The sequence below is a fragment of the Oleidesulfovibrio sp. genome (genome assembly GCF_047973035.1).
GTDB lineage: Bacteria > Desulfobacterota > Desulfovibrionia > Desulfovibrionales > Desulfovibrionaceae > Oleidesulfovibrio.
In genome coordinates this window covers 1-115,343 of the sequence record NZ_JBKEBF010000021.1, presented here as the reverse complement: position 1 = coordinate 115,343, position 115,343 = coordinate 1, and the positions used below count along the sequence as shown (strand labels likewise).

Below are 115,343 nucleotides of genomic sequence, written 5' to 3'. Positions count from 1 at the left end.
CTAAAATTGCATCGGATGTGAATAAGCCCGATGGCTTGTTTGTTTTGCCGCCGGAAGCTGTTGCGGATTTTCTGGCACAGCTGCCTGTAGGAAGTATTCCCGGCGTGGGAAAGCGCTTTGTAGATGACCTGAAAGCGCTTGGTATCCGTACTGCAGGTGATGTGGGCCGCTACCCCGAGTCGTTCTGGCAACGTCGTTTCGGTAAAGGAGGCATCAGCCTGTTTGCCCGTGCACAGGGTATCGATTCGCGTCCGGTAGAGCCTTATACGCAGGCAAAGTCGGAAAGCGCAGAAAACACTTTTGAAGAAGATACCGACGATAAAGAGCTGCTTAAAACCTGGCTGCTGCGTCAGGCGGAGCGGGTGGGGCGTAATCAGCGCAGAATGGGACTGAACGGACGCACAGTCACCCTGAAAGTGAAGTTTGCGGATTTTAAAAATGTCACCCGCAGCCGCACGTTGCCGGAACCGACCAGCAGCACCCGTGTAATTTATGAAACCGCAGCCGCCTTGCTTGATGAGCTTGATCTGCCGCAAAAGGTCCGGCTGATCGGCGTAGGACTTTCTCAGTACGCACAGGGGCCGCAACAGATGAGCCTGCCGTTGGCCACGCCTGATGTTGAGCGTGATGAAAAAAACGAAAAACTGGAAAAGGCGATGGATGCGCTACGGGATAAATTCGGGTCAGAGGCGATAGTAAGAGGGCGGTTGTTCGGTTTTAAGAAAAAGTGATTACTGGAACCTGCTACTGCAGAGGTTGTGAATCTGCTTTTTGTCCTGTGGGAAATGGGCCGTGAGTTCTGTCGTTGTGTTCGCACTGCTGAGGGTAGTTGCCGGTAATTCTGGCATATTCACCTGATTTTTTTATCGCTTTCAGTCCCATGTTGAATATTTCGCGCAGTTCAGGGTCGCGGAACGCGACATGATAGTGCGTGAGAGGAAACGGTTTATGCACCGTATAGGCTGTCAGCTTGTCCGGTGGCAGCTGCTGCATGTAGTGCTGGAATATTCTTTCTTCAAGAACAATGACAGAGTCCTGCTGAACAAAAAAAGAATGCACTTGTTTTTGCTGGTCAGGCGTTTCCAGGTAACGGGGGGATGACCCCACAGCATTTCGGTATTCGTCACCCAGCAAAGCCTTTGCATTTTGAAATGCCAGTATGACATGCTGGTTAAGATCACTGATAGTATGAATTGTGTGGTTGTGTGATGTCAGCGATACGGCAATATTCCTGTACGTTATATGCGAATCTGAAATGTATGTATCTTCTGGCATAGAGCTCGTCGTTACAGGCGTAACGGCATCTAGCTTGCCTGATTTCAGCAGGCTTGCCATTCTGTACTGCGAGGCAAATACCAAAGTCACATCATATCCCTGACTGTTCATTGCAGCTTTGATGATTTCTATTTCAAGACCTTTTTGGGTCTCTGCAATGACATAAGGCGGAGTAGAATGGTTGGCTCCCAGTACTATTGTACGGGGTATTGCAATACTTGTGAAAGGGAAGAGCAAGCTGGTGGCGATAAAGGCCAGAACCGAGCAGCAAAAAAAGGCTGCTTTTTGGGTGAGTGAACTGCAAGGTGCGATGGCAGACGCAATGGTAGATGAGGCGTCACCTGATGCGGTGACTACAAGGCGTTTTGTATATGGCGCGTAACCTCGTTGCATGTGTCAAAATCCGGTGTAAACGTGTGGTCCCCGATTCTGCCCACTGGCCTCATGCCCATCAGTGAGTTCAATACATACGCATGTTTCTTTTTGCTGAGATACTCCGGCGTTGACGGTGCTGAAGTAATATCCAGAAGATTTGCTGCCAGAGCTTCTGCTGTACTTGCAAGTCTATATGTAGTGTGTGAATTTGTAAACCGTAGTCCGTCAAAGAAGAGTAACGCTGCCGTTGTTGTTTCCAATATTGTGCCGTCATGCGCCACCAGTATGGCATCATCAAAGGATTGCTGCTGCGCATGCTGTCTTTCGATGTAGTGTAACATATGATTAGTGGTTTTGTGAGCATGCAGAGCTGAGGATATAACTGCTCTCGCGTATGTCAGGCTGAATGTTTTGTCTGCAGGCGGGGGCGTATAGGGGGCAGCTGTGACTGTGGGCACCATCAGGAGGTCCGTAGCGCTGCTCTTGGTTTGTGCTTTCTGACGGGGTGGTTGTTCCAAGGTGTAGAATACATTTATGCGCGCCATCTGGTTACGCAGGCTCAGGTGGTCCAGCAGCATCTCGGTGGCAGCATACAGGTCGACAGGCTCAAATGGCAGGGTAAATGTCTGCATGGAAGCGGAAATGCGCGAAAGGTGTGCGGCAGCATTTACCAGATGGCGGCCGTTATAGAGCAGTGTTTCATAAAAACCTACGCCGAAGCGGAAGGCGGGGTCTGTCACATGCTGGGTAAGCGGCCCGTCGAGAACCTTGTTGCCACGTACATATGTCATGGTTGCAGAGCCTCCTGAAATTTGCGCGCTTTGGCGATGGTTTCGGCGTATTCGCTTTCCGGCACAGAATCTATAACCAGCCCGCTGCCTGCAAACCATGAAAAACATCGGGTTTGCGCATCATGCCAGCCTGTCCGTATGGCAATGGAAGAGTCAAGATATTCAGGCCCGTCCATATAAAAAATGCTGCCGCAGTACAGGTCGCGGCTATGCGGTTCCAATGCATCGATAATCTGCATGGTGCGCAGTTTGGGGCATCCGGTAATGGACCCGCCGGGAAAAGCATCCAGCAGAAGGTCCAACGGAGTGCAGCCCTTGCGCAACGTGCCGCGCACATTCGTGTACATCTGTATAAGCCTGTCTACCGTAAAGGTGCTGCAATGATCCTCTACCCGTACAGAGTCATATTCGCACCGCGAAGAAATATCGTTACGCAGCAGGTCGACAATCATTGAAAGCTCTGCCCGCTCCTTCGGCGAAGATGTCAGCGTTTCCACAAGAGACTCGTTCCAGACATCAAAGGCAAGCGTGCCTTTGATGGGCTGTGTGAGTACAGCCCGATCACGCACCTGTAAAAAACGCTCCGGCGAGGTTGAAACAATTGTCCGTGGTCCGTCATGCAGCAGGGCATAAAAAGGCGCAGGCCGCTTTTGCCATAGGTGCATAAAAAGAGCGGTTGTATCCGGCGTGTCCTGCAATGGCAGATCGAACCTGATGGAAAGGTTCAGCTGGTAAGTATCACCAGCCTGAATGCGGGCACGGGTGGCGCGCACTCCGTCCAGATATTCTTTTTTTGATTGTGAGTGACGAAGAGGGCCATCGGAAACAAAAGGAACATGGCGGCGGACAGGCGGCAGGTCGGCCCGTTGCAACAAGGTAATAAGCTCAGTTGCGGACGGCCCTTCCAGTCGGTCAGATGCTTCAGTTACAACGCATGCAGTTCCGTGAAGATCAGTAGTCGCGCATGTTTTCGACGCACTGTCTGCAGCCAGCAGGCGAAGTTCACCCGCGCGGGAGTCGCCTTTAATGATATATCGGTAGCGGCGCAGAATCCCCGGCGGAAAATCCGTAGCGTTGCGGCTGTGAACTCCGTGCAGAAGCAGCCCGTATGTATATGACATGTACCCGATGACAGGTCCGTTTTTGCCGTAACAGAATGCATGCAAAGCCTCCCGCGTTGTCTCAGGGGCAAGGCATAGCGAAGCATGAGGCTGTATCCCTATGATAAACTTTGATTCTGTCATGGGGTGCGGGATTGAGCTGTGTATGAGCTGGGCTGCGTCCGGTGCTGCCGTATTGCCCTCATCGGCTTTAGAGCCGGCGCAAAGGGACGTATCGGAGCCTGTAGTTTGGTTGCTGTTACTGTCGGAATCTGTGCAGCGGGCAACGCTTGTGGCACGCGGTGCGTCATCATCACACGGCGGCATGGAAAGCAGCATGTCCGCCGAATACGCATCTGCAAGGTGTTGCAGCAACGCTGGCAGCTGCTGAGGATTATATGAGACGCATAGAACGCAGCGCATGGCGGATGCACCATACTCCCTGATCTGTCAGAAATGATTCCGGATGAAACTGGTAGCCGTACATGGGGACTGACGTGTGGCGTAGCGCCATAACAATGCCTTGAGGGTTTGTTCCCGTTACTTCCAGCCCGTTGCCGACGGATGTGCAGTGCAGCGAATGATAGCGTCCCACCGTGATGGTACGCTGGACATCCTGCATGGTTACGGTGTCAGGCTTGCCGTGAACACAACCTGCCAGCGGCTGTACATTGCCACCGAAATGCCTGTTGATGATCTGCATACCCAGACAGATGCCCAGCACCGGAATACCGCACTGCAGCAGCGGGGCATAATGAGGGTATTCATCCGGTGAGCCCGGTCCGGGGGAGATGACCACCAGATCAAAATGTTCCATTCTCAGCCGGGAGGCATGAGAGCTATCAGCTGTGAATCGTGCAGGCTTGCAGGCAGCTGCAACTGTGGAATGCGTTTGTGGCATGCCTGTAAGCTCAGAGTCTGAACGCTGAAAATCACCGTTCAGTCTTGCGGTTTGAGTTGCGAGGAACTCGGAAGGTTCAACCGCGTGCGGCTCAGTCGTTGCGGCTTTGGCATTTGCCGTGCCTGTGTTGTGTATACCGGCAGGAATGTCTGCGCGGCCAGGAGGTTGGCGCTTGCAGCCTTTCACAGCTGCCCCGAAAGAGTTTTCATAAAGCAAAGACAGGCTGCGGTGATTAATCACATGTGGCGTACAGCCAGTGGCGGCATGCAGCAGGTGCGCCAGATTCAGTGTGAAACTGTCGTCGTTGTCAGAAAGCAGCAGCCGGAGCATATGGCGGTTCTCAGCGTTCTATCCAGATAAATGCGGCCTGCCTGCCGGAGGCCTTGACCCGACGATACGAAAAGAATGTTTCGTTAAGAGACCACGTGCACAGGTCAATGCCGAAAATACGGTGCGGTTGCAGACCGGCTTCCTGCAACTGGTGGCGCGTAAGCGACCACAGGTCCATGGTCATGGTTTTATCATCAAACCATGTCTGCCATGCCGGACCCCATTCCGTGTCAAAGTTGACAAACTGCGATGCTGCAGGGCCAAGGCTGGGGCCACGGACTGCCATCAGCTCCTGCGGCTTTACATTATAATGAGCGCAGAAGCGCGCAACGGCATTCTGGATAAAGCCTATGCGGTTGCCACGCCAACCGGCATGCAAGCCGGCAATGTATTTACCGGATTCATGGGCAATAAGAATCGGCTGGCAGTCTGCGGTTTTGATGATAAGCGCATCACCGGCTTTGGCCGTAGAGTGACCGTCTGCTTCTGTTACAGGGCGCTGGTCGATGGACGAGGAAGGCTGTGAATCCAGCACGAGTACATCGCCGTGTACCTGCTTAAGCTCAACCCAGCGGTCAAAGCCCAGCTGTTTTTGCAACATGTGCCTGTTTGCGGTTACGTGTGCCGCATCGTCACCCACGTCATACGAAATATTGGAACCGTCGTATTCTTGCCCCGCAGGGGAGTTGGCGGCGCTGCCAAGTCGTGTCTGAAAAGCGCAGCGGACGTTTTCTATGCCGGGAAAGCGAAAAGGAATTATGGTTACAGCCATGTGAGTGCCTCCTCGGTGCAGAGTGCTGTTACGGGTCTGTCCCACGGGTCGGAAGGCAGAGTAGGCAGCACCTGAAAAGAATACGCAAGCCCGATCAGAAGTGTGCTTTGCATCGCCGGAAGACTGAGAAACCGGTCGTAATATCCCGCACCAAATCCCAGCCGTGTGCCGCTACGGTCAAAGCCTACTCCGGGGATAATGGCAATGTCCGGAGAAAAGCTGCCGCTTTCCAGATCGACAGCAGGGCAGTTTGCCGGATCAGGCTCTGCTATGCCGTAGCGACCGGCTACCAAGTCCCCTTCGCACGTGCACGGCGCAAGGCACATTTCGCCGTCACACTGCGGAATGCAGCGGGGGAGCAAAACTTCGATGCCCCTTGCCCATGCGTCTTTTAATAACGCGCCTGTGGGCACTTCGTTGCGCACCGGCATATAAAGAAGTACCTGACGGGCGTCCTGCCACGACCGGTGTTCCAGCAGGTGCAGCTGGGCGCGGGCTCCATAGGAGGCGATCTGCGAGGGGCTGAGTTCCGTACGCTTTGTGATAAGCATTCGCCGCAGTGCTGCTTTGTCACACACTGCACAGGCTTCGTGATTTTGGTCTGGGTGCTGCTTGCTCATTGCGTTGATCGTATTCTTGTATAAAAGTATGAAGCATGGCGGACGGTAGGACTGTGCTGCAGTAAAGACAGCCGGAGTTTACGCGTCCGGACGATGCGAACCTTAGCAGGGAACAGGATGCCATGCAAAGCAATGACGTATACTGGATAGGCATTGGCGACGTGCACGAAAGCACACACCGCCTGAAGGATGTTCGCGGCATCCGTGAGGCGCAGGGCGTCATCATCAGCGGCGATATGACGCTTGCCGACGGGGCGACCGTGGCAAAGCGTGTTGTGGATGCTGTGAAAGAATACAACCCCGCTGTGCTTGCCCAGATAGGTAACATGGATAAGGCCGAAGTTGACGACTGGCTGAATAATGAAGGGATCAACCTGCACGCTCAGGGCCGTGAACTTGCAGAAGGCGTCGGCATTATGGGGGTGGGCGGCTCTATTACAACGCCGTTCGGTACTCCCAGTGAATTTTCGGATGAACAGATAGGCCTGTGGCTTGAGCAGGGGTGGCAGCAGGTAAAACAATATAAAAAGCTGTTGCTGGTGGTGCACAATCCGCCTGTCGGCAATGTCTGCGACCGCCTTCCCAACGGGGTGCATGTAGGAAGTCCTTCTGTGCGGGCGTTTATTGAACGCGTGCAGCCGGACGTTTGCCTGACTGGACACATCCATGAAGCCATGGGGACGGAGCAGATAGGCCATACAACAGTTATAAACACCGGAGCGTTTTCATCCGGAGGATACGCTGTTATCCGTAATGAATCTGAAAGATTGGTTGCAGAGTTGGTGCTTTTTTAAATAGAAAAAAACATTTTTTAAAATTATATGTTGACAGGTAAGGGGGTCAGGAGTATTTCTTACCTCCCTTGATTGAGGCATCCCCAACGATGCACCAGCAAGGCTAATACCTGAGAGTGACGCGGGGTGGAGCAGCTCGGTAGCTCGTCGGGCTCATAACCCGAAGGTCGTAGGTTCAAATCCTGCCCCCGCTACCAATTATCGGCCCCCTGCATATGCAGGGGGCCTCGTTTTTTTATCGGCAGCCGAACAGCTGTCGCATGAACGGAGGACACATGGCTAAAGAAGAAGCCATTACCGTAACCGGCGTAGTGCAGGAAGCACTGCCTAACGCCATGTTCCGTGTTGAGCTGGAAAACGGCCACGAAGTGCTGGCCCATATTTCCGGCAAAATGCGTAAGTTCCATATCCGCGTTCTGCCCGGTGACAAAGTAAGTGTAGAGCTTTCGCCCTACGATCTTACCCGCGGTCGTATTACCTTCCGTCCCCGGTAGGTCTGCTACGGCAGCAGCGTGTCAGACATTTTTGTCTGGCGCATCGGCAAGGCCCGCTTTGTTCGCAAAGCGGGCCTTGCCGCGTGTGGGGCGGGCTGACGTAGCTTTCATCAGCCGCCATACAGATGAGGCCAGCCATTTGAGCCGGAAGATTTTTGCGGAATGCTTGTCGGGTAGCCTTGTTGTAAGCTCATCAGTTGATACAATCAGATAACTGAGGCGGGAGAGTGGTGTATGGATAATGTTACGGCACACAGCAGATGGAGGTTGCTGCTTGTTGTCAGTATTCTTTAAACAAGATTACGCTGCTGTGTCTGCCGAAAACTGAAAAGGTCAATTTTAATGTTAGGCAGTATGCTGCTGCGGCGTGTGTAGCTGTAGCCCCGCGTAGTTTTTTATCTGCAGCCCCGCTCTCGTATCAGTTAGAAAATTTCTTTTGCAGGGAAAGGTGGCATTCCTCTCAGGCTTTTTTTGAGAAGGGCAACTGAGGCTTGGAGTTTTCCTTTGCCGCTGGAGGCGATAACGCGTTTAAAAAATAAACGAGCTTGTCCCAGACAATAAAAAAGCCTCCGGCATCGGGCCGGAGGCTTCTGTTTTTTTGATGTAAAAAGTCAGCGATTAGTACTGAACGCCGTTGTAGCAAGTCCGGTCGTCGTATTCCATCTGCTTACCTTTGTTCCACTGCGAAACAGGACGGTAGTAGCCCACGATGCGGGTGTACACTTCGGCCTCGGCTCCGCAGTTGGGACAGTTGTGGTGCTCGCCCTGCAGGTAGCCGTGATCTTTGCACACCGAGAAAGTAGGTGTGATGGAAATGTATGGCAGCTTGGTATTGCTGAACGCCTTCAGGATGAAGTTTTTCAGTGCCTTGTGGTCTGCCACTGCTTCGCCAAGGTACGTATGGAACACAGTGCCGCCGGTATAAAGCGGTTGCAGCTTGTTCTGATGTTCCAGCGCGGCAAACACATCCGCAGTGTTGCCTACCGGCAGCGCAGTGGAGTTGGTGTAATAAGGCGTGCCGTTGCCGGACGCTTTAATTTCCGAGTAAAGGCGCTTGTCAATGCGCGCAAGGCGGTAGCTGGTACCTTCCGCAGGGGTTGCTTCCAGGTTGTACAGGTTGCCTGTTTCTTCCTGATAGCGCGAAGTCAGCTTGCGCAGGTGGTCGAGCATGCGCTGCATAAGCCGGATGCCTGCGTCGGTCTCGATCCCCTTGCCCAGCAGGTTAAGGCAGGCTTCGTGACCGCCCACCAGGCCGATGGTTGAAAAATGGCCGTTAAGGCCGTTCTTCAGGTAGCGGCGGCTCCACGGGAACATGCCCCGCTCAAGGTTGTCGTTGACCATCTTGCGTTTGAACTCAAGCGACTCTTTGGCAAGGTCGGCATATTCCGTAATCAGGTCGAGGAAGTCCTCTTCGCCCTGAGCAAGGTAGGCAAGCTTGGGCAGGTTCAGCGTAACAACGCCGATGGAGCCGGTAAGGTCGCCCGCGCCGAAAAGCCCGCCGGTCTTTTTCCGCAGTTCGCGCAAATCCATCTGCAGACGGCAGCACATCGAGCGCACATCTTCGGGGTTGAGGTCGGAGCTGATGAAGTTCTGGAAATAGGGTACGCCGTATTTTGCGGTAAGCCTCAGCAGCAGATCGCCTATTTCGCTTTCCCACGGAAAATCGGTAGTGATGTTGTATGTGGGAATAGGGAACGAGAAAATTCTTCCGTCATGGTCGCCGTTGAGCATGACCTCAAGGAAGGCCTTGTTGATCATGTCCATTTCCGGCTGGAAGTCGCCATAAGAATCGTCGGACAGAAGTCCGCCGATGATGGCTGCCTCTTTGCCGATGTGTTTGGGGCATACAAGGTCAAAGCTCAGGTTGGTGAACGGGCTTTGTCCGCCCCAGCGGGACGTTGTGTTCAGGTTGAAAACAAACTTCTGAATGGCCTGACGCACTTGTTGGTAGTTAAGCCCGTCTTTGCGGATAAACGGCGCAAGATAGGTGTCCACGTTGTTAAACGCCTGAGCACCTGCCCATTCGTTCTGCAACGTGCCGAGGAAGTTATTCATCTGGCCGAGAGCGGTATCCAGATGTTTTGCAGGACCGGCACTGGAACGGCCTTCAAGGTTGAAACCTTCAAGCAACAGGTCGCGAAGGCTCCATCCGGCGCAGTAACCGGCAAGGCCGAACGACAGATCATGGATATGAAAGTACCCGTGATCATGCGCCTGACGTACCTCTTCGGGGTATTTTTCTAGAGAATATTTGGCCTGCAATGTGCCGGAAAGGTGCAGCATGAGCCCCTGAAACGAGTGGGTCATGTTGGCGTTTTCATTTACACGCCAGTCTGCCTTGTCCAGATAGTTGTCGATGGTTTCTGAAATATCCAGATACGCGGCAGTCTGCTCACGCAGCTGCCGTCTGGTTTCGCGGTACACGATAAACCGACGGGCAACGTGATACAGGCGCGACTCCATGAGCACCATTTCAACGGTGTCCTGCACCTGTTCCTGCAAGGGAATGTCGATCCCTTCGAGGCGCTGTTCTACTTTGCGGGCAAGACGCTTGGATAGCAGGGGGTCTTTAATGCCGCTGGCTTTGAGCGCTTTCAGAATAGCCAGTGCTATGCGGTCCAGCGACCATGTCTCCAGACATCCGTCGCGTTTCTGAATCTGTTTCGGCATGAGACCTCCTCGGGGGGACATAATCCTGAAGTTTCAAGGTGAAACCCTGTGGCAGATACTGACGTGCGGTTTCGATATGTTGGGGGGTAAGAATCGGAACCTGTGTCAGCCGGAACATAAAGGACTCAGGCGAGGCTTGAGCCAGCCTGAAAATTTCGGTCAGATTTTTGCGTGCTTCTTCGGGCTGGTGGGTACCGCCGCTCAGGTTGGGATACAGCTCCCACGGGCCTTTTACGTCTACGGCAAACAGGTCAACCAGACCGGCATTAAGAAGAGATTCCACGACGAGGGGGCGCATGCCGTTTGTATCAAGCTTGATACGCATGTTCAGGTTGCGCAGGTCTCGCAGTACGGTTTCCAGCTCGGGCACCAGCGTTGCTTCACCGCCGGTAACAACCACACCGTCAATCCATTTCACACGGTTTTCAAGAAAACGCATGATGCTGTCTTTGCTGACTGGAGCTATCTGGTCGGGGCTCCATGCCATGGTGAAGTTGTGGCAGGTGGGGCAATGCATATTGCAGCCGCCCATAAATATGACGCTGGTATTGTAGCCGGGCCAGTCGCACAGGCTGACCCGTTCAAATCCACGCACATAAGACCATGCAGAATTCATAATAAACTAGCTTCTTTTTGTAATCCGGCGCAGAGGTGCACGGGCTGTTCATCTATCGAAAAGCCGTTTTTTGTAAGCAAAGCCGGTGCGCTGCGCTGTGATGGTTTAAATTTAGACAAAGTGTAGCAAAAGTTTAAAGACTCTTGTCTCACACAGTCTCGAAAGATACATGACAGGGGGTGTTTTGTACAGTAGGGGGTAGCCGAAAACAGGAAAAGGAAAACGGTTACTTGTTGAAAACATTTGCTTTTTATGTGAGGCGGGCAAAAATTAAATAACATGCAAAGACGGAGGTTTAATTATCCACATGGTAAAAACTTGTGGAAAACACCGGATGCCAACGGGGGAAATCTGATATGTTCAGAGAGTGTTTTTGTAAAGTACGCAAGTTGATATAAAACAGATGGTTAACATGTGGAAGATGTGTTCAGGGCACTATCGAACACTTTGGCGCAGGGCGTGTGCAAAAATGCACAAACGTATTATTTAGCAATCTATATTGCGTGGGTGCCAAACAAAAAAAGCGGCTCGCATGGCGAGCCGCTTATTAGTGTCGGATAAAAGACTATTCAAGACAGAATTCAACGGTAAATTCACCGTGGTTTGTCTTGAAGGGGATGGCTATGATGGGGCTTTTTGTTACATGGCTGATGGTATGCCCGTCACCCATGATGACAGAGGGGGTCGCACCCTGAAAAACCATTCCCATTTCTGCCAGAGCCGCTCGGGCCTGTCCGGAAATCATGTTAGTTACCTCGCCTACGGCATCTTTGGTATCCTGAATGATGTCCTGAATATCGTCACCCAGCATGGCCTTTACAACCGCGATGGCACACTGTTTGGTAAAGGTGACGGAAATGCTGCCGTTTTTATGGCCGGTTATGCCTACGACCGCAGATACGTCACCTTTGGCAACGTTGTTCTTTTTTACATACGGCTGTCCCGGTGTGGGCGTAATGCCTGCCATGGTAGACAGCACGTTGGTAGTAGCCGTAACAAACGGCTTTGCAATCTCAATCCCGCTGGTGCTCATTTCGAGCGTCTCCTTGCTTGCCGGAACAATGTATACGTAATTGTCACTATACCGTTCGCCGAAAGGCGATATGGATTTCACGAATAGAAGAAAACAATATTACGTGACCAACGTTAACTCGTCCAGCCCATAATGGTTACGGTTTTATGTTGCGGGATTATAATTTTATGCTTGCAGCGGTTATGCACTTGCCGAAGCAAGGTTGGACTGCACCGCACGGTACAGGCGGCTGTCGTAACCGATTTTGTTGCCGATAAACTCCAGAGCGTGTCCGAAATGTTCTTTTGCCTCGGTGCTGCGTCCTGCTTTTATGCACACCAGACCAAGGTTGTTACGAATCTTGGCTTCAAATGCTGCCGAATTGAGCTGGCGGGCCTGCCGCAGGGCCTGATGTAGCAGAAATTCTGCGTTGGCAAGGTTGCCGTCGGAAAAAGCCTTCATTCCGCTTCGGTTGAGATGTGTTATACGGCTGGCGGCGCACATGGTGTGTCTCCTGTTTCTTTAGTTGGTTTCTGTTTCTTTGGAATGGCTGCTAAGGCACTGGCGCAACGTGGAAATACCGCACGAGTGCAACATGGTAACCGGAATACTGCGGGAGCGGGCGTACTGCATCACTTCTTTGCGGGCGGAATGAGAGACTTTGTTGGTAAATACGATGACAAGGTCGGTGGCACCCATTTGCCCTGAAATTTTGTTTTCCTTGCCGGTGAATACCTTCAAGTTGACCCCGTTCTTTTTTGCGGTGTCAATGTAGTCCCTCTTCAGTCTGTCCATGCCTCCGATAAGGGTGGCGCACATAAGCTTTCTCCTGAGTGATTGTGGTTAAGATGAATTGATCAGCATGAAATCAGTTCCTAGTGAAAATGAAAATCAATGTCAACTAAAAAAGGAGTACAAATTTCATTTCCCAGTATGATAGGCAAAGAATGCACAAGTTCTGCTGTAAGTCCTGTACGGGCAGGGACTGTAGTGTGAGAAAATTTCTATTTTTATATCAGTGTATTAATGCGTATGAAAAATAAATCTATGTCAGGCAGAATACTGCTTCAGCTTTTTCTGTTTTTTTGTGTGCTGTCTGTTGCTGTGCCTCAAAATGCGTTGGCTCATCCGCATGTTTTTGTGGAGTCCCTTATCGACATTGAGGCAAAAGACGGTCGCATAGTGGCGCTGCGCGAAACATGGAGTTTCGACGAAATGTCCAGCGTGCTGTTTTTGGGCGACCTTGACCTGAATCAGGACGGGAAGCTTTCGGAAGATGAATGGAATTCATTAAAAGGCGATATTTCATCATACCTGCATGAAGAAGGCTTTTACACGCATATTCATGTGGCAGGTCAGACATATGGGGCTGCCAAGGTAAACGATTTTGTGGCCACATTTAAGGACGGTATGTTGCGCTATACGTTTACGATTCCCCTGAATCTGCCGGTTCCGGAAGGTGAGACGGTAAAAATAGCCATTTATGATCCTACATACTATACGGCGTTCTTTTTTGAAAAAGAGCATGTCAGCGTGAACGGCGAAAAATCTGATGCCGTTTCTATGAATGAAGCGCCTGAACTTGCCTATTACTATGGGCAGATTGTGCCCTACGCGATTCATCTGGGGATGTAGTGGTGTTGTTACGAATAGTTGTCGCCACAGCTGTGGTGTGTCTTTTTTCTGTGGTGGCGTGGGGCGGACCTTTTACGGGCGGGCCGAAAAGTGCGGAGGCTGTGTCTTCGGAGAAGGCGCAGAATCCTGCACCTGAAAGTGAATTTTTTGCATTGGAGCCGCCCGCTCAAGCTGCTGCGCAGGGCTCTGCAGCTGTTGCCGCACAAGGGGACTCAGGTACCGGTCTTGTCCCTGCAAAGGATGCGCTGCGGGCTCGCGCAGGGGGCGGATTCACAGGCGGAGCCGGACATTCCCGTAACGGTGCTGCAGTAGCTGCAGATACCGGCAATCCGACAGGTTCGGGATTTTCAGGACCGGGATTTTTTACTCCTCCTCCCGTCTATAACCGCATCATTGCATATGCCACAAAGGCGCAACATTCGTTGCGCGGGCAGATGGTTTCTTTCGCCTCCGACATTCAAAGTGTTCCTTATGGTTCTGCCTTCTGGCTGTTTCTCGGGCTGTCGTTTATTTACGGCGTTGTCCATGCCGTGGGGCCGGGACATGGCAAGGCCGTTGTGTTCTGCTACTTTCTCGGACGTTCCGGCAGTGCGGCAAAAGGGCTGCTGATGGGCAACCTGCTTACCGCGGTGCATGTTCTTTCCGCTGCTGTGCTGGTGTTTGCGGCGCACCTGTTGTTTGAGCAGGGCGCAGCACGGGGAATCCACGGAATAAGCGGCTCCGTCCAACGCTTCAGTTATGGTGTGATCATGGTTGCGGGTGCGGTCATGGCGTTGCATGCGCTGTATGAACTTTTCAGTGGCAGGCTGGGCAGGCGGGTACGTGATGCGAAAAGCGGATGCTGTTCTGCCGGTTATGGCAGCATTGCCACTGTTTCACTGCTGGCAGGTCTTGTACCGTGCCCTGCGGCCGTACTGATCCTGACTTTTGCCCGCGGACTTGATATAACGCAGGCGGGAGTACTGGCTCTGGTCACTCTTGCCTTAGGTATGGGGCTGACGACATCGGCATTTGGAGTGCTGAGCATGATGTCGCGCAGGGTGCTTATGCATACTGCAGGATGCGCCACCAGCAGCACACGGGTAATAACATTGCTATACGGGGTGCTTTCCGTAGCAGGTGCTCTGGCTATTACCCTGCTTGGTTTTATCATGTTTGCAGGTACAGCTTGATGTAATAAATAAGGCATCCTTTACGGATGCCTTTTTAGTGACGTTACCTACGGAGTTGATTATAATCGGCTGATTATTCCTCACTCCATGAAATACATTCGACAGGGCAGGTGGAGATGGCTTCTTCCACACAGTCTTCCTTGCATGACGGGTCTGCAACCTCTGCAGTGCTGCCGTCGCTGGACATTCTGAACGCCTCAGGGCACAGTTCGACACATGATTCACAGGCAACACATTCCTCTGCATTGATAACAAGTACTTTTGCCATGAATAACCTCCATTCCGGAATTTTTATTGCAATCTGAAGCTAGCATGACAGGAACCTTCTGTATATGCCTGCGTTGTTATATCCGTCAGGGGCAAAACGCAGCGAGCTTTCATATCGGGGACTAAATGAGCAACAACGCAAAAGTGATCAAAGAGAACCTTGCTCGGGCAAAGTCGTATTTTAACAGGCACGATGTTCAGCGCGCTGTCGCTGCAACTGCAACGGCTGTTCAGGCCTGGGTAAAGGGCGGCGAACCCTCTCTTGGCAAAGTGGAACTGCAAGGCGCACTACGTGAAGTTGTCAGCCTGTTGAGCAGGGCGGATGAAGTATCTGCAGAACTTGGCGGCCCTCTGGTGTGGCAGCCGGGGCAGGAAAAAGTACTGTTGGTCCAGCTGGCAAACGTTCTGCGGGCGTTGCAGCATCAGGACCTTGGCGAAGATCACCGTAAAATTCTGGAAAGAAAGCTGAAGCTGGATAAGCTGTTCAACTATGGCTGCCGCCTGCTGGAAAACCATAAGGTGAAGGAAGCCGATGAAGCCTTTCAGGAAGCCATGACCCATCATAAAGACGAAGATGTGATCTTCCGGATGATGGGAGAGCGCATGATGGCGGCTTCGCAGCCCGCAATGGCTTTGCGGTATCTCAAACGCTCTTTGAAAGCCGCGCCGGAACGCAGCGTGGTGGAAATGACCATTGATGCCTACAAACGTTCGGGCAATCATGGCTCGGCTGTAAAGTTGCAGCAGAAGTATGCAGATTTGTTGAAATGAAATAGTGTATAGGTGAGGCACTCTGGCACTATCCTGCTGCCAAGCCAATGCGGCCGGGGCAGGGCTGGAAAAGTACGCTTTACTGTGTGAGCAACTCTTTTTTATGGAACTACCGCAGGCCGGTGTTGTATTTTGTCTGCGTTTATATGGTCGTGTTATTCCGAGGTCTGTCTAGATGGCGGAATCTTTTGATAAGAGGGGCAGCCTTTAGTGCCCCAAGGCATATCATTGCCAAGTAATGCTATGTTCTTGTCAGCTGCCGCGCCGAGGCATTTTGTAGTATGTGTCTGCTATGTGCGCGGCAATACGTAATCCCAATATTTGCTGTTAACCCTGACGTTGCAATACTTCAGGGGACGAACATGCACTGAAATGGCCTGATAGCGGGATCTAAGGTATCGCCTGTTACCAGGTTCCATCTTTTTCTCACTGCTCGGGCGTTGCAAGAAACACTTTGATTAGACTCAGCACTTTCGTTGCTGTCTGTTTACCCCCGCTCTAATTGGCTCAGAACATAATACAACATTGCGTTGTCGCGACCTGTCCGGTGCGACTTTTGTTACTACTGCAATGCCTTGATACAGGTGTTTTTAAGTGCGGTAACGTCTGAAGGGTCATTGTTTAGAGCTGCCATCACACTCCACAAGCGGCTGCCGATGTTATCAAGCCCCAGCAGGTATGCGCTACGGATGAAATAGTTGGTGATATCTCCCCCGAAAACCATATTGCACTGCGCACAGTTTCGGGAAAGGGAACCGCATCCCAACAGTCCGCGACGGACAGCCACTGCTTTTTCACTATGCCATAACTTTAGCGGGTGGTGCTCCAGAAAAGACCCGAGCTCAAGATCGCCATCGTAGTCGCGGCAACACAGAGACATCTTGCCGTCAAAAGTTATGGCGATGGTGTTGAACGGCATTGAGCAGGAGTACGCGTGTGGATAAATCAGGTTGTGAAAGGGGATGATTTCCTTAAGGAACGAAGGATCAGGGCTTAAGGAGTTAGGAAGCGCAAAGCTCATTTGTTCCAGAGGAATGAACCGCCCGAATATTTTCAGGAAAAGATCAATCTCATCCGCATTTGTTTCGGAAACAATGTAGTTTGTTCCGATGGTGAAGTTTGTGCCTTGCTCCTTATTGTGTTGCATAATGGCATGCATGGATTCGAACACTTTTTCAATCTTGCCGCCTTTGCGGATGGCTGCATAGGTCTCTGGCGTAGCTCCGTCAATGGACACTCTGAATTGATTGAATGTTTTTGAAAAGAGCGGAAGAGTGCCCTTCAGCTTGCCTGTTAGCTGAGCGTTAGTGCTGAAGAAGACAGTAAAGTCGCGTGCATGAGCGATGTTGATCAAATCGTTGATCTGGGGGTGTACCAGCGTTTCTCCGACGGTATGGAGTGCTGCATGATGTATTCCCATGCTTTTTAATCTGCATATTACCTGATCAAAAACAGCTGGTGGCATAATTCCTTTAGGTCGTTTTGACATCTGGGTATTGCACATGGAGCAGTTCAGATTACAGCGGTTGGTGATTTCTATAAAAGCAGACGTAGGTACATTGGCAGTATTTCTGTTTCGATAAGGAAGTTCTGTGGCTGCTGCTTTGAATGATGCAGTCGCTATGCCGGTGTGTCCGGCATTCTGGGCCATGCTGCCGATGGTATTAAGAATGTTGTTTTTGCCAGCATGGGCGGTTGTAATATATCTGCCTTTGGCAATTCTTTTTGCACCGGAAGTGGGCATGCTTGCCAGATATTCTCGCAAGGTGAAGGCTAGCCGCATGTTTCCCTCTGGACCAAGGTGATACATGTCTTCGATAAACAGATTATTATTGTCGGCAAAGTCAGAAATATCGAGAAAGTGTGCATCGGTGCGGCTGCATACTTCCTTCAGGGCAAGGTTGTAGGAGTCAATATTCTCCTTTAACCCGAGATGTTTTTCTTCCAGTTCTTTGTGGACAACTGTGGAAATGAAAACAAGTGTTATGCCGTACCGTTGTGCCAGAACGGCAGCTTGCTGGGCTTACCGTCTATAAGTTTCAAGTTCGGTGTAAACTACACATCCTATCTCATCCACAATCTGTACTCGGTTACTTTTGATATACTGCCACAACAGATTTTGGAGTTTCGGGCTTACCTTGCCAATATGTTCTTTGTCTTCGCGGCTTGTAATGCGAGGAAAGCAGTCCACAATTCCTATTTGAGCAAAGATTATGTCAGCTTTGGTTTTTGCAGCATCCACGATAGCGTCAGGCAACGAATCCATTGTGCGCGCTCTGGCAGACAACGACATGACTTCCACATCGTTATGTGTTTTTGAAAGATGCTTTTGCAGCAAAAAAGGCCAGGTAACCTGCATTGGAACATCTCCAAGCTCCACAGGTCGTTCCATGCCCAGATTGTCAGTCACCGCCATTATACGGCTATGCACATCTTTCATGTCATTATTCCTTATATCGCAGTATGTTGGGTGTTTCTGCTAACTGAAGCGGCAAGGTGTGCCCCCTATGGCCGGCACGTTTACGCCTTTACGTTTTGCTGGTGCAGACTGATGCCGGTGTGTTCCGGCGCTGTCTGTAACTGGCGCCAAAGCTTTGTACAACTGAGAAGCTGACAGGTGTGGCATTTTTTCATGCTGAACGTTGGGCGCATAATAACATAATCTGCCGTGATGTTTTGAAATCATAAGCGACAGATCATGCCTTGCAGCGCAATGGAACAAACTTACGGGATACGTGTGAGCGTAACCCGTTTGTCGGACGGACTACTCCAGTCGAAGAGCATGTAGTGCTAAGACCAGTATTGCTTGCTGGTTTAGTGAGGTGCCTTAGGGGCCCTTTAAGCAAGTACGCTGGGCGCTGTTACAGTTCCAGCAGTTTGGCTACGCGCTCGGGGTCAAGAGCGTGACCGGTGCGCGGGGCATTCTGCTGCTGGCCGAACATACTATTGCCCAGCAGGTTCATGGTCAGCCCGTAAGCCTGATCCACATCATCCGCGGCAGGAACCGTTTCTGCGACCTGCGCAGCCTTGGGAGCTTCCTGAACCTCTTTGCGGCGACGGGAAGCGTCTTTGGCTTTTGCCAGCATTTGATCAATTTGCGAAAGCGAAGAGCCGATGTTCTGTGTACGGGTTGCAGTGATGGACATGGCTGTTCTCCTTGGGAATGGTTTTCCTATGCCAGACCTCTTTGCAAAACACGGACGCAGAGTGTTTTATTGTTATTATATTAGCAAGTTACATTAATTGCAGTTAGAAAGGAGGCAATGTTTTCCGCAGCTTTTACAGGCTAACGGCCCTCTTCCAGCTTGCGGCGCAGGGTGTTGCGACTGATGTCCAGCCTGCGGGCTGCCTTGCTTAAGTTGCCGCCTTCCTCCTGTACAATCTGCTGAATGACTGCACGGGTGATGTGGTCCAGTGTGCCTTCCAGCAGCAACCATGCTTTCCCCGGCGCATCTGGCGCAACCTCTCGGGCGGGCTGAGCAACATATGGAGCGCGACCGCCGGCAGCAGGAAGCGGTGCATGCCAGCCATCGGCTGAAGCCTTAGCGTTGTGAAAGACTTCCGGTTGAGCTTGTCGTGCTTCCGGAGAGCTCAACGCCGCTTCTTCAGGATACAGTATAGAGAATTTTTCCGCGTAGTTCTGCAGTTCGCGGACATTGCCGGGCCACGGGTGCGCCAGCAACTGCCGTCGTACAACATCGGTAACGGCAGGGGTGGATCTGTTCAGTTCTGCGCTGAAGCGCTCCAGAAAGATGCCGAACAGCAAGAGGATGTCTTCCGGCCGTTCTCGCAGCGGGGGGATGCGGATATCAAGAACATTCAGGCGGTAGAAAAGGTCCGCACGAAATCTTCCTGCATTGACTTCCGCCTCCAGGGGTGCGTTGGTGGCGGCAATAACCCGTACGTTTACCGGAATAACAGCCGTTGAGCCGACGCGCATGACTTCACGTTCCTGCAACGTTCGCAGAAGTCGTGTCTGCAATTTCGGGCTAGTGGCATTGATTTCGTCCAGAAAAAGCGTGCCGTTGTGGGCAAGCTCGAACATGCCCGCCTTGCCGGATTTTAACGCGCCGGTAAATGCGCCGCCCACATAGCCGAACAGTTCGCTCTCCAGCAGGTCTTCCGGCAGTGCACCGCAGTTTATGGCCACAAAATTTCCTTGCGCCCGCGGACTGTGGTTGTGGATGCTCTGCGCAAAAAGCTCTTTACCTGTGCCGGTTTCGCCAACCAGCAGAATGCTGCTGTGTGTGGAGGAAAATTGTTTGGCCCGCGTGATGCAATGCTGCATAGCCGGACTGTTGTGGACGATGGTCTCAAAAGTGTGCCGCGCTGTGGGCAGATCCGGTGCGGCGCTTTTACGGAAGCTGTGCTCCAGTTGCTCAATCTGCTGGATGTCATGAAAGGTGCAGATGAGCGCGTCGGTCTGGCCTTCGTGCACATGCGCGGTAACGTTGACTGAAAGCTTTGAATCTTTGACAGGAATAAGGGCGCGAACTGTTTCCGCGCGGCCTTCCGGTACCGCCCGCCAGTCCAGCTCCGGAAACAGTTCGTCCAGTGTCGTCTCTGCGCAGTTCTGGTTTTCTTCAAGCATGGCACGTACGGCAGCATTGCAGTGGCGCAGCTCACCGGTGGGCGAGGCCAGAAGCGCACCGCCGTCCATTCGGTCAAGCACCACCTGCAGGCGGCTGGACATGGTAGCCTGCCGCGTCAGGTATACATGTGTGGCAACGGCATACTGCAAAGTGTTGGTGACAGAATCTGCACCGTTTTCTACCAGTACTCCCTCCATGCCGTACCTTCGGGCAGTTTCTGCGGCTACGGCATCACCCGCGATGGCCTCGATATTCTGCCTGCGGGCCTGCTCCATGATTTTGCCCATGGTTTCCGGTTGCCCCGCCGCATAAAAATCAATGGAAAACCCCAGCGCCGCACTGGCTCCCTTGGCTTTTCGCAGGATATCACTGTGGCCCACAACGCCGATGCGCATATTTCTTTTCAGCAACGGTTCAAGGCACAGGTAGATGTCAAAAGAGGACACTTCGAGTTCTGCCACGGGAATGGGGCATTCGGCGCGGATCAGCTCTGCCGTCATCCCCCGGCTGATAAGAAAGTCAACGCCCTCCGCCATCAGACTTTTGGCAAGGCGCAGGCCGTCTTCCATGCTGGCCGTGTGTACGGGCACGTTGAATCCCATTTCCTGACAGATGGACCTGCACAGGTAGGCGAGACTTTCATATGGGGCGATCAGGGCAATGCTCATGCGGTTCTCCTGCTCCGTAAATACTCATGTGGTCATTTTTGTTGCACCAAAATTGAGCAAATGAATAGAGGGAAAGCAAACAGAAATTGATAACATGCCTTGAAGAATAGACAAAAAAATATTGGCACGCTTTGCGCTTTATAAGTAGAAAACAAACGCTTCTTCACAAGGAGAATGCCATGTCTACTTACCAGACCGCTATCAATAATACCGTGTATACCGCCTCTTCCGCAAAGCCCGCTGCAAAGAGCGAAGCTCAGGCTGAAAAGGCTCAGTCCCGTACCGAAAGCAAGCCCGCTTTTGTCAGTGCATTTGATGCATTCGGCCGCGGCTGGGGACGTCGTTAGTATTTCATGCATACCAGTTAGTACGTCGCTTCCCCTCCCACACCGGTGCGGCTTCCGCAAATCACCGCACCTCAGACGTATTAGCTCGCTCCTACTTGCGGCTCCCTTTTTGTGCTGTGAAAAGGGAGCCGTGGTGTTTTTATCCTGCAGCCGGAATGGTCATCCGGCTGGTCTTGTAGCCTCCTCCCGCGGAATCCGGCGGCGTTGTGCCGGAACTCCATACTGAAAACGCCCCGACGGTGCAGGTCGGGGCGTTTTCGTGTTTCTAGCTATCGTTTTCATTATTGCGGGATCGGGTGATGAGCCGATTCGGACATGTCCAGTTCCCGCGTATGGCATACGCCGCAGTTATTGCCGCTGGCTATGGGGCCTGCCATCTGCTGGTATTGCATGGGCTGGATGTTGTCGATGTCCATGCCACCCCAGGCATTGTCTGCCATGTACACAGAGTGTGTGGCTCCGTGGCAGCCCTGACACATGATGGCGAACATATCGTCATGCCTGTTCTGGAAGAGATCCGCCTTTGAAGCTGTCCACTGCCCGAACGCGCTTGCGTCGGGGGACGGATGCTCTGCAAAGTCATGGCATACGGTGCAGTCGGGTAGTTGTGTCCAGGCCTCACGGGCGGGGATATCTTCTACGGATTCCACCTGACGCGGCGTAAGCGGCTCAAGCAACGCTCTGGCTGCGTAGCGTCCGTTGTCGATTTCGTTTTTCAGCAGGCCTATAGCATGGTCTTCCATTTCGCCGTGGCAGTTGGCGCAGCTGAGGCCCATCATGTTATGGATACCGCGGAACGACTGCGTTGCCCCGTCCGGCGCGGAAGGATGACAACCGTTGCAGGCATCGGCGTCACGGTCGGTCAGATAGTTTGCATGCCAGCCGTGGATAGCTGCGGAGAATGCCGGAATTTCGCTGTTGCCGTCGTGGCAGGACTTGCACTCGATAACTTCGCCCTTTGCAGCGCGGCCGGTAAAGTCGGTACCCTGAATTTTATCATGTACGGCAAAGATGTCGCGCTGCGTGGCTTCGCTGACACCGGACATATCTTCTACCGCCCATTCACCACCATGGCAGCGGTTACAGGCTACTTCGCCGGAAGCGGCAACAACGGTTTTGGTTGCAGCCAGCAGTGCACCTGTTGCTTCGTCACGGGCTTCGACCACGTATACCGGATACGGATTGAAGGAGCCGGCTACAGGATAGGGAGTTACTTTGACGTCCAGAGCTTCATACGCGCGGAACTCGTCATTAACAGCAAACTGCCCTTCGGGGCCGTGTCCGTTTTCCGGGCGGAAGGTAATGGTCACACCGCCGGTGATGATTTCCGGCGTGGAGTCGCGCCGGACAAGCTGCGCGCGCAGATCGCTGCCTGCGGGTGCCAGAGCAAGCGCACCGTCTTCCACCACACTGTGCATGCCCTTGGTGCTCCATGCCAGCAGCACATAAGGCGCAGTGTCTCGGTCAAAAGAGGGTATTGTCGTTTCCAGCTTGCGTATGGCCGGAGCCGCAGTTTCATCCACTTTGCCGTTCAGGTCTTTTACAATGTACGTGGCAAGCGCCATGCGTTCTTCCGCAGTGCCGAGGAAAGGCGGCATATGCAGCCGCAGCTTGCCTTGACCGTTCAGCTGCGAGTCCATGCCGTAGACGCTGAACTTTTCCGTTTTATCCAGAATGCTCAGCATCGGGCCGGTAATGCCGTGGCACGTCATGCACTGAAGCTTATATATCTCTTTACCGGCTTCCAGAATGTTGTCGTCGGTGATTTCTTTAACATGTGTCCAGCGGGCGGTTTGCAGAATGCCTTCGCTGACAACGCGGGGCACGTCCTCAACCCTGATGGAGCTGGAATAGGTATGCCCGTACAGCAGGTACGGGCGTCTGCCCGCTTCACGCACCCATTCGAACAGGCCGATCTGGGCAAGGCCTAAAGCAAGAACAATAACGACCAGCGGCCTGCGCACACTGAGCGGTTTGAACCATGCAATGGCAAGGCTTAAAAGCAATGTAACGATGCCCAGCGGTACAAAAGCCTGCACCAGATGCGGCGTCTGGGTGGAGCGCTCCATTACCATGGACTGCTGCGGGTCGGGCAGTACATTAAGGTACCACAGGCCGGAAAGCGCAGCCGCGGCAAAAGGCAGACCTACCCATACTGCTGCGCGGCGTACCATGCGCTCGCGGGTGGGTACATCCGGTATGCGGATGGCGGTGACAAAGGCAAACAGTCCGGCAAACATCAGGCACAGGGCAAAGCGCAGGCTGAGCGAGGGCCAGAAAGATACGTTGAAAAAGCCGTCCCAGAATTCATGGGTCTGTGCCCACTTGCCGGGGGTCAGCATTACGGTGATGACACCGTTGATGACCACCAGCGACATGAAGGCAAAGAACGCATATACCCAGCCCACTTTAATGTGGGATTTGCGGGGCATGGAATCAAAATAATAATGATAGATCAGCAGCGCAAAAATTTCGCCGAGGAAAAAAGCCCACTCCGCAGCCCAGCCAAACGCGAAAGAGTGCGTCAGCGTGCTGGTGACCGTGGGCGATAAGATACTGATGGTAAACCAGATGCCCACACCCGTCAGGCCGCCTGCAACCATAGTGGTCAGAACGAAAAACCTGGTATGCTTGCGGACGTGGTCAAGGATGTGGTCGGATTTTTCACGCACTGCCTTCATCTCGGTCAGAACCAGATAGAAGCCGCCGCCGACGGCAAAGTGCGCAATGAAAACATGAATGATGGCAACAATGGCAATGACAAGGCCGCCGCTCAGAAAGGGCGTCCACCAGACTGGATATTCCATCTTATCCCTCCCTTTCCATATCGTTTGCGGCCGCATTGTTGCCGGTTGTGGCAAGCTTCAGCACCCATACCATCAGCACCGCGGTAAGCAGCAGCGAACCGAGGAAAAGGAACATGGGCGAATATTGTCCTTCGCTTGGAATGTCGGCTGCGCTGAACCACGGGGCAAGATAAAGGGCACGCAATACAGCGCGGACACCTACCATCAGCACGACAGCGGCGGTGGTGAATGCAATGGTCATTTTAAGACGTGACCGCCATGCAAAGTGCAGCGCCGCAAGGCCACATACAATACCGGCCAGCAGCAGAGCCGTTCCCAGCCCGTGCCTGCCCATGAACGCAGTGGTCATATGACGGGGCAGCGCAAAAAGGAACAGCGGACCGGCCAGCATCTGCGCTGCCGTGCTCCAGAAGAACCAGCGCAACCCGTCACGTACCAGCGGTTTTGCCGTGGCATCATCAAGTACGTTTTTTCTGACTGCTCTGCGGGCCAGCACGGCCAGTGTCAGCCCGCCGATTGACAGCGCGGCAAGGAAAAAGTGCAGTATGCGCGGCCACAGAATAGGGTCGCCGAGATTCAGCATACTACCGTCCTGCTGCTCGAAATATCCTACCCAGCGGTCGGGGGAGAGCATCAGGGTGACATTATTTACAAGGATAAAGCCGGTAAACAGCAGAAGAGCGCAGGCGATAACAATAAATACAGTGCCGTTGCGTTTTTTCTTTATGCTGCCGGAAAAGCCGTATAGCAGGTAGTAGGCAGCCATGATGACAAGAACAAGACCCAGCCAGTACATAGCCATGATCACTGAACTGGTGTATAAGAAACTGCCGTAAAGCACCTGTGCGAACAGAAGCGGCGCCACCCCGAAGTTGATGGTCATCGCCAGCAGACTGGGCAGGGCTTTGCCCAGCAGTGATACGGCAGGATCGCGCGGTTTGGCTATGCTGCGCACAGTGGCAATGACAGCCGACCCCACCACGCTGTTCATGAACAGCAGGTGAAAAGTGAAGGTGAGTAGTAAAAACCCTTCAAGCCAGCCCCAGTGAACGGGGATGGAATCTGCCGGGGGGATCAATGCGGCCGGATTCATGGGGAAGTCCTCCGTTTAGGTAGCATGCGTTTGTCTGCGTTACATACCGGTTGTAAAAGCAATCAGCATTCCGGTAACGTGTATTGCAAAGTATGTACGTGGGATTGCATCAGCGGGCAAGGCTGGATGCCAGTTATATTGAGTTTTTGGTAAAAAGGGGTATGGTGCGCCGCATGTTTAGCAGAGTAATCGAACGCTCGGTGATCATTTCGGCAACACCGTGGACCGTATGGCGGGTGCTGGTCGATTTTGACAACTGGCCGAAGTGGAACCCTTTTATGCCCTCTGTTGAAGGTACCGCCGAAGCCGGTCATGCCGTTCTGGCGCAGACGCGACTTTGGAGCGACAAATTGCAACCATTTGCTTTGCGTGTGGAGCAGGTGGATTTTTGCCGGCAACTTGTGGTGGCCGGATCGTACCGTATGCCCGGGCTGATTGATGTTATCCATTGCTTTATCATTGCGCAGCTGGACAGCCGTACGTCACGCTTTACACACGGGCTGCGAGTTTCAGGGCTGCTTATGCCCCTTATGGGATCACGTATCGAACGCGTTGCTGCAAAGGGCATGGATACTGTGAACATTTCACTGAAAGCCGTTGCACAGGGCGGCCAGTAGTATATACGTATGGCAACAGTATTTTTATTGTTTGATGTTGGTAATACCAATGTAAAGATCGGTATCGCTTCAGAAGCCGGAGTGCACGCTTCGTATGTCTTGCCCACGGACAGGCACCAGACAAGTGATTCTCTGGGGTTGCGTCTTGTGGATGTGGTGCGCCATGCCGGATATTGCGAGCGTGACGTGACCGCAGGTGTGGCAAGCTCTGTTGTGCCCAGCTTCAACCCGATTCTCAGGCAGGCATGCGAACGGTATTTTGACCGCCCGTTGCTGCTAGCCCCCGGCGATATAGAAATACCGCTGGAGAATCGTTACGAGCGCCCGCAGGAAGTGGGCGCGGACAGGCTGGTAGCGGCTTTTGCTGCGCGCAGACTGTGGCCGGAGCCGCGTTCCATTGTGTCAGTGGATTACGGTACCGCTACAACATTTGACTGTGTGCAAGGCGAAGCGTATCTTGGTGGGCTGATTTGCCCCGGAGTGCATTCCGCTGCGGGGGCTCTTGCTTCCGGTACGGCGCGTTTGCCGCGCATCAGTCTGGATGTGCAGGACGACCTGCCTGTGGTGGGTCGCAGCACCAGCATGAGCCTGAACCACGGTTTCGTCTTCGGGTTTGCGGCAATGACAGAAGGACTCTGCACACGACTGGCGGGTGTGCTGGAAGCTCCTATGCAGGTGGTCGCCACCGGCGGCTTTGCGCGGTCCATTGCCCGTGTCAGTAGCTGTTTTGATCACGTCAGGCCCGACCTGTTGTTGGAAGGCCTGAAAATTCTCTATATGGAAAGCGGTATCAAAGGCTGATGCCTTGCCGCGATCTTCCCTAATGGCGTAGCAGGGCAGCAAATTTGCTTTGCAAAGCTCAAGGAGAACAGAATTATGAGTACTATCGTTTCCGTCTGGGCCAGAGAAATTCTCGATTCCCGCGGCAATCCTACTGTTGAAGTAGAAGTTTCCCTTGAATCCGGTCATTCCGGCCGTGCCGCTGTGCCTTCCGGTGCATCCACCGGCAGCCGCGAAGCGCTGGAAATGCGTGACGGCGATAAAGGCCGCTACCTTGGCAAAGGCGTTGAAAAGGCTGTTGATAATGTAAACGGCGAAATCGCTGAAAATATTGTCGGCCTTGACGCTCTGCGTCAGGTGGCTGTGGATAACACGCTGATCGACCTGGACGGTACCGACAATAAAGAACGCCTTGGCGCCAACGCTATGCTGGGCGTTTCTCTGGCTACCGCGCGTGCGGCTGCCAACTTCCTCGGCATGCCTTTGTACCAGTACCTTGGCGGTATCAACGCCAAAGTGCTGCCCGTACCCATGATGAACATTATCAACGGTGGAGAGCATGCTCCCAACAACCTTGATATTCAGGAATTCATGATCATGCCTGTGGGCGCTCCCACCTTCAGCGAAGCGCTGCGTATGGGTGCCGAGATTTTCCACCATCTTAAAAAGATTCTGGCTGACGACGGTCATGTGACCAGCGTGGGCGACGAAGGCGGCTTTGCTCCTAACCTTGGCAGCCACGACGAAGCATTCCAGTACATCATGCGCGCCATCGAAGCTGCCGGTTACATTCCCGGTGACGAAGTGGCTCTTGCCATTGATGCCGCTGCCTCTGAATTCTACAAAGACGGCAAGTACCACCTGAAGGGTGAAGACAAAGTTCTGTCTTCCTCTGAAATGGTTGACTGGCTTATGGACTTCACCAAGCGCTACCCGCTGATTTCCATCGAAGACGGCATGGCCGAAGGCGACTGGGACGGCTGGCAGGAGCTGACCGTGAAGGTGGGCGAAAGCGTACAGATCGTGGGTGACGACGTGTTCGTGACCAACCCCGACATTCTGGCTCAGGGCATTGATGAAGGTGTGGCAAACTCCATCCTTATCAAGCTGAACCAGATCGGTACCCTTACCGAAACGCTGGACACCGTGGAAATGGCAAAGGGCGCAGGATACACCACCGTTATCTCGCACCGTTCCGGCGAAACTGAAGACCACTTCATCGCCGACCTTGCCGTTGCCGTTAACGCAGGCCAGATCAAGACCGGTTCGCTGTGCCGCAGTGACCGTCTTGCAAAGTACAACCAGCTGCTGCGCATTGAAGAAGATCTGGACGACGAAGGCGTGTTCTTCGGTCCCTTCATGGCTTCGCATTTCGGCCTTGGCGAAGAATAGCAAAGGCCGCTTGCATCCCGCCGCGGTTGCCTGTATGTAGCCGCCACGGCCATACAGGCTGCATAAGGATGCGATTCATGAAGAACGGGGTTCAGCCATATCCGGCGTATTGCGTTATGCACGCCGCCCATATCTGCCCCGAATACGTGCGACCTGTTACCGGCCGGAGCCATCGCTCCGGCCGGTTTTTCATTACACAGCGTCATTACGGGTGGCCTGTTTGCGCAGGGGCACAGAAAAATTTTTGTTAACCAGTTGGTGCTGCAATCATTGCAAGGAGAACGCCCATGATTCTGCTGGACGGCAAGGCCACTGCTGCGGCCATGCGTGAAGAATTGAAGAAGGAAGTGGATGCGCTGGCCCCCAAGGCGGGCAGAGCTCCCGGTCTGGCTGTGATTCTGGTGGGCGAAGACCCCGCGTCACAGGTGTATGTGCGTAACAAAGAACGTGCCTGTGAAGGTGCCGGAATCCGTTCCGAGGCATTCCGTATGTCTGCTGAAACATCGCAGGCCGATCTGGAAGAGCTTATCAGAACTCTTAACGGGCGTGCAGATATTGACGGCATTCTGCTGCAGCTGCCGTTGCCCGCGGGGCTCGACAGCCAGCGCTGTCTTGAGCTTATCGACCCTGCCAAAGACGTTGACGGTTTTCACCCCGTCAATATGGGTAAGTTGACGTTGGGGCTGCCCGGATTCCGCCCCTGTACCCCCGCAGGCGTAATGACGTTGCTGGAACGTTACAACCTGTCGCCTGCCGGTAAAAAAGCCGTGGTGCTGGGGCGTTCCAATATCGTAGGCAAGCCGCTGGCGCTTATGCTGGGTGCTTCCGGCCCGTTTGCCAATGCCACTGTGACCGTGTGCCATTCGCGCACGCCCGACCTTGCTGCGCAGTGCCGTGAAGCGGATTTTCTGTTTGTGGCAATAGGCAGGGCAAAGTTTGTGACTGCCGACATGGTCAAGCCCGGTGCAGTGGTGATTGATGTAGGTATCAACCGTACCGAAGACGGTCTTACCGGAGATGTGGACTATGCTCCTGTCAGCGAGATTGCTTCTGCAATCACTCCTGTGCCCGGCGGTATCGGTCCGATGACCATTGCCCAGCTGCTGGTAAATACCGTGCAATCGTGGAAAGGTCGTTGCGGCGTATAACCGCTGTATTATAAAGCTGTTTCAGGGCGCTCCGTTTGCGGGGCGCCCTGTTTCATTTGCAGCCAATAATCTGCTGGCAGCAAGCTTTCGGGGATGGTACTGTGAAGGCAAACTCATGATGTTCCGCCATGCTCGTTTTGCGGATGTGCATGGCTTTTGTGGAGCAGGTTATGAAGGTTTTGCATATACATAACAGCCTGAAAGAACGCAGGCCGCGCAGAGCTGGTACTCCGGCAAGGGGAGAACGCTCAGGCGAAGTTGTCTTGTGTTATGTTTTGCCACGCAGGCAGAAAGAGCCGACGCGTTCTCCTCATCCATGTCCTTATGCTTCCAGATGCAGCGGGCCTGACTTCTCGGCCTCTGCGCCGCCGTCCGGCCTGACCGGCGATGCCTCCGTTGCCATTTCCCGCTCAGCACCTGTTGTCCGACCGGATAGTTACGCCGGTAACGTTGATGCGAGCATGTCAGGAGCTGAGTCAACAGTATGTAATTTTTGCTCAGGTTCCTGCCCGTATTGTACCGGTCAGATGTGCCGGAACTGCCGTTTGTATCTGGAATCTGCAGCGTCCGCAGTCCGGCAGGCTGCTTGTTCCGGCAGTTACGAACTTCCCGCGGTCACGCTCTCTTTGCTGCCATGTCTGAGGGGGAACACTGCACTTGTAGCAAGAATCCAGCAACATGCGAACACGTTGCGCCGGTTGCTGGCACCTGAAGGCGGGGTGTTTTTTGCCGCCCGACTACGCAAGGAGATGCGCCGCTTTTCTTTTGTAACCCGCCGTATTGACCCGCCTCAGGTCTGATTTCCTTTTACGACGTTCTTTTCTGGCACGGTCCATGCTTTCTTACGGAACGGGGGCATATTTTGCCCTGTGAGCAAGTCCCGCGTGAACGCACGGGCAGGAGAACGCGTATGACCATATCATCGCTATATATCGGTGCCACCGGCATGAAGACGCATAGTCAGGGCATGCAGGTCATCGGCAACAATCTGGCAAACATGAACACGGTCGGGTTCAAGCAGTCTATGATGCTGTACCAAGACCTGACCAGCTTCGGCGTGACTACCGGCGGGAACAATCCGACTGTGGGCATGTCGCAGCAGGGCATGGGTGCCAGCGTTGCAGAAGTGCGTGTTATACACCAGTCAGGCGGTTTTGAACCCAGCAATACAGTTACGGATATGGCCATATCCGGAAAAGGCTTCTTTCAGGTTGCGCAGGGGGATAAAACGCATTACACGCGCGCGGGCAACTTCCGCTTTGATATGGAAGGCTATCTGGTTGACCCCGGCGGGTTCAGACTGCAGGCAAAACCCATTGAAAACGGCACATCCGGTGCGCTGCAGGATTTGCAGCTGATTGCCGGTGACAACGGCAACATGGTGCTTGCTCCCAATGCAACAACCTCGCTTACGCTTGTTTCCAATATCGGTGTGGCGGAAAACAAAACCGCAGACACGACTGATCCATATTTTTCATTGCTTAAGCAGTGGGATGGCACGGCAGAGCCGCCGCTTGGCGAAGGGGCTTTCGGCTATAGCGAAAGCATCAACGTATACGACGCCGGGGGCAATAAGCATTCCGTTGATGTCTACTATGATGGTGCGCCGGAGGGGGCAAACGGCCAGCGCGTGGTGGAATATATCATGACCATGCCGCCTTCAGATGATGGGGGCGCGGCGGCGGGTACTACTGCTGCCGGTCTGCTGATGGCCGGAACGCTTACATTCAATTCGTCCGGCGAACTTATCGATATGACTGCCTATACGCCTTCCGGCGATGCATCGCAGCTTTCCAACTGGCAGCCCGCGGCATTCGGCGAGGGGGGCAAGCCTTCGTTTACGGCAACATTTGCCGGTGATGGCGGCGGGGCACAAACCATTACTGCCGGATTCGGTCTAAACGGCACCGGATGGACCGGCGGAGGCAGTGCAGCCAGCGTAGGCAGCAATGCTTCGCAACTGCCGCAGCTTGCCGGACTGACGTCTGAGTCGCGCAAGACTACAGGGTACGAAGGATCTTCTTCCAGCTTGTACCGTTCACAGGACGGGTATGCCGAAGGTGGCCTTATGTCGCTTGAGATCGACAGCAAGGGTATCATGAGTGGTAACTTCAGCAACGGTCAGGTTGTGGACCTGTATGAAATTCCGCTGTTCAGGTTTACCAGCGAGTTCGGTTTGCGGCGTGAGGGCGGCAACCATTTTTCTGCTACAAAAGAATCAGGTGAAGCGCAGGAGGGCGCTGCAACTACGGAAAATTTCGGAGCTGTAGTTGCATCAACCCTTGAAACATCAAACGTTGATGCTTCGCGCGAATTTGTGAATATGATCATCACGCAACGCGGCTTCCAGTCGCAGAGTAAGGTTGTAACCACTGCGGACAGCATGTTGCAGAAAGCGCTTGAACTGAAACGCTAAAACTTTGTAGCGTGATGTTCATTGTCTTTGTAAAGGCGGTCAGTATGGCCGCCTTTTTTATTGCCGACAGAATTGCCTTGCAGGTGCGGTTACAGAGTAGCGCAGCGGTAAGCTTGCTGTTGCCGCCTCTGATGTTTTGTATGTTGCAAGAAAGCGGCCGCGCCTATGACTGTATATTTGATTACAAAATAATAAAGGAGAGCACGTTACGCACTCTCCTTTGTCATAAACTTACAGTACGGGGCTATACGCCTAAGCAGGCTGCGGTGTTTGCTCCGCTTCGTCGTCTGTGCCGGTGTTACCGTTATTACCGCTCTGACTCATGATGACGCCTGTAAGAACAACCGCAGCGGCAAAATATTGCTGCGTGGTAAAGGCTTCATTCAGAAGTACCTGCCCCATGATAAGCGTAAGAACGGGAATGAGATTGATAAAAGCGGAAGCCTGCCCCGCAGGCATCTTTGAAACGCCGTAATTGTACAGTCCGTATGCAACCAGAGAAATTGCCACGCCAAGGTATATCACGGCAAGAACCGGCATCAGCGGCAGAGTTTCCGGCAGTTCAACACCCGGCCTGAATGCCAGCGGCATAAAAAATATCATGCCCACAAATGCTTGCACAGCGGTGATAAAAAGCGGCGGGTAATGGCTGGACAGTCGCTTTGCGGTGATCACGTAGCCGGTGGCGCTGACCATTGCCAGACATTCCAGAATATTGCCCAGCATTGGGTTGGATGCATGTTCAGTGGCCTCTCCTGCAAGGGTAAGCCACACAACGCCGCCCAGTGCGATGAAAAAGCCGGCCCATACTTTTCTGGAAAGACGCTCGCGCAGAAAGAAAAATGCCGCAACCGCTACAAACAACGGCATCGTGGCTACGACCATGCCCGCCTGTGAAGCGGAGGTGTAGCACAGTGCGTATGCTTCGAAAACAAAGTATCCGCACGGTTCGCACAAGGACATGAACAGCATGGGCTTCCAGTCGCCCTTGCGGTACTGCACTTGTCGTAACGACCGCCAGCAGCACGCAAAGCACAGGCTTGCGGCAGCCATACGGCCGAACATCACGAGCATGGGGTCAAGGGCCATTACGGCCATTTTCATCGCGATAAAAGAGCTGCTCCACAGCAGCATGGTCACCAGCAGAGCAATAACAGGCAGCATGCGGCGCGTTGACGGAGACATGGCTTCCTCCCTTCATGACTAAAGCCAGAAAGAGGATGTAGCCCGTGCTATGTGCGTTGTCTATGGAAAGCCGGATAAAGAATAGTAAAGCTGGACAATAGTTAGCTGCGTAGGCGCGTTGCGTCTGCCTGTTGTGGCGTTACATCAATTGTGTTGCGGGGAATGGTAAAATAAAAGCCGCCTGAATAAAGGCGGCTTTTATTTGAAATATAGTGCGGCTATGCGTTTTTCTTGCGTTTTTCCCACAGCTTCATGTCTTTCATCTTTTTGCGGCGTTCACGCTGCAATGATTTACAGACCAGAGGCATGTTCTTTTTGTATCCCCACTTCTCTCGGTATTCACCGGGAGTAAGGTCGTGTGTACCCAGATGCTTGCTGGTGAGGATTTTAAATGTCTTACCACACTCAAGGCAGGCAATGGACTTTTCCTTGATGGCTTTAGACGGGTCTGCCGCAGGTTCCTGTTCTTGCACCTCAATGGTGCCGGTCGTAAATTGTTGAATGCTTTGCGCAAGTTTGAGTACCATGGAGTTGATGTCTTCTTCAGTCATGGTACGTACGCTGGCTTGCGCTTTTACAATTTCCAGTGCTTGTTTCAGTGCTTCATCCATAAAAGGGCTCCTTTGCTCAAAAAGTCTCACTGTCGCTTAGGCAGTGCATTAAACAAAATCATTATTCAATTATGTTTGTTATAATGCCTCACATAAGTGCATTGTGCAAGAGACAGAGAATATTTTTGGAGTTCTTTATATGGAAAAGCAATGGCTGGCTCTATTATTTTATGCATTTATATAACAGAAAACCTGTGGGAAGGTGCCCGTTTTTTAAGACGAAGTGCATGACGGCACTTTTAAGTACTAGAGTGCCGGTCTGCAAGGAGTCTTTTTTAATGCGTTGAAATATTATGATGATGCCGTCTGAAGGGCTTTTTGTTGCGTTGTATTATTTATTTTTCCATGCGTTACTGCTGGTTGTCAGAAAATCGTGACCCTCACCCGGATACAGCTTCTTTTCATGTTCCTGTGTCGGTGCTGTTACCACGGGCCATTTTCCGGCCTGTTTATAAGGTCCTTCCAGTGTGACGGCGGAAGGCTTTGCCGCTGTAAGACGGGGGTGTAAAATAATATCTACATGTTGCACGTAACAGCTGAACTCAATGGCAATGCCGTTAGGGTCAAACGAATACAGAGAGTGAATAAAACCGTGGTCAACAAGTTCTGATACCCAGAATCCGGCAGCGTCGAGCATATCTTTCAGTTCCCACAAGTCATCGTCCGACTCTACTCCTATTGATACATGGTCAAATCCCACCTTGCCTGTGGTCGGGTAGCCGTGATCCTTTTCGTCCATGGGCTCGACGCCGTCCCATTCAAAAAAAGTAAGCATGCTGTGGTTTGCAATGTGCAGAAAATATTGGCGATACCCTGGTTTGCCCAGTCCCGCGACGATCGGCATTCCCAGCAGGTCACGCCAGAACCTGATCGTTGCGTCCATGTTGCCGGTTACAAGGGCAAGATGATTGACTCCGGTATAACGGGGCATATGGTCTCCTGTTTTTTATGCATATGTGTAACGCTGGCTTGCAACAGCAGGCCGCTATGTGTGCGCACGAACGTTATGTGAGTCAAGAATAGCTGCGCTGAAAATGTAAAATAAAGCAAGATGAAACATATTGCAGACGAGCGTGGTTGAACCTTTACCGTGCCGTACAAAATGTTGTGTGAATGGCACGCTGCGCATCATTGGTATGCGTTGTTAAATCCGCTGCTGTCTACGAATAATAGTTGCCCGGTTCTGTATTGCCATCATTATGGCGCGGTCATGACTTGTATCATGGTGGGGCGGAGGTGCGCCGATGATGTTTGCAACTGATACAAGCAGCCTTCGCGAGGCAACGCTTTGCCGGAAAGCGTTGCCTCCGCATTCAGGAATTAGAACCGCCTGCATACTGATGGCGCATGCAGGCGGTCTGTAGTCATGAGGTATGTGCAGAAGGCAGATGGGTGCTCTTCGCAAATTTTGCAGAAAATCCGCGGTGCTGCCGGAAGCGTGTCGCGGAACTTCTTGCAATAACTCAGGGCAGTGTTCCGAGCACCTTCATAATCCGGCCAAGATCAGGGCGGGTATTTATATCGCTGAGGGTGATGTCCGCTATCCGTCCCTGCTTATCCACAACAAAAATGGCCCGTTCACTGATTCCTTCGGGGCGGAGTATGCCATATGTCTGGGCTGTGGCCCCGTGCGGCCAGAAATCTGAAAGTACAGGAAACCACAGGCCACCCATCTGATGCGCCCATACATACAGCGAAGGAATGTTGTCTAGGGCTATGCCCAGAATGACTGCGTCATGGCGTTCAAAAAGCTCTTTGGCAATATTGTAGCCGGGCCACTGGTCCGAGCAGACCGGCGTGAACGCGGCAGGTACAAACGAGATGACAACGTTCTTTTTTCCTCTGTAGTCAGCAAGGCTGACCTGCTGACCGGAGATGGACGGCAGGGTGAATTCCGGTGCCATCTCACCTTTTTTCAGCGTAATGGTAGTGGCCGTGGCTGGTAATTCAGGCGGGGAATAGAGGCTGTGCGACGCGTTGATGTGCTCTGCTCCGGCATGGCGGGCAGACAGAAGCAGGCTGACTGCAAGCAGAGTAACACATGCGATTGTGCGCAGCCGTGTGGCGTTGTTTCTTTTTTCCATGGCGTGCCTCTCAGTTATTGCGCAATGATGTCTTGAAGCATCTGGAACATTGCGTCTGCAGACTTCATCCGGCCTGTCTGCGAATAAACCACCTGAGGTATTTTGCCCGACAGGTCGACAATATAGAAATGCGGCGTAGCGGTTTCGCCGATTTGTTTATGAATTTTCAGGTCTGCATCAGTAAACAAGGCAAAGGGAACGCTGTATTTTTCGCGGAAGAAGTCAACTTCATACTGCGAATTGCCAGCTCCCAAGCCGATTACGGCCAGATTTTTACCTAACGGACTGTTGCGGACCATGCCATACAATTCGTTCATTGAAGGTGCTTCTGCCTGGCAGAACGGGCAGTACATGCTGAATACTTCAATCAGCACGTAGTCTGATTTGATATCGGAAAGAGTTTGAGGCCCGTTGCCTTTTAATCCCAACTCCTTCCGGTGCTCTTTTGTCAGGTTGCCTTCAAGGTTGATGTCAGGAAAAGCGTTTCCCTGCGTGAGGGGGGCAGCAGTCGCCAATGATGCAGACAACAAAAGGATTGCGCCCAGCACCAATGCTGTCAGGTAGCGGTACATAATACCAAACTTGCCATGCGGCTGTGTTGTCTTGTTCATATGCGGTATTCCCATAATATTGCAGTGTTACATGGCTAATCTCGATAATAAAGAGCTTATGCCCTATGGTAGAACATGCATTATTTGTCACAACCATGCAAGCTGGTCTATCGGGTGCGGCTTGATTACGGTCAGGCACGTAATGGATATGTAAATAAAATGGCGCATGTGGATGCCGTGCGCCATTTAGTACAAATAAGCATTCAGCAATATTGTAAAAGCTCAGCTGGCTTTATGGATTGACAGCAGATCGCCGAAAGGAAAAGGAAAGGGCAGGCAATGAAGCAAAGCTGCTTATTCTGCACGTGTATGTAGCTGTCGCCAGAGATCGTATACTACCCCAAGCGTATCCATGTAAGTTCATGCTTGTTGCAGGAAAGGTGCATCAGATGTGAGTTTGGAATGGCTGCAAACTGACGTGCGGTTTCATGGTCTGTCTCGCCCTGAAACTTCAGCGTGCATACAAAGTTGCGCACGTTGCCCAGCTCCAGCCAGCGGGCGACCATGGCAAGCAACCTGTCGGGATAACAGATGACATCGCAACACAGCCAGTCCACATCGCCGGAGTGGCGCGGATCCAGCCCGAAGGCGCTGCCCGTGCAGAAATTGATTCTGGGATGCGTTGCGATATGGGGGGCAAGGTCTGCCTTGTCCACGCTGAAAACATGTGCACCACACTCGGCAAGAACCCAGCTCCAGCCACCGGGACTGCTGCCCAGATCAAGGCACAGCTCTCCGGCTTGCGGGCGTTTGCCCAGCAGGGTGAATGCTTCCCAGAGTTTCAGATAAGCACGGGTGGGAGGGGTTTCTTTATCTTCTTCAAAGTGTACTTCGCCGTCGGCAAACGGGCTGGTGCATTGTGCGGATGCCAGAATGGTATCGGGTTGCCACAATGTCCACGAGCCCAGAGGTGCGGTAGGCACTGCTGTGCCGAACTTGACAGGTTTTGCCGATACATGCGGAAGAGCGGCCTGTACCAGCTTTGCCCTGCCGTGGTGGTCGCTTTCAGCGTACAGCGCCCAGTTGCGCAGCATGGCTTTCAGCTGCTTTGCTCCGTCTTTGATGGAGCTGATGGGCAGAAAAACCGGCTCCTTCCATATGTTTTGTGCCCAGGCTGCGTTTATGGCAGGCCCTTGTGCCAAAATCAGCCTGCCGCGTACTTCCTGTATGTGGACTCCGGCATGTGCCAGTTCGTGCAACAGGTCGTCGGTGTAGCCTTTTGCGGCAAGGTATACTGTCAGGTTCTGCAATGGAGCCTCCGGATGCAATAGGTAACTGTCGCCGCGGGTGGTAGCGTACACGCGCAGATCTGGCAAGTGCTGTGTAAGCAGTGTACCTCTGTGCGGCCGTGGTGGATAGGAAGAAGACAGAGTCAGCGGGAGATGTCCGCGGCGATTGCTTTCAGGTTTGCCTTTGCGGGGTAAAAGTTTTTGCCCGGCTGTTTTTGCTTCGGGTAGGGTTCGTGTTGTTCTTGTGTGTTATGATGATTCTATCGAATGTAGATAGTTGTACTTTCCGGCCTACTTGTCCGTAGGGGTGCAGGTGCATCAACACCGGCGGGACGTAAGCGCAAGCCGTGTGCTGCTGGCACGAGTGAAAAGGTATCAGGAAAAATACAGTTTGCTAAAGCATCTTGATGAGATGTTGACGCTTGCAACGGACGTTGACAGTTTGTGTTCGCCCTGCTGCGTAGTTGTACAATGTGCGAACCTTGCTATACCGTGTTTCCGGAACAGCAGTTTGCGGCATGTTGCAGCCGCATGGCGTTCATTCGTAAGGCTTTTGTCAGCTGATATCAGGAGAGTTTATCCCGTGTCCCTGCCGTACGGTCATGCAGGCTTAGGAGCCACATTGCTGCGCCTTGCGCCTGTTCTGGTGCCTTGCAGCCTGTTATTTACGGGCGGTTTTGCTCTGACTCTGGCGCAGTCTCTGGGGTATATGCTGCCGGTGCCGTCTGGCGGGCAAGGCACGTTTGCCGCGTATAAATTGCTGTTGCAATCTTACTATCTGGCTTCATTTCTGCTTTCGATGAAAGTTGCCTTTTTATCCGCTCTCTTTTCCATTGTTTTCGGGGCTGTGCTTGCTGTGGGAGTGTGGCGCCTGCCGCACAGGTTGCAGCAGGCCGCCGTGGTATACAAGGTGCCGCTCATTCTGCCGCATGTTGCTGTCGCCTTGCTGTGTATGATTTTCTGGGCGCGTTCAGGGCTTGTATCATCATTTGCGTGGCAACTGGGTCTGATTGACGCGCAGCAGGATTTTCCCGCCGTGCTCTATGGCGGCAGCGGAATGGGCATGGTGCTGGCCTATGTGTACAAAGAAGTCCCCTTTGTCATTCTTATGTCCTACGCGGCGCTTAAACGACTTGACCCGCGCCTGCTGGATACAGCCTCCATGCTGGGAGCGGGGCGCTGGCAGACATGGCGGTCTGTTATTCTTCCGCACCTTGCTCCGACTCTGCACCCCACGTTTATCATATTGTTTCTGTTCTCTTTCGGCGGGTTCGAGGTGCCGTATCTGCTGGGCGAGAGCAATCCCGGTATGCTGAGTGTGGAAATTTATAATCTGTTTTTTCAGCGCAGCCTCAGCTACAGGCCGCAGGCCATGGCGGTGTTGACGGTGATGTTTTTGTTTTCGCTGGTGTTTGTGGGCTTGTACAGCAGGCTGGTCCGTCGGTTGGGCGTAGGGGAGCGCAAGCTGTGAAACGGCTTTACTTTGCCTTTCTGGTCGTTTTTTTCGGCCTTCCTGTGGTCGTGCTGACTCTTTATGCCGTTGCTCCCGGCTGGACATGGCCTCACCTTATGCCGCGCAACTACTCGTTGCGGGCTCTTGAATATGTCTGGCTGCACAAGGGTGAGATCGGCACAAGTATCGGCTCTTCGTTGTTATACGCAGGCATGACCACTGTGCTTTCTTTTGCGTTGTGCCTTATTCCTGCACGGCATTTTGCCCGCAGAACATTCAAGGGGCGCGCCGTGCTGGAGGCTGTTTTGCTTGCACCTGCGCTGGTGCCGGTGATGACCTTTGCCATGGGGGTGCATCATGTGTTCATCATTACCGGCCTTGCGGACACCATGGCGGGTGTGGTGCTGGTGCTTACGGTCTTCTGTTATCCTTACATGCTGCGCGCTCTTGTTGCCGGATTTTCTTCCTTCGGGCCGGAGTATGACATGTGCGCGCGCAATCTGGGCGCAGGGTGGTGGTTGCGTCTGACTCGCGTTGAGCTGCCTTTGCTGGCGCCTGCCATCATTGCCGGTGGCTCTGTTGTATTTCTCATCGCTTTTTCTGATTATTTTCTTGTCTTTCTTATCGGCGGCGGTGTGGTACCATCATTTACAGGGTATCTCTTCCCGCTGCTGAACTCTTCTGACCGGTCGCTGGCTTCTGTGCTGGCGCTGGTTTTTCTTATCCTTCCGGTTCTTCTTTTTCTTGCCGTTGAACTGCTTATTGCCCGCGCCTACCGTAAGCGCGGTATGTACTGACATTTCCTGGCCCGCCCCTTGGCATATAATGCTGTTCACGGTAGGATTGGTGTAATTTTTCAGCCGCCTGCCGCCGGTGTGCGGCTTTGGCCGGAACTGTAACAGGCTGCCTGCCGCCATCGGGAGGATACGCATGACAGACGAGACCGGTAAATACCGGAAAGCTGCATCCAGAACTGTCAGTGAACAAAAGACATCGAAAGGGCAGGATAAAGACGGGGCAGGCGGGCATACGCCTGATGTGTCAGCTAATGGCGCAGACGGAAAAGAAGGATATCCGCACGCAGAAGCTGTTGCAGAATCTGTTCAGGGGACAGCCGTGCCTGATGGACGGGCACCGACCGCAAATGGCTGGTTAGCACCTGCTTCAGACCATGTCTCTCCAGATTCACAGAACAAGAGTGCTGCCGCGGACTCACGTACGTTCTGCAGCTCGGAACATTGCGATAACCCTTTGAGTGAACGCCCGCCGCGAAGCCTGAAAGAACGTTTCCGCGCGCTGCGTAAAGGGCGGCTGTCCAGATTGGATAATCACCTGCCGATGCTTTTGATGGCTGTGGTGGTGGGGGTATTGGGCGGTTACGGTGCGGTGCTGTTTAAGTTTGTCATTAAGGGCGTACAATATCTTTTTTACGGCAATACGGCGGAGTTTCTGGAGTTTCATAGTTCTGTCCCTGTATGGGCGACTATTGCGGCACCGGCAGCTGGCGGACTGATAGTGGGGTTTCTTGTTTCGCGCTTTGCGCGTGAGGCACGGGGGCACGGCGTACCGGAAGTCATGGAGGCTGTAGCGCTGCACGACGGTCGCATCCGCAAGCGTGTAGCCTTTATTAAAATTTTTGCCTCTGCCATCAGTATCAGTTCCGGCGGGTCCGTGGGGCGCGAAGGGCCTATCGTGCAGATAGGTTCCGGCATCGGTTCCACCGTGGGGCAGCTGTTAAAGGTGGGACGACCTCGCCAGCGCACGTTGGTTGGCTGCGGTGCGGCTGCGGGCATTGCCGCCACATTCAACGCGCCCATTGCGGGGGTGCTGTTTGCTCTGGAATTGTTGCTGGGTGATTTCGGTCTGGCTGCTTTTTCGCCTGTGGTGCTTTCTTCCGTGGTGGCAACCACTATTTCCCGTCACTATTTTGGCGATTTTCCCACCTTTATCGTGCCGGAGTATGAGGTCTTTTCCCTTTGGGAATACGGCATTTATCCGTTTCTGGGGCTTATCTGCGGCCTTGTAGCGGTCTTCTTTGTCACGGTGCTGTACCGTACAGAGGATTTTTGCGACGCCATAAAAATGCCTGACCCGCTAAAAGCAGCGCTGGGGGGGGCAATTATCGGCTGCACTCTGTTATGGTTTCCGCATGTGTTCGGTGTGGGATACGGAGGTATCAACCTTGCCCTCACAAACGGCCTTGGCTGGAAGATGATGTTGCTGCTTATCGTGGTAAAGATTTTTGCCACATCGCTTACCATCGGCTCCGGCGGTTCCGGCGGTGTGTTCGCTCCTTCACTTTTTATCGGTGCCATGACTGGCGGTTTTTTTGGGTGGTGCGTGGGGCAGGTGTTTCCGGGGGTGACCGCGTTGCCCGGTGCCTATGCGCTGGTTGCCATGGGCGGACTGGTTGCGGGTACCACACATGCGCCCATCACTGCCATTCTGATTATTTTTGAGCTGACAAGCGACTATCAGATTATTCTGCCACTTATGCTGACGTGCATCATTGCCAGTCTTGTGGCCTCAACGCTGAAAGAAGGCTCTATCTATACTATCAAGCTGCTGCGGCGCGGAGTGGATATTGCAGGCGGGATGGAGCAGAATCTGCTGCGCAGCCTGAAGGTGGGCGAATTTATGCATGCTGACCCTCCGACCATATGGGAGGGCACCCCCCTGCATGATGTGATAAGGGCATTTCAGCAGCGGGATACTTCGTACCTGCATGTGGTGAGCAGCGACGGCGAGCTGAAGGGGATAATCTCCTTTCGCGATCTGCGGGCGGTGCTGTCAGATGAGTATCTGACGCATCTTGTAATTGCCGGAGACATCGCCACCTCCCGTCTGGTTACGGTAACAGAACAGGATTCCATCCACTGTGCCCTTGGCCTGATGAGCAAAAGCGGCATTGCCCAGCTGCCTGTTGTCGATTGTGACGACTCACGGAGACTTATGGGTATTTTGCGCGAAAAAGATGTTGTCCATGCCTACGACAGGGCTGTGGTGCAACGGCAGATGGAAAGACGTTGATCGGGTTTGCTGCAGCTTTTTGCTCAGGCGCCGGTCTGTTTTGCAGACGTATTTCCTTTGCCGTAACTGTACTCCTGCTAAAAGGTGGCGAATAATTTAATTTTACTAAGACCTGCCGGAATGTCCGTAAGTGCGGCCATAATGCTGTCCGTAATTGTGGCCGAAAATAGTAGCGTAATGTTTGAATAATTGTGCTTTGTGTTATTTCTTAAGCTCATACTGTGGTGGCCGGGCAGGAAAAACTCTCCTTTGAGCGGCTGCACAGTACGCTTGCCAAGCGGGCCATGAGTGTCTATGCATAAGGGTTCACGCTTCAACGCTAACGAGGATTTGATCACCCATGCCGCACAAAGGTCCCCACATCTCTATTTCTTCGGAATTTTTGGTGAACAGGGTTTTGCGGGTTCCGCTCGACGAGTTCGAGGATTGGCCGGAAGCCGTCCGCGAACTGGCCATGGAGTTGGCCGAAGAGCTGTTCCTTGTCCGTTACAACCCGTTCATCGATGCCGCCACTGTACGCTCAAGCGTGCAGGGTAAGTGGGAAAAAGCGTCGCCTGCTCTGGCCCATCACTACGCGAACACGCTTGGTGAAGGTGTTACCATGTTCTGGAGCGCCTACGACGCAGACATGGAATACCGGCAGGACCTGATCAGACGTCTTTCCCAGATTCTTCCCAAGGATAACATCGACACCCGCCCCAACTCTCTGGTCGAAAGCTCTACTGATGCTACCGATCTTCGTATGGAGTTGCCGTTGCTGGTAGTTGCACCTTCATCCAGCGAGCAGGTAAGCGCCGTGGTGCGTCTTGCCAACGAGATGAAGTTTGCGCTGATACCCCGCGGCGGTGGTTCCGGCCTGACAGGCGGAGCCATTCCGGCGCGTAAGCGCACGGTGGTTATGAGCCTGCAAAAGCTTTCGCGCATCCGGTATGTGGATACAGACTCCATGGTGCTGTGTTGCGAGGCCGGTGTCATTACGTCTGAAGCCATCAATGCTGCAAAAGAGCGCGGTGTGCTGTTTACGGTTGACCCTGCGTCAAAGACGGCCTCCACCATCGGCGGTAACGTGTCGGAAAACTCCGGCGGGCCTTTTGCCTTTGAATACGGCACCACGCTGGACAATCTGCTGAGCTACCGCATGGTAACGCCCACGGGCGAAATCATCGACGTGGAACGCAAGGAACACCCGCGCCATAAAATTATGGAAGACGAAACCGCCGTTTTTGAAGTGCGTGATGTCAGCGGCGGTGTACGCAAGGTCGTACGGCTGCGTGGTGATGAAATCCGCAAGGCGGGGCTTGGCAAAGACGTTACCAACAAAACTCTGGGCGGCCTGCCCGGTGTGCAGAAAGAAGGCGTTGACGGCATTATTACCGAATCCTGCTTTGTTCTGTACCCCGCGCAGAAGCATTCTCGTGTGCTGGTGCTGGAGTTTTTCGGCCGCACCATGCACAACGCCATGTTGGTTATCAAACAGGTGGTCGGGCTGCGCGACGATATCCGCACCAAGGGCGACCTTGTAAAGATTTCCGCGCTTGAAGAGTTCGGCCCGAAATATGTTGAAGCAATCGAGTACCAGAAAAAGTCTTCGAAGTACGAAGGACAGCCCATTTCGGTGCTTATTCTGCAGCTCGACAGTAATAACGTGGCTGCGTTGGACGAATCCGTAACCGATGTTGTCAATATCTGCGAAGATTACGACAACGTGGATGTGTTTGTTGCGCGGGATTCCAAGGAAGCAGAAATTTTCTGGGAAGACCGCCATAAACTTTCGGCTATCGCACGTCGCACTTCCGGCTTTAAAATCAACGAAGATATTGTCATTCCCATCGACAGCATTCCTGATTTTTCACTGTTCCTTGAGCAGTTGAACCTTGAATGCACAGCTCAGGCTTTCCGCTCCGCGTTGCAGGAAGCCGGCAGGCTGCAGGGGATGCCGCTGGAAGACAAGGAATTCAACAAGGAATTCTCTTTTGCCTCCAAGGTTGCTCAGGGCAATGTGCCGTTTTCGGAGCTGTCCGATCAGGAAATGCTCGACCGTGCGCTGAAGTTCTTTGGGCATCTGCAGGAAAAATATTCTTCCATGCGCAAAAAGCTGGGCCGTATTGCCGATCATATGCAGGCTACCCGTATTGTGGTTGCCAACCACATGCATGCAGGTGACGGCAACTGCCATGTGAACATTCCTGTAGATTCCAACGACGCTATCATGCTGCACAACGCAGAACATGTGGCAGAGCGTGTCATGGCGAAAGCGCAGGAAATGAACGGCGAAGTTTCCGGCGAGCACGGCATCGGCATTACTAAAATCAAGTTCCTGTCTCGCGAAAAGATGGAAAGCCTCAAGGAATACAAAGACCTTGTGGACCCCAGGAATATTCTGAACCCTGCAAAGCTTACACAGTACGAAACGCCGGTACGGCCGTTCACGTTCTCGTTCAACAGGCTTATTCAGGATATCGCTGGCAGCGGTTTGCCGGATAAGCAGCGCCTTATCAATCTGCTTACCAATATTCAGGTGTGCACCCGCTGCGGTAAGTGCAAGAACGTGTGCCCCATGTTCTTCCCCGAGCAGGACCTGCAACATCACCCGCGTAACAAAAACATCAGCCTTGGCGCATTGATCGAGGCTATCTACTATTCGCAGGTGAACAAAGGCAAACCAGACAGTTCGCTGATGGCGGAACTGAACCGCCTGATGGAACACTGCACCGGCTGCGGCAAGTGCACAGCCGTGTGTCCCGTCAAAATTAACTCTTCTGATGTGGCGCTGCATCTGCGTTCGTTTGTGGAAGAAGAAAACAGCGGATTTCACCCCATCAAGAGCAAGGTTCTAGATTATCTGGCAGGTTCGCCTGCATCGCGTGTGCCCAGAGCAGCCAAGGCTGCCGCTTTCGGGCAGAAGATGCAGAACAAGGTGCTGGGACTGGTTCCGGCAAGCTGGCGTCAGCGTGCTGAAAGCCCGTTATTTGCCGCTCCCGGACCAGAGCTTGGCTATCAGAACCTTGCTGAGACGCTGAAACTGGAAAAAGGTTCCATCTTCCTGCCTGAAGGCCCTGCAAAGAATGGCCGGAAGGTGACGGAGGCGGTCTTTTACTTCCCCGGTTGCGGCGGTAGCCTGTTCTATCGCAACATCGGCCTTGCAGGGCTTATGTTGCTGCTTAAATCCGGCGTTGCGGTGATTATGCCGTCACAGCACCTGTGCTGCGGTTATCCGCTGCTGGCTGCCGGTCAGGGAGAGCAATTTTCGCGTAACCGCGAACGCAATATAGAAGCCATGCGCTCAATGATGGATGTGGCAAAGCAGCAGGGACTGAGTGTGTCGCATATCATAACCGCCTGTGGCTCGTGCCGCGACGGAATCGCACGATATGGCCTTGCAGGTCAGCCCAACAGCGAATTGCAGCATAAAGACCTTGTGCAGCTGCTGATTGAACGCATGGAGCCGAAGCGCTTTGCCGAAGGCCGCAGGCTTATGTACCACTCTTCGTGTCATGCGGAGTGGACAGGCGTGCACAAAGGCAAGGCAGGGGGCATCTACAAAAACGCTCTGGCGGATTTCTCCGGCGCGGATGTGCAGCTGACTCCCGGTTGTTGCGGCGAATCCGGCATGGGTGCCATGACAAGTCCGGCCATCTATAACCGCTTGAGGCAGCGTAAAAAGGCTCGTCTGGAAGCGGACCTTGCTGATTATGATGCTCAGTCGCCCATCATTGTGGGATGCCCTTCGTGCAAGGTGGGTATAGCCCGTACACTGATGGGAATGAAGGACAAACGTCCTGTGTTGCACACGGTAGAGTGGCTGGCAGAAGCGGAAGGCGGCGAAGATTGGCGTAAATCATGGCGTAAGCGGCTGACTGCCTTTGCAGACGGGCCGGTTCGTCTGGTTGATGAAAACGATTAGCGCACTGCTTTTCCGTATCCTGTAACCTTCAGCAGCGCGTGACGGCTTTGTCGTTGCGCGCTGCTTTTGTCTGTTGTGCTTTTCGCTTTCAGGGCGGCGGCGGTGCGGGGCGCAGCTTTGCGGCGGGCTGTTTTCACGTTGTTTTTAGCGTAGCAGGCATGTTGCCCCTGAGCACTTTGGCAAAGTTGCTGCTTCACGTCTCCTTGCAGGGGGCAGGGCACGCGAAGCGGCATTCGAAACGGCGTTACGGGATAAAGCGTTGCAACACCTTGTGGACGGCGCTGATGCAACCCGCTATACAAAAAGCATAGTATGTGGCAGTGCTGCCGCGTACAGGATGTAGAATACTATGAAATATCTTGGAATCGACTACGGTACAAAAAGAACAGGTATCGCTGTTACTGATGGTGGTGGCATGATGGCATTTCCGCGCCGGACCATCGCTATGACCACTCGTGACGCTTTTTTTGGCGAGTTGCTTTCAGTAATGGAAGAAGAACGCCCTGATGGCGTGGTGGTAGGCTTGCCTTTGCTGGAAAATGGCGAAGAAACGCTTATTACGCGTCAGGTGCGTAATTTTATTGCCCGCCTGCAACGCAGAAGCGAGCTGCCTGTTTACCTTGTTCCCGAAGAACTCAGCTCTTTTGAAGCCGGAGAAGAATTGCGCGAGGCTGGCCTTTCTTTTCGCGAGCGCGAGGCCGTAGTGGACCAGCAGGCGGCTGTGCGTATTCTTGAATCATTTCTGAACCTGCCGGAAGACCGGCGTATACCCGTATAATTATCATGACCGACAACAATCGTAATTCGCAGCAGGAACCGAATCGTCCTCTGGCAGATACTGATATTGCAAAAGAATATGAAGAAACCGTGTTTGCAGAGACAGGCCATATCCCTGCCGAACTGCGCAAAACACGAGTACTGCCGATGGTGCTGCTCCTGTTGATGCTGGCTGTTGTCGGATACCTTGTTTTGGATACATGGCTTTTTTTGAATACCACCCCCGAGGAGCCGGGGAAGAATGTGACTATTCAGATTCGTCCGGGCGCTTCATTTGTGAAAGTTGCCAATCAGCTTAAAAAGGCCGGTGTTATTACTGATACAAAGCGGTTCCGTTTGCTTGGCATCTATCATGACAAGCTGGGGGCAGTGAAAGCCGGTGAGTTTATGGTAAACACCGGCTGGAAGCCGGAGCGTGTGTTGCAGGAAATCGTCAGCGGCTCTCCCGTGGTGTACAAGCTGTCCATCCGCGAAGGGTTGCCGTGGTGGGAAGTGGCAAAGCTGATAGAATCAGCAGGGTTTGCAAAGTTTGAAGATTTTCGAGCTGTTATCCATGATCCCGCCTTTCTGCGTGCCAAGAATATTCCTTTCAGCTCCGCTGAAGGGTATCTTTTCCCTGAAACCTACATGCTTCAGCGGCCTCTTGAGATGAACAAAGCCTCTGCCAGAGCTGTGGCAGACGTGATGGTGGATATGTTCTACACCAAGGTGCAAAGCCTTTGGCCCCGGACTGATATCGCCTCTGCTGAAGGGACAGGCGGAACAGTAAACGGAACTGTAAGCGGAACTGTGAACGGAACTGTAGCCGTTGCTGGCGATGAAAGCATTTCTGGCGCTATGCCTGCGCCGGACGAGCTAGGCAGGCTGGTCATATTGGCATCACTGGTAGAAAAGGAAACCGGCCTTGTCTCCGAGCAGGAGCGTATTGCAGGAGTTTACGCTGCGCGGTTGCGTCGCGGCATGCTTATGCAGTGCGATCCCACGGTTATTTACGGACTGGGTGTTTCTTTTGATGGCAACCTTACCCGTGCGCACCTGCAGGATTCCTCTAACCCCTATAATACCTACCGTCATCGCGGACTTCCGCCCGGTCCGATTTGTTCTCCCGGCCTTGGGGCCATTGCAGCGGCTGTACGCCCTGAAAAACACAATTTTCTTTATTTTGTGTCCAGAGGCGATGGCTCTCATCATTTCAGCGCGACCCTGCGCGAACATAATAATGCAGTAAGAAAGTACCAGCTCGGAAAATAGAACATCTTATATTGATAAGTATTGTGCTATTTTGTATCCTTTTGCCATAGCAGTTTAGAATTGCTAGCAAAAGGAGGATGGATAGGGCGTTTTATCTGGTTGAAAGAGTGGTGCGTAGAAATTGCCATGGCATTGGTCACAGCTATTTGTCAAAAGCTAAGCCTGACAGCAGCTGTTGTTTTGTTGTGCCTGCTGGTTGCCGCTTGTTTGGTTTGGTATTATAACCCAGACGCATTTAAGAAGCTTTTTAATCATATAAAAAAAACGGATATGCCTCATGGGCAGCATCGTTTTGCATTGCTTGCAGCGGTGGTACTGAGCTCCTTGGTGCTATCATACTGTTATTTTCCCGCGCCAGACACTAAAGCCGAAAGTACTGTTGGTGGTGATCGCAAATCTTCAACCATTCGCCCTGAAGACAGTCAAAACAAGATCGTAATTCCACCGGAGCTTAGCCCGGAAGTGAATTTTGAAGTGGGTTCATATGAGCTTTCTCAAAAAGATAAAGCCAAGCTGGAGAGGTATGCACGGTCTTGGAGAGATACGATCATTTTACACGGGGGGATTGTAGAGATAGTTGCAGTGGGTGGGGCGGATGAAGTTTCTAACAGAGAAGTTGCTGTTGCGCTATACGACGACGACTACGTTGAGATAACCATTGCCTGCTATATCAACGGGGAATTTCATGCTCGGCGGAAGTTTAACCCGCAAAGCAGCCATAGGCTCAAAAACGCAGATCTGGCTGCAGTTCGTGCGATACAAGTTGCACGAGTTTTTAAGGGTATTGTGGGAAATGAGTTTGTGCGGATTAGCTACGAGAGCCACGAGAGACCGGATATGAAGTCGCTAAAGTATCGGATGGGGGTTGTGCGGGTGAAAGCTTATCTTAAAAATAACCTCGCAAAATAAGCCCGAACTCTGTATAAAGAGGCATGGAGGTCTTTATGAAACTACTTAATTACTTCATCTGCGCCTTGATATGCAGTGTGTTTAGCGGTGCACTGTTATTGCCTGTGCAGCCGGCATTCGCCCAGACAGAGTCGGATTCCGTTTTTGAAAAAGTGGATGAAGCTCTTGATAGGTATGATAGAGCCAGAGAACGGTTTGAAGAAGTACGGCGCCGGACAGAAGGCCGGACCGATGAGCTGGAAGAGGCTGAACGGAATATGAACCGTGCGCGGAAGTCGTTGGACGGTGAACGTGTCAGCGCCATTGCCGATGAAGCCGGTGTCTCCGAGGCCAAAGTGGAATCTATGAGGGCTTCCGGCATGGGCTGGGGTGCCATTGCAGGCGAACTTGGGGTTCACCCGTCTGCGCTTGGTAAGGGGCATCAGAAAGCGAAAAAGAAAGGCGACGCCTACGACGACGATGATTACTCGCGGGATAAATCTGCAGGTAAAAGTAAGGGCAATAAGGGCGGTGGTAAAGGTAAAGGCGGCAAGGGCAACGGTGGCAACGGTGGCGGAAAAGGGAAAAAGTAGCTGACGGAGCGCCTGTTTTGCACTACCTCTTTTTTGCTCTTTTGCACTGAGGGCGGTTGTTGTATTTACCTGAATATTTCAAGAGAAGGAGACACATATGAAGAATTGGTTCAAACTGACTCTGGTGGCCTGTGTAGCTGTGTTTGCGCTGGCTTTGGTTGGGTGCAGCGAAGAAGGCCCCGCTGAAAAGGCAGGCAAAAAGATTGATCAGGCTATGGAAGATGCCGGAAAGGAAATGGATGCCTTGAAGGATAAAGCCAAACAAGCCATTGAATAAAATATAGGGCCGGAAGCGGAAGCTTCCGGCCCTATTGTTTGCGGGGCCGGTGCCAACGGGCAGGAAGCACCGGCAAGCAGAGGATGAATCCATGTCCGCAATGGGCAGGAAGCGGAGCATGGGCGACGGCGATCCTCTGTTCGCCGTCCGGGTGCAGGCCCGGAGAGTACACTCGTCTGTCAGATGAGTGTTTGCAGAAATTTTACGGCTGTACGCGCCTGTGTTTTTTCTTCTTGTCGCATCCTGCGATATCACACCCTATATGCAACACAGTTTGGTATAAAAACGGCATGAGTATGCGCGTGCTTGGATGAATATAGCATGTTTCATGCCAACTTATAACTAGCTATTTTTATAGCATTTCACGTTGAGGGAGAAAAGAGCAAGACGCGTATTGCAAAGTTTTGAGACATTCAGTATGTCTCGAAATCATATGTTTTGAAACGTTCACGAGCTGAGGACAGCCTGATGTTTAATGTGGGGGTATAGCTGTGAGTGACCGTACTGCTCAAGGAGTATCCGCAACCGGTGTCTCTCCGATGGTAAACGGTATGTTTGCCATGCCGGTGGAGGCAGGTCCGTTGCTGGATACGATTCCGTTTCCGCTTGCGATAATTTCGCCCGAGCGGAAAGTTCTGTTCATTAATGAAGCGGCTCAGGTGCTGACGGGATTTTCATTGGAAGAAGCCCGCGGTTTGCATTGCATGTATGTTATGCGCAGCAGTCTGTGTCCGGATAAATGCCCGCTGGCAAAAGTTGAAGATACCGATTCAGCCGTCTGTGTTGATGCGAACATCGTCAATAAAGACCGTAAAAAGATTCCGGTACGTGCCAACTTTGCGCCGGTACATGCGCCGGACGGTTCTATTGCCGGCTATGTGGAGGCGTTGGAAGATATTCGTATTCTTCAGGAGCTGGAGATCAAGCAAGGCTGGTCGTACGGCTTTGGCGATATGATTGGCCACAGCCACGAAATGGAACGCATCTTCCAGATGGTGCCCGGCATTGCGCAGACTGACTCTTCGGTGCTCGTCACCGGTGAAACAGGCACCGGCAAGGACTTGCTGGCAGAAGCCATCCATAACGCCTCAACCCGTGCAAAAGGGCCTTTTGTAAAGGTTAACTGCGGTGCGTTGCCGGAGACTCTGCTCGAATCCGAACTTTTCGGCCATAGTAAAGGCGCTTTTACCGGAGCTACAGAAAGTAAGCCCGGTCGCTTCAGAATGGCGCACAACGGCACACTCTTCCTTACTGAAATCGGTGACCTGCCGCTTTCCCTTCAAGTCAAACTGCTCACTTTTCTTGATGACAAGGTTATTCACCCGCTTGGCAGTACAAAAGGCGTCAACGTGGACGTGCGTATCGTTGCGGCCACGCACAGAGACCTTCGGCAGATGGTTCGGGAAGGTAAGTTCAGAGAAGACCTTCTGTACCGCCTGAACGTTGTCCGCTTTCATATGCCGCCTCTGCGTGAGCGGGGCGAAGATATCAATCTGTTCCTTAATCATTTTGTCCACGTATTCAGCGAAGAATTCGGGAAAAAAGTAACCGGTTTTTCACAGGATGCGCTGTATTTCCTTGAACATTATACATTTCCCGGAAACGTCCGTGAGCTGCGCAATGTAGTTGAGTACTGTGTAAATGTGTGCGGGCAGGAAACGATAGAAGTAGAACATCTGCCGCGTTACCTTATGGAGCAGCCTGCTTCATCTGTGGTGGCGGCTCCCAGTATGTCTGCCCCTGTGCGGGATGTGCAGACGTCGATGCCGCCGGTCTCAGGCGCTATGCCTCCTCCGGCGCAGGCTGCCCCAGGCGGCGCTGTGAACTGGGCGGATATGGAGCGCAAGATGATTCTGGATGCCCTGCTGCAGGCCAGAGGCCGTAAGAACAAAGCGGCGGAAATTCTGGGTTGGGCACGCTCCACGCTGTGGCGTAAAATGAAGTTTTATGAAATCGAATCTTCCTGATTCGCCGGGAAATATACACAGACCGCCGAGCGGCGGCCACGGGGGCTGGTTGGGCCATGAGCAAAAGAATACTTGTTACGTTGTACGGTAGCGATGTTGCACCGCGGTTTGATCTTGCAACGGAAATATGGCTGGGCCGTACAGGTGAGCGGAACATCGTTGAAGAAGAACGCACGATAGTGCTTCCGCATGCTTCCGCAGAAGAATTATGCCACCTTATCCTTCGCGAACATGTGGACGTGGTGATATGTTGCGGGATAGAAGAAGAATACTACGAGTACCTGCACTGGAAACGCATTGAAGTTTTCGACTCTGTGGTAGGGCGCAGCAAGGATGTCATCAATGCATACCTTGCAAAGACCCTCAGGCCGGGGTCGGTACTTGTCTTCCGCGATAATTAACGAATGAGGGGCGGTCATGGAGCCACAACAAACTGACAACGCAAGCCGCAGCTGGCTGGTGCGGCTGTTCGACCCGCTGGGGGGAACACAATCGTCAAAGCGGTATTATTACCTGCGCCGGAACATTATTATCCTGATAGTTTCGGTGTCGGTCGTGCCGCTGGCGCTCATGGCCGCCATTAATTTTTTTATGTATCAGGATTCGCTGAAGACGCAGGCGGAAAGCCAGGTGCGTACGCTGATACATAAGACAAGACACTCATTTGAGCTTTTTCTGCATGAACGGCTGGCCTCTGTTGCTTTTGTTGCAGGTGCGTATACTTTTGACCAGCTTAAAGATCAGAAAACTCTGAACAGAGTATATCACGCCGCCAAAAAAGAGATGGACGGCTTTGTCGACCTCGGGCTTATCAATTCCAGCGGCACGCAGGTCAGCTATGTCGGCCCTTATGACCTGAAAAATAAAGACTACTCACAGCAGGAATGGTTTCAGCAGGTAAGGGTGCGGGGCAGTTACATCAGTGATGTTTTTATGGGCTATCGGGGCATTCCTCATGTGGCGATTGCCGTGGAGCATCTTGATGATGACGGATCACGCTGGGTTGTGCGCGCCACAATTAATACCGACCGTTTTGAAGACCTGATCGCGGCAATGGGGTTAGGCTCTCAGTCTGATGCTTTTCTGATAAACCGTGCAGGCGTGATGCAGACAGACTCACGTTACTTCGGCAAGGTATTGGAGCAGGCCGCCATAGCTGTCGGGCCGGGATCGTATCAGCCGGAAGTCGTGGAGAGTGAAGGGCTGAACGGTCAGAAAATTTTTGTCGGCCATGTGAATTTTGTTAAGCCCGAACTGACGTTGGTGCTGGTTAAGCCTACCAGCGTGGCCTATCAGGCATGGAATAAGCTGCGTATGGAAATGCTGACGCTGTTCCTTGGCAGTACTGTGCTGATAGTGTTTGTTGTCTGGGCGCTTACAGGTGTTCTTGTCCGCCGCATCCGTGAAGCGGATGAAAAGCGTGCGGCTGCGTTTCGTGAAGTGGAACATGCTCATAAGCTTTCCTCCATCGGTCGTCTTGCCGCTGGTGTCGCGCACGAAATCAACAACCCCCTTGCCATTATCAATGAAAAAGCCGGTCTGATGAACGACCTGCTTGAGCATGGAAACGATGAAATAGTCAGGGCAAAATTTCCTGAGCTTGTTTCTTCGGTGCTGCAGTCTGTTTCGCGGTGCCGTACCATTACGCACCGCCTGCTTGGCTTTGCGCGCAGAATGGAAGTTCAGGTCGAGCCTCTCGATATTAATGAGATTGTGCGCGAAGTGCTGGGCTTTCTGGAAAAGGAAAGCCTGTACCGTAATATTAATCTTCAGCTTGAACTCGATGAAGAACTGCCGCGTATTTCTTCTGACCGGGGTCAGTTGCAGCAGGTTTTTTTGAACATCATCAATAACGCCATTGCCGCTGTGGATAATGGCGGAAACGTACATATTGTTACTCGTGCGGTGGGACTGGACAAGGTCGCGGTAAAAATTACCGATAATGGTGTAGGCATGTCCAGTGAGGTGTTGAGTCATATATTCGAGCCGTTTTTCACTACTAAAGGGGCAGAAGGTACCGGCCTTGGTCTGGCGATTACATATGGCATCGTCCAGAAGCTAGGCGGGCGTATTCATGTGGATAGTGAAGAAGGCAAAGGTTCGACCTTTACGATAGAGTTGCCCAAGCGTGCACAGTTGCCAAAGGAGTCGTAGGTGATGTCAGAGCTTAAAGTGTTACTGGTGGATGATGAGATAGAGTTTGCCGGAACTCTTGCTGAAAGGTTGCGTTTGCGGGGGCTTAATGCCTCTGTTACTACAGACGGGCAGGATGCTTTGCGCATCGCTCGTGAAGAAACTCCCAATGTTATGGTCGTTGATGTGATGATGCCGGGTATCAGCGGATTGGATGTTTTACGGCAAATTCGAGAAAATTTTCCCCAACTACCCGTTATTCTGTTGACAGGAAAGGGTTCTACAAGGGATGGAATTGAAGGCATGAGGCTGGGCGCGTTTGATTATCTCGTCAAACCGATCAGCATTGATGACCTCATCGAAAAAATTCGCGAAGCCACAAAGGCGCCTAACTCTGCATAATGGCAGGAAACAGGGTTAGATAGTCTGGCTTGTGAAATCCGGTGCAATGTGGCAGGCGTTGTACCGATTGCAGGAGGGCACATGACACGTGAGCATGAAAAGGCTGCGTACATGGGACGGATTACTGCGGCCCTGACGCACGAAATGCGTAACGTGCTGGCAACCATGCGTGAATCCGGCGGGTTGCTGGAGGACATGTTGCTGTTGAGTAAAGAGGACTTTCCCAAACGGGATGTCTTCGAAAAAAGCCTTGCCCGGATTTCCGGTCAGGCTAAGCGGGGGATGGATATCTGTGCCGCGCTGTCGCGTCTGGCGCATGGTCCCGATGCTCCTGTCGCTACTATTGATGCCGCAGAATGGCTTGATTACTTTGTTTTTGTTTGCGGTCGCTTTGCGCGGCTGAAAAATATTTCTCTTGCCCACGGGATTACTCCTGCGGGCATTTCTTTTTCTACCGATCCTGTGCGTTTTCAGATGGTTCTTTTTCATGTGATGGACGCACTTCTGGCAACACTTCCTGCCTCTTCCACGGTCACCCTCACCGGTGAAAAGAGCGACAGAGGCGTTGTTGTTCGTTTTGTTGTCAGCGGCTGCGACATGCCGGACCTGACCTCCGATTTGCTGATAGCTCAGGCTGCAGACTGTCTGGGCGAAATGGGGGGCTCAGTGCAGAGTGATTCGCAGATCAGACAAATCGAAACGTTTTTCCCGTTTGAAATAGCTTCATAATGTAGTGACAATTTTTGCCCTGATGATTCTTTTTGTTTCATCAGAGCGTGTGCTTTTTTTAACAATCTACTTAATGTATCAAGATAACTACTCACTCGCTGGTGGCACAGTCCTTGCCTATAATTTCACAAGGACAGGAAACGATTCATGCAAAGACACAAGAACCGTTTTGAATTGCCTCTGGCTTCCCGATGCTGCTGCTCGGGGCTGTGTGTAACCGGCGCTGCGAGCACGCAGGGCGCCCTGCCGGTTTTACACGCCATGGCGACACATCGGGGGCAAGGGTAATGAAAATCGCAAATGTGGCCTTGTATGATTCAGACCGGCAGTTTGTAGACCACCTTGCCGACAGGCTTTCCGGATTGGGAATAGCCTGCGCGGTATGCCGGACGACAGACGAGATTGAAACACTGCTGTGCACGGGCGGTATTGATGTTCTTGTCTTTGGTTCGCAAGAGGTGAGTTCTGCGGTAATGCGGTTTCTAGCCCGTATGAGTCGCTGCGACGATACCGTTCAGGTTATCTTGATGGTCAGAAAAGACCAGGTGCGACTTTCTATCGAAGGCATGAAAAATGGTGCGTTCGATGACATCTACATCCCGTTTGCCCTGGATGCGTTGTTGGGCAAGCTGTCGTTAGCTGTACAGCAAAGACGGCTTTTGCAACGCAGACAGCAGAGTGCGGAACAGCCTGCAAAGGGGCTGTCTGTATTCGGAAGAGTGCCGGACGAGGAATAAAGGGAAGGAAACTGACATGGCTATTCACGTTTTGCTTGTGGATGACGAGGTCGATTTTGTTCAGACCTTGGCAGAGCGTCTCAGGATTCGCGGAATGACCGTGGATACTGCTCATGACGGCGAACACGCGTTGCAGATAGTGGATGACTGCGGTGCATCAGTGATGGTTCTGGACCTTAGGCTTCCTGGCATGGACGGGATGGAAGTGCTGCGCAATGTCCGCAAAAAATGCCCGCATATGCAGGTGATTATGCTGACAGGGCACGGGGGCCGAAAAGACGAGGATTCTGCACGGTTGATAGGGGTTTTTGAGTACCTGAACAAACCTGTGGATATCAGTCAGCTCTCTGAGGTTATTGCAGCCGCCGCCAATGAGGCGGCCCTGCTTAGCGCAGACTAGCCCCGGGTGGGCCACCGGGCAATGGAGGATGTATGGAAACACCCAAAGTACGGGACATAATGATTCCGGTTTCCGAGTATGTTGTCATCGAAGAACGCGGTTCCCTGACCGATGCCTTTGTGGCTTTGGAAGATTTTTGCCGCGATAAATGCAAAGCCAAACCCCACCGTGACGTTCTGGTCACACGTGATGGCAAGGTTGTAGCCAAACTGACCATGCTTGATGTGCTCAAGGCTCTTGAGCCCAGGTATGAACACGTACAAACCGAACGGTTTCAGGGCAGAACCCTGACAGCCGAGCTTGTAGACAAACTGATCCGGGAATACGGCCTGTGGGCCGATCCGACTGCCGCTTTGTGCCGGAAGGCAGGCAACTGTAGCATTGCAGATGTCATGCACCTTCCCGAAGCCGCTGAGTTCGTAGACGAAGATGATACCGTGGAACATGCGCTGCACCGCTATATCCTCGGAGTGCATCAGCCCCTGCTGGTGCAAAAGGACGGCGACGTTATTGGCGTTCTGCGCCTCGGTGATGTCTTCGATTTTCTGAGAACAAAAATGACGGAGTGCGCCGCGGGTTAGTCCGGGTGCGTTTTTTGAAAAGGAACATTGTATGTCTTCTAACGCACAAGCGACATCGTTCGACTGGAAAAGGCTATGCTTTATGCTGCTGGGGGTGGCAGTTTTCCTCGTGATCTACTATTCGCCGGCATGGCCCGACGCGGTAGACCCCCTCGGCGAGCGCTTCCCGCTGTCTAAAGAAGCAAAAGGTGCCCTGGCCGTATTCATGTTTGCAGGCCTGTGGTGGGTTTTCGAAGTAGTGCCCATCGGCATTACCAGCCTCTGTATCGGCGTGCTGCAGGTACTGTTCTTTGTCCGTCCGCCGGAAAAGGCGTTCAAGGACTTCATGGACCCTTCGGTTCTGTTTATTTTTGCATCCATCATGATCGGCCTGGTGTTTACCAAAACCGGTCTGACAAAGCGTCTTGCATATAAAATGCTGATGGTTGTGGGCGAAAAAACCAGCCGCATATACCTAGGGGTATTTGTGGTAACGGCACTTCTTACCCATATCATGGCGCATACCGCCGTTGCGGCTACCGTGTACCCACTGCTGCTTGCCATTTATGCTTTGTATGATGATACCGGCAGCAAGACCAAGTTCGGTAAGGGCCTGTTTATCGGTATGGCGTATGTTGCCGGTGCCGGCTCAATTATCACTCTGCTGGGTGCCGCGCGCGGTGCCGTGGCGGTAGGCTTCTACAAAGAAATTGTGGGCGTCGACATTTCTTTCTTTGATCTCAGCTACTACATGTTCCCCATCGGCTGGCTGATGGTGTTCCTGCTGTGGGGCTTCTTCATGATCTTTTTCAAGCCGGAGCGGGATACCATTCCCGGTCTGCGCGAAAAGGCAAGAGATCTGAACAAGCAGATGGGACCCCTCACCCGCAAGGAAATAATGGCTGCCCTTATCGTGGGTATCGTCATTCTTGTCATGAGCCTGCGTTCTTTCTTCCCCATGCTTAAAATGCTGGATAAAACTGCCATCATTCTTATTTCCAGCATCGCTTTCTTTATCTTCAAGATTCTGGATATCAAGGATCTTGAAGATGTGCCGTGGAACATCATTCTGCTGTTCGCCGGCGCCATGAGTATCGGCTACTGCCTGTGGGAAACCGGTGCTGCAAAGTGGCTGGCTGTCAACTGGCTGGTCATGTTTGAAAAAGCCCACTGGTTTGTCTTTGTGATGAGCATCTGCTTCTTTGTTCTGATGATGACTAACTTCATTATGAACGTGGCGGCGATTGCCATATCACTACCGGTTGCGCTTGTTATTGCGCCTTACCTCGGTGTGTCGCCCGACGTGATCCTGTTCGGCGCATTGGTTGTGGCTGGTATGCCCTTCCTGCTGCTGGTAGGTGCTGCTCCTAACGCAATTGCCTATGATTCCGGACAATTCACTTCCGGCGAGTTTTTCAAGTACGGTCTTATCGCCAGTGCTTTGCTGCTCGTTGTGGTCGGTATATTCGTTCTCGTGGTATGGCCGCTTATGGGCATGCCCATTACCGTACCCAAGGTAGGCATGTAGTTCGTTTAGCGTAGAACAAGAGCCGGAGCGCGGCTGCCGCGCTCCGGCATTTGGAATACCCTTACCTAAAGGAGAAGGGCTGTGTCGGAAAAAGTGCTTATCGTCGATGACGAAAAGGAATTTCTGGAGGCATTAGCCGAGCGTATGCGCGCACGCGGCATGGAAGTAACTACTGCCACATCTCCCATCGAGGCACTGGCTCTGGTTGCACGTAAGTCGTTTGACGCCATTGTGCTTGATTTTCAGATGCCCGAATTAGACGGGCTGGAAACCCTTAAGCGGATGAAAGAATCCAATGACGACGTGCAGGTAATCGTGCTTACGGGCCATGCCACGATTGAGCGCGGCGTTGAAGTGATGAAGCACGGCGCAGCGGATTTTGTTGAGAAATCTGCAGATATTAATAGCTTGACTGAAAAGATTCACGAAGCTAGCGCTAAGAAGCTGGTCATTGCAGAAGAAAAGACCAGAGAAAAGATTCAGGCCATTCTCGAAGAGAAAGGGTGGTAAGCAGGACCGCCTTTGGCCGACTATGCAGGTGTAAGGAGAGGAACCATGTCTGTCATTGCAATCCACAATGGGATCTACTGCCACGAAGAACAGTACCTGAGCGCCATCCGGGAGGCTACCGGATACAGTTACGTTACTGACGACACCGTGGTTGATGAGGCTGCGCGCCGTTCCGGCATCAGCGCATCGCGTCTGCGCAAGGCATTTGACGCAAAGCCTTCCATCTTCAACTCGTTCACCAACGACAGGGAGCGCGCCCGTGCGTGGTTCCGGCTGATCGTGGCTGAACATCTGGCAAAGGACAACATGCTCTTTATGGGCTTTACTGCCATGATGGTGCCTACCGCCGTAAAGCACGCTCTCAGGGTGTGTCTTATCGGTAATAAAGAAACGCGCATTACCAATGCTGCGGCTCAGGGCATCGGCGAAGGTGAAGCTCAGAAGACATTGCGTGCGCGCGATTCCGATGCTGCAGAATGGGTGAAGCACCTTACCGGCAATACGGACCCGTGGGCAGCAGAGCTGTATGACATTGTTATCCCCGTGGATAAAAGTACCCCGCTGGAAGCTGCAGCCCTTGTAAAGGAAATGCTGGGGCGTGAAGCTGTAAAGCCTGATGAAGCCAGTCGCAAATACGTGCAGGACGTGTTGCTGGCTGCACAGGTTGAGGTTCAACTTGCCTCCAAAGGCCACTTTGTACAGGTCGTGTCGGAAGCCGGTGTCGTTACACTTACTGTTAACGGTGATGTTTCCGACCTTGAGCGGCTTGGCACCAACCTGCGCGCGGCTGTGATTGACATGCCGGGTGTGGAAGGCGTGAAAGTGGTTGGCGGTCGCGATATTCATGCCCCGTCCATTTATCGTCAGTGCAACTTTGAATTGCCTAACCGCGTTCTGGTTGTAGATGACGAGCGCGACTTTGCCCAGACGTTGTCACAGCGTCTGGAAGTGCGCGAAATGGGCTCTGCCGTGGCATACGACGGCGAATCTGCGCTTGAAATCGTTGAGCGCGATCAGCCTGAGGTCATGATTCTTGACCTGAAAATGCCCGGTGTGGACGGCAAAGAAGTTCTGCGCCGTGTTAAAGAAAGCAGGCCTGAGGTTGAAGTTATCATTCTTACCGGTCAGGGTTCTGATTCCGACCGCGCCGAATGCATGAAGCTGGGTGCGTTTGCTTACCTTGAAAAGCCTGTGGATATCGAGCAGTTGAGTTCTGTTCTGTTAAAGGCAAATACCAAGGCGCGTCAGAACCTGAAGAGCGCTTAACATATCAAGCGAGCAACCCCTTTCGGGGTAGCCGTTGTCTCTGGCTGGCCGGCGGGGCATCCCGCCGGTACGCCGGATAACATCTTCCGCATACTGAGTTTGTGGCGAATGCAAGCTCGCACCAAAAAGGGGCTCCCGATGGGATCGGGGGCCCCTTTTGGCGTGTTATGTGCGCAGCATTCCAAAAAGGACATGCTGTCTGTTTCTCTGTGGCTGTTTGTTGCAGCTAACGCCGGAACGTTTGGTTTATCCGGAAAGGGGCAGCTGCAAAAACAACAAACGCGGCACGACTGCAACAAAAAAATTAAAATTGTGTGCCGAAATGCATTACTGCGAAACCGTTTTCGACGATTTTAAAGAAGAAACTGCGAAGTGTTTGTTTGTCAAGCTATTTGAAACTTCTGTTGTTTTAAAACGTTCGTTAACGTATCAGAAGAAACTGCCATAGTGCTTCCATTTGTTTCTCGCGATTGTGTAAATTTTAACTAGCGTGAGTAATCACTTGAATTGTTACGATGTTTAAGGATGGCACATACATTGCTGTATGTCGTCCGGGCAGGACGTGTTTTATGCAACGTCACCATGTTCGCTTTACGCATCGTTTGCCGTTTCAGCGTCACTGTCCATTTTCGTGCAGAGCATGTGCTGTGCGGTACAGGCGTCTGGGCCGGTTCTGCACAGCGGGGCAGGGTACGGGGAGCAATGGCTATGCAACACATGAAGGTAGCTGTGTATGACTCTGACATGCAGTTTGTTGATAATCTTTGCGGACGGCTTTCCGGCATGGGCGTAGCCTGCACCGCCTGCCGGACGCATGATGAAGTTGAGACGCTGCTGTGCATGGGTACTGTGAATATTCTTGTTTTCGGATCGCAGGAGATAACCTGCGCCGTTACACGATTTTTGACACGGATGAAACGTTTTGACGGTGCTGTTCAGCTTATCCTGATGGTCAGAAAAAATCAGGTCAGGTTGTCAATTGAAGGCATGAAAAACGGTGCATTCGACGACATCTGCATCCCGTTTGATCTGGATGCGCTGCTGGGCAAATTGTCGCTGGCGGCACAGCATAGGCGGCGGGTACTGTGCAAAGACAGACAGGTTTGCTCGGCAAAGGCCCGACGCGAGAGACATGCTGCCCGTAAACAGGTTTTTAAGGACGGGAACTGACATGTCTATGCGTTTGCTGACATCAAATAAGGAGAATGGCCGATGAAATACGGACTCACCGTAAAGGCCTCCTGCTTAATTTATGCAGACAGGTGCACTTGCCGCATAGCGGAAGCCTGTAAGCCGTATTGCGATGCTCAGGGACCTTGAGCTGTATCTCATATCGCAGGCAGCTTCGCACACCGCCGCAACGAATCAGGGTGATTCTTCATATCTGCCGGCAACGCGGCTGCCTGAAAACTAAAGATGTATGTGCTGCCTGCCAGGGCTGCTCCCTGACAGTTCTTTTTCATAAGGCGTTTTTTGAAGTTATTATAACCGTTGTCGATGGTACAGCCCGACTGAGTTCTTACCGGTTAAATGTGCCAGGGCGGGCCATCCGGCACTGGAGGACGTATGGAAACACCGAGAGTACGGGATATAATGATTCCTGTTTCTGAATATGTTGTCATCGAAGACACAGGTGTTCTGTCTGATGCCTTTGTCGCTTTAGAAGACTTTTGCCGGGATAAAAACAAGCGCAAGCCTCATCGTGACGTCCTTGTCACGCGTGACGGTAAAGTTGTGGCCAAGCTGACCATGCTTGACGTGCTCAAAGCCCTTGAGCCCCGTTATGAACACATACAGCCCGAGCGGTATCAGGGAAGAACCCTGACAGCCGGACTGGTAGACAAGCTGATCCGCGAGTTCGGCCTGTGGGCCGACCCGACAGCGGCGCTATGCCGTAAAGCCGGCAGCTACAAAATTGCAGACGTCATGCACCTGCCCGAAGCTGCAGAGCTTCTGGATGAAGACGACACGGTTGAACATGCATTGCACCGCTACATCCTTGGGGTGCATCAGCCTTTGCTTGTACAGCGTGATGGTGAAGTAACCGGCGTGCTGCGTCTTGGCGATGTTTTTGATTACTTGAAAACAAAAATAACTGAATGCCCCGCGGGCTAATCCGCAGGCTTGTTTCGATAAGGAAATAGATATGTCTTCCAACGTACAAACAGCATCGTTCGACTGGAAAAGACTGTGCTTCATGCTGCTGGGGGTAGTGGCTTTTCTTGCAATTTACTACTCGCCGGCGTGGCCCGATGCAGTAGACCCTCTGGGTGAGAGCTTTCCGTTATCTAAAGAGGCAAAGGGCGCTCTGGCCGTATTCATGTTTGCCGGCCTGTGGTGGGTTTTCGAAGTAGTGCCCATCGGTATTACCAGCCTCTGTATCGGCGTTCTGCAGGTTCTGTTCTTTGTCCGTCCGCCGGAAAAGGCGTTCAAGGACTTCATGGACCCGTCGGTTCTGTTTATTTTTGCATCCATCATGATCGGTCTGGTGTTTACCAAGACAGGTCTGACAAAGCGTCTTGCCTATAAAATGCTGATGGTTGTGGGCGAAAAGACCAGCCGTATATATCTAGGGGTATTTGTGGTAACGGCGCTTCTTACCCATATCATGGCGCATACCGCTGTGGCGGCTACCGTGTACCCGCTGCTGCTCGCCATCTATGCTTTGTATGATGATACCGGCAGCAAGTCCAAGTTCGGTAAGGGCCTGTTCATTGGTATGGCCTATGTTGCCGGAGCCGGTTCTATCATCACCCTGCTGGGTTCGGCGCGCGGCGCAGTTGCAGTCGGCTTTTTCAAGCAGATTGTGGGAACAGAAATTTCATTCTTTGAATTGACCTACTATATGGCTCCCGTCGGCTGGCTGATGGTGTTCCTGCTGTGGGGTTTTGTAATGATTTTTTGCAAGCCCGAACGTGATACCATTCCCGGTCTGCGTGAAAAAGCAAGAGAGCTGAACAAGCAGATGGGGCCGCTTTCGCGCAAGGAAATAATGGCTGCCGTGATTGTGGGCCTTGTCATTCTTGCCATGAGCCTCCGTTCGTTCTTCCCCATGCTCAAGATGCTGGACAAGACGGCGATCATTCTGATTTCCAGTATTTCGTTCTTTGTGTTCAAGATTCTGGATATCAATGATCTTGAAAATGTGCCGTGGAACATCATTCTGCTGTTCGCGGGCGCCATGAGCATCGGTTACTGCCTGTGGGAAACCGGCGCTGCAAAGTGGCTGGCTGTCAACTGGCTGGTCATGTTTGAAAAGGCGCACTGGTTTGTCTTTGTGATGAGCATCTGCTTCTTTGTTCTGATTATGACAAACTTTATTATGAACGTGGCGGCGATTGCCATATCACTACCGGTTGCGCTTGTTATTGCGCCGTACCTCGGCGTGTCGCCCGAAGTTATTCTTTTCGGTGCACTTGTTGCGGCGGGTATGCCCTTCTTGCTGCTGGTAGGTGCCGCACCTAACGCAATCGCCTACGATTCCGGCCAGTTTACTTCCGGCGAGTTCTTTAAGTACGGTCTTATCGCCAGTATCATGCTGCTTGTAGTGGTCGGAATATTCGTTCTTGTGGTATGGCCTCTTATGGGCATGCCCATTACCATACCCGGAGTAGGCATGTAGTTTACGTAACCAATGTCAGAAGCCGGAGCGGGGCAGCTCGCTCCGGCGCTTTGAACCCTTACCTGAAGGAGAAGGGCAATGTCGGAAAAAGTGCTTATTGTAGATGATGAAAAGGACTTTCTGGACGCGTTGGCCGAGCGTATGCGCGCACGTGGCATGGACGTGACTACTGCCACCTCTCCCATTGAAGCATTGGCTTTGGTTGCACGTAAGTCATTTGATGCCATCGTGCTTGATTTTCAGATGCCGGAACTTGACGGGCTGGAAACGCTTAAGCGGATGAAAGAATCCAACGACGATGTGCAGGTGATAGTGCTTACAGGACATGCTACAATTGAGCGCGGCGTAGAAGTGATGAAGCATGGCGCTGCTGACTTTGTGGAGAAATCTTCGGATATCAACAGCCTGACAGAAAAAATTCATGAAGCGAGTGCAAAAAAACTGATTATCGCAGAAGAAAGAACGAGAGAAAAAATTCAGAATATCCTTGAAGAGAAAGGATGGTAGGCTGAGCAGATTTTGTTTGTGACAGGCTGTGTTGTTGTGCCGAAGTAACTGAAACAACGGCACTGCCTGTTGTAAAAATTATCTGCGCTGCCGATTATAAATAATAAAAGCCCCGAGTGAATCGGGGCTTTTTTGTTGTCATGTCAGCGCGCTTACCACGTAAGCCGCATCTTGCAGCCCATGCCCTGAATCTGTTTTTTCAAATCAGGGATGGTGTATTCGCCGTAGTGCACGATGGATGCAATAAGAGCAGCAGAGGCGCCGCCTTTGGTCAGTGCGTCGTACATATGGATGGGATGACCGGCCCCGCCCGATGCAATGACAGGTATCTGCACAGCGTCAGTGATCATGCGGGTAAGGTTCAGTTCATAGCCGTCTTTGGTGCCGTCTGCGTCGATGGAGTTGACGCAGAGTTCGCCTGCTCCCAGAGCTTCAGCGGTCTTGGCCCAGTCCAGAGCATCTATGCCCATGTGCTTGCGCCCGCCGTGAATGACGATTTCATAGCCGGAAGGAATCTGCTCGGTTACTTCAACCTGCTTGACATCCATGCCCAGCACGATGGCCTGCGAGCCGAAACGGGCTGCCCCCTGACTGATGATGTCAGGATTTTTTACCGCACCGGAGTTAACGGAAATTTTTTCCGCACCGGCGTTCAGCGCATCTCGCATGTCATCAACCGTGTTTATGCCGCCGCCCACAGAGAAGGGAATGAAAATGGTCGAGGCCACTTTTTCTACGATATCAAGGAAGATGCCACGCTCTTCATGCGATGCCGTGATGTCGTAAAAGACGATTTCGTCGGCGCCTTGTTCGTAATATTGTCTGGCCGTTTCCACTGGGTCGCCGATATCAACGTTGCCCTTGAATTTGATGCCCTTGGTCAGGCGTCCGTCGCGTACGTCAAGGCAGGGGATGATGCGCTTACTGAGCATTTGCCGCCTCCTTGCAGTATGCGTAAAAATTCTGCAGCAGCTTAAGTCCCGGTCTGCCGCTCTTTTCAGGGTGGAACTGCACAGCCCACAAACCCGGCCCGCCATGAACGGAACAGAATTCCTTGCCGTAGAGAGTGGTGGCTATGGTGTATTCTTCCGGTGGATTGGGGAAGTAGCTATGGACAAAGTAGAACTCGGAGTCATCGGAAATACCTTTGAAAAGTTCGCAGGTTTTTCTGGGAGTAACGCGGTTCCAACCCATATGGGGTACGCGGATGGGTGCCCCTGACTCGTCTTCCAGCGCGGGGTTGAACAGGTGGCATTCTCCGGGAATGATGCCCAGAGTGCGGGTATCGTTTTCCTGACTGTAGTCCAGCATAATCTGGCAGCCCACACAGATGCCCAGAAGAGGCTTGCCGGCCTCTACCTGTTGTTTCAGCACCACATCAAGTCCGGCGGCGGTCAGCTCGTCCATGGCCTGTCCGGCAGCCCCCACACCGGGAAAGATAATGCCTTCCGATGCGGCGATTTCGGCAGGATCGGCCGTAATCGCATTGGGGATCCCGATGTGATTCAGGGCGCGGCGCACGCTTGTCTGGTTGCCGGCCTTGTAATCAAGGATCGCAAGCATGGTTCCCTCCTCTTGCGGGGTTTAGGTATTCGGCAATTATCAGCTTCTGCGCTGAAAGAGCAAGCCTTTCCTGCATACTATAACACCATGTATGAACTTTGGCGGGTATGATAGACTTAGGAGCTTGCGTTTCTGGCCCTTCCGGTTGTATAAAGGCGGAATTGCTGACGGGGCATAGGCTTCGTGTGCATGTTCCTCAACAATCCCAGAAGGATGCCGGAAGGTGTCTTTTCTCGCCTGGTACTGCGGGGCGCGCAGGCTGCATGAGTGCGGACGCAACGTCTGCGTCCAGACACATGTCAGTCAGAACTTTTTGATCTGAAAAGCGCAACCCATTTGCGTTTTTTAGCGTGCATCCGCCTGATGGTGTAACACCTAACCAAGACGACATACAGCGAAGCGAAATGCCAAAGCGGACCGACCTCAAGCGTATTATGGTCATCGGCTCGGGGCCTATTGTCATAGGACAGGCCTGCGAGTTCGATTATTCCGGAACACAGGCCGTAAAGGCTCTTAAGGAAGAAGGTTACGAGGTGGTACTGGTTAACTCCAACCCTGCCACCATCATGACCGACCCCGGCCTTGCCGACCGGACGTACATCGAACCCATTGAACCGGAAACCGTCGCCGCCATCATCCGCAAAGAGCGACCCTGCGCGCTGTTACCCACATTGGGTGGCCAGACCGGTCTGAACACGGCTCTTGCCGTGGCAGAAATGGGCGTGCTGGAAGAGTGCGGCGTAGAACTGATCGGCGCAACCCGCGACGTCATCAACAAGGCTGAAAGCCGCGATCTTTTCCGTCAGGCTATGGCCAACATCGGCCTTAAAGTGCCCGCCAGCGGCATTGCGCGCAACATGGAAGACGTGCGAAAGCTTGGCACTGAAATGCCTTTCCCCCTTATTGTACGTCCTGCCTTTACCATGGGCGGCAGCGGGGGCGGCATTGCCTACAACATGGAAGATCTTGAGGAAATCGCATCGCAGGGCCTTGCCGCCAGCATGCAGAGCGAAATCCTTGTGGAACAGTCCGTACTCGGCTGGAAAGAGTACGAGATGGAAGTAATGCGCGATAAGAACGACAACTGTGTTATCGTGTGCTCCATCGAAAACATCGACCCCATGGGCGTACATACCGGTGACTCCATCACCGTGGCTCCCGCCCAGACGCTGACAGACGTCGAATATCAGATGATGCGTGATGCCTCCATTGCCATCATGCGTGAAATCGGCGTTGAAACCGGCGGCTCCAACGTGCAGTTCGGCATCAACCCTGCCAACGGCGACATGGTGGTTATCGAAATGAACCCCCGTGTGTCCCGCTCTTCGGCACTTGCCTCAAAGGCGACCGGCTTCCCCATCGCCAAGATTGCGGCAAAGCTGGCCGTGGGCTACACGCTGGACGAAATTCCCAACGACATTACGCGCGAAACCATGGCGTCGTTCGAGCCTTCCATCGACTACTGCGTCATCAAGCTGCCGCGCTTTACCTTTGAAAAATTCCCCGGTTCGCGCGACGAACTGAACACAGCCATGAAGAGTGTGGGCGAGGCTATGGCCATCGGCCGTACCTTCAAGGAAGCGCTGCAAAAGGGTCTGCGTTCGCTTGAAGTGGGCGCAACCGGCTTCGGTCACAAGTACCGCGATGCCCTGCCCGAGCGTGAAGACATCATGCCCATGCTGCGCACTCCCAACTCCAAGCGTATCTTCTGGGTGCGCCTTGCCATGCTGGCAGGCTTCACTCTGGATGAACTGTTTGAAATCACGGCCATTGATCCGTGGTTCCTGCGCCAGTTCAAAGACGTGCTGGATATGGAAGCCGAGCTGAAAGACTTTGCTCTGGCAAATGCCATGGTCAAGGAAAACCCCGAGCTCGTGTCGTTGATGCGCCGCGCCAAAGAATACGGGTTCTCCGACCGTCAGCTGGCGGAAATGTGGAAGCAGCCCGAATCCGCCGTGCGCGACCTGCGTAAGTCCATGGGTGTTGTGCCCACGTACTACCTTGTCGATACCTGCGCGGCAGAGTTTGAAGCATATACTCCCTACTACTACTCCACATACGAGACCGGTAAAGAGCTTACCGCGGATGATCGCAAGAAGATCATCATTCTTGGCGGCGGGCCCAACCGTATCGGTCAGGGCATCGAGTTTGACTACTGCTGCTGCCACGCATCCTTTGCGCTGCGTGACATGAATGTGCAGTCCATCATGGTAAACTCAAACCCCGAGACTGTCTCCACCGACTATGACACTTCGGACCGTCTCTACTTTGAGCCGCTGACCTTTGAAGATGTCATGAACATAGTGGAAGCGGAACAGCCTGACGGCGTTATCGTGCAGTTCGGCGGTCAGACTCCGCTGAACCTTGCAGTGCCGCTGATGCGCGCCGGTGTGCCTATTATCGGTACTCACCCCGACTCCATCGACCGTGCCGAAGACCGTGAGCGTTTTCAGGCTCTGATCGAAAAGCTGGACCTGCTGCAACCCGCCAACGGCACCGTTATGTCGCTTGAGGAAGCTCTGGTTGCCAGTGACAAGATCGGCTACCCCGTGGTTGTGCGTCCCAGTTATGTTCTGGGCGGCCGTGCCATGGAAGTGGTGTACGATGCCGAGCAGCTGCGTACCTACTTTGCCAATTATGTGGGTAAAGCTCCTGAGCATCCCATTCTTATTGACAAGTTCCTTGAAAGTGCCACCGAAGTGGACGTGGACGCCCTGTGCGACGGCTGCGACACCTACGTTGCGGGCATTATGGAACATATCGAAGAAGCCGGCATCCACTCCGGCGACTCTGCCTGCGTTATCCCGCCGCACACCCTGCCGGCGAGCATCGTGGAAGAAATCCGCCGCCAGACTATCGCTCTTGCGACAGAACTTCGCGTAGTGGGCCTGATGAATATCCAGTTCGCCGTAAAAGACGGACAGGTATATATCCTTGAAGTGAACCCCCGCGCATCGCGTACCGCTCCGTTTGTTTCCAAAGCAACCGGCGTGCCGCTGCCCCGTCTTGCCACTCAGGTGATGATGGGCAAAACTCTGCGCGAACTTGACCCGTGGAGCATGCGCCGTTCCGGTTACTGCTCGGTCAAGGAATCCGTCTTCCCGTTCAAGCGCTTCCCGGGCGTTGATATTCTGCTCGGACCCGAAATGCGCTCTACCGGTGAAGTTATGGGTATGGGCCGCACCTTTGAGGAAGCCTTTATGAAGGGCCAGATTGCAGGTGGTCAGAAGCTGCCGCAGGAAGGCAAGGTGTTTATCTCCGTAAATGACAGAGACAAACCCTACGTGGTGGAAGTTGCACGCATCTTTGCCGATCTCGGCTTTGAAGTGCTGGCAACCAAGGGCACCTGCAAGCTGCTGGAGGAAAACAACGTCTCCGGCACTCCCGTATACAAAGTATACGAGGGCAGGCCCAACATTGTGGACTTCATCAAGAACGGCGAAGTCTCGCTGGTTGTCAACACGGCTTCCGGCAAGCGCACCGTTCAGGATTCCAAAGACATCCGTCAGGCAACTCTGTTGTACGGTGTGCCTTACAGCACTACGGTTTCCGGCGCACACGCCATTGCCAGTGCCATTGCCGAACAGCGTCGTTGCGGCCTGACGGTAAAAAGTCTGCAGGAATACTATGCGGGCGACACAGATGCGCCTGTTTGCGGGGAAAAATAACACCATGAAACGTGAATACTGCGGCGTCTTCGGCATCTACAACCATGCAGAAGCCGCTCGTATGACCTACTTCGGACTATATGCACTGCAGCACCGTGGTCAGGAAAGCGCCGGTATTGTAACCTGGGACGGAACCACTCTGCGCGAAGAGCGCGGTATGGGACTGGTTCCGGAAGTCTTTAACGAAAGACACCTTTCAACAGAGTTGAAGGGTGACATCGCCATCGGCCATACCCGTTATTCCACCACCGGTGCTTCGCTGCTGCGTAACGCTCAGCCATTCCGTGTCCGCTACAAGGATATGGACATCGCCATCGCCCACAACGGCAATCTGGTGAACACCATGGAACTGCGCTCCAAGCTGGAGGCTCGCGGTTCTATTTTCCAGACGACCAACGACAGCGAAGTGATTGTCCACCTGATTGCAAAGCACCTGAATGGCGGCACCATCGAAGAAGCTGTCATTGCCGCCTGTCGCGAGGCTCGCGGTGCGTATTCGCTGCTTATTCTTGCCAACGATAAAATGATAGCCGTGCGTGACCCGCACGGCTTTCGTCCTTTATTGCTGGGCAAGGTCGGCGAATCGCACGTTTTTGCCAGCGAATCATGCGCCTTTGACCTGCTGGAAGCAGAACTCATCCGCTCGGTTAAACCCGGCGAGATGATCGTTATCGATAAGGGTAAAATACAGAGCTACGATATGGATATGGGCAAAAAATCCCATAACTGCATTTTCGAGCTTGTCTACTTTGCCCGTCCTGACTCCATTGTTTTCGGTGAAAACGTATACTTCTGCCGTAAAGCCATGGGCAAGCACCTTGCGCAGGAAGCTCCGGTGGACGCAGACTTTGTCATGCCGTTCCCTGATTCCGGCGTATACTGTGCTGTCGGCTACGCGCAGGAGTCCGGAGTGCCGTACGAACATGCCATGATCCGTAACCACTACGTGGGGCGTACCTTCATTCAGCCGTCGCAGAGCATGCGTGACTTCAGCGTGCGGGTGAAGATCAACCCCGTAAAGGATATGATCAAGGACAAGCGCATCATCATTGTGGATGACTCCATCGTGCGCGGCACTACCATCCAGACCCGCGTTAAAAAGCTGCGTGAACTGGGTGCGCGTGAAGTTCACTTCCGCGTAAGCTGCCCGCCCATTAAACATCCCTGCTTCTACGGCATCGACTTTGCCTCAAAGGGCGAACTGATTGCAGCGAATCATCCCGTTAAAGAGATCGAACGCTTTATCGGTCTGGACAGCCTGCATTACCTTTCCATCGAAGGGCTGCTGAAGTCTGTAGCGAACCCTGATGACTACTGTCTTGCCTGCTTTACCGGCAAGTACCCCATCGAATGCGAAGGAAATCTGAAGTCGTGCCTTGAGTGCGGCTGTTAAAACGATTAATACTATGCATGCGGGTTGCCGTGCCGTAACGGTTGCCCGCATGCGTTTTTTATTTTTATTGCAGAATAAGACCTGTCGTTCTGCCGCTGAAAAGCCCGAAAGGTGAAAACACCATGACTCAGGATGCAAAATGCCCCCGCCGTACGGATTGGGTTCCGCTGGCGCGCGAGGTTCTGGATATTGAAATAGAAGGTATTGCCGCCATGCGCGACCGTCTGAACGGCGGCTTTGTAGAAGCACTGACCCTGATGGCGGATTGTACCGGCCGTGTCGTTATCACCGGCCTTGGAAAATCCGGCCTTGTGGGACGCAAACTGGCATCGACTCTGTCGTCCACCGGCACTCCCTCTTTCTTTTTGCATCCCGTGGAAGGCGCTCATGGCGACATGGGCATGATCCGCAGCGATGACGTTGTCGTGGCTATTTCCAACTCCGGCGAAACGGACGAACTGAATGCTATTCTGCCCACGTTGCGCAGTCTCGGGGCTTCTATCATCGCCATGACCGGCAAGGCGGAATCCACGCTGGGGAAAAGCGCTGACGTGGTGCTGGATACTGGTGTCGCCCGAGAAGCCTGCCCGCTGAATCTTGCGCCTACAGCCTCGACCACGGCTGTGCTTGCTATGGGTGACGCGCTTGCCGTGTGCCTTATTCACTGGAAGTCATTCACTGAAGATGATTTTCTGCGCTACCATCCCGGTGGTTCACTTGGGCAGCGTCTTTCCATGCGTGTGGAAACGCTGATGCATACTGAAAATCTGCCCAGTGTCCGCGAAACCATGCAGGCCGGTGAAGCGTTACGCGTGCTGGATGGTGGACGTCTGGGGACGGTGTTGATTACTGACGGTATCGGACGCCTTTCCGGCATTCTGACCGATGGTGATGTTCGTCGTCTGGTCTGTCGGGACAAAGGAATTGAGATGACGGCCCCTGTCTCCAACATTATGGTGCGCAGACCCATGACCGCGAAAAAAGGGCATTCCGTTGCGCAGCTTATTGACCTGATGGAAGAAAAAGCCATCACCGTACTGCCCATTACCGATGATGAGGGTATGCTTTGCGGCGTGGTGCACCTGCACGACCTGCTGGGCAAAGGCGGCGTTAAATTTTCGCGCTAGCAGCTTGTTGTATTCTTAAATTTGTAGCGGCGTACTTTGGTGCGCCGCTTTTTTTGTAAAAAAAACGTGGCTGCAGGCTGCAAGCTTGTGGTGCCGTTCCTTACTGTTTTTAGAATGAAAACAGAGTGTTTCATCATGTAAGCATGGCGCGACTTAAGCGATATTTCGCAGGATTGGTATGCTGGTTCACGTTCGGAGTAAGCATCTTGTAACCACTCTTTGAACAGTATTACCGCTGTGTATGACTTATTCCGGTATTTTCAGCGCATACTGTAGTGGTTGTTTCGTGGCCTTTTCAGTGTTGATACTGCACGCTGCAAACCAGTTATGAGGCGGTATGGGACAAAAAAACAGCAACGCTGCCTGTGGTCACTGTTGCCGCTTTACGGCTATGCGGCTACCATACCGTACAACCGGAGGGCTTTGATGAGATCAAAGAAAGTAAGCGAAAGCGATACCATAATGACCCACCGCGGTCTGCCGCAGGATGCAAACCCTGCGGGCAATATCCACGGCGGTACAATTTTAAAGCATATCGACCTTGCCGGAGCTGTGGCGGCAATGCGCCATGCCAGAGGCAATACGGTGGTGACGGCCTCCATTGACAGGATGGAGTTTAAAGCCGCGGTGCGTGTGGGAGAACTGATGGTGCTTAAGTCCAGTGTGAATATGGTCAGCAATACATCTATGGAAGTGGGGGTGCGCGTGGAGGCGGAAAATCTGCTGACTGGTGAAATCCGCCATGCGGCATCCGCGTATCTGACTTTTGTCGCTATGGATGAAAATCGTAAGCCCACCAAAGTGCCGGAACTTGAGCTGGAAACGGACGACCACCACCGCAGGCACCGCGAAGCCATGATGCGCCGTGAGATGCGCCGCGAAGAACGCCGACGGGAGAAACTGTCGCAGGAAGGGCGTTCTCAGGTGGGCAATCAGGGCGTCAAAGAACTTTATTAAGGTTGTTCAGCCTGACCGGGCGCTTGTCTGGTCAGGCTTTTTTAGTGTTTTTTGCATCTGCGGGTGAACGGTGCAGGACGGTATAAGACTACTGGTCTCTGTCCGGCTGTGATGTCGGGATACTCAAGGGGCTCGCTGGTAATGCGGCACCGCCGGAAGGGTTTGGGCAGGTTTAAGAATACGCTGAGATTCGTATATTTGGAATTCGTATACGTTGCCGGTGTATCAGGTATACAGATGGAACCTGCATCATTTTTGGGCCTGTTTTGCCGTAGGGTGTGATGCCGGTAATCTGAGGTTGTGCAGGTCTGCCGGTGCTGCCTGTTGTCAGGCTGAGTGCCGGACTGCCTTGTCTGCCTGACTTTTTGTATAGTCATGCGGAACGATTTTTGCTTTTTATTGCCGGATGTCAGGATGCTGACGTTGTTCAGCGTTTTTTATATTTTGTAACGTGGCGCAATGAGCACGATACAGGAGGAAGTCACCATTATGCAGACGCAACAAACCAGCGATGCGGGAGCGGATTTTTACTGCTTTCAGCATGTGAATAACGGCTACACCGAGCCGGGACTTGCCATGCATATGGGCGACCAGTTGCTGCGGGATCTACAGGCACATCCTCCTGCCGCGGCTGCAAGGCGACTTACGCTTGCGTCGGGGCTGCTGCGCCAGGCGTTATTGCTGAACCCCTTTGATGCGGCCTTGCGCGGGGTGGTGCAGGCGATGGTCGGCGCTCAGCCCTGCTCTGCAGTATATAAGCAGTGGTTTACCGCTGCAGAAAAAATTCTTGCACCGGTACCGGATGTTTTCATGGGTGATGTGCTGGAACAAGTCGCTGCACTGCAGAAAAATGATGAAAAGCTGCTTGATGGTGCATTGCATGGCGACTCGCTGGCGTATCGATTTACCTGCATCGGGGTGTTGTGGGAAATCGGGCGCGGCGACTATTTTATGCAAGCTGTAGAAGCCTTTTTACAGACGGATGCCGGATCGCTGGTTGCTCCGTACTTTGCGTGGGGGGCACTGCGTATGGGGCATGCGGATGCGTGCCGGAAATTGTTGAACAAGGCCATTGTCAGCCCCATGTCATTGCATCTGCGCGCAGAGCTTGCCTTGCGTGAAGGGAAAACAGAAAAAGGCCTTGCGCTGCTGGGCCATGCGCTGGAAGCAGAGCCTGTGTTGCTGTTTATCCTGTACAGAATGTACGAGGTGCTTCAGCCTGCCGTTCCTGCACGCCTTGAGGATGTGCGGGGCGCAAATGATGTGAGCGTTGTTTTTTATACGTGGAATAAGTTTGATGTCACTCTGGAGACATTACAAAGCCTTGTGCGTTCTGACATAGGCGGAGCAGCCATTACGCTGCTGAACAACGGTTCCGATGCGTTTGCTGCACAGGATTTTGAACGGGCGGCGCGGGATATCGCGCAGGGGCGGGATATTGAAATCATTCACCTGCCCGTGAATGTAGGCGCGCCTGCTGCGCGTAACTGGCTGTGGGAGCTGCCGCATGTGCGACGTAGCGACTATGTGGCGTATCTTGATGATGATGTCCTTTTGCCGGAAGGCTGGCTTCGTTCGTATCTGCAGACAAAAAAAGAATTTCCGCAGGCAACGGTTGTCGGCCCCAAGGTGGTTAACCCCGGTGAGTTGCCTTCAGTTCAGTATGTTCCCCGCTTTTTTTCGCAAGTCGGCGACAGGCTGATACGTTTTACCAATAATGCTCCGCTCTTTTGGGATATGGGGCAATATGATTACCGCCGTCCTTGTCTTTCTGTGATGGGATGTTGTCACCTCTTCGACAGAGCCGCTTGTGACAGTCTGGGAGTGCCGCCTTTTGATGTGCGGTTTTCACCTTCGCAGGTGGACGATCTGGAGCATGATATTCAGGTTTGGATGTGCGGCGGGCAGGTATTGTACGACGGCAGAACAACGGTGGTGCACCGTCAGGATTCAGGGCGTAAAGCTCCGCTTTCCGAAGCTGCATGGGGGCACGTATGGGGCAATCATATGAAAATGGAAGCTAAAATTTCCGGCAGCGAGTTGAAGCGGGTAGATGCCGCAGTGCGCGATTCGGACAAGGCGCATTTTGAAAACGTGCTGCATGCAGTTGTGCCACATCTTTCCGATGAAGCAAAAAAAGCCGTTATGCAATTGTGCGGAGCGATATTCCGGTAGCTGTTCTGAGGCATTAGCTGTTGTTGTAATTAACGAAGAATGCGTACGCATCTGTTCAGGTGCGTACGCGTTTTTTCGTGCACAGGTACAGATGCATGGAGGAGCTTTGCAACGGTATATCAGGAACTGTTCTTGTGTTTCCTTGCGAAAGGGTCTAAAAGCACACGATTTTGATTGAAAAATCTAATGAAGCAATAGCACTGAATCGAAGAACGGGGATACACACGGAGGTTGGGACTACTCATCATTATTTACAAGTAATCGAGGTATTCAGTGCGACAGGCTTTCATTTCCTGCTGTCTTGCCATTTTTGGTTTTCTTCTGTGCATTCCTTATTCGGCAGAAGCTGCCGGATTTGCCATGTATGAATTCAGCGCCCGCGGTAACGCATTGGGCGGCGCTATGGTTGCGCGCGACGCCAGCCCTTCTTCCATCGCTTTTAACCCTGCTCTTATCACCCAGCTGGAAGGCACCCAGCTTGCCTTTGGTATGACCGTGGTTGATCCTCAGGCTTCCGTAGAAGTTAAAGGACACGGCGTAACCGACACCAAAGATAACTACTGGGCCATTCCTCATGCCTACGCCACGCGGCAGATCAATGACAATCTGTACGTGGGGGTCGGTATGTTCTCCCGCTTTGGTCTGGGTAATGAATACCCCAAAGACTGGTTTGGTAAGGACCAGCTTTACTACGTGGGCATCCAGTCCCTTTCTGTGAACCCTGTGATGGGTCTGAAACTTTCTGATCAGCTTTCTGTGGCTTTTGGTATTGAGGCCATGTGGTTTGATTATGAGCAGAAGAACATTGTGGATGCGGGTGGTTTCGGCCGTCTGGATGGTCGTGTGCATGGTGAAAGCGTGGGCTACGGCGTCAACCTTGGCGTACATTATCAGCCTGTAAAGTGGCTGGCGCTGGGCGCAAGCTGGCGGTCAGAAATTAAGCAAAACCTGAAAGGCAACGGGTATTTCAGCGGCACGGGGATGTTTGCCGGATACTCAGATACGGATGCCCGGGGCAGTGTGAACCTGCCTGATATGCTGTCTCTCGGTATCTGCTTTATGCCTACCGACAGGTTGAGCATTGAGGTGGGCGCGGTGCGCACCGGCTGGACAAGCTACGACAAGCTTGCCATTGACTTTAATAACCCTGCTGTAGCTTCGACCAACAAAATTACAGAATGGAAAGACGTATGGCGGTACAACATTGGTGTTGAATACGCCCTGAACGACATGTTTGATCTGCGTGCAGGCTATGTTTACGACAACTCTCCGCTGAACGAAAATTATCTGGATTACCTTGTGCCTGCTAATGACAGGCACCTTATCAGCGGTGGTGTGGGTATTCATCAGGGGCCGTGGACTCTGGACCTGAGTTATACGTATCTTATGATTAAAGAACGCACCGGAAACGTGAACACCAGAATAGGCGGCGACAACCGTGTCCGCTTCCATGACGGCAATGCGCATCTTGTCGGCATGACGCTGGGCTATAAGTTTTAGGCTGCCGGATAAAAACAGCCTGTACGCGGCGCGCGGGGAAACCTGTGTGCCGCTTTTATTTTCAGCGGGCAACAGGTAGGCAACAGGCAAGTATCTTTCATGCGGATTGTGGGGTGGTTACAGGTTGATTGGAGAGGTGGTAGCCGGGGGCTTCATCTGGAGGCATAGAAGCGATGTTTATGTATGTTCAAGTGATTATCGTATAAAATGAGAGCGGATGATAAAATCCAGTTCTCCGGAAGCACGCAATCTGCGCAGATGGAGGTCAAACTGTTTAAGAAAAGCTTTATTGAACGATTCGTCTCTGGCTGCAGTGGTGGCCAGAAATCCATATTCGGAACTTATCTTTGCACCGAACTGCAGAAGAGAAGCGTCTGCACCTATCTGTTGCAAATAGAAGACAATGGCTTTGCTGTCGTTGATGTAGCAATCCACACGACCGTGTAACACCTTTTTCAGGTTCACCAGACCGTTTCTGGCCTCTTCGTACTTCATGCCATGCAATCCGGGAACGGCGAAGCCGTAGTTTATCCCGTGCGAGAGATCTCGATAATCGTCGGGCCAGTTGTTTCTTGGTGAGTCGGCAAAGACGTCCTTTTTGCACACTACGGAATAGTCTTCCTTTAAGATGGGTTCCGAGTAGTGCGGCAACCAGGGCCTGCTGGCGGGTCTGAAATACGGGGGGAAGATGGCAAAAACTTCTTTTTGCTCTGCCAGAGCCAGAGCTCTTTTCCATGGCCTTACTATTATCTTTACGTCATACCCTTCCATGTTTTTCAGGATGCTGTTTAATATATCGACATAAATGCCTGCAGGCTTGCCGTTTTCAATATATGAGTATGGCGGGTAACCGTCATCACCGCAGATAATCAGCTCCTGCGCCCTGCTTTGTGCAGGAGACCATAGTACGCAGCAGAGACATGCCCAAATCAGGAACACAGAAGTGAGCGGCACGTACCGGTGCTGTGCCTGTGGCGGGTGACTGTGCATGAGGGGGAGTTACCTGATTATACTGTTATGAAAAACTAGAGTGAAAACAAGCTGCAACAACGGCGCACGCTGGCTGCCGGAGATGTTACCGGAAAGGCAAGCGGATGCAGAAGCCGATAGTTAATGTGCACAATGCTGTTCAAGGCGAGCCTGTGACTTCAGAGTTCCCACTGGAGTTCAGACATGAGATTGTCCGTTATTGCAGGTTCTTGCCATTATAACGGGCGGAATGATTATGAATATGCGTGTAATGTTTGAATATGCGGGCAAACAAATACACCCCGATGTTATGGCATCGGGGTGTGTTTGTGAGGCGGCACATCATACCGGCGGAGATGTTGAGGATACGGGAAAAACCGGTATGCGGGCCTAGCTATGTAATGGCGCGTAAGCGCCTTGGGTTGTGAATCTTCGCTAATCAGCCGGCTAAGCCGAAAGTGACAGAGCGTGGTTTGCCAGTGAAATCGCTATGCCCCACATGGTCAGACAGACAAAGCCGTCCAGCATGCGCCATGTGTGCGGGCGTTTAAACAGTGGCGCCAGCAGGCGTGCACCGAATGCCAGCGAAAAGAACCAGACAAACGATGCGCTTAGTGCTCCGGCGCCGAAAATAAACCGCTCACTTTCCGGATACTGCCCGCTGATGCCGCCCAGCAGAACGACTGTGTCAAGCCAGGCATGAGGGTTGAGCAGCGAAACGGCTATGGTGGTTGCTGCCACCACTCGCAGGCTGTCAGAGCCGCGCTTGTCGGCCTCCAGCGTGCCGCCCTTTATTGCAGAGCGAAACGCCCCGAGACCATATCAGCTTAAAAAGGCCACACCGGCCCATGCAGTTGCCGCAGTCAGAGCATTATTAGATGAAACAAAAGCTCCTACGCCGGAAAGTCCCAGCGAGATGAGCAACACATCACACAGCGAACACAGCAGGGCTACAGCCAGAACATGCTTGCCGCGGATTCCCTGCGACAGGATAAAGGCGTTCTGGGCGCCGATGGCTATAATTAGGCCGGCGCAGATGCCGAACCCCTGAAAGAACACGAGAGGATCCATATCTGATTTCCTTTTGTGCTCTGCTGCGAAAAGGGAAATAGCCCGTAGCTGGAAAGAAGTGAAATTACTATTTTATATGCTACATAAGTTTTGCTAATGTTCGTCATGCTTGAATACAGATTGATAGAAGCGCTGGCGATGGTTGCTCGTGAAGGCGGGTTTGAGAAAGCAGCCAGAGTGCTGCACGTAACACAGTCTGCGGTGTCGCAACGCATCCGCCAACTGGAAACAGCCGCCGGAACGGCGCTGGTCACACGGGCGGCACCTGTGCGTCCTACAGAAGCAGGGCGCAGATTACTGCGTCATTACCATCAGGTTGCCATGCTGGAGGCTGACCTTGAGCGGGATATGGCTGCGCGCTTCAGTGCGGAGCTCTCCGCAGAGGGGAGCAGCGCCCCGCGACGCCCTGCATACAGGCAGCTGAGCGTTGCCGTAAATGCAGACAGTCTTGCGACGTGGTTTCTGGGTGCGGTTGATGCTGTGGCAGGGCAGGAACACTTGCTGCTGGACGTACTGGTGGATGATCAGGACAGAACGCACGACCTGCTGCGTAACGGTGAAGTGGTAGGCTGTGTCAGCACACGGTCTGCACCGTTTCACGGGTGTAGCGTGCAGTATCTGGGCTGTATGGAATATCTGGTGTGTGCCGCGCCGGATTTTACATCCGAACATGCCCTGATGGATGACGGGAGGCCTGCCTCTGCAACCGCGCTGCTGGAGGCTCCTGCCGTATTATACAACCGTGTGGACGGAGTGCACGACACCATGTTGCAACAGCTCTATGGAGTCGCGCCGGAAGCTCCGTACCCGCGCCATTATGTGCCATCGTCAGAGGCTTTTGTGAACATGGTTGCAGCAGGGTTCGGCTGGGGATGCATTCCGCATCTGCAGGCTGACCCACTTATAGAATCCGGCGAACTGGTAAATCTGGCAGAAGGCTGGGCATTGCCTGTAGCGCTTTACTGGCACTGGTGGGATTTGGGTACAGAGCTTTTCAAGCGCATGGCCAGCGTTTTAACTGACCATGCGGCAATGGTGCTGCGGTAAGCTGCGGAAACCCGTTGAACATGACTGAGGCGTGCAGTTTCTGGCGAAGGACTTTGCTGAAAAGTCTGTCGGGTACGGCGCGGGTCAGCATGATGAAACTACCCGTAAAATGGCTGCTTTCGTACTGAGGCTTGCCGTACTGAGAAGCTTTTTGTTGCTCAGAGTTTATTCGGTTACAGCAGGCTGCTACGACAGTGTCGGACGGTTCGGGCTACTGTTTGGATAAATCCAGTTTTGCACCGGCCTCGGTGAACAGCTTTGACGTGCAGACCGGTTGCCAGTCTGTCATGCAGTCCAGCAGGCTGACGGGTGACTCTTCTACCAGCAGAATGGAGCGGTGTTCATCTTTCAGAAAGCGTTCCTGTGCCATGTGGCGGGTAAAAGCCACAAGGCCGTCAAAGTAGCCGCTTATGTTCAAAAGACCTACCGGTCGTTTGTGAAAGCCCAACTGTGCCCAGGTGAACATTTCAAAAATTTCTTCCATGGTGCCTATGCCGCCTGGCAGCGCGATGAAGGCATCTGACAGTTCAAACATCATCTGCTTACGCTGATGCATGGTATCCACAACATGACGCTCCGTCAGGCCGGTATGCCCTACACGGTTTGCAAAGGCTGAAGGTATAACCCCTACAGCCTCGCCGCCGTTTTCCAGCGCCCCGTCAGCAACTGCACCCATCAGGCCTGTTGCCGAGCCGCCATATATCAACCGTAACCCTTTGGCGGCCAAAGTTCTGCCCAGTTCATGGGCTGCCTGCATGTATTCAGGCCGCAGGCCGGGGTTGGCACCGCAATATACACATACGCTTCTAATTGTCATGAGATTCTCCTGCGGAGCTGTTATGCCCGCCACAGGCTGTGCTAGCGGCACAGGGCGGTTGCGTCAAGCAATGTGCCTTGCAGGGGGCGGCAGCGCAAAAAGAACTTTTGATAATGAGAAGGGATATAAAATTCTTGTCCTTGACTCATGATGAAGAATGAATATAGTTGCGCTACGCAACTAATTGTGTGTATCCTGAACGCACATACAAAAAAGGTAGCAATTTATGAAAGTTACAGAAGAAGATTGCCGGTGTGCAGCAAAAGCCGGATGTGATGCGCCTTTGGAAGTGATAACTCCGAGACGGATAAGAAAAGTTTCGCGGAAGTTGGCACGCGAATGGAAAATGTTGTCCAACTGCGCGGAGCCGCATGGGCTGACCATTTCCGAGGCGCATGCATTGATAGAACTGGAAGAACGAGGGCCGCTGGCTGTGCAGGCTATGGCAGACCTGTTGCTTGTAGATAAATCAAATGCCAGCAGGGCGCTTCAGTCGCTGGCAGGGCAAGGCTTTGTGCAGTTTGAACAAAGCAGCACAGATGGTCGGGCCAAGCTTGCCGTGCTGACTGATGCAGGCCATAAGCGCGTCGGCCAGTTGCATGATCATATCGACGCGCAGGTTACGGGCGGGCTTACGTTGCTGGCGGCGCATGAGCAGCAAAAAGTTCTGGATGGCCTTGCAACCTACGCCAGAGCGCTACGTTACAGCAGACTGCAGGAAGGATTCTCCCTGCGTCCGGCAACGCCTCAGGATAACGAAGCAATTGCAGAGATTATCCGCAGTGTCTCGGAAGAGTACGGTCTGACAGCAGAAGCTGGATATGCCGTTGGTGATGCCTCTGTGGATAACATGTATGCGGCGTATGATTGTAACGGTGCGCAATACTGGGTTGTGGAGCATAAGGGCCGCGTTGTAGGTGGCGGCGGCATTGCCCCGCTGGCAGGAGGCGGGGGTACCGTGGGCGAGTTGCAGAAGATGTATTTTATGCCGGAATGTCGTGGCAGAGGGCTGGGCAGACGGCTGGTGCTGGGGGCCATGGAGTACGCACGCAGCTACGGCTATACCACCTGCTATCTGGAAACAACAGGCGTTCTGAAGGAAGCGATTGCCCTGTACGAAAAGCTTGGTTTTATACGCCTTGAAAAGCCGTTGGGTTCTAACGGACACTGCGTGTGCGAAGCCCGTTATGTGTATCCGTTGACAGATGCGGCGTTGCATGTAGCGCCTCCGGACGCTTCGGAAGATTTACCGCAGCAGGCTCCGGTGGCAGGAACAGGATGCTGCTGTTCGTAACTTGCAGGAGAAGGAAGCGACAATGCAGATGAGCTTTTGTCCGAGATTACCTGCTCTTGAAGATGCCCCTGCGTTGTTTCTGTTGTGCCCTGCCTTTAGATGAAGCTGTTTTCGCGAATGAAAACCCCCTGCACGGATGTTGTGCAGGGGGTTTTTGCATACAGCTTATCGTGCAGCGTAAAGGAACTGCTTTTACCACACTATTCGCGCCAGCGTTTGCCGATGGTTCTTATAAGTCGTGCGGATGCGTCCGGTCCCCATGACCCTGCGGGGTAATGGAGCAGCGGCGAAGCTTCAGGCGTATCACGCCACGTTTCCAGTATGGGAGTAATCAGTTGCCATGCGGCTTCCACGCCTTCGCGGCTCCAGAACAGCGTTCTGTCGCCCAGCATACAGTCAAGCAGCAGGCGCTCGTAAGCATCGGGCGGATTGATGCCGAAAATTTCATGGTACTTGAATGCAAGTGTCATGGTGGACATGCACGACTTCGGTCCGGGTTGCTTGGCCTGAATATGCAGATCAATGCCTTCCTCCGGCTGAATTTTAAGTATCAGTACGTTGGCGGGCATCTCTGCCTTGGAGTGCATACCGAACATGGAGTGCGGAACACGGCGGAAGGTGACGGCAATTTCGCTTACCTTGCGGGGCATCCGCTTGCCGCTGCGCAGAAAAAACGGCACGCCCTGCCACCGCCAGTTGTCAATGAACAGCTTTGCCGCAACATACGTTTCCGTGCTGCTGCGGGGGGCAATGCCCGGCTCGTCGAGATACGCCTTAAGCGGACTGCCGTCGGCTTTTATGCCTGCCCCGTACTGGGCGCGGACAACGGACGAGCATATCTCATCCTTTGACCACGGCCTGATGGAATGCAGCAGTTTTACCCGCTCGTCGCGTACCCGTTCAGAATCAAAGCTGGTGGGCGGCTCCATGGCTACAAGGGCAAGCATCTGCATCATATGGTTCTGGAACATGTCGCGCAGGCAACCGGCGTTGTCATAGTATGCACTGCGATGCTCCACCCCCAGCGATTCCGCTACGGTAATCTGAACGTGGTCAATGTAGCTGCGGTTCCATAGTGGCTCAAAGATGGCGTTGGCAAAGCGGAACATTAAAATGGACTGGACAGTCTCCTTGCCAAGGTAATGGTCCATCCGGAAAATCTGTTCCTGACGCAGCATGGAGCACAGAGTGTCGTCCAGCTTCAGCGCGGACGCAAGGTCGTGCCCGAAGGGTTTTTCAAACACAACGCGACGCCAGGGGTGGCCGTCGTCGCCCTCCTTGGTCAATCCCGCATTATACAGATGGCGCACCGTAACAGCGTGCAACTGCGGAGGCAGCGCAAGGTAGAACAGCAGGTTGTCCGCCGCGTGATAGTCAAGCGCGCATTCCGAGGAGCAGAGCGCAAGGTCGGCATACGCTTCGGGGTCGTCATATTCGCCATGTGTATAGCGACATAAAGCCAGAAATTCGTCCAGCTCTTCCACCCCTTCAGGGTGGGCGGAAAGGATACAGTCGCGCACGCGGGTGCGGAATTCTTCATCGGTCATAGGGGTGCGGGCAAAGCCCAGCACAAAAAAACGTTCCGGCAGCAAGTTGCGGCGGTAAAGGCCGAACAGGGCAGGCAGCAGCTTGCGCGCAACCAGATCGCCTGATGCGCCGAAGATGACAATGCCGCACGGCTCCGGCGGTGTCTCTTCGCACATGGCTTTACCGATAGTTACATGGGTGTCCGCCGAAGTCATTTGCGGCCCTCCGAACCGTCTCCGGCAGCTTTTATAGCGTGTCCGCCGAACTCGTTGCGCAGGGCCGCCAGTACCTTGTTGGAAAAAAGATCATCCTGACGCGATTCGAACCGTCGGAACAGGGCCTGTGCCAGCACAGGTACGGGAACGGCATGATGAACGGAATCGAGCACCGTCCAGCGGCCTTCGCCGGAATCTTCCACGTAGCCTTTTAATGAAGAAAGATCCGCGTCTTTCTGCAGCGCGGAATCAAGGAGCTCCAGAAGCCAGGAGCGTACAACGCTGCCCCTGTTCCACAAGGCGGCAATGGCCTGCAGGTCAAGATTTTCAAAGGGCCCGTTGCGCATCAGGTCAAAGCCTTCGCCGTAGGCTTCCATCATTGCGTATTCAATGCCGTTGTGCACCATTTTAACAAAATGTCCTGTTCCCACAGGGCCGCAGTGAAGCCACCCGTCAGGCGGAGCAAGCGTGTCCAGAGCAGGGGCAACCCGTGCCACATCTTCGGCGTTGCCGCCCACCATGGTACAGTAGCCCTTTTCAAGCCCCCAGATGCCGCCGGATACACCGGCGTCCATATAATGAATCCCGTGTTGCGCCAGCATTTCCGCCTTGGGCGCATCGTCCCGCCAGTAGGCGTTGGCACCGTCTATAATCAGGTCGCCACGATCAAGATGCGGCAGCACTTCTGCAATACGTTCCGTGGTGGCATCTCCGGCGGGCAGCATGAACCATAGCGCCCGCGGGGTACTCATATGCGTTGCAAGGTCGGCAAGGTCGGTAAAACCTGTGGCACCTTCGGCTTGCATCTGCTCGACTTTGTCTTTGCTACGGTTCCACACCACAACATCGTGGCCTCCGTTTAGCAGGCGTCGGGCCATATTCATGCCCATTCTGCCCAGCCCGATGATTGCAATCTGCATGATATTTCTCCGGAGAGGTAAAAAAGTACATGGCAAAAGGAAAGCGGCGGCAACTACGCGTGATGCATGCCCGTTCACCGCAGAGGATAGCTTTTAACATACCGTATGAAAATACTTCCGGCAATGCACCCGGCGAATTGCTGCTTTCATGCCTGCCCGAAGATTGGTATGTAGCTGGGTATGCCGATTGCTGTTTTATCAGATATTCATGCCAACCTTGCGGCCTTTGAAGCTGTTTTGAAGGACATCGACGCTCATGACGCGGCGGAGATTATTTCTCTGGGCGACAATGTGGGCTACGGGCCGCAGCCGGATGAAGTTGTGCAACTGTGCCGCGCGCGCAGAGTTATTTCCGTGGCAGGTAACCACGAGGTGGGCGTGGTGTTGCAGCATGAACGGTCGCGGTTCAATTCGCAGTCGCGTGAAGCACTTATGCGTACCGTCGAATTATTGTCGCCGGAGTCCATCGAGTGGATGTCGCTTTTGCCGTACGGACTCACCCGTCACGGGTGCAGATTTGTGCACGGCATGCCTCCGTCTTCAGTGCACAAATATCTTTTTTCCGTGAATGGTGGAGAGTTAAAGGGCGCATTTCAGGCGTTTCTGGGACCGCTTTGCTTTGTGGGACACACGCACGAGCTGGAACTTGTGCAACTCAAAGACGGGACATTGACTCGCAGGCCGCTGGTGGAAGGTGACAATGTGTTGGATATGACCACCCGTTATATTGTTAATGTGGGTAGTGTCGGCCAGCCCCGTGACGGTGATAACCGTGCGAAATATGCCCTGTGGTATCCGGATGAAGGGCGTGTGGTTATTCGTTTTATTCCCTACGATATAGAGCGGACAGTGGCATTGTTTCCTGAACGGGGAATGCCGCTGCGCTATGCAGACCGATTAAAATAATGCCGGAGTGCTGCACATAACAGCATTGCATGGTATACTATATGCAATGTTTGTTGTGTGGCGGGGTGCGGGCACTGCCATTGCTGCAAGTGCGCGCATTCGGGTGCTGCTGCCCTGAGAGTAAGGAGCGAACAGGATGTTTATAGGAAAGTACGAAGTCTGCGGGTTGCTGGGCAGAGGCGGTATGGGAGCCGTTTATAAAGTGCGCCAGCCTGTGACAGGCCGTATGGCAGCCCTCAAACTGTTGCGCCCCACGGAGATTCTGGAAGATCTGGTGGGTATGCGGGAACTGACGCGTCGCTTTGAAGAAGAAGCCCGCATTATGGGCAGGCTGGACCACCCCAATGTGGCGGCGATTCTGGATTTTGACCGCGATGCGCAGGACAGGCCGTATTTTCTTATGGAGTATTACTGTCTTAATCTCGGTATGCTTATCGGTGAAAGCTACCGTGTTGAAGCCCCGACGCGTCGTCTGCCGCTGGAGCGTGCGGTGCGTTATACCCGCCAGACTCTGGAAGCATTGCGCCGGATGCATTATGCGGGTGTCATCCATCGCGATGTAAAGCCGTTCAACATTATGGTTACGGGCGAAGACGACGTTAAGCTTATTGATTTCGGGCTGTCGCGGCTGCGCGGGGAAACGGACTATGAACAGCGCGAACGGCTGCATAAGAGCGTTAAAGTAGGTTCACCTTACTATGCGCCTCCGGAGCAGGAAAAAGACCCTGAAAGCGTGGATGCCAGCGCCGACATATATCCCGTGGGTGTGATGCTGTACCGCATGCTTACGGGCATTCTGCCCAATGATGAAGAGCGCCTGCAGGACGGGCGCATTCCCCGTGCCAGTGAGTATAGCGACGATCTGGATGCAGAATGGGACGAATTTTTTGACAGGGCCATGGCGCATGACCCGCGGGAGCGTTTTGCCTGTGCCGCGGCCATGAGTGACAGACTGGATGTGTTGGAGCGCCGCTGGCGCGCCCGTGTGGACAACACCTGCACCATGGTGGAAGGGGGCCTGCCGCACAGACAGTGTCCGCCTGTAAACACGGACGTGCGCACCATTCCCATCAAGGCAGGCCTGCGCGAAGCGCGTGAAGCATTCGGGCTGGATGACCTGTGGCGCCCGCTGTGCCCTGCGGAAGAGACTTTTGAAGATCAGGGCGACGGAACCGTGTTCGATAGTGCAACAGATTTAATGTGGCAGCTGGGCGGCAGCGATTATCCTTTGACATGGGAAGAGGCCGCCGAGTATGTGCACGCGCTGAACGCATCACGGTTTTGCGGGTATGGCGACTGGCGCCTGCCCACCGTGGCCGAACTGATGACGCAACTTTCAGAGCCGCCCATGCTGGGCGACTACTGTGTGCCTCCGGTGTTCGATGCGCGTTTTGACGCGTTGTGGAGCGCCGATACCAAGTCGCATGTTGCGGCGTGGTATGTGTCGGCAGCAATGGGGTATGTGGGCTGGCAGGATTTTACCTGCCGGTTTTCCGTCCGTGCGGTGCGGACACACTCCGGAGAGTAAACATATGATTGATACAAGTTGCGACCGTTGCGGGACATGCTGCCGGAAAGGCGGCCCCGCCCTGCATTTGCAGGATTTGTCTCTCATCCAAAGCGGCGCCTTGCGGTACGCCGATCTGGTAACTCTGCGGCGGGGCGAGCTTGCGTATGACGAGGCCCGTGGCGAAGTTATACCGCTGCAGCAGGAGCTGATAAAGCTTCGCGGGGCGCTGCGGGGGTCCTGGACCTGCATGTTTTTTATGCCGGCTGAGCTGGGCTGCAGAATTTACAACAGCAGGCTGCAAGAATGCCGCGCATTGTCGTGCAAAGACACCTCCGGTATTCTGGCCATGTACGAAAAAGATCGCCTGACACGGGTAGATGTGCTGCGGGATAAGCCTGACCTGCTGGCGCTTGTTGCCGCGCATGAAGAAAGCTGTCCGTATGATTCTTTGCCGGAACTTGGCCCGAAAATGCGTGGCAACAAGGATGCGGCGGAGAAAATGCTTGAGATGGTGCAGCTGGATCTTTCTTTCCGTCAGGTCGTGCGGGAACGGGCAAATATACCGGAAGCGGATATGGATTTTCTGTTCGGGAGGCCGCTGGCAGAGACCATTAACCGTATGTACGGCTTAAAAGTGGTACGCGGCAACGAAGGACTTGAACTAGCACCTGTACGCAAGGCCGTATGAGGCCGGAAACAGCAATGATTACAGACAGCCCGGAGGCATAATCCCCGGGCTGTTTTTTTTACACAAAAGACGGTACACAGCCAGTGCGGCAGGCGCAAATGGCGCGTGCCGATTAACAACGACAAGACGCATATTCTGCAACGTACCGAGGAGAATCGTATGTATATAGTCACGGGTGGCGCGGGTTTTATAGGCAGTGCCATGGTGTGGAAGCTCAACCGCATGGGCATAGACAACATTCTGGTGGTGGATAACCTTGCCAGCACAGAGAAATGGAAGAACCTCGTCAATCTGCGCTACACGGACTACATGCACCGCGATGCGTTTCTTGATCTTGTGCTGGATGACTGCGTACCGTGGAATGTGAAAGGCATTATCCACATGGGGGCATGCTCTTCCACCACCGAGCGCGATGCGGACTTTCTGATGGAGAATAACTACCGCTATACCCGCGTGCTGTGTGACTATGCGTTGCAGCAGAAGGCCCGCTTCATCAATGCCAGCTCTGCGGCAACGTACGGCGACGGTTCATTCGGGTTTGAAGATTCGCTCGAAACCATGCACAAGCTTAAGCCGCTTAATATGTACGGCTATTCAAAGCAGCTTTTTGACCTGCGCGCCCACGCCGAAGGCAAGCTGGACAGCATCGCCAGCCTGAAGTTTTTCAACGTGTACGGCCCCAACGAGTACCACAAGGACGACATGCGTTCCGTTGTGTGCAAGTCGTTTACCCAGATAGGCGACGAAGGTATGATGCGCCTGTTCAAATCGTACCATCCAGACTACCCCGACGGCGGTCAGAAGCGCGACTTTGTGTACGTGAAAGACTGCGTGGACGTAATGTGGTGGCTGCTTGAGAACCCTTCTGCAAACGGTCTGTTCAACATCGGTACCGGTAACGCCCGTACATGGAACGACCTTGCACGGTCTGTATTCAGCGCCATGAACGTGCCGGAAAAAATTGAATACATCGAAATGCCCGAACATCTGCGTGGCAAATATCAGTACTTTACACAGGCTCCCATGCAGCGCCTGAAAGATGCCGGTTGCCCTGTGACCTTCCGCTCGCTGGAAGATGGCGTAAAAGACTACGTGCAGAACTACCTTGCCAAGGATGACCCGTACCTGAATCCTGCCGAAGGGTAGGTTCATAAGCGGGAAGCCCACTCGCGAGAAGCAGGCGCGGATTTTTACGGCAATACCTGATGCATCCGGCAAAAGCTGGCATTGCCATATGGGCTGCGGATGTGGTCAGGCTGCGCCATACGCGTGGCTGTTCGTTAGAATGTATGTCCGTATGTATGTTTTTGCTATCTATAACGTATCGACACGCCGTGGATTTTTTTGCGGCGTGTTTTTTTGTAGGCATGCAAAATGAGAGCAGAGCGGAGCGACAGGCAGCTGAAGTGCAGCGATAGCTGCAACAAAGACGGGTAGAAAAGCAGAGCAGCGCAAAACCATGTGTCTGTAAGGTGCGGATTAGGAGCTTTGTTAGAAGAAGGATACTTCTGTAAAGAAGAATCTTTTCATACCCCTTGATGAGCAGAGCCGCTATGAAGAAAGTCATTACGCCAGCTTGCGTATTTAAATGTGCATCGTCCGGGCTGGCGTAAATTAAGGTTGCAAGCTTAATTTGTCGTCAGCTTGCAGTGTTTAAAATTCATTTGCATACCTTTTCGGAATAATTCAAGAAGAAGTGAAGATGGGGCTGCGTGGACTTACGACGGCAGCGACAGGGTGAGCGTGAAGCTGCCTTCCTGTTGCGTGACGGAAAGCAGGCCACCGACTGTTTTGACAAGCCGGTAGCTGACGGAAAGATTGCCCTGCGGGCCGGAGTCATCAAACGGCAGCAGCAGGTAGTCCTGACTGGGCATGGCAGCGGCAGTGCGGGCGGGGGATACTATGGTGACTTCCTGCGTACCGGCGCCAAGCCGTGTGGCAATGTGCATGGTTTCGCCGTCCGGCATGGCACTCAGCATGTTGGAAAGCAGGTTCATGAAAACCTGCGACAGAATATCCGGGTCTGACTGGATTTCCGGCATAGCAGGGTGCAGGTCCTGAGCGATGGTGATTTTGCGCCGTGCGGCCTGACTGTCCAACCTGTCTGCGGCAAAGCTGACAGAGTTGTTCACACTGGTCGGCTTTGTGGAAACAGTTACCGGCTTGGTGTATTCCTTCAGCTTGTCCAGCATGGCTTCCATGCGTTTTGCTTCTTCCAGTATGATTTCTGCCTCGGGCGAGTCGGGCATTTTTTTATGCAGCCTGCGGGCAAAGCCCCCAAGAGCAAACAGCGGATTACGGAATTCGTGGGCAATCTCATCTGCCATGGCGCCCAATGTGTTCAGTTTTTCGCTCTGCACCAGCACTTTATCCAGAAAATCGCGGTCGGTTATATCCAGCAGTACGCCTTCTATTCTGCCCGATGCATGTTCCGTAGGGGGCGTGATGGCGGTTGAACGTGCCTGCAGGCGCACCATGTACCCGTGGCGGTGGCGGAATGAAAATTCGCAGCTCACATCGTCGCCGGTTTTCAACGCGCCGGAAAAAGCATTACGCACCGCGGCTGCATCGGGCGGGTTGATGTTGTCCACAAACCATTCGCCGGACGTTAACGCTTCTGCCACACTCCAGCCCAGTACGCGCGGGCAGGCACTGCTCAGCCATGTGACCTCAAGGTTGCTGTTCATGGCAAATACGGTAACAGGCAGGTTCTGGATAAACTGGAAATAGCGGGTTTCGGCCGCATCTACCCGTTCACGCAGGGCTTTGCGCTCCAGACAATTGACGACTGTTTTTTCCAGCATTTCCAGATTCGGGATGGGCTTTGAAATAAAGTCCCATGCGCCGCTTTTAAAGGAATCAATGGCTGCGTCAATTTCTGCCCTGCCGGAAACAATGATCACAGGCGTGTCCGGCCGTTCCTGCACCATGAGTTGCAGCAGCGTTTCGCCGCGCATGGCGGGAATGCCCAGATCAAGGAGCACCAGATCGGGGTTGTGCTCGCGGAATATGGCCAGCCCTTCTTGACCGTCTGCAGCCTGCAATACAGTCAGGCCGGAGTCTTCCAGCCATGCCGCAATGGTTTCGCGGATGACGGCGTCATCTTCTACGGTCAGGATAGTGGCAGAGTGTTGATGATCCGTCACGGTTTGATTTCCTGTGGATGTCAGGCGGCAAGCTTGCAGCTTGCCACGTAGAATACTTTTGATACTGTCTTCCATTCTACGATGGAGCGGACAACGCGTCCAGCACAGAGCAAAAAAAGCTGCGCGCGGAAATAAAAAAAAGACCGGAGCGTATTCCGGTCTCAGTAGTTTTTTATTGTTGCAGCGGGTTAGCCTGTCCGTTTGAAAAGGCGTTCCAGCTCGGCAGGATTAAACCGCAGAACCGCAGGTCTGCCGTGCGGGCAAAACTCTCTGTCCGGCACTTCCAGCCACTGGGCAATAAGTCCTGCAGCTTCATCGGGCGTAAGCCGTTGCCCTGCCTTAATGGCAGATTTGCATGACATCATAACCCACATATTCGGTAACTTGCCGTTTCTGTCAGAAAGAACCTCCCGCAGAAACTCTTTCGCTTCGTTCTGGTCCAGTGTGGCTGGAATACCGCGGATGCGCAGTGATGCGCCTGCGGTTTCAAGGCTGAATCCCATTGCAGCCAGATCTTCCCATACTTGTACCAGCCGTTCCGTTTCCGCGGTGTGCAAGGGCATATCAAAAGGCAATGCGAGCAACTGGGTCTGCCCGCGCGTGGCATCGCGGCGGATGCGTTCGTACAATACACGCTCGTGCACGGCGTGCTGGTCCAGCAACAGCAGGGTGCCCTGCCCGCGCAGGACAATCAGGTAGGTGTCTGCTACCTGCCCGAGATACGTATATTCACCGGTGGTTACTGTGCCGCCGCTTGCATACTGGTCAGAAAGGTGCGCGGGGGGCTGCCCGTTGGCGGACGATACATCAGTTCCGGTCGGGGGCGCATCAGCAAGCGGTTGCGGTTCGTGGTCAGCCATGTGCCCTTGAGCGGAATATCCTTCGCCGTATGATGTATGCATCTGTTCCGATACATTGCCATTGGCATTGCCGATCCCGCCATGTGCGGGGCCGCGCGGAGTAAACGCAATGGCTGCGTCGGCATCTGCGGGGGCGGCGTGTGTGTCATCCGCGTTGTTAAAGCCAACGTCGGTGCCAAAGCCAATGCCGTTGCCGGTATGTCGGGCGGCATTATTTGTACCGTGGTGGTCTGTGGTGTCGGATGGCGAGGCACCGGCAGCATCAGATTGCTGCCAGTCCTGCTTATGTGCCGCCTCCGGCCGCTGGACGATTTGAACATCGTCATGGTGCGCATCTTCTATCTGGCGGCGTACAATGGGGGCTGCGTCGGCTTCTCCCCAGAATCCCAGCGGCCGTGCAGACGGCCCTTGCGGTCTGGGGGCGGAAAGAACCTGTGCAGACGATGCCTGCGAGGGCTGCGTCCCGAACGGGTCGGCAAGCACTTCTTCATGCCCGTCATATTCACCAGTTGCGCTCAGCTGCTGCAAGGCTGCTTCCACGGCGCGGCGCACGGCGCTGAAAACGTGACGTTCTTCGCGAAAGCGTACTTCGCTTTTGGCGGGGTGCACGTTCACGTCAACCATTTCTGGTGCAAGGTCAATGAACAGCAATACCTGCGGGTATTCACGGCCCAGCATTCTGCCGGAATACGCATCGCGCACGGCACGAATGAGCAGCTTATCGGAAACTGCCCTGCCGTTGACATAGAAAAACAAGCGGTCAGAACGCGGTTGGGCTTGCTTTGGGTCACCGCAAAGTCCCTGTATGCGTACGTCGGGTATTGTTCCGTCCGAGGCCTTGCTGCAAAAACGCGGTACCTCAACCATTGCCTCGGTCACGGCAGGGGGCCACAGTACGGCCAGCCTGTCACGCCATGTCTGGTCGGGCGGAAAGCGATATACTTCGCGGCCTCCGCTGGAAAGCGAGAACCCAGCATCGGGACGAGCCAGCGCAAGACGGCAGAACAGTTCCTGACAACGTTTGCTCTCTGTAGCGGTGGTTTTTAAAAATTTAAGCCGTGCAGGAACGTTCAGGAACAGGTCGCGTACTTCTACCAGAGTGCCGCGTGCAAGGGCGGCAGGGCCTTTGGCCTGCACTATACCGTGTCGGACATGAATAAAGCTGGCATCGCCACTGTTGCCTTCTGCATCGGGTGCGGGGGCGGATGTCATGCGAAAGTCGGAAACCGATGCTATACTGGGCAGTGCCTCACCGCGAAAGCCGAAGCTGGCAATGCGCATCAGTTCTTCAAAGCTGGTCACTTTGCTGGTGGCGTGTCTGGTAACAGCCAGTTCCAGCTCATCTGCGCTGACGCCGGCTCCATCGTCGCGAACGGTAATCAGGCTGCGGCCGCCGTCTTCAATGGCGACCTCGACCATGCGGGCACCTGCGTCCAGACTGTTTTCAACCAGTTCTTTCACCACGCTGGAGGGGCGTTCGACCACTTCGCCTGCGGCAATCTGGTTGCGCAGGGCATCGGGAAGAACTTGTATGCGTTTGCGCACGGGGCGCGATTGTACTTCTTGCGTCATCACTATGAGTCCTTATAGTCTCGTGCAATGGCCATGTAGCCATAAACAGCCGTGCGGGTAAAGCGTTGTAAGGTGTGTTACATGCAACCTGCCCGGTACGACAGCAGTACCGCCAAAAAAGGGTACACCTATCTCATGAACACAATTCTTTCATTTGAGCAAATGACATTTCTCTGGCCCGGAGGCACAGGGCTGCACAATGTTTCATTGCAGATCGCGCAGGGCGATTTTGTACTGATTACCGGAGCATCCGGTGCGGGCAAGTCTACCCTGCTGCGCCTTGCTGCACGGCTGGAAGAACCTTCGGGAGGCAATGTTTTTCTGCAAGGGCTACCGCTGGGGCAGATGGAGATTCATCAGCTACGCCGCACGGTGGGCTTTATCCAGCAGACTCCTGTGGTGGTGGAAGGTTCCGTTCGGGATAATCTGTTGCTGGCCTACAGATTCAAGGCAAACGAAGGCCTGCAGGTACCCGACGATGATACCTTGCGGGGCTGGCTAGATCGTTTTCTGTTGTCATCCGTAAAGTTGGACTGTGCCGCTTTCGCCTTGAGTGTAGGACAAAAGCAGCGGCTGTGTATTATCCGCTCCATGCTTTGCGGCCCGCGGGTGTTGTTGCTGGACGAACCCACCAGCGCGCTTGATGCTGAAAGCCGCAAGGTTGTGGAACAGCAGATGGAAGTTTTGAACAGTGAAGGCGTAACTTTGCTGCTGGTAAGCCATTCAGGGTATGTACCGGCTACGCGGTCTTACCGCCGGATAGAAGTATGTACCGGCACAGTGCGGGAGGTGCAGGCAGATGAAGCGCTGCACTGTACGCAGTTCTGTCCGAATGCTGCCGATGTTGCCGGAGTTTCAGGTACAGGCGGTTCGGGCGGGGCTGTCTGTAGCGACCTGACTGCGCCGGAGAAGAAGGAAGGAGACGCTCGATGACCGCGAACTATATTGCCATAGAATGGTGGCAGCTGCTGTTTGCATTGGGCTTTGTAGTGCTTTCCGGCGCGGTATCACTGTGGTACAAGCTGCGTCTTGAACGCGATCTTATGATGGGCACCGTTCGTACCTTTGTGCAGCTTATGGCCATGGGATATGTTTTACAGCTGCTTTTCGGGTTGCAGAATGCGGCAGCGGTATTAGGTATATATCTGGTCATGACGTGGTTTGCTTCGCGCATTATCCGCGACAGGGTGGGCGAGCGCGGGGTTTCGTACTTTGGTCCGGCCTTTATTTCTGCGGCATTCAGCTTTATGCTGATAACCATGCTGGTCACGGCTGTGGTTGTGCAGACCGACCCGTGGTGGGACCCGCGGTACTTCATTCCCATCGGCGGAATGGTGGCGGGCAATTCCATGAATGCTCTTTCTATTTCACTGGAACGTCTTTTTACAGAGCTGCGGCTGCGTCGCAGTGAAGTTGAGATGCGCTTGTGCCTCGGGGCTGATTACGAAGAAGCCAGTCGGGGAATTTTCAGAGATGCTTTGAAAGCGGGCATGGTGCCTTCCATCAACTCCATGATGGGTGTGGGCATTGTTTCGCTGCCCGGCATGATGACAGGCCAGATTCTGGCCGGTGCTGATCCTGTCGAGGCTGTCCGCTATCAGATAGTTGTTATGTTGATGATTGTAGCCGCCACTGCGTTGAGCAGTTTTCTGGTGCTGCGTCTGGTCAGACGACGTTGCTTCGGCAGCGGGCACAACCTGCTTATACGCGAAGAGTAGAAAAGAAATATAAATGCGGCAGAGTACAGGGGGGATTTGTTGTGAGCTTTGATACCGAAGTGTTGTTCCGGCGAGGACCGCTGTCGGCGCGAGTTGTGCGGGGCAAAGGTTTTGACCCTGAACTGTTGTTTGTGGAATGCAGCTCTTGTGGCAGTCCTATTTTTTGGGAAAAAGGCAGAACTACCTCTATTCTGGAAGAGTCGGGCATAGCCGTGCAGGACCTTGATGAACGCTGCATGATTATGTCGCAGGGCTGCCCGCGATGCACTCCGCGGGAAAGAGAGTTTGAACTGCGCGTGGTGCGTCTTGCGCCGGAAGGCGAAAAAAGCCTGCCGGAGATTTCCGGCAATGCCTGATGCTTATCATGTTGTTGAGATAACAAAAGGGCCGTGATCATATGATCACGGCCCTTGGCTTTTTATGCCGTGCTGCTCGGGATAACCGCTTTGTGCTGTCCGGAGCAGCTTTCAGGAGCAGGCGGCCTGTAATGCGCTACAGGCGCACAAAGTTATTTTTTTTCAGCCATGCGTTTTTCAAGCTCTTCAGCCGCACGGATAACTTCTTCAGTAAAGGATTCGCGTGCAGCAGCCAGACGTTTTGCCAGCTCGGGGTCAGACAGCGCAATAATCTGCGCAGCAAACCAGCCGGCGTTTTTGGCACCGGCCTTGTCCAGAGCCACGGTACCCACGGGGTATCCGGGAGGCATCTGAACAGTAGCCAGCAGCGCGTCCATGCCGCCCAGCTTGGAAGCGGTCACCGGAACGCCGATGACAGGGCGAAGCGTACGTGCAGCTACTGCACCGGCCAGATGCGCAGCCATACCAGCCGCACAGATGAATACCTGACAGCCGTCTTTTTCCAGCGTATCCACCAGTTTTTCCGTGCGTGCAGGGGTGCGGTGCGCGGAACTGACGGTGAACATGTAGCTGATGCCCAGCTTGTCCAGCACCTCGGTGCAGGGGCGCAGGGTTTCCTCGTCAGAAATGCTTCCCATGAAAATGCCGACTTGAGGCATTGCCAACTCCATACAGTTTGATGGTGGATAGTAGAGCTGGCCGCAAAAGCGGCCCGCAGTTCCAAAGGCGGGGCCGTGCCCCGAAATGTATCAGTTCTTCGCTCGCGACAGGCCTTTGTTGCCGATGTCGCGGCGGAAGTAGCTTTTTTCCATACGCACGCGGGCAACAGCGGCGTAGGCTTTTTTCTGTGCAGCATCCAGAGTGTCGCCCAGTGCGGTTACACACAGTACGCGACCACCGCGGGAAACGGTTTTGCCGTCATCGGTGATGCGGGTTCCGGCCTGAAATACCTTAGCACCGTCAGCTTCCGCTTCTTCGATACCGCAAATCTCCATGCCGGAATCGTAGCTGCCGGGGTATCCGGCGGCGGAGATGACCACACCCAGAGCCGTCTGCGGAAGGTAGCTGGCGGGTACGGTATCCAGTTTGCCTGTGGCGGCAGCCATCATGATGGCTGCAAGGTCGCCGTCAAGGCGCATAAGCAGCGGCTGACATTCAGGGTCGCCGAAGCGCACATTGTATTCAAGCACATAGGGGCCGTCTGCCGTCATCATAAGACCGGCATACAGCACGCCACAGAAAGGCTTGTCCTTTGCGGTAAGGGTGCGCACGATGGGCCGGATGACCAGTTCGGTCATTTCGTTCCAGCGTTCTTCGGGCAAAACGGGAGCAGGGCTGTATGCGCCCATGCCGCCGGTATTGGGGCCGGTGTCGCCTTCGCCTACGGCTTTGTGGTCCTGCGCTGATGGCAGGGGAATGATTGTTTCGCCGTCAACCAGCGCAAGGAACGAAGCTTCTTCGCCCACCAGAGCGGCTTCGATGACCACATGGGCACCGGCGTTGCCGTATGCTTTTTTCACCATGATGTCTTCGAGCGCTTCAATGGCTTCATCGGTTGTTTTTGCCACCACAACGCCTTTACCTGCGGCAAGACCGTCTGCCTTGACCACAATGGGGGCGCCTTGCTTCAGCACATATTCGCGGGCTTCGTAAAAGTCTTCAAATACGCCGAAGTCTGCGGTGGGGACACCGGCTTCACGCATGATGCGCTTGGCAAAGGCTTTGCTGCCTTCCATTTGGGCGGAAAACGCGTTGGGGCCAAAGCAGGGAATGCCTGCGGCGGCAAGGGAATCTTTTATTCCGAGAACAAGGGGCAGCTCTGGCCCGGGTACGACAAGGTCAATCTTGTTTTCTCGGGCGAAGGCCACAATAGCGGGCAGGTCGTCCTCGGCGATGGGCACGTTGGTGCCTTCGAGCGCAGTACCGCCGTTACCTGGGGCGATGAACAGCTCGTCGACGAGCGGACTTTGGCGCAGCTTCCATGCAAGAGCATGTTCGCGTCCGCCGGAGCCGACAATCAGGATCTTCACGGGTGGGCCTCCGGATGTCTGTGGCAGGGGCGGTATAATGGCCGGGGTTTTCCCCCGCCGTGTTTCGTGTTAGCACGTTCAGGCCCCCATCGGGGCCTTTATCGTGGGCACTAGGTACAGTTTTTTCGGCCCACGGGCAAGCAGGATATACAGTCCTTTTTTCGACCGCTCAAGGGAGTTGCGTTATGTCCCGTTATCGTTTTTTGCCGGATCACTCCGAAGATGCTCTCGCCGCAGAACAACTTGCGGGATTCCAGTGGACTGTGAGCCATGCCTTGCAGAACAGTCCTTTTTACAAACGCCGTCTTGGTGAGGCCGGTATACAGGCCGCAGACATCAGATCGTTGGACGATTTGCAACGTCTGCCCTTTACCACCGTGGCGGACCTGCGTGACGAATATCCTTTGCCGCTTTTGAGTGTACCAGAAAAAGATGTAGTGCGCATTCATGCATCGTCCGGCACCACAGGCAAGCGTAAAATTCTGGCCTATACCGCCAAGGATGTGGAAAATTTCAAGCTGATGATGGCCCGCTGCTATGAGCTGGCAGGGCTTACTGTGGAAGACAGGGTGCAGATTGCCGTAGGGTACGGGCTGTGGACTGCCGGAGCCGGTTTTCAGCTGGGGTGCGAACATTTTGGCGCCATGGCAGTGCCTGTAGGGCCGGGTAACCTTGAAATGCAACTGCAGCTGCTGACAGATGTCGGCGTGACCTGCCTGTGTTCCACGGCTTCCATGGCGCTGCTGATGAGCGAAGAAGTGGAGCGCAACGGCCTGCTGGACAAGGTGCGGCTGAAAAAAGTGATTTTCGGGGCTGAAGCACATAGCCCCAAGATGCGTAAATCGTTTGAAGAGCGTCTCGGCCTTGAAGACAGCTTTGACATTGCGGGCATGACGGAAATGTACGGCCCCGGTACCGGCCTTGAATGCTGCGCGCATGACGGTGTCCATTACTGGGCTGATCTTTTCATCATTGAAGTGCTTGACCCGCAGACGCTTACCCCTGTTGCTCCGGGTGAAGTGGGTGAGATGGTTGTCACTTCGCTTCGCAAGGAAGCATCGCCTCTTATCCGCTATCGTACCCGCGACCTTACACGCATGATTCCCGGCCAGTGTAGCTGCGGGGTTAGAGCGCCTCGCCATGACCATATTCTGGGCCGTTCAGATGATATGATAATTTTCAGAGGCGTAAATATTTACCCCGGCCAGATAGCGGATGTGCTGCAGCATTATCCGGAACTGGGAGCAGAATATCAACTGACTCTGACCCGTAAGGACGGACGCGATGCGATGCATCTGCGGGTGGAACGTGCGCAGGATGCTCCTGAAATCGGGTATGATGGCGAAGCGGCCTTGCTGCGTAACGTGTTGGGCGAACTGCATAAAAAACTGATGGCCCGTTGCGGGGTGGAGCTGGCGGCCTACGGTGAGTTGCCACGATCTTTTGCCAAGTCTAAACGAGTTGTGGACTTACGCGACCAGGAGTAATACACACAAACATAAGCAGAGCTGCTGTTCTTCGGCAGCTCGCGTTATATCAGGGCCGGAACGCGCGGATGGGGACAGACTTTGTGCGTGTACTGCCGGTCTTTTTTTCGCAAAGAGTATCCGGCCTCGGCATCCTATAGAAAATACGGGCCTGCCCTACTATTGTAGTCTTTGTGATTTTGTGAAATGTACAGGCCGCTTACGGTCTTTGCGGGGGCTGGCTGCACGTCATGGGGCGTGTGCCGGTAGCATTGTGAACAGACGCGCGTGAGGCGTACAGGCTGCACCTGCCGGCTGTACGGAAGGTTTGCGTCACCTTGGGTGCGGAGGGAGAGCCTTTGTACAAAAAGATCAAGTCTGAAGATTTGCGCGTAGGTATGTACGTAGTGGATGTGGGGCTTTCGTGGCTGGAAAACCCCTATCTTTTCATGTCCGAAGGCGTATTGGAAGATGAGGCATCAATTGAGGCTGTGCTGGCTGACGGTTTTGAAGAGGCCATTATTGATGTGCGACGCAGCCGGAAAGGCTCTGTCCCGGATGACCTTGTTCCCCTTGAGGACATGTCGACGGCGGAACAGGTTTCGCAGGCCATCAGTAATACGGAAGAAGTCTCTTACAAATCCTCTGCACCACCGCCTTCTGTGACTGTTTCTGCCGAGATGAGCAAGGCACAGGCCATTTATTCGGAAAGCCTGAGCTTTGTACGCGGATTCATGGACAGCGCCCGCGAAGGCAAGCCGGTAGATATGGAATCCGCAGAGCCGCTGGTGGAAGACATTATCCAGTCTGTCAGCCGTAACGCAGGTGCGCTTATCGGCTTTGCAAAGTTGCGTGCTTATGACCATTACACGTATACTCACTGCCTGAACGTTTCCTTGCTTGCTGTTGCTTTTGCAAAATATTTAGGTCTTGAAACCGTAGCCCTGCGCCAGATTGGTCTTGCAGGGCTTTTTCATGATCTCGGCAAGGCAATGATTCCGGATTTTATTCTTAATTGCCCCGGCAGGCTGACACCTGAAGAATTTACCGTAATGAAGCGGCACCCCGTGCTGGGTAAAGATGTTTTGCCGCAGAACGGCAAACTGCCGGAAATGGTGCTGCAGGGGATGATGGAGCACCATGAAAAGTATAACGGTGCCGGATACCCCAAGGGGCTGAAAGGGGACGAAATCAGTCAGGCAGGTCGGATTCTTTCCGTTGTGGACGTGTATGATGCCTTGACCAGCAAGCGGCCATACAAGAACGCCATGATGCCCAACAAGGCTCTTTCCATCCTGTACAGTATGGCCGGAGAAGATTTTTATCCCGGTTACGTGGAACACTTCATCAAGTGTCTGGGAATTTATCCCGTAGGACAGGTTGTCCAGCTCAATACCGGACAGGTAGGTGTTGTGGCGGCTACCGATCCTGCGCAGCCGTTGCGGCCTGTCGTGATCATTGTGCGTGATCCGCTGGGCAGACCTGCGTCGCCGCGTCTGGTTGATCTTGCTCAGGTTGGCTCGGTCACTATTACAGCCACAGTGCTTCCCGTGCAGGCAGGTATTGATCCTGTCAGAGTGCTGGAGGACGGGCCTTCCACATAAATTTGTCAAAGTTTTTTGTCATGAATAAAAACGGCCGCTGCGACATAGTCACAGCGGCCGTTATTTTGTTCAGAATTGTACGGACCGTCTGGCCGGATTTTTTGCATATGAATGGTGCCGGACGTGTTGCTTCCGCTTCCTTCGTGCCGGATGCCGTGCGCTGATAGTGCGGAATTATTCAGCTGTATCTTGCTGTTATGGCCCACCTTGCGGGATAAAATACCATTACAGCCAGCCACAAGGCTTGCTACGGGACAAGCGGTGCCAGATCAAGACCGGCGTTTACGGGGAGTCCCAGCATCAGGTTGGCGTTTGCCAGAGCCTGACCTGATGCACCACGGCACAGGTTGTCTATGCACGAAACAATGATCAGGCGATGTGTACGCTTGTCCAGCACCAGGCCGATATCGCAGTACATGGTGCCCCGCACATGACGCAGTTCGGGCAGCTTGCCTTTGGGCATTATGCGGACCCACGGCTTGTCGGCATACGTACCTTCATAAATTGCCTGCACGTCATCTATGGTCATGTCGTGCTGCAAGGTGGTGTAAATAGTCGCCAGAATCCCTCTGTTGATGGGCAGCAGATGCGGGTTGAACGAAACAGTCAGAGGAGTTGCGGCAATTGCCGAAAGTTCCTGCTCGATCTCCGGCGTGTGGCGATGCGTGCCTATGCCATATGCGCGGAATGTATCCTGTACTTCGCAGAACAACGTGGGTACTGCGGCTTTACGCCCTGCACCCGTTGCTCCGGATTTGGCGTCGATAACAATGCCGTTGGGCACAAGGATTTTTTCTGCCAGCGCGGGGTAGAGGCCCAGAATGACAGATGTGGGATAGCATCCGGGATTGGCAATGAGCGTGGCTTTTTTGATTTCGTCTGCATACAGTTCCGGCAGGCCGTATACAGCCTGAGGCAACAGCTCAGTACGGGTGTGATCGGTATTATACCACTGTTCGTATACATCGCTGTCGCGCAGGCGGAAATCTGCGGAAAGATCTACTACTTTCAGGCCTTTTTCGTGCAATGTTGCAGCCATTTCCATGGCGGCACCGTGCGGAACTGCAAGAAAAGCAATGTCGCACGCGGCAGCAAGGTCGTCTGCATCAGGCTCTGTAATAACAAGTGATCCGTAGCGGGTGCCGCGTGTGAAGGGATAAATATCTTCGAGGCATTTACCGGCCTCGGCACGGGATGTGACACGGACCAGATTGATGGTGCCGTGCCCGTGGAGCAGACGGACAAGTTCCATGCCGGTGTATCCGGTTACTCCCACAAGACCTGCGCGGATGGTTTGTGCGTCAGAGGCGCTACTGGTCATTCTATTCCTCCGGATGTTGCGGCAAGGCAATGCCCTGTGCTGTGTGCAATGTGTCGATTCCGTTTTACGTGGTGCCGCCATACAGGGGCGGGCAGGGGCAGACAGTACAGACAGGGGAGTCAAACGGCCTCTTCCTGCGTGCTATTTCAGCGTACTCTGTATCTGGCTGCACCTGTCAGGTCAGTTCTGTTCAGCAGTAATATTCCGGTACAGATCTGTAGACCGGGTGCCGGCTGAAACTTTTTTGCTGACAGGCGCGCGAAAAATGTCTTCCCGGAAACAAAAAAAGTCAACACTGACGGCAGGAAAAAGCCGGACAACAGGCGCACAAAGCGGTAACACTGAAGGTGCTGACAGCAGGTGGCGCATTGCGTCCGGTTTCTGCTGACTCAGGCTGGCAGCGGCTCGCCGGATGTACTGCGACGAATCGCGGTTATTCCTGTCCTGCCCTGTCCGTACCGAACAGGGGCCTTACGCCGCGTGTGTGCCGAGCCGCCGTCGCGACTGTGTTGCTGCTTTTGTAAATGCTCGTCAGGGTAGCTTGTTCTTTGCTACTTTCTTGACTTTACTACGTATTTCATACGCAGTTCATACAGCAGCCCTTCCAGCAGGCGTGCTTCGTCTGCATCAAGGCAGTTCTGCGTTTTTTCCTGCAGCATCTGCAGAACGTCTATAGTATGACGTGCCATGAGCAGGTTTTCGCCAGTGTTACCCGTTTCAGGGTCGGGTACTTCACCCAGCTGGACAAGTGCGGAGGAAGCAAGCGAAAGGATAAAGGTAGAAAAAGTAACCGAGGGCATCTGCCCTTCTTTTTTTTTACCGGCGCAGCCGCAGCCGGTTTTTTCCTGTGCTTCAGTCATGCAAAGGCTCCTGATACCATACGTGCTGTATTTTGGGTTCAGAACTGCCGCCGTGTATCCGGCGGCAGCCTGCTGATGTACGAAACCGTTTTTTACACCTGCTCTTAGGCGAACGGATTATCTGTTGCGTAGGAAGATAATGCTTCGTGGTACGCATGCAAGGCCTGTTCAAGATAATCCCTGCATCCTATGTAGCCGCCGCATGCGCGGAAGCTTTCTGCAATGGCATGCAGACCGGCGGCGATATCCGCCCAGTCCAGCCATCCCATATGGCCGATGCGGATGATGCGGCCCTTCAGGTGGTCCTGACCACCGGCAAGAACTACGCCGAAGTGTTCTGCAGCGTGGGCGATAACCTTGGATGCATCAATGCCCTCGGGCATGAGTACACTGGTCAGTCCCCATGCATAGCCTTCTTCCACCAGCGGAGAAAGACCCATTGCTTTCACTCCGGTACGGGTCATCTGAGTCAGCGCCCACTGCTTGCGGAAGATATTTTCAAGCCCTGCCTCGGCATACAGGCGCATACTTTCGTGCAGTCCCACAACCAGGCTGACAGGAGTGGTGAACAGCGTCTGGTTGTTCTCCACGTTTTTACGTTCGCCCTGCAGGTTAAAGTAAAAGCATGAAGGCGTAACCGTGGCTGCTTTTGCCCATGCCCGCTCCGAAAGAGCGATAAGAGCAAGCCCCGGAGGCAGCATCAGCCCTTTTTGCGAGCCGGTCAGCAGACAGTCTACTCCCCATTCGTCCATGGGACAGGGAGAAAGGCCAACGGAAGAAATGCCGTCTACCACAAGTAACGCATCTGTTTTGCTTGTGATGGCTGCAATTTCGCGCACGGGGTGCATGGCTCCCGTGGAAGTTTCTGAACACTGTACAAGAATGCCTGCTGCATCGGAGTGGGCTGACAGAACGTCTGCCACTGCCTGCGGCGAGACGGCCTGCCCCCACGGCACTTCGATAACGACAGGGTTCAGACCCTGTGAGCGTGCGATGCTGGTCCAGCGTTCGCCGAACTTGCCCCCTTCAACCACCAGCACTTTTTCACCGGCGGAGAACAGGTTGGTCACGGCGGCAGTCATGGCGCCTGAACCGGAACAGGATAGGGGTAGCACCGGCTGCGCAGTGCCGAAAAGGGGCTTCAGGCGTTGCTGCGTTTCAGCCATGATGGCTTTGAATGCAGGTTTGCGGTGGTGGATCATATCCTGAGCCATAACCAGCCGTACCGAATCAGGAATGGGCGTAGGCCCGGGGGTAAGCATTCTGGGCTTGTTCAGCATGAGATTCTCCGGTTCGCGAGTGAACAGAATCAGCTTGTACGGTTAACCCGTACGGTGAATGTCTTAAGGTAATTGGTTTCGGGCATGGCAGGATGCACGGGGTGATCGGGCCCCTGATGTCCGTGAATCAGTGTCTGGATGCGGGTGTCGGTTTTGCCTGCCGCGTGGTTGAGTACACGGCGCAGGTCGTCTGCGGAAAGGTGCTGCGAGCATGAACAGCTCATCACAATACCGCCGTCTTCCACCAGTTCCATGGCCAGTTCATTGACCTTGTGGTACGCCTTCAGCCCCTGCTTCTGGTGCTTGCGGCGTTTGATGAATGCGGGCGGGTCCACGCAGATGACATCGTACCGGCGGCCCTGATCGCGTAGTTTTGTCAGCGTTTCCAGCGCATCGCCTTCTACGGTTTTGATGCTGCCTGATACGTTGTTCAGTCTGGCATTGGCTTCTGCTGTTTCCAGCGCCAGTGGCGAGGCATCTAAAAATGTTGTCTGTTCCGCACCGGCTGCCGCGGCGGTAACGCCGAAGCCGCCTGCATAGCAGAATGCATCAAGCACCCGTTTACCTTTGGCAAACGAGGCAAAATCCCTGCGGTTGATGCGCTGGTCATAGAACCAGCCGGTTTTCTGCCCCTCAGTAAGCGGTGCCAGAAAGCGTACGCCGTTTTCTTCAATCTCCAGCTTTGCTGGCACATCGCCGTACGCGGTTTCTACATAGCTGTGCAGCCCTTCAAGACGGCGGTTGGCGCTGTCGTTGCGGTACAGAATACCGCGGGGGTTTATCAGGTCTTTCAGCACGGCGGTTATGTCGCGCTTTACAGCCTCTGTGCCTGCTGTTGTCAGCTGGGCGACCAGTACATCGCCGTAACGGTCAACTATCAGGCCGGGCAGCCAGTCTGCCTCGGCAAAGACCATGCGGTAGTAAGGCTTGTCAAAAATCATTTCGCGCATGGCAAGCGCTTCAGAAATCCGGCGGTGCAGCAGTTCGGCATTAAAAGGCACATCGGGTTCCAGCGAAATGACGCGGGCGGCGATAAGCGATGAAGGATGTACATAAGCCGATGCCACGGGGGAACCGCCGGAGTTGCATACCGTAACGGTTTCGCCGGGGGTGAAGTCGTGCAGGGAGCTTTTATCGGTGTCCACCTCGTTATTGAAAATCCACTGGTGGCCGATGCGCAGGCGGCGCTCCTCGCCCTTCTTCAGATACAAACGTTTCATTACAACTATTGTCCTTCGCGCCGGACATGGCGCGGGGTGTTTATGTTTTGCGGTACTAACCGCGGTTAAAAAAGTGCTGTCAAAGATGCTCACTGCCTTCGGCGCAGAATACTACCTGCTTGTCAGGTTCTGCTGTGCAGAGGAGATACTGTCAGGCAATTCATCTTTTTTCAGCGTACCTGCTGACTGTTGTCGGGTGGTTGCTTTTAGTGGGCTTCGCCCCAGTTGTCTGCGATGCCGTAATCTACAGCCAGCGGTACATCCAGCGCAATCTCACCGGGCCGGACGGAACTCATGATTTTAACAAGGCGTCTGGCTGCTTCGTCGGCTGTATTAGCCGGAGCCTCAATAAGTAATTCGTCATGCACCTGCAGGATAAGGCGTGCACCCAGTTCTGCCAGTGATCCATCTGCCGCAGCCTGAATCATGGCAATTTTGATAATATCTGCCGCACTTCCCTGAACAACGGTGTTAATGGCCTGCCTGCGGGCCTGTGAACGTAGCTGGTTGTTGTCCGAATGGATTTCGGGCAGCAGCCTGCGTCTGCCTGCAAGAGTTACCACATAACCGTGCTCGCGCGCATTTTGCTCTACGTTGTCGTAGAACTCCTTCAGGTGTGAAAGCTTGCTGAAGTAACGCTCGATGAACTCCTTAGCTTCGTTCAGGGTAAGCTTGAGCTCCTGTGCCAGTTTTTGCGGGCCCATGCCGTAAATCAGACCGAAGTTGATGGTTTTGGCATTGCGGCGCTGGTCGGGCGTGATTTTGTCTGCGTCTATGTCGTACAGCAGGCCCGCTGTGCGGCTGTGGATGTCTTCATTTTTAATAAACGAATCCAGCAGAGTGGGGTCGCCTGAAACATGCGCCAGTACACGCAGTTCAATCTGCGAATAGTCGGCGGCAACCAGCTTGAATCCTTCCGCTGCAGTAAAGCAGCGCCGCATGCGCTGCCCCAGAGGGCCGCGTACAGGGATGTTCTGAAGGTTGGGCTGACTGGATGAAAGCCTGCCCGTGGCGGTTGCCAGCTGGTTGAACGTGGTATGGATACGGTCATCTTTACCAGCCAGCTTCGGCAAAGGCTCAAGGTAGGTAGAGCGCAGCTTTTCCAGCTTGCGATATTCCAGAATGGTATCAATGATCGGATGCTTGCCGGCCAGCTTTTCCAGTACCGCCTGACTGGTGGAAGCCTGCCCGCCTTTGGTTTTGCTGCCCGCCTTAAGGCCCAGAGTATCGAACAGAAGCTGTCCGAGCTGCTGAGACGAGCGGATATTGAAAGGCCCGCCGGCGGCTGCGTACACTTCTCTGGTCAGGCGATCCAGTTCCTTCTGGACTTCTGTCAGAAAGCCGCCGAACTCCTTTCTGTTGATGCGGATGCCTTGCAGCTCCATATCTGCCAGCACGGGGATAAGCGGCAGCTCCAGATTATCCATAAGCGGAGCCAGCCCTACACCCTCGATTCTCGCTGTCATGTCCGTTGCCAGTTCCTGCGCCAGCAGCGCAGGCGACTCCGGCGAGATGCCGAACTCTTCAGCTCTGCGGGCAAGGCTGCTCCATGAATAATCACGTTCTTCAGGATTCAGCAGATATGCGGCAAGCCCCAGATCAAACCAGCGGTTTACCTTGATGGCCCGCCATGCTGCGTTACTGCGGTAAAGGGCCTTTACGTCCGGTGCAATCAGCCGCTTGATACTGCTGTGTGCTGCAAGGTGCTTTGCCAGCTTTTCTGCGGAGCCTGTGTAGCGGAACTCCTTACCGTCAATAGCCAGTGAAAATTCCGGTGAATCTGAATCAGTAAGCGGGGTCAGAGGTATAAGAGCAACATCACCTTTTGCAGCGGGAAGTTGCGCAGGAGCCGTAACCGCCGTGTTTGGCTGCGGCGTTGTTGCAGGAGCCATGTCAAAGAGCGACCCTTGCTGTTGCGAAGCAGTCAGACTGCCGGATGGTGATGCCGCATTTTTAGCGGGCGGGGGCACGGTGACGCTTTGTGCAAGCTCGCGCAGCAGGGTGCGCAGTTCAAACTCGCGCAAAAATGCTGCTGCCTTGTCGCCGTCCAGCGGCTTTACGCGCAGGTCTTCAAGCGAAATATCCGTGCAGCGACGGGTATCCAGCGTGGTCAGGCGGCGGTACAGGTAAATATTGTCCCACTGTTCTGCAAATTTTTTCTGCACACCGGGCTTCAGTGCGTCTACGTTTTGCTGAATATCTTCCAACGTCGGGAAGTCTGCAAAAATTTGTGCCGCTGTTTTGGGACCTACACCGGGAACACCCGGAATGTTGTCGCTGGAGTCGCCGATGACAGCCTGAAAATCAGGCCACTGCGCAGGGGTAAGCCCTGTTTCTTCAGTGAATTCTGCCATGTTGAGCAACTTTTCCTGCTTTGCACCGGGGTCCCACAGGTACACGTTATCATCAAGGCACTGCTTTAAATCTTTGTCCGCGCCTACAATGATGACGGGGCGCTCGTTTTTAAAGCGGGCAGCTATCGAAGCAATGCAGTCATCAGCTTCGCAGCCTTTGGAAACTTCCAGCGGAATGCCGAGCGACTGAATGCCTCGGCGGATGGGTTCCAGCTGCTGCACAAGCGGCTCCGGCGTGGCGGAACGGTTGGCCTTGTACTGGTCGTAAATTTCGTGGCGGAAAGTGGGGCCCTTGCCATCCATGAAAAAGCCTACGTACGTGGGGTTCTCTTCGCGCAGCAGCTTAAGGACGATGCGCAGAACAATAAACAGGGCGTTGGTGGGCAGGCCGTCCGAACGTTGCATGTTCTGAAAGGCGTAAAATCCGCGAAAAATAAATGCGGAACCGTCAATAAGATAAATAGGTTCCTTATCAAGGCCTAAGCGTTCCTTGAGAGACATGGGCAACACTCTGTCTATAGTTTGCGCCGCATCAGGCGGCGTTTCGGGCATAACGGGCAACGGGCATAAAACACCGCCCACTGCAAGGTAGGCATGGTAACGGGTTACACCCTGTTCTGTAAACTGTGCAGGCAGTCTGGCACGACATGTCAGGTATTTTTTACTTTATGAGTAATGGTAAGCGAGGATGCACACCGACATGCAGCATGCAAACGATGGCGGCATGTGCACGTATACTTGCCGGAACTACAATACAGCGAGGGCCAGATATGGCTCGGGTCTTGATATTAGCGTATGAAGTTTTGGTGTGGCTTATTTGTCAATAATACATGCGGTTACAGTCTGTTGCTCTGGGGGTGCGGGGGGGGATCGCGTAAGGGCCGTACAGGTGTTTCGGAGCAGGCGCACGACATGCGGCAATGTGTCGGCAGATTGTTTTTTTAACTGACTTGTTTGTATGAAGAGGGTCTGACGGAAATTTTATCCAGATGTAAAAGCCGCTGTCTACCCTGCGCGTTAATAAGCGTTTCACGAACATCCGACTACTGGTTGCAGCATGGCAGCCAGTTCGGCGCATGCGAAATGAATGTGCCTACAGGCTGAACAGAAGAAAAGGACAATTTATTCACACTTCTCGTCGTTGAATCGGGGCACGGAGAGTTGCTTCTGGCAAAGGATTTCGCCGTTCTGCTGGATTTCATGTTTCCATGTGTCCGTTTTTACTCTCGGCCGTATGTCTTTTCGCCAGTTGTTAAAAGGGCTGCAACAACCGCCGCCGACATGAACAAGCGAACCTGCCGCGGAGTCGGCTTCTGCAAGGGCGCAACGGTATTGCCGGCCGTTCCAGTATAACGCCGGACAAATTCGGCGGGAACCGAAAAGCGCATTACTGGGGGCGCATTGCGCTTTGGCGCAGCAGTATCCGCATCCTACACATGGTGTAGTCATGGCAGCCTCCTGACAAGAGTCTGAAGGAAATATTTTTGTGTAATATTACCACGGTTGCCATGCAGTGTCAGCAGGATGAGAGAGTGTTGTATAGTGAATCAAAAAACAAAACCGCGCCGTGTGGGTGGCGCGGTTTTGATTTTCATTTCTGCAATGCATTCGGGCTTGCATCACAGAAAGAGGAGGCTGGGTTACAGGGGTGGACTAATCCCCGGTGAGAAAAGACCTAGCATTGAGTGGGTGCACAGTCAACAGATGGAAAGCAGAAAAAACAATATGTTCTATGAAAAACTTACATCTGCATTCAGTGCCCCTGCGGGGTACCTCTTGTAAAGGTATAGACCATGCGGGTTAAGAAGGGAGCCCCTTGTTAAAGGGGGTGTTGTGTTGCTCAGAAAAAAAGCTGCGGTGCAATTGCGCCGCAGCTTTTTAACAATGGTTATGGTTTTATTCCGTTTTGGATTGTGATGTGCTTTCAGTTGGTTCAGTAGGTTGTTGGACCGGAATGCCTTCCGGCGTAACCGGCTGCCATGTCGGCGGGAGGCTACGCAGGTGCAAATCAAGTTGCGGGAAGGCTATTTCGATGTCTTCTTTGCGGAAAACTTCATCAATGGCAAACCGGAGTGTGGACTCTGTGGTCAGAACGTTATCTATATCATCCACCCAGACGCGAAGAATGAAATCAAGAGAGCTTGCTCCGAAGTTGCTGAAGATAACCTGCGGCCCGGGGCGACGCAGCACGTTGGGGTGTTCTTTGGCAATGGCAAGCAGGTTTTTCTCAACTTTTCGTGTGTCTGATCCGTAGGCAACACCCACAACCACATCGCGGCGGATGGTGGAGTTATTTTTTGTCCAGTTGGTTACCTGCGTTGTCACAAGGTCCGAGTTCGGTATCAGAATGGTTGCACTGTCGAACGTTTCGACAATAGTAGTTCTGATGGTGACTGATTTTACCGTACACCACAGGTTGCCTACCTGAATAATATCACCCTGCTGGATGGAACGGCCGAACAACAGAATAAGGCCGCTCATGAAGTTGTTGAAGATGGTTTGCATACCAAAGCCCAGACCGACACTAAGACCACCGGCAATTACCGTGAGGCTGGTCAGGCTGACACCCAGAATATGCAATGCAATAAGGCCGTAAAGACCCCACAAGGCATATGATGCTGTAGTTTGCAGCGAGAGAATTGCTCCGCGTTGACCTCGCGGCCAGTGCAGCGACATGCGGCCTAAAGCGCCGCGTGCCAGAGTGGTGCAGGCGCGGGTAATATAAAAAAGCGCCGCAAGCAGAACCAGGCTGGCAAGTTTGAGCGAAAAACCTTCCCAGCTCAGTTCAAGGTTGGCGATGCTGGAGATGACGCCCTGCCCGACAAAGTAATAGAGCCAGATAAGAACTGCGAAGTATGTCAGCAGCCAGACTGCGGGAGAGGCAAAACCGACCAGTACCCCTTTTGCCATAACCACAGCCGTGGAGTCTGTCGGTTCGCTTGCCCCGTGCAGGTGGATAAGCTCGGTAATCGCAATGCATAAACAGTATGCCGCGTAAAGAACAAACCAGACCATAAACAGAAACGCTGAAAAGACGCCGTATCCTGCAACGGCTATAAGCAGCAGAATGGCGCAAAGCCAGAACCATAAACGCTTTGCCACGCTGCCGATAATCCCTCGCCTGCGGTCGCGAGCGGCCATATAAAAGCCATAGCCGATCAGCAGCAGGCTCCATAACGGAACTGCCAGCTGGGCGGGCATTTCTGTGACCACCAGCAGGCTGCTGAACAGAAACATGACCGCAGCCGGAGTATGGAGCTGTCTAGTAAAGCCTGTGTTAAGCATCCTGCGTAACAGGGCAGAGGCTCTGATGGCCGCATATCCAAGAAGGAACATGCCGACTATGCTGGCAAAAATTGTTGCTCCGGAAAAGAGGCGCATGGAGGCAACAAGTATAGCCAGCCCGATGCTGCCGATAAGGCAGGTTGCATGCAGAACCCGCATAGCTTCGGGAGAATGCCCCGGAGCGTTACGGGTAGCAGCGCGCAGCAGCGGAATGCCCCCTAGCGTAAGCAGGGTGACAAAGCCGACAGCGAAAAGCACGCTGGAAAAAGCATTATCTGCCAGCAGCGTTACTTCACGCATGATGGTGGTGCCCAACATGGTGGCCCACAGTTCTATAGAAACAGTTTGACGCCACAGCTCAACGGAAAGCAGCGGGTCTTTGCCGCGGAAAAAGAAATCGCGCCAGCTGATGACAAGATCATTTTCCTGTTCTGCACGCCGTTCGGCAATGGAGGCTTTAAGCTTGTTCAGCCTGGCTTCCAGCTTTGCAGCCAGTGCATCCTGCCGTTCCAGTCTGCTTTTGATTGCTTTCAGCTTGCGCAGGTAGCTATCGATAAGTTGGCGGGTCTGGTCGTTCAGCTCTTTTGATTGCAAAAGCGGAGCAATATCAATAGCACTGATGCGTTCGAGCCGGACTTTTGTCTGCTCACGCATTTCTGCAAGGTTATCACTGGCCTTGCTCAGCGTGTCATTAAGCACGCCGAGTCGCTGGGTGGTGGAACGGACGAACATCGGGGTGCCGCCGGACAGCCCGTGTGCAAGCTGTGCTTCTTCGTAGCTGCGTAGTGCATAGTTATAGGCGGAGTTTGCTGATGAAAGAGCGGAGTTCAGAGATTCCTGAAGCTTTGCATCGGATTGTTCCAGAAGGCTGAGTTCGCGTTGCTTAATTTCTATAAGGTGCTGGATCTCACTATCTTCACTTACAGGGGGCGGATCAGCCTGCGCTGTGGCAGCAGAGAAAAGGCAGATTAAAAAGACCGGTAGGGTCAGAAAACCTAGCTGTTTTTGCAGGTTTTTGATGGTGTTGGTCATAAACTGTATAATGTTCATAACATATTCCGTATGTTCTGTTTTTTGTAGTAACGCCTAGCTGTTTGCGACGCGTGCGTCCACAAGCAATAGCATAGCAGAAAGGGGTTAGTAAGCCCATAGACGATAATTGTAGAATCATGTTTAAAATTGATTGGATGTGATGCGTGGAACGGTATCTGCCATGCATTGCATGGCGGCATGTGACGTCCCCAAGCTCATCGGGAAGCCTTTGCTTGTGTATAAACGGGTAGGACTAAAGCGAGACTTAAGCAGGACTGGCGCGGGCTTCCGGCGAGTCAAAAGGTTTTTTCCGGCGTCGGCAAAGAGTTGAGAATATAGCCCCAAAAACAGACCCTATTTGCATTTAAAATGAGAACGGTAGGTCTAGCCCCGTTGTGTCAATTTGAACACAAGCGGGGCTTATTTTTTGCCGTTTTTGGGTATGGGAAAAAGGAGAATCTTTGCGCGTTTCGGTGCTACGCAATATTCTTTGAATCCCCTTTCCCTGTGCTATCTCCAAAATCGCCAATCTCTTTTGCCTTATTTGCCTCTGAACGGGCGGCTTCAAAAGCCAGCTTGTAAGCTTCTTTTGCCTCAATCAGCGCGGCTTTTTCGGCTTCTTTGGCCTTTGCCAACTCTTCCTCAAGCAGTTTGATCATTACCTTCATGCCTTCAAGGGTAAGTACTCCCTCAACGGCAATAGTAGACGTGCTTTATTGGCGCACATCGGCGGCAATTGGTCGAATGGTAGCGGTGCGGGCTTGTTCTGCCTGAACCTGAACAACCCTGCGAGTGTTGCTAACGCTAACGTCGGTTGCCGCTCCGCAAGCATACACCCGAAGCCGTAGGCTCAAGGGCTCACGGACAGCGTGTTTATTTGGCGCTGGTAATCCTTCCCGCAAGGGAAAACAAGAAACAGCCGGGGCGGTAAGTAGGCAACGAACACGGCCCCGGCTCAAGAGACACCATGCCCAAGACTGCAAGAAATCTCTGGACTCAAGTCGCCAGCTTTGCCACGCTCGCCGAAGCTTTTAACAAGGTGCGGACGGGCAAGCGCTTTGACCCGGATACCATGCGGTTTTATGCGAATCTTGAGGACAATCTTTTTGCTCTGGAAGAACAGCTTTTGCAAAAGGCGTGGCGCCCGTTACCGTTCAGGGAATTTCACATAGTAGACCCGAAGCCGCGGCTTATTCAGGCGCCGGAGTTTTCAGACCGCGTTGTGCATCAAGCGGTTATGTTGAAGGCTGGCCCGGCAATGGAGCGGCGCTTTATAGCCGATTCCTACGCGAGCCGCCTTGGCAAAGGCACCCATAAGGCAAGTAGCCGTCTGCGGGCGTTCCTACGCTCTGCAAGCGGAAAATGGGCGCACCCGTATTTAATCAAGGCGGATATAAAAAGCTACTTCGGCACAATCCCGCACAACGGCCTTATGGAACGGGTAAAGCGGGTTTATTCCGATCCTGATTTGCTCTGGTTCTTTGGCACGCTGATTCGCGGTAGCGGCTATATCGACAGGGGCTTGCCTATCGGCTCGCTTACGTCGCAATGGCTCGCAAACTTGTACCTCGACAGCCTTGATCATTATATAAAGGACGAACTCGGCGTCGCGTACTATGTCCGTTATATGGACGATTTTGTGCTTATCGGCCCGGATAAGGCGTGGTGCAAGGAAAAGCTCGGGCAAATCACCGTGTTCGTTGAAGGGCTCGGCTTGCGGCTCAACCCGAAAACGGGCTTGCGGCCTATCTCGCAAGGCACCGACTTTGTAGGCTACCGGCACTGGACAAGCCACACCCTGCCGCGAAAAAGCACGGTAAAGCGGGCGAAAAAACAGTTTAAGAGCCTACAGCGCCGCTATAACAAAGGAAATATACCGCTGGACTATGTGACAGCCCGCGTGGTGTCCTTCACCGGCTACATGAAGCATTGCGACGGCAGAACCACGCTACAGAGTATTTTAGATAAATTTGTGCTTGTGGGGAACGGTAAACAAGAGGAACCGACAGAATAATTTGCACAGGCCGCGCCCCTTCCGGCGCGGTAATGCGCCCTGTGTCACTGTGAGGGCTCGACAGTGGCAGGGGCGCGAGCGGCGCCCCTACCGGCAAGGCGCTGACACGCCTTACCACGGCCCCACACAAAGAACTGTGCTTTGTGTAGAGTTTCCGCTTTGTTTTGCCTTATAAGACAACAAAACAGGTATCACGCGGCAACGGTGGGCGCAATTATCAGGGTGATTAAATGCAACCGCACAAAGTATTTGAGGACGACAGAACAACACTTTATCAGGGCGACGCTTGGCAGATTTTACAGACGCTTGCAGATGAAAGCATAGACGGTATAATTACCGACCCGCCGTATTCGACCGGCGCTTTGACACTTTCGGGCAAGCAGGCCGACCCGGGGAAGAAATATCAGAACTCAAGCACCAAGAAGACGTTTCCCGAAATGCTCGGCGACGGGAAAGACCAAAGAAGTTTTTTAATGTGGGCTACTATGTGGCTCACCGAGTGTTGGAGACTCGCAAAGCCCGGCGCCCCGGTGCTTGTTTTCACGGACTGGCGGCAACTGCCCATAGTCACAGACGCTTTACAGGCTGCGGGCTTTAACTGGCGGGGAATCGTCGTCTGGAACAAGAAATGCGGTAGGCCCATGCGCGGCGAGTTTAAGCGCGACAGCGAGTTTATTGTTTACGGATGCAAGGGCAAATACTCGCCGCTTACCAGCCGATGTTTGCCGGGCGTTTTCGGCTACACGGTGAACCACAACAAAAAAGCGCATATTTCAAGTAAACCACTGTTGTTGTTGAAAGATTTGATTGAGATTATGCCGGAAGGTGGAACGATACTCGATCCGTTCGTAGGCGGCGGAACAACGGCCCAAGCCGCGCGGGAAACAGGCCGAAAGTGCATAGCGATTGAGCGCTCCAAAGAGTATGCACAAGTCGCGGCAAACGTGCTGAAAACAGCGTAAAAACGTGTCAAAATCAGCACAGAAGGCAAAAATAAAAGCCCGGGAGTTTTTCCGCGGGCTTTTCTCTGTGAAGAAGGGCAAAAAAAGTCAAGTTTCGTTCTCATTTATCGTGAAAGGGATTCTCATTTTGCGCGACCGCTCACACTGGGCAGTCGAAAAAATTTTGTTGACAAAAATCAGAGTTTGAGAGAATTTCCTTTCTCCGCTTTGGGGCTGTAGCTCAGTTGGGAGAGCGCTTGAATGGCATTCAAGAGGTCGTGGGTTCGATTCCCTCCAGCTCCACCAGATATTTCTAAAGAATTAGGCCTGGTTATCGTTCAAGATAACCGGGCCTTTTCTTTTGCGGTGACCCTGCCGGTGAACCGGGTGTGAACATTTCGGTGGTATGCGGGCGCAAGGCTACTTTTTGAACCCCAAGAAACGCAATATGGTGCTGAGCAACCCTTTGGAGTTGCTAAACTTATTTTGAGGCTGTGAGTTGACCTTGATATCGTCCTGGATGGGCTTTGTAGCATTGGCATTGTCGTAATGTATCGTTTTGCGGGCCTTATCTCGCTTTCTCCCACCTTCAATAGATTTTCTGGACATGTTGCCAGCCCAAACAACCATGTTTTTTTGTATAAGGTAGTGTGACCGACACGGGTAACTCCAGTTTCCGATGGAGGGAGTGAGTGTGATAGTTTCGCCATCAAAAATCAGAGTCCAATCTGTCGGTGTAAATGGCGTAACGACTTCATTCCCACAGCCACATGCGCATTTGTGAGACGCAGTTGCATATTCTATGGAAACGTAAAGTGAATCGCCCCTAGTTTCGTAGACACTCCTGAGTTATGAAAATGAGACCTCAGGAGAAATCGATGTACGACAAACGCTACACTGACGAATTCAAAATTGAAGCGGTAAAACAAATCACCGAGCACGGCTATCCCGCCCAAGAAGTTGCCCAGCGGCTAGGAGTCAGCACCCACAGCTTGTATGCGTGGAAAAAGAAATATGGGCATGGCGAAGTTCATGCTGCCCAGTTTGATAACCAACAGACGGAAATCAAACGCCTTAAGGCAGAATTAAAACGGGTAACAGAAGAGCGAGATATCCTAAAAAAGGCCACCGCATACTTCGCGAAAGAGTCCCTGTGAAGTATGCCTTTATCCAGGCGCATCAAAAGGAATTTGCGGTACGCAACTTATGCCGCATGCTGCATGTACAT

100 protein-coding genes, 2 tRNA genes and 2 pseudogenes (1 of these 104 running past the window's edge) are annotated in these 115,343 nt (G+C 53.3%); 59 read left to right on the top strand and 45 right to left on the bottom strand.

Annotation, left to right across the window (positions count from 1 at the left end):
• Positions 1 to 731: the 3' portion of a DNA polymerase IV gene (locus tag ACK5LI_RS07355; protein WP_416947861.1), read on the top strand. Its footprint begins 451 nt before the window's first position; the window shows 731 of its 1,182 coding nt (coding positions 452-1,182); its start codon lies beyond the left edge, outside the window; its stop codon occupies positions 729 to 731.
• A gap of 13 nt (positions 732 to 744) precedes the next feature.
• On the opposite strand, the gene ACK5LI_RS07350 is transcribed toward ACK5LI_RS07355, so the two are convergent.
• From ACK5LI_RS07350 to ACK5LI_RS07325, 6 genes are read right to left on the bottom strand one after another with little or no spacing between them, the layout of a single operon-like run.
• On the bottom strand, positions 745 to 1,668 hold the full coding sequence (locus tag ACK5LI_RS07350; protein WP_416947743.1) for a substrate-binding periplasmic protein: 924 nt from the start codon (positions 1,666 to 1,668) through the stop codon (positions 745 to 747).
• Complete coding sequence (locus ACK5LI_RS07345) at positions 1,629 to 2,441, bottom strand: aminotransferase class IV (protein ID WP_416947741.1); 813 nt, start codon at positions 2,439 to 2,441, stop codon at positions 1,629 to 1,631. Before ACK5LI_RS07345 ends, ACK5LI_RS07350 begins: the two co-directional genes overlap by 40 nt.
• The gene (locus ACK5LI_RS07340; RefSeq protein ID WP_416947738.1) at positions 2,438 to 3,964 is read right to left on the bottom strand and encodes a chorismate-binding protein; all 1,527 of its coding nucleotides are present in this window, start codon (positions 3,962 to 3,964) and stop codon (positions 2,438 to 2,440) included. Before ACK5LI_RS07340 ends, ACK5LI_RS07345 begins: the two co-directional genes overlap by 4 nt.
• Positions 3,936 to 4,772: an aminodeoxychorismate/anthranilate synthase component II gene (locus ACK5LI_RS07335; RefSeq protein WP_416947737.1), complete on the bottom strand. Its 837-nt coding sequence runs from the start codon at positions 4,770 to 4,772 to the stop codon at positions 3,936 to 3,938. The genes ACK5LI_RS07340 and ACK5LI_RS07335 overlap by 29 nt, the downstream gene beginning before the upstream one ends.
• A gap of 10 nt (positions 4,773 to 4,782) precedes the next feature.
• Positions 4,783 to 5,544, bottom strand: coding sequence for a polyphenol oxidase family protein (locus ACK5LI_RS07330; RefSeq protein WP_416947735.1), 762 nt, complete (start codon positions 5,542 to 5,544; stop codon positions 4,783 to 4,785).
• Entirely contained in the window at positions 5,535 to 6,164 is a 630-nt protein-coding gene (locus ACK5LI_RS07325; RefSeq protein ID WP_416947733.1) for a 5-formyltetrahydrofolate cyclo-ligase, read from the bottom strand. The genes ACK5LI_RS07330 and ACK5LI_RS07325 overlap by 10 nt, the downstream gene beginning before the upstream one ends.
• Before the next feature lie 122 nt (positions 6,165 to 6,286).
• Here ACK5LI_RS07325 and ACK5LI_RS07320 point away from each other — a divergent pair, with 122 nt between their 5' ends.
• The 3 genes from ACK5LI_RS07320 (at position 6,287) to infA (ending at position 7,452) form a co-directional block, all read left to right on the top strand.
• Positions 6,287 to 6,958 (top strand): metallophosphoesterase, encoded by a 672-nt coding sequence (locus ACK5LI_RS07320; RefSeq protein WP_416947731.1) that lies wholly within the window; start codon positions 6,287 to 6,289, stop codon positions 6,956 to 6,958.
• 120 nt (positions 6,959 to 7,078) lie between these two features.
• A tRNA-Met gene (locus tag ACK5LI_RS07315) sits at positions 7,079 to 7,155 on the top strand.
• A 78-nt stretch (positions 7,156 to 7,233) separates the two neighbouring features.
• Positions 7,234 to 7,452: a translation initiation factor IF-1 gene (gene infA, locus ACK5LI_RS07310; RefSeq protein ID WP_011369287.1), complete on the top strand. Its 219-nt coding sequence runs from the start codon at positions 7,234 to 7,236 to the stop codon at positions 7,450 to 7,452.
• Between the two features lie 618 nt (positions 7,453 to 8,070).
• On the opposite strand, the gene ACK5LI_RS07305 is transcribed toward infA, so the two are convergent.
• The 5 genes from ACK5LI_RS07305 to ACK5LI_RS07285 form a co-directional block, all read right to left on the bottom strand.
• Complete coding sequence (locus tag ACK5LI_RS07305; RefSeq protein WP_416947728.1) at positions 8,071 to 10,122, bottom strand: ribonucleoside triphosphate reductase; 2,052 nt, start codon at positions 10,120 to 10,122, stop codon at positions 8,071 to 8,073.
• A complete protein-coding gene (locus ACK5LI_RS07300) occupies positions 10,022 to 10,738 on the bottom strand; it encodes an anaerobic ribonucleoside-triphosphate reductase activating protein (protein ID WP_416947727.1) in 717 nt (238 codons plus the stop codon). Before ACK5LI_RS07300 ends, ACK5LI_RS07305 begins: the two co-directional genes overlap by 101 nt.
• A gap of 565 nt (positions 10,739 to 11,303) precedes the next feature.
• Positions 11,304 to 11,771 carry a chemotaxis protein CheX gene (locus ACK5LI_RS07295; RefSeq protein ID WP_416947725.1) on the bottom strand — a complete coding sequence of 156 codons (468 nt, stop codon included), beginning with the start codon at positions 11,769 to 11,771 and terminating at the stop codon, positions 11,304 to 11,306.
• Positions 11,772 to 11,951: 180 nt separating this feature from the next.
• Entirely contained in the window at positions 11,952 to 12,254 is a 303-nt protein-coding gene (locus ACK5LI_RS07290) for a tetratricopeptide repeat protein (protein ID WP_416947723.1), read from the bottom strand.
• Between the two features lie 18 nt (positions 12,255 to 12,272).
• Complete coding sequence (locus ACK5LI_RS07285) at positions 12,273 to 12,569, bottom strand: DUF2325 domain-containing protein (protein WP_416947721.1); 297 nt, start codon at positions 12,567 to 12,569, stop codon at positions 12,273 to 12,275.
• A gap of 228 nt (positions 12,570 to 12,797) precedes the next feature.
• Between ACK5LI_RS07285 and ACK5LI_RS07280 the strand changes: the two genes are divergently transcribed.
• On the top strand, positions 12,798 to 13,385 hold the full coding sequence (locus tag ACK5LI_RS07280) for a DUF1007 family protein (RefSeq protein ID WP_416947719.1): 588 nt from the start codon (positions 12,798 to 12,800) through the stop codon (positions 13,383 to 13,385).
• Positions 13,386 to 13,387: 2 nt separating this feature from the next.
• Complete coding sequence (locus ACK5LI_RS07275) at positions 13,388 to 14,557, top strand: nickel/cobalt transporter (protein ID WP_416947717.1); 1,170 nt, start codon at positions 13,388 to 13,390, stop codon at positions 14,555 to 14,557.
• A 73-nt stretch (positions 14,558 to 14,630) separates the two neighbouring features.
• Here ACK5LI_RS07275 and ACK5LI_RS07270 read toward each other — a convergent pair whose 3' ends face one another.
• Positions 14,631 to 14,825, bottom strand: a complete 195-nt coding sequence (locus tag ACK5LI_RS07270) for a ferredoxin (RefSeq protein WP_416947715.1) — start codon at positions 14,823 to 14,825, stop codon at positions 14,631 to 14,633.
• A 125-nt stretch (positions 14,826 to 14,950) separates the two neighbouring features.
• On the opposite strand from ACK5LI_RS07270, the gene ACK5LI_RS07265 reads away from it, so the two are divergent.
• A complete protein-coding gene (locus ACK5LI_RS07265) occupies positions 14,951 to 15,595 on the top strand; it encodes a tetratricopeptide repeat protein (protein WP_416947713.1) in 645 nt (214 codons plus the stop codon).
• Between the two features lie 562 nt (positions 15,596 to 16,157).
• Here ACK5LI_RS07265 and ACK5LI_RS07260 read toward each other — a convergent pair.
• The 4 genes from ACK5LI_RS07260 to ACK5LI_RS07245 all read right to left on the bottom strand — a co-directional run bounded on the left by ACK5LI_RS07260 (position 16,158) and on the right by ACK5LI_RS07245 (position 20,855).
• Positions 16,158 to 17,378: a radical SAM/SPASM domain-containing protein gene (locus tag ACK5LI_RS07260; RefSeq protein WP_416947711.1), complete on the bottom strand. Its 1,221-nt coding sequence runs from the start codon at positions 17,376 to 17,378 to the stop codon at positions 16,158 to 16,160.
• A 240-nt stretch (positions 17,379 to 17,618) separates the two neighbouring features.
• Positions 17,619 to 18,035 carry a hypothetical protein gene (locus ACK5LI_RS07255; RefSeq protein ID WP_416947709.1) on the bottom strand — a complete coding sequence of 139 codons (417 nt, stop codon included), beginning with the start codon at positions 18,033 to 18,035 and terminating at the stop codon, positions 17,619 to 17,621.
• Between the two features lie 421 nt (positions 18,036 to 18,456).
• Complete coding sequence (locus ACK5LI_RS07250) at positions 18,457 to 18,741, bottom strand: hypothetical protein (protein ID WP_416947707.1); 285 nt, start codon at positions 18,739 to 18,741, stop codon at positions 18,457 to 18,459.
• Positions 18,742 to 18,881: 140 nt separating this feature from the next.
• Complete coding sequence (locus ACK5LI_RS07245; RefSeq protein ID WP_416947705.1) at positions 18,882 to 20,855, bottom strand: sigma 54-interacting transcriptional regulator; 1,974 nt, start codon at positions 20,853 to 20,855, stop codon at positions 18,882 to 18,884.
• A gap of 179 nt (positions 20,856 to 21,034) precedes the next feature.
• On the opposite strand from ACK5LI_RS07245, the gene ACK5LI_RS07240 reads away from it, so the two are divergent.
• Positions 21,035 to 21,202, top strand: coding sequence for a hypothetical protein (locus ACK5LI_RS07240; protein WP_416947702.1), 168 nt, complete (start codon positions 21,035 to 21,037; stop codon positions 21,200 to 21,202).
• Between the two features lie 281 nt (positions 21,203 to 21,483).
• Here ACK5LI_RS07240 and ACK5LI_RS07235 read toward each other — a convergent pair whose 3' ends face one another.
• Both ACK5LI_RS07235 and ACK5LI_RS07230 read right to left on the bottom strand, forming a co-directional pair.
• The gene (locus tag ACK5LI_RS07235; RefSeq protein WP_416947699.1) at positions 21,484 to 24,009 is read right to left on the bottom strand and encodes a cytochrome ubiquinol oxidase subunit I; all 2,526 of its coding nucleotides are present in this window, start codon (positions 24,007 to 24,009) and stop codon (positions 21,484 to 21,486) included.
• Between the two features lies 1 nt (position 24,010).
• Complete coding sequence (locus ACK5LI_RS07230) at positions 24,011 to 25,102, bottom strand: hypothetical protein (RefSeq protein WP_416947697.1); 1,092 nt, start codon at positions 25,100 to 25,102, stop codon at positions 24,011 to 24,013.
• Positions 25,103 to 25,275: 173 nt separating this feature from the next.
• Here ACK5LI_RS07230 and ACK5LI_RS07225 point away from each other — a divergent pair, with 173 nt between their 5' ends.
• The 6 genes from ACK5LI_RS07225 (at position 25,276) to ACK5LI_RS07200 (ending at position 31,455) form a co-directional block, all read left to right on the top strand.
• Complete coding sequence (locus ACK5LI_RS07225) at positions 25,276 to 25,719, top strand: SRPBCC domain-containing protein (protein WP_416947695.1); 444 nt, start codon at positions 25,276 to 25,278, stop codon at positions 25,717 to 25,719.
• Positions 25,720 to 25,728: 9 nt separating this feature from the next.
• Positions 25,729 to 26,520, top strand: coding sequence for a type III pantothenate kinase (locus tag ACK5LI_RS07220; protein ID WP_416947694.1), 792 nt, complete (start codon positions 25,729 to 25,731; stop codon positions 26,518 to 26,520).
• Between the two features lie 75 nt (positions 26,521 to 26,595).
• On the top strand, positions 26,596 to 27,891 hold the full coding sequence (gene eno / locus ACK5LI_RS07215; protein WP_416947692.1) for a phosphopyruvate hydratase: 1,296 nt from the start codon (positions 26,596 to 26,598) through the stop codon (positions 27,889 to 27,891).
• A 287-nt stretch (positions 27,892 to 28,178) separates the two neighbouring features.
• Positions 28,179 to 29,039, top strand: coding sequence for a bifunctional methylenetetrahydrofolate dehydrogenase/methenyltetrahydrofolate cyclohydrolase FolD (folD, locus tag ACK5LI_RS07210; protein ID WP_416947690.1), 861 nt, complete (start codon positions 28,179 to 28,181; stop codon positions 29,037 to 29,039).
• Positions 29,040 to 29,209: 170 nt separating this feature from the next.
• Positions 29,210 to 29,839 (top strand): hypothetical protein, encoded by a 630-nt coding sequence (locus ACK5LI_RS07205; protein WP_416947688.1) that lies wholly within the window; start codon positions 29,210 to 29,212, stop codon positions 29,837 to 29,839.
• A 110-nt stretch (positions 29,840 to 29,949) separates the two neighbouring features.
• Entirely contained in the window at positions 29,950 to 31,455 is a 1,506-nt protein-coding gene (locus ACK5LI_RS07200) for a flagellar hook protein FlgE (protein WP_416947686.1), read from the top strand.
• A gap of 252 nt (positions 31,456 to 31,707) precedes the next feature.
• On the opposite strand, the gene ACK5LI_RS07195 is transcribed toward ACK5LI_RS07200, so the two are convergent.
• The 6 genes from ACK5LI_RS07195 to ACK5LI_RS07170 all read right to left on the bottom strand — a co-directional run bounded on the left by ACK5LI_RS07195 (position 31,708) and on the right by ACK5LI_RS07170 (position 37,196).
• Positions 31,708 to 32,640 (bottom strand): DMT family transporter, encoded by a 933-nt coding sequence (locus ACK5LI_RS07195; protein ID WP_416947684.1) that lies wholly within the window; start codon positions 32,638 to 32,640, stop codon positions 31,708 to 31,710.
• Positions 32,641 to 32,858: 218 nt separating this feature from the next.
• Complete coding sequence (locus ACK5LI_RS07190) at positions 32,859 to 33,251, bottom strand: MucR family transcriptional regulator (RefSeq protein ID WP_416947682.1); 393 nt, start codon at positions 33,249 to 33,251, stop codon at positions 32,859 to 32,861.
• Between the two features lie 331 nt (positions 33,252 to 33,582).
• On the bottom strand, positions 33,583 to 34,182 hold the full coding sequence (locus ACK5LI_RS07185; protein ID WP_416947680.1) for a VOC family protein: 600 nt from the start codon (positions 34,180 to 34,182) through the stop codon (positions 33,583 to 33,585).
• 532 nt (positions 34,183 to 34,714) lie between these two features.
• Positions 34,715 to 35,335 (bottom strand): peroxiredoxin, encoded by a 621-nt coding sequence (locus ACK5LI_RS07180; protein ID WP_416947678.1) that lies wholly within the window; start codon positions 35,333 to 35,335, stop codon positions 34,715 to 34,717.
• A 14-nt stretch (positions 35,336 to 35,349) separates the two neighbouring features.
• Positions 35,350 to 35,946, bottom strand: coding sequence for a peroxiredoxin family protein (locus tag ACK5LI_RS07175; RefSeq protein WP_416947676.1), 597 nt, complete (start codon positions 35,944 to 35,946; stop codon positions 35,350 to 35,352).
• Positions 35,947 to 36,281: 335 nt separating this feature from the next.
• Entirely contained in the window at positions 36,282 to 37,196 is a 915-nt protein-coding gene (locus tag ACK5LI_RS07170; RefSeq protein ID WP_416947674.1) for an SAM-dependent methyltransferase, read from the bottom strand.
• Between the two features lie 562 nt (positions 37,197 to 37,758).
• Between ACK5LI_RS07170 and ACK5LI_RS07165 the strand changes: the two genes are divergently transcribed.
• From ACK5LI_RS07165 to ACK5LI_RS07150, 4 genes are all read left to right on the top strand, one after another.
• A complete protein-coding gene (locus tag ACK5LI_RS07165; protein ID WP_416947671.1) occupies positions 37,759 to 38,646 on the top strand; it encodes an ABC transporter permease in 888 nt (295 codons plus the stop codon).
• Positions 38,643 to 39,425, top strand: coding sequence for an ABC transporter permease (locus ACK5LI_RS07160; protein WP_416947669.1), 783 nt, complete (start codon positions 38,643 to 38,645; stop codon positions 39,423 to 39,425). Before ACK5LI_RS07165 ends, ACK5LI_RS07160 begins: the two co-directional genes overlap by 4 nt.
• Before the next feature lie 133 nt (positions 39,426 to 39,558).
• The gene (locus tag ACK5LI_RS07155; RefSeq protein WP_416947667.1) at positions 39,559 to 41,658 is read left to right on the top strand and encodes a chloride channel protein; all 2,100 of its coding nucleotides are present in this window, start codon (positions 39,559 to 39,561) and stop codon (positions 41,656 to 41,658) included.
• A 340-nt stretch (positions 41,659 to 41,998) separates the two neighbouring features.
• Positions 41,999 to 45,562, top strand: a complete 3,564-nt coding sequence (locus tag ACK5LI_RS07150) for an FAD-binding and (Fe-S)-binding domain-containing protein (RefSeq protein ID WP_416947665.1) — start codon at positions 41,999 to 42,001, stop codon at positions 45,560 to 45,562.
• On the opposite strand, the gene ACK5LI_RS07145 is transcribed toward ACK5LI_RS07150, so the two are convergent.
• Complete coding sequence (locus ACK5LI_RS07145; protein WP_416947663.1) at positions 45,559 to 45,759, bottom strand: hypothetical protein; 201 nt, start codon at positions 45,757 to 45,759, stop codon at positions 45,559 to 45,561. The genes ACK5LI_RS07150 and ACK5LI_RS07145 overlap by 4 nt on opposite strands.
• A gap of 152 nt (positions 45,760 to 45,911) precedes the next feature.
• Between ACK5LI_RS07145 and ruvX the strand changes: the two genes are divergently transcribed.
• From ruvX to ACK5LI_RS07045, 20 genes are all read left to right on the top strand, one after another.
• A complete protein-coding gene (ruvX, locus tag ACK5LI_RS07140) occupies positions 45,912 to 46,340 on the top strand; it encodes a Holliday junction resolvase RuvX (RefSeq protein ID WP_416947660.1) in 429 nt (142 codons plus the stop codon).
• A 5-nt stretch (positions 46,341 to 46,345) separates the two neighbouring features.
• Positions 46,346 to 47,590, top strand: a complete 1,245-nt coding sequence (mltG, locus tag ACK5LI_RS07135; protein WP_416947658.1) for an endolytic transglycosylase MltG — start codon at positions 46,346 to 46,348, stop codon at positions 47,588 to 47,590.
• 60 nt (positions 47,591 to 47,650) lie between these two features.
• The gene (locus tag ACK5LI_RS07130) at positions 47,651 to 48,499 is read left to right on the top strand and encodes a hypothetical protein (protein ID WP_416947656.1); all 849 of its coding nucleotides are present in this window, start codon (positions 47,651 to 47,653) and stop codon (positions 48,497 to 48,499) included.
• Between the two features lie 35 nt (positions 48,500 to 48,534).
• Complete coding sequence (locus ACK5LI_RS07125) at positions 48,535 to 49,071, top strand: hypothetical protein (RefSeq protein WP_416947653.1); 537 nt, start codon at positions 48,535 to 48,537, stop codon at positions 49,069 to 49,071.
• Between the two features lie 97 nt (positions 49,072 to 49,168).
• Entirely contained in the window at positions 49,169 to 49,348 is a 180-nt protein-coding gene (locus tag ACK5LI_RS07120) for a transport-associated protein (protein WP_416947651.1), read from the top strand.
• 491 nt (positions 49,349 to 49,839) lie between these two features.
• Positions 49,840 to 51,315, top strand: coding sequence for a sigma-54 interaction domain-containing protein (locus ACK5LI_RS07115; RefSeq protein WP_416947649.1), 1,476 nt, complete (start codon positions 49,840 to 49,842; stop codon positions 51,313 to 51,315).
• Between the two features lie 56 nt (positions 51,316 to 51,371).
• Complete coding sequence (locus ACK5LI_RS07110) at positions 51,372 to 51,716, top strand: NifB/NifX family molybdenum-iron cluster-binding protein (protein ID WP_416947647.1); 345 nt, start codon at positions 51,372 to 51,374, stop codon at positions 51,714 to 51,716.
• Between the two features lie 16 nt (positions 51,717 to 51,732).
• Entirely contained in the window at positions 51,733 to 53,469 is a 1,737-nt protein-coding gene (locus ACK5LI_RS07105) for a sensor histidine kinase (RefSeq protein WP_416947645.1), read from the top strand.
• A gap of 3 nt (positions 53,470 to 53,472) precedes the next feature.
• Positions 53,473 to 53,850, top strand: coding sequence for a response regulator transcription factor (locus ACK5LI_RS07100; RefSeq protein WP_416947644.1), 378 nt, complete (start codon positions 53,473 to 53,475; stop codon positions 53,848 to 53,850).
• An 81-nt stretch (positions 53,851 to 53,931) separates the two neighbouring features.
• The gene (locus ACK5LI_RS07095; RefSeq protein WP_416947642.1) at positions 53,932 to 54,579 is read left to right on the top strand and encodes a hypothetical protein; all 648 of its coding nucleotides are present in this window, start codon (positions 53,932 to 53,934) and stop codon (positions 54,577 to 54,579) included.
• 287 nt (positions 54,580 to 54,866) lie between these two features.
• Positions 54,867 to 55,316 (top strand): histidine kinase, encoded by a 450-nt coding sequence (locus ACK5LI_RS07090; protein ID WP_416947640.1) that lies wholly within the window; start codon positions 54,867 to 54,869, stop codon positions 55,314 to 55,316.
• A 16-nt stretch (positions 55,317 to 55,332) separates the two neighbouring features.
• The gene (locus ACK5LI_RS07085; protein ID WP_416947638.1) at positions 55,333 to 55,716 is read left to right on the top strand and encodes a response regulator; all 384 of its coding nucleotides are present in this window, start codon (positions 55,333 to 55,335) and stop codon (positions 55,714 to 55,716) included.
• 32 nt (positions 55,717 to 55,748) lie between these two features.
• A complete protein-coding gene (locus tag ACK5LI_RS07080) occupies positions 55,749 to 56,297 on the top strand; it encodes a CBS domain-containing protein (RefSeq protein ID WP_416947636.1) in 549 nt (182 codons plus the stop codon).
• 31 nt (positions 56,298 to 56,328) lie between these two features.
• Positions 56,329 to 57,804: an SLC13 family permease gene (locus ACK5LI_RS07075; RefSeq protein WP_416947634.1), complete on the top strand. Its 1,476-nt coding sequence runs from the start codon at positions 56,329 to 56,331 to the stop codon at positions 57,802 to 57,804.
• Between the two features lie 81 nt (positions 57,805 to 57,885).
• Entirely contained in the window at positions 57,886 to 58,314 is a 429-nt protein-coding gene (locus ACK5LI_RS07070) for a response regulator (RefSeq protein WP_416947632.1), read from the top strand.
• A 45-nt stretch (positions 58,315 to 58,359) separates the two neighbouring features.
• Entirely contained in the window at positions 58,360 to 59,580 is a 1,221-nt protein-coding gene (locus ACK5LI_RS07065; protein WP_416947630.1) for a response regulator, read from the top strand.
• A gap of 525 nt (positions 59,581 to 60,105) precedes the next feature.
• Positions 60,106 to 60,750, top strand: coding sequence for a hypothetical protein (locus ACK5LI_RS07060; RefSeq protein WP_416947628.1), 645 nt, complete (start codon positions 60,106 to 60,108; stop codon positions 60,748 to 60,750).
• Positions 60,751 to 61,146: 396 nt separating this feature from the next.
• Entirely contained in the window at positions 61,147 to 61,695 is a 549-nt protein-coding gene (locus ACK5LI_RS07055) for a CBS domain-containing protein (RefSeq protein ID WP_416947626.1), read from the top strand.
• Positions 61,696 to 61,726: 31 nt separating this feature from the next.
• Entirely contained in the window at positions 61,727 to 63,202 is a 1,476-nt protein-coding gene (locus tag ACK5LI_RS07050; RefSeq protein WP_416947624.1) for an SLC13 family permease, read from the top strand.
• 78 nt (positions 63,203 to 63,280) lie between these two features.
• A complete protein-coding gene (locus ACK5LI_RS07045; protein ID WP_416947622.1) occupies positions 63,281 to 63,709 on the top strand; it encodes a response regulator in 429 nt (142 codons plus the stop codon).
• 152 nt (positions 63,710 to 63,861) lie between these two features.
• Here ACK5LI_RS07045 and hisF read toward each other — a convergent pair whose 3' ends face one another.
• Positions 63,862 to 64,641, bottom strand: coding sequence for an imidazole glycerol phosphate synthase subunit HisF (gene hisF / locus ACK5LI_RS07040; protein ID WP_416947620.1), 780 nt, complete (start codon positions 64,639 to 64,641; stop codon positions 63,862 to 63,864).
• Positions 64,631 to 65,272 (bottom strand): imidazole glycerol phosphate synthase subunit HisH, encoded by a 642-nt coding sequence (gene hisH / locus ACK5LI_RS07035; protein WP_416947618.1) that lies wholly within the window; start codon positions 65,270 to 65,272, stop codon positions 64,631 to 64,633. The genes hisF and hisH overlap by 11 nt, the downstream gene beginning before the upstream one ends.
• Positions 65,273 to 65,676: 404 nt before the next feature.
• Here hisH and carB point away from each other — a divergent pair, with 404 nt between their 5' ends.
• The 6 genes from carB to ACK5LI_RS07005 all read left to right on the top strand — a co-directional run bounded on the left by carB (position 65,677) and on the right by ACK5LI_RS07005 (position 76,092).
• Positions 65,677 to 68,940 carry a carbamoyl-phosphate synthase large subunit gene (gene carB, locus ACK5LI_RS07030; protein WP_416947616.1) on the top strand — a complete coding sequence of 1,088 codons (3,264 nt, stop codon included), beginning with the start codon at positions 65,677 to 65,679 and terminating at the stop codon, positions 68,938 to 68,940.
• A gap of 4 nt (positions 68,941 to 68,944) precedes the next feature.
• Positions 68,945 to 70,333 carry an amidophosphoribosyltransferase gene (purF, locus tag ACK5LI_RS07025; protein WP_416947614.1) on the top strand — a complete coding sequence of 463 codons (1,389 nt, stop codon included), beginning with the start codon at positions 68,945 to 68,947 and terminating at the stop codon, positions 70,331 to 70,333.
• Positions 70,334 to 70,455: 122 nt separating this feature from the next.
• Positions 70,456 to 71,460 (top strand): KpsF/GutQ family sugar-phosphate isomerase, encoded by a 1,005-nt coding sequence (locus ACK5LI_RS07020; RefSeq protein WP_416947612.1) that lies wholly within the window; start codon positions 70,456 to 70,458, stop codon positions 71,458 to 71,460.
• A gap of 426 nt (positions 71,461 to 71,886) precedes the next feature.
• On the top strand, positions 71,887 to 72,417 hold the full coding sequence (locus tag ACK5LI_RS07015; protein ID WP_416947610.1) for an acyl-CoA thioesterase: 531 nt from the start codon (positions 71,887 to 71,889) through the stop codon (positions 72,415 to 72,417).
• A gap of 459 nt (positions 72,418 to 72,876) precedes the next feature.
• On the top strand, positions 72,877 to 74,592 hold the full coding sequence (locus ACK5LI_RS07010) for a glycosyltransferase (protein ID WP_416947608.1): 1,716 nt from the start codon (positions 72,877 to 72,879) through the stop codon (positions 74,590 to 74,592).
• Between the two features lie 273 nt (positions 74,593 to 74,865).
• Positions 74,866 to 76,092 (top strand): OmpP1/FadL family transporter, encoded by a 1,227-nt coding sequence (locus tag ACK5LI_RS07005; protein ID WP_416947606.1) that lies wholly within the window; start codon positions 74,866 to 74,868, stop codon positions 76,090 to 76,092.
• A 195-nt stretch (positions 76,093 to 76,287) separates the two neighbouring features.
• Here the strand turns inward: ACK5LI_RS07005 and ACK5LI_RS07000 are convergent, their stop codons facing one another.
• Both ACK5LI_RS07000 and ACK5LI_RS06995 read right to left on the bottom strand, forming a co-directional pair.
• A complete protein-coding gene (locus ACK5LI_RS07000) occupies positions 76,288 to 77,046 on the bottom strand; it encodes a substrate-binding periplasmic protein (RefSeq protein WP_416947604.1) in 759 nt (252 codons plus the stop codon).
• Between the two features lie 462 nt (positions 77,047 to 77,508).
• Positions 77,509 to 78,132 (bottom strand): annotated as a pseudogene (locus ACK5LI_RS06995) (LysE/ArgO family amino acid transporter).
• Positions 78,133 to 78,228: 96 nt separating this feature from the next.
• Here ACK5LI_RS06995 and ACK5LI_RS06990 point away from each other — a divergent pair.
• Positions 78,229 to 79,179: a LysR family transcriptional regulator ArgP gene (locus ACK5LI_RS06990; RefSeq protein WP_416947602.1), complete on the top strand. Its 951-nt coding sequence runs from the start codon at positions 78,229 to 78,231 to the stop codon at positions 79,177 to 79,179.
• Positions 79,180 to 79,390: 211 nt separating this feature from the next.
• On the opposite strand, the gene ACK5LI_RS06985 is transcribed toward ACK5LI_RS06990, so the two are convergent.
• Complete coding sequence (locus ACK5LI_RS06985) at positions 79,391 to 79,996, bottom strand: TIGR00730 family Rossman fold protein (RefSeq protein WP_416947600.1); 606 nt, start codon at positions 79,994 to 79,996, stop codon at positions 79,391 to 79,393.
• A gap of 226 nt (positions 79,997 to 80,222) precedes the next feature.
• Here ACK5LI_RS06985 and ACK5LI_RS06980 point away from each other — a divergent pair, with 226 nt between their 5' ends.
• Positions 80,223 to 81,290, top strand: a complete 1,068-nt coding sequence (locus tag ACK5LI_RS06980; RefSeq protein WP_416947598.1) for a bifunctional helix-turn-helix transcriptional regulator/GNAT family N-acetyltransferase — start codon at positions 80,223 to 80,225, stop codon at positions 81,288 to 81,290.
• A 200-nt stretch (positions 81,291 to 81,490) separates the two neighbouring features.
• On the opposite strand, the gene zwf is transcribed toward ACK5LI_RS06980, so the two are convergent.
• Together zwf and gnd are read right to left on the bottom strand one after the other, a co-directional pair.
• Entirely contained in the window at positions 81,491 to 83,032 is a 1,542-nt protein-coding gene (gene zwf / locus ACK5LI_RS06975) for a glucose-6-phosphate dehydrogenase (protein ID WP_416947596.1), read from the bottom strand.
• Positions 83,029 to 83,952 (bottom strand): phosphogluconate dehydrogenase (NAD(+)-dependent, decarboxylating), encoded by a 924-nt coding sequence (gene gnd, locus ACK5LI_RS06970; protein WP_416947594.1) that lies wholly within the window; start codon positions 83,950 to 83,952, stop codon positions 83,029 to 83,031. Before gnd ends, zwf begins: the two co-directional genes overlap by 4 nt.
• Positions 83,953 to 84,132: 180 nt before the next feature.
• Here gnd and ACK5LI_RS06965 point away from each other — a divergent pair, with 180 nt between their 5' ends.
• From ACK5LI_RS06965 to rfaD, 4 genes are all read left to right on the top strand, one after another.
• On the top strand, positions 84,133 to 84,858 hold the full coding sequence (locus ACK5LI_RS06965) for a metallophosphoesterase family protein (RefSeq protein ID WP_416947592.1): 726 nt from the start codon (positions 84,133 to 84,135) through the stop codon (positions 84,856 to 84,858).
• A 136-nt stretch (positions 84,859 to 84,994) separates the two neighbouring features.
• Positions 84,995 to 86,386 (top strand): protein kinase domain-containing protein, encoded by a 1,392-nt coding sequence (locus ACK5LI_RS06960; protein WP_416947590.1) that lies wholly within the window; start codon positions 84,995 to 84,997, stop codon positions 86,384 to 86,386.
• Between the two features lie 4 nt (positions 86,387 to 86,390).
• Positions 86,391 to 87,056, top strand: coding sequence for a YkgJ family cysteine cluster protein (locus ACK5LI_RS06955; RefSeq protein WP_416947588.1), 666 nt, complete (start codon positions 86,391 to 86,393; stop codon positions 87,054 to 87,056).
• A gap of 159 nt (positions 87,057 to 87,215) precedes the next feature.
• The gene (gene rfaD, locus ACK5LI_RS06950; protein WP_416947586.1) at positions 87,216 to 88,202 is read left to right on the top strand and encodes an ADP-glyceromanno-heptose 6-epimerase; all 987 of its coding nucleotides are present in this window, start codon (positions 87,216 to 87,218) and stop codon (positions 88,200 to 88,202) included.
• A gap of 572 nt (positions 88,203 to 88,774) precedes the next feature.
• Here the strand turns inward: rfaD and ACK5LI_RS06945 are convergent.
• Positions 88,775 to 90,202 (bottom strand): response regulator, encoded by a 1,428-nt coding sequence (locus ACK5LI_RS06945; RefSeq protein WP_416947584.1) that lies wholly within the window; start codon positions 90,200 to 90,202, stop codon positions 88,775 to 88,777.
• 188 nt (positions 90,203 to 90,390) lie between these two features.
• A complete protein-coding gene (gene mutL / locus ACK5LI_RS06940; protein WP_416947582.1) occupies positions 90,391 to 92,634 on the bottom strand; it encodes a DNA mismatch repair endonuclease MutL in 2,244 nt (747 codons plus the stop codon).
• 81 nt (positions 92,635 to 92,715) lie between these two features.
• On the opposite strand from mutL, the gene ACK5LI_RS06935 reads away from it, so the two are divergent.
• Genes ACK5LI_RS06935 through ACK5LI_RS06925 form a run of 3 tightly spaced genes read left to right on the top strand, consistent with a single transcriptional unit; the run spans position 92,716 to position 94,708 of the window.
• Positions 92,716 to 93,567, top strand: a complete 852-nt coding sequence (locus ACK5LI_RS06935) for an ABC transporter ATP-binding protein (protein ID WP_416947580.1) — start codon at positions 92,716 to 92,718, stop codon at positions 93,565 to 93,567.
• On the top strand, positions 93,564 to 94,352 hold the full coding sequence (locus ACK5LI_RS06930; RefSeq protein ID WP_416947578.1) for an ABC transporter permease: 789 nt from the start codon (positions 93,564 to 93,566) through the stop codon (positions 94,350 to 94,352). The genes ACK5LI_RS06935 and ACK5LI_RS06930 overlap by 4 nt, the downstream gene beginning before the upstream one ends.
• A 41-nt stretch (positions 94,353 to 94,393) precedes the next feature.
• Positions 94,394 to 94,708 carry a hypothetical protein gene (locus ACK5LI_RS06925; RefSeq protein WP_416947576.1) on the top strand — a complete coding sequence of 105 codons (315 nt, stop codon included), beginning with the start codon at positions 94,394 to 94,396 and terminating at the stop codon, positions 94,706 to 94,708.
• Positions 94,709 to 94,860: 152 nt separating this feature from the next.
• Here the strand turns inward: ACK5LI_RS06925 and purE are convergent, their stop codons facing one another.
• Together purE and purD are read right to left on the bottom strand one after the other, a co-directional pair.
• Positions 94,861 to 95,367 carry a 5-(carboxyamino)imidazole ribonucleotide mutase gene (gene purE, locus ACK5LI_RS06920; protein WP_416947575.1) on the bottom strand — a complete coding sequence of 169 codons (507 nt, stop codon included), beginning with the start codon at positions 95,365 to 95,367 and terminating at the stop codon, positions 94,861 to 94,863.
• Positions 95,368 to 95,457: 90 nt separating this feature from the next.
• Positions 95,458 to 96,738, bottom strand: coding sequence for a phosphoribosylamine--glycine ligase (gene purD / locus ACK5LI_RS06915; RefSeq protein ID WP_416947573.1), 1,281 nt, complete (start codon positions 96,736 to 96,738; stop codon positions 95,458 to 95,460).
• Positions 96,739 to 96,923: 185 nt separating this feature from the next.
• On the opposite strand from purD, the gene ACK5LI_RS06910 reads away from it, so the two are divergent.
• Together ACK5LI_RS06910 and ACK5LI_RS06905 are read left to right on the top strand one after the other, a co-directional pair.
• On the top strand, positions 96,924 to 98,225 hold the full coding sequence (locus ACK5LI_RS06910) for a phenylacetate--CoA ligase family protein (protein ID WP_416947571.1): 1,302 nt from the start codon (positions 96,924 to 96,926) through the stop codon (positions 98,223 to 98,225).
• 338 nt (positions 98,226 to 98,563) lie between these two features.
• Positions 98,564 to 99,808 (top strand): HD-GYP domain-containing protein, encoded by a 1,245-nt coding sequence (locus ACK5LI_RS06905; protein ID WP_416947568.1) that lies wholly within the window; start codon positions 98,564 to 98,566, stop codon positions 99,806 to 99,808.
• A 247-nt stretch (positions 99,809 to 100,055) separates the two neighbouring features.
• On the opposite strand, the gene argC is transcribed toward ACK5LI_RS06905, so the two are convergent.
• The 8 genes from argC to ACK5LI_RS06865 all read right to left on the bottom strand — a co-directional run bounded on the left by argC (position 100,056) and on the right by ACK5LI_RS06865 (position 111,819).
• Positions 100,056 to 101,129 carry an N-acetyl-gamma-glutamyl-phosphate reductase gene (gene argC, locus ACK5LI_RS06900; protein WP_416947566.1) on the bottom strand — a complete coding sequence of 358 codons (1,074 nt, stop codon included), beginning with the start codon at positions 101,127 to 101,129 and terminating at the stop codon, positions 100,056 to 100,058.
• 551 nt (positions 101,130 to 101,680) lie between these two features.
• Entirely contained in the window at positions 101,681 to 101,989 is a 309-nt protein-coding gene (locus ACK5LI_RS06895) for a DUF1844 domain-containing protein (protein ID WP_416947564.1), read from the bottom strand.
• Positions 101,990 to 102,093: 104 nt separating this feature from the next.
• Entirely contained in the window at positions 102,094 to 103,269 is a 1,176-nt protein-coding gene (locus tag ACK5LI_RS06890) for a pyridoxal-phosphate-dependent aminotransferase family protein (protein ID WP_416947562.1), read from the bottom strand.
• Between the two features lie 29 nt (positions 103,270 to 103,298).
• On the bottom strand, positions 103,299 to 104,489 hold the full coding sequence (locus tag ACK5LI_RS06885) for a class I SAM-dependent rRNA methyltransferase (RefSeq protein WP_416947560.1): 1,191 nt from the start codon (positions 104,487 to 104,489) through the stop codon (positions 103,299 to 103,301).
• Positions 104,490 to 104,695: 206 nt separating this feature from the next.
• Positions 104,696 to 107,344 (bottom strand): DNA polymerase I, encoded by a 2,649-nt coding sequence (gene polA, locus ACK5LI_RS06880; protein WP_416947558.1) that lies wholly within the window; start codon positions 107,342 to 107,344, stop codon positions 104,696 to 104,698.
• A 621-nt stretch (positions 107,345 to 107,965) separates the two neighbouring features.
• Complete coding sequence (locus tag ACK5LI_RS06875; RefSeq protein WP_416947556.1) at positions 107,966 to 108,292, bottom strand: hypothetical protein; 327 nt, start codon at positions 108,290 to 108,292, stop codon at positions 107,966 to 107,968.
• 447 nt (positions 108,293 to 108,739) lie between these two features.
• Positions 108,740 to 111,178, bottom strand: a complete 2,439-nt coding sequence (locus tag ACK5LI_RS06870) for a mechanosensitive ion channel domain-containing protein (protein WP_416947553.1) — start codon at positions 111,176 to 111,178, stop codon at positions 108,740 to 108,742.
• Between the two features lie 458 nt (positions 111,179 to 111,636).
• Entirely contained in the window at positions 111,637 to 111,819 is a 183-nt protein-coding gene (locus ACK5LI_RS06865) for a hypothetical protein (protein WP_416947551.1), read from the bottom strand.
• A gap of 308 nt (positions 111,820 to 112,127) precedes the next feature.
• Between ACK5LI_RS06865 and ACK5LI_RS06860 the strand changes: the two genes are divergently transcribed.
• The 3 genes from ACK5LI_RS06860 (at position 112,128) to ACK5LI_RS06850 (ending at position 114,421) form a co-directional block, all read left to right on the top strand.
• The gene (locus tag ACK5LI_RS06860; protein WP_416947548.1) at positions 112,128 to 113,174 is read left to right on the top strand and encodes a reverse transcriptase domain-containing protein; all 1,047 of its coding nucleotides are present in this window, start codon (positions 112,128 to 112,130) and stop codon (positions 113,172 to 113,174) included.
• Between the two features lie 230 nt (positions 113,175 to 113,404).
• Positions 113,405 to 114,136 (top strand): DNA-methyltransferase, encoded by a 732-nt coding sequence (locus ACK5LI_RS06855; protein ID WP_416947546.1) that lies wholly within the window; start codon positions 113,405 to 113,407, stop codon positions 114,134 to 114,136.
• Positions 114,137 to 114,345: 209 nt separating this feature from the next.
• A tRNA-Ala gene (locus tag ACK5LI_RS06850) sits at positions 114,346 to 114,421 on the top strand.
• A 114-nt stretch (positions 114,422 to 114,535) separates the two neighbouring features.
• On the opposite strand, the gene ACK5LI_RS06845 is transcribed toward ACK5LI_RS06850, so the two are convergent.
• Positions 114,536 to 114,919 (bottom strand): DUF6527 family protein, encoded by a 384-nt coding sequence (locus tag ACK5LI_RS06845; RefSeq protein ID WP_416947859.1) that lies wholly within the window; start codon positions 114,917 to 114,919, stop codon positions 114,536 to 114,538.
• Between the two features lie 74 nt (positions 114,920 to 114,993).
• Here ACK5LI_RS06845 and ACK5LI_RS06840 point away from each other — a divergent pair.
• Positions 114,994 to 115,343: pseudogene (locus tag ACK5LI_RS06840) on the top strand (transposase); the annotation flags it as partial.

Bases quoted from the DNA above. Each gene is read 5' to 3' on its own strand.
- ACK5LI_RS06890 (WP_416947562.1), bottom strand. From the start codon at position 103,269: ATGCTGAACAAGCCCAGAATGCTTACCCCCGGGCCTACGCCCATTCCT.
- ACK5LI_RS07250 (WP_416947707.1), bottom strand. From the start codon at position 18,741: ATGTCCATCACTGCAACCCGTACACAGAACATCGGCTCTTCGCTTTCG.
- ACK5LI_RS07090 (WP_416947640.1), top strand. From the start codon at position 54,867: ATGAAAATCGCAAATGTGGCCTTGTATGATTCAGACCGGCAGTTTGTA.
- ACK5LI_RS07120 (WP_416947651.1), top strand. From the start codon at position 49,169: ATGAAGAATTGGTTCAAACTGACTCTGGTGGCCTGTGTAGCTGTGTTT.
- mltG (WP_416947658.1), top strand. From the start codon at position 46,346: ATGACCGACAACAATCGTAATTCGCAGCAGGAACCGAATCGTCCTCTG.
- ACK5LI_RS06910 (WP_416947571.1), top strand. From the start codon at position 96,924: ATGTCCCGTTATCGTTTTTTGCCGGATCACTCCGAAGATGCTCTCGCC.
- ACK5LI_RS07100 (WP_416947644.1), top strand. From the start codon at position 53,473: ATGTCAGAGCTTAAAGTGTTACTGGTGGATGATGAGATAGAGTTTGCC.
- polA (WP_416947558.1), bottom strand. From the start codon at position 107,344: ATGTCTCTCAAGGAACGCTTAGGCCTTGATAAGGAACCTATTTATCTT.
- ACK5LI_RS07225 (WP_416947695.1), top strand. From the start codon at position 25,276: ATGTTTAGCAGAGTAATCGAACGCTCGGTGATCATTTCGGCAACACCG.
- ACK5LI_RS07045 (WP_416947622.1), top strand. From the start codon at position 63,281: ATGTCGGAAAAAGTGCTTATTGTAGATGATGAAAAGGACTTTCTGGAC.
- ACK5LI_RS07230 (WP_416947697.1), bottom strand. From the start codon at position 25,102: ATGAATCCGGCCGCATTGATCCCCCCGGCAGATTCCATCCCCGTTCAC.
- ACK5LI_RS07080 (WP_416947636.1), top strand. From the start codon at position 55,749: ATGGAAACACCCAAAGTACGGGACATAATGATTCCGGTTTCCGAGTAT.
- ACK5LI_RS06960 (WP_416947590.1), top strand. From the start codon at position 84,995: ATGTTTATAGGAAAGTACGAAGTCTGCGGGTTGCTGGGCAGAGGCGGT.
- ACK5LI_RS07020 (WP_416947612.1), top strand. From the start codon at position 70,456: ATGACTCAGGATGCAAAATGCCCCCGCCGTACGGATTGGGTTCCGCTG.
- ACK5LI_RS07125 (WP_416947653.1), top strand. From the start codon at position 48,535: ATGAAACTACTTAATTACTTCATCTGCGCCTTGATATGCAGTGTGTTT.
- ACK5LI_RS07015 (WP_416947610.1), top strand. From the start codon at position 71,887: ATGAGATCAAAGAAAGTAAGCGAAAGCGATACCATAATGACCCACCGC.
- ACK5LI_RS07105 (WP_416947645.1), top strand. From the start codon at position 51,733: ATGGAGCCACAACAAACTGACAACGCAAGCCGCAGCTGGCTGGTGCGG.
- ACK5LI_RS06870 (WP_416947553.1), bottom strand. From the start codon at position 111,178: ATGAACATTATACAGTTTATGACCAACACCATCAAAAACCTGCAAAAA.
- ACK5LI_RS07295 (WP_416947725.1), bottom strand. From the start codon at position 11,771: ATGAGCACCAGCGGGATTGAGATTGCAAAGCCGTTTGTTACGGCTACT.
- ACK5LI_RS06990 (WP_416947602.1), top strand. From the start codon at position 78,229: ATGTTCGTCATGCTTGAATACAGATTGATAGAAGCGCTGGCGATGGTT.
- ACK5LI_RS07155 (WP_416947667.1), top strand. From the start codon at position 39,559: ATGACAGACGAGACCGGTAAATACCGGAAAGCTGCATCCAGAACTGTC.
- ACK5LI_RS07220 (WP_416947694.1), top strand. From the start codon at position 25,729: ATGGCAACAGTATTTTTATTGTTTGATGTTGGTAATACCAATGTAAAG.
- ACK5LI_RS06875 (WP_416947556.1), bottom strand. From the start codon at position 108,292: ATGACTACACCATGTGTAGGATGCGGATACTGCTGCGCCAAAGCGCAA.
- argC (WP_416947566.1), bottom strand. From the start codon at position 101,129: ATGACCAGTAGCGCCTCTGACGCACAAACCATCCGCGCAGGTCTTGTG.
- ACK5LI_RS07300 (WP_416947727.1), bottom strand. From the start codon at position 10,738: ATGAATTCTGCATGGTCTTATGTGCGTGGATTTGAACGGGTCAGCCTG.
- ACK5LI_RS07235 (WP_416947699.1), bottom strand. From the start codon at position 24,009: ATGGAATATCCAGTCTGGTGGACGCCCTTTCTGAGCGGCGGCCTTGTC.
- ACK5LI_RS07055 (WP_416947626.1), top strand. From the start codon at position 61,147: ATGGAAACACCGAGAGTACGGGATATAATGATTCCTGTTTCTGAATAT.
- mutL (WP_416947582.1), bottom strand. From the start codon at position 92,634: ATGACGCAAGAAGTACAATCGCGCCCCGTGCGCAAACGCATACAAGTT.
- purE (WP_416947575.1), bottom strand. From the start codon at position 95,367: ATGCCTCAAGTCGGCATTTTCATGGGAAGCATTTCTGACGAGGAAACC.
- ACK5LI_RS06955 (WP_416947588.1), top strand. From the start codon at position 86,391: ATGATTGATACAAGTTGCGACCGTTGCGGGACATGCTGCCGGAAAGGC.
- ACK5LI_RS06965 (WP_416947592.1), top strand. From the start codon at position 84,133: ATGCCGATTGCTGTTTTATCAGATATTCATGCCAACCTTGCGGCCTTT.
- ACK5LI_RS07150 (WP_416947665.1), top strand. From the start codon at position 41,999: ATGCCGCACAAAGGTCCCCACATCTCTATTTCTTCGGAATTTTTGGTG.
- ACK5LI_RS06930 (WP_416947578.1), top strand. From the start codon at position 93,564: ATGACCGCGAACTATATTGCCATAGAATGGTGGCAGCTGCTGTTTGCA.
- ACK5LI_RS07290 (WP_416947723.1), bottom strand. From the start codon at position 12,254: ATGTGCGCCGCCAGCCGTATAACACATCTCAACCGAAGCGGAATGAAG.
- infA (WP_011369287.1), top strand. From the start codon at position 7,234: ATGGCTAAAGAAGAAGCCATTACCGTAACCGGCGTAGTGCAGGAAGCA.
- ACK5LI_RS07175 (WP_416947676.1), bottom strand. From the start codon at position 35,946: ATGAACAAGACAACACAGCCGCATGGCAAGTTTGGTATTATGTACCGC.
- zwf (WP_416947596.1), bottom strand. From the start codon at position 83,032: ATGACTTCGGCGGACACCCATGTAACTATCGGTAAAGCCATGTGCGAA.
- ruvX (WP_416947660.1), top strand. From the start codon at position 45,912: ATGAAATATCTTGGAATCGACTACGGTACAAAAAGAACAGGTATCGCT.
- ACK5LI_RS07110 (WP_416947647.1), top strand. From the start codon at position 51,372: ATGAGCAAAAGAATACTTGTTACGTTGTACGGTAGCGATGTTGCACCG.
- ACK5LI_RS07085 (WP_416947638.1), top strand. From the start codon at position 55,333: ATGGCTATTCACGTTTTGCTTGTGGATGACGAGGTCGATTTTGTTCAG.
- ACK5LI_RS07075 (WP_416947634.1), top strand. From the start codon at position 56,329: ATGTCTTCTAACGCACAAGCGACATCGTTCGACTGGAAAAGGCTATGC.
- ACK5LI_RS07325 (WP_416947733.1), bottom strand. From the start codon at position 6,164: ATGAGCAAGCAGCACCCAGACCAAAATCACGAAGCCTGTGCAGTGTGT.
- carB (WP_416947616.1), top strand. From the start codon at position 65,677: ATGCCAAAGCGGACCGACCTCAAGCGTATTATGGTCATCGGCTCGGGG.
- ACK5LI_RS07260 (WP_416947711.1), bottom strand. From the start codon at position 17,378: ATGCGGCTAGCCTTCACCTTGCGAGAATATCTGGCAAGCATGCCCACT.
- ACK5LI_RS06980 (WP_416947598.1), top strand. From the start codon at position 80,223: ATGAAAGTTACAGAAGAAGATTGCCGGTGTGCAGCAAAAGCCGGATGT.
- gnd (WP_416947594.1), bottom strand. From the start codon at position 83,952: ATGCAGATTGCAATCATCGGGCTGGGCAGAATGGGCATGAATATGGCC.
- ACK5LI_RS07350 (WP_416947743.1), bottom strand. From the start codon at position 1,668: ATGCAACGAGGTTACGCGCCATATACAAAACGCCTTGTAGTCACCGCA.
- ACK5LI_RS07345 (WP_416947741.1), bottom strand. From the start codon at position 2,441: ATGACATATGTACGTGGCAACAAGGTTCTCGACGGGCCGCTTACCCAG.
- rfaD (WP_416947586.1), top strand. From the start codon at position 87,216: ATGTATATAGTCACGGGTGGCGCGGGTTTTATAGGCAGTGCCATGGTG.
- ACK5LI_RS06885 (WP_416947560.1), bottom strand. From the start codon at position 104,489: ATGAAACGTTTGTATCTGAAGAAGGGCGAGGAGCGCCGCCTGCGCATC.
- ACK5LI_RS07280 (WP_416947719.1), top strand. From the start codon at position 12,798: ATGTCAGGCAGAATACTGCTTCAGCTTTTTCTGTTTTTTTGTGTGCTG.
- ACK5LI_RS07330 (WP_416947735.1), bottom strand. From the start codon at position 5,544: ATGGCTGTAACCATAATTCCTTTTCGCTTTCCCGGCATAGAAAACGTC.
- ACK5LI_RS07180 (WP_416947678.1), bottom strand. From the start codon at position 35,335: ATGGAAAAAAGAAACAACGCCACACGGCTGCGCACAATCGCATGTGTT.
- ACK5LI_RS07340 (WP_416947738.1), bottom strand. From the start codon at position 3,964: ATGCGCTGCGTTCTATGCGTCTCATATAATCCTCAGCAGCTGCCAGCG.
- ACK5LI_RS06935 (WP_416947580.1), top strand. From the start codon at position 92,716: ATGCAACCTGCCCGGTACGACAGCAGTACCGCCAAAAAAGGGTACACC.
- hisH (WP_416947618.1), bottom strand. From the start codon at position 65,272: ATGCTTGCGATCCTTGATTACAAGGCCGGCAACCAGACAAGCGTGCGC.
- ACK5LI_RS07200 (WP_416947686.1), top strand. From the start codon at position 29,950: ATGACCATATCATCGCTATATATCGGTGCCACCGGCATGAAGACGCAT.
- ACK5LI_RS06865 (WP_416947551.1), bottom strand. From the start codon at position 111,819: ATGATCAAACTGCTTGAGGAAGAGTTGGCAAAGGCCAAAGAAGCCGAA.
- ACK5LI_RS06860 (WP_416947548.1), top strand. From the start codon at position 112,128: ATGCCCAAGACTGCAAGAAATCTCTGGACTCAAGTCGCCAGCTTTGCC.
- ACK5LI_RS07305 (WP_416947728.1), bottom strand. From the start codon at position 10,122: ATGCCGAAACAGATTCAGAAACGCGACGGATGTCTGGAGACATGGTCG.
- ACK5LI_RS06855 (WP_416947546.1), top strand. From the start codon at position 113,405: ATGCAACCGCACAAAGTATTTGAGGACGACAGAACAACACTTTATCAG.
- folD (WP_416947690.1), top strand. From the start codon at position 28,179: ATGATTCTGCTGGACGGCAAGGCCACTGCTGCGGCCATGCGTGAAGAA.
- ACK5LI_RS07320 (WP_416947731.1), top strand. From the start codon at position 6,287: ATGCAAAGCAATGACGTATACTGGATAGGCATTGGCGACGTGCACGAA.
- ACK5LI_RS07050 (WP_416947624.1), top strand. From the start codon at position 61,727: ATGTCTTCCAACGTACAAACAGCATCGTTCGACTGGAAAAGACTGTGC.
- ACK5LI_RS07185 (WP_416947680.1), bottom strand. From the start codon at position 34,182: ATGCCCCGTTATACCGGAGTCAATCATCTTGCCCTTGTAACCGGCAAC.
- ACK5LI_RS07065 (WP_416947630.1), top strand. From the start codon at position 58,360: ATGTCTGTCATTGCAATCCACAATGGGATCTACTGCCACGAAGAACAG.
- eno (WP_416947692.1), top strand. From the start codon at position 26,596: ATGAGTACTATCGTTTCCGTCTGGGCCAGAGAAATTCTCGATTCCCGC.
- hisF (WP_416947620.1), bottom strand. From the start codon at position 64,641: ATGCTCAGTAAGCGCATCATCCCCTGCCTTGACGTACGCGACGGACGC.
- ACK5LI_RS06985 (WP_416947600.1), bottom strand. From the start codon at position 79,996: ATGACAATTAGAAGCGTATGTGTATATTGCGGTGCCAACCCCGGCCTG.
- ACK5LI_RS07190 (WP_416947682.1), bottom strand. From the start codon at position 33,251: ATGGATGAAGCACTGAAACAAGCACTGGAAATTGTAAAAGCGCAAGCC.
- ACK5LI_RS07265 (WP_416947713.1), top strand. From the start codon at position 14,951: ATGAGCAACAACGCAAAAGTGATCAAAGAGAACCTTGCTCGGGCAAAG.
- ACK5LI_RS07010 (WP_416947608.1), top strand. From the start codon at position 72,877: ATGAGCACGATACAGGAGGAAGTCACCATTATGCAGACGCAACAAACC.
- ACK5LI_RS07255 (WP_416947709.1), bottom strand. From the start codon at position 18,035: ATGAAAGATGTGCATAGCCGTATAATGGCGGTGACTGACAATCTGGGC.
- ACK5LI_RS07245 (WP_416947705.1), bottom strand. From the start codon at position 20,855: ATGAGCATTGCCCTGATCGCCCCATATGAAAGTCTCGCCTACCTGTGC.
- ACK5LI_RS06895 (WP_416947564.1), bottom strand. From the start codon at position 101,989: ATGACTGAAGCACAGGAAAAAACCGGCTGCGGCTGCGCCGGTAAAAAA.
- ACK5LI_RS07095 (WP_416947642.1), top strand. From the start codon at position 53,932: ATGACACGTGAGCATGAAAAGGCTGCGTACATGGGACGGATTACTGCG.
- ACK5LI_RS07285 (WP_416947721.1), bottom strand. From the start codon at position 12,569: ATGTGCGCCACCCTTATCGGAGGCATGGACAGACTGAAGAGGGACTAC.
- ACK5LI_RS07270 (WP_416947715.1), bottom strand. From the start codon at position 14,825: ATGGCAAAAGTACTTGTTATCAATGCAGAGGAATGTGTTGCCTGTGAA.
- ACK5LI_RS07205 (WP_416947688.1), top strand. From the start codon at position 29,210: ATGAAGGTTTTGCATATACATAACAGCCTGAAAGAACGCAGGCCGCGC.
- purF (WP_416947614.1), top strand. From the start codon at position 68,945: ATGAAACGTGAATACTGCGGCGTCTTCGGCATCTACAACCATGCAGAA.
- ACK5LI_RS07335 (WP_416947737.1), bottom strand. From the start codon at position 4,772: ATGCTCCGGCTGCTGCTTTCTGACAACGACGACAGTTTCACACTGAAT.
- ACK5LI_RS07060 (WP_416947628.1), top strand. From the start codon at position 60,106: ATGGCACATACATTGCTGTATGTCGTCCGGGCAGGACGTGTTTTATGC.
- ACK5LI_RS07195 (WP_416947684.1), bottom strand. From the start codon at position 32,640: ATGTCTCCGTCAACGCGCCGCATGCTGCCTGTTATTGCTCTGCTGGTG.
- ACK5LI_RS07240 (WP_416947702.1), top strand. From the start codon at position 21,035: ATGTCTACTTACCAGACCGCTATCAATAATACCGTGTATACCGCCTCT.